Here is a 111,344-nt window from a genome sequence, read left to right as displayed (position 1 = left end):
CGTCTATGTCCAGTCGGGCGAGCCCATCGGCGTCAAGGAAGACGATCTGAGCTTCACCAAGCTGATGGAGAACGGCCATATCAAGACCACCACCGGGCAGTTCGTCGCCGTCGCCATCGTCTCGGACGAGATGCGCCCCGGCGTGGCCCAGGCGGCGTTCAACTATCCCGGCTCGATGGCCAACTCGGTGTGCCACGCGGTGCCCGATCCGGTCACCGGCAACTACCGCTACAAGCTGGGCCGTGGTGTTCTGCGCAAGGTGGGCGAGAGCGCCTACAAGGACAATTTCCTCGAAATGTCGCTCAAACCGCGTCCCATCGCCTGAGCGTCTGCCTGCCGCCGGGGCGCGCCCGGCGGCAGGGCCTTTGCACAAGGAACACGACCATGCAAATTGCCTTCATCCATGCCAGATCGCGCGGCGGGGCCGACGACACGCTGCGCAGTGTCGCCGCCACGTTGCGGTCAGAGGGGCACCGCCTCGCGGGCGTGATGCCGGAGCCCTGCACCGCGCCGGACCGCCACGCCTGCGACATGGACCTCATCGACCTTGCCTCGGGTGCGCGGCTTAATATCAGCCAGAAACTGGGGCAGCACTCCACCGGGTGCCGTCTGGATGGCGCGGCCATCGAGGCGGCGGCGATGGTGGTCGCGAACGGGCTTGGCGCTGCCAGGCTTGCCCCCGACCTGATGATGCTCAACCGTTTTGGCAAGCAGGAGGCGACGGGCCACGGCTTTCATCCGGTGATCGTCTCTGCGCTGGAGCGCGCCGTGCCGGTGCTCTTGGGGGTCAACGACCTCAACCGCCCGGCATTCGAGACATTCGCGGCGGGCCTGGCCGTGGAACTGCCCGAGGACCCCGATGTGGTGCTGGTCTGGATCGCAAGGCACTTGCGCCAGCACGCCGCCTGAGGTGGCACCGCGACCGCGCCGATGGCGGCGCGTATCGAACGCTTGAGCCGTGGAAGTTCGACCTGACCGAGCAAGTCGATTGAACCGTGCCGCCGCAGGAACCGCTCAGCGATCTTGCTGGACCTGCCAAGAACGTCCGTCAGGTCACTGATACATGTATCTAAAACATTAAAAATTTCACAGGCGGGACTAGGCTCGGACCGGTCGTTCCTGCGCGTCTGCAGTCTGTCCGAAATGGGGTGTATGACACTCCGGCCTCGCCGTTCCCCGTCAAAGACCTCGCGGGAATTCCCGGTCAAAAAAGCAAATGGTGCTGCTGGGGAGGATTGAACTCCCGACCTCACCCTTACCAAGGGTGCGCTCTACCACTGAGCTACAGCAGCACGTGGCGCGCTGATTAGACGCTAATGCCCCCTCGCGCAAGGGGTAACTGGACGGTTTTTCACCGCTCCTGTAAGAGAGATCGCATGAACAGGAAAACCACACCGGACAAGCCCGCAAAAAAGGGGCAGAGCCGCGAGGACAGGCTCAAATCGGCGTTGAAGGCCAATCTCGCGCGGCGTAAGGCGCAGATGCGGGCGCGTGATACACAAGAGGCAGGCAAGCCGCCAAGCGGCGACAAGGACAAAGGGTAGAGCAGATGGATTCGATCGTCGTCACGGGCAATGGCCCTCTCAAGGGACAGATCCCGATCGCGGGGGCCAAGAACGCCTGCCTCACGCTGATGCCCGCCACGCTGCTCAGCGAGGAGCCGCTGACCCTGACCAACGCGCCGCGCCTGTCGGACATCAAGACGATGAGCACGCTGTTGCAATCGCTCGGGGCCGAGGTCACGCAGATGCAGGGCGGCAAGGTGCTGGCGCTGTCGTCGCACGCGCTCGACAATCACGTGGCCGACTATGACATCGTGCGCAAGATGCGCGCCTCGATCCTGGTCCTTGGCCCGATGCTGGCGCGCGACGGGCACGCGGTCGTGTCGCTGCCCGGCGGCTGTGCCATCGGCGCGCGGCCCGTCGATCTTCATCTCAAGGCGCTGGAGGCCATGGGCGCCGAGTTGGACCTGCGCGAGGGCTATGTCCATGCCAAGGCGCCTGGCGGGCTGAAGGGCGGCACGTTCGAATTTCCCATCGTCTCGGTCGGGGCCACGGAAAACGCGCTGATGGCGGCGACACTGGCCAAGGGCACGACCGTGCTGAAGAACGCCGCGCGCGAGCCCGAGATCGTGGATCTGGCACACTGCCTGCGCCGCATGGGCGCGCAGATCGAGGGTGAGGGCACCTCGACGATCACCATTCAGGGGGTCGACCGTTTGGGCGGGGCGACGCATCCGGTGGTGCCCGACCGGATCGAACTGGGCACCTATATGCTGGCGCCCGCAATCTGCGGTGGCGAGGTCGAATGCCTCGGCGGGCGGATCGACCTCGTGCAGGCGTTCTGCGAGCGGCTCGATGCCGCCGGTGTCTCGGTCGAGGAAACCGAGAGCGGCCTCAAGGTCAGCCGTCAGAATGGCCGCGTGCGGGCCGTTGACGTGATCACCGAACCCTTCCCCGGCTTTCCCACCGACCTGCAGGCGCAGATGATGGCGCTGATGTGCACCGCCGAGGGCACCTCGGTACTGGAGGAACGGATTTTCGAGAACCGCTTCATGCATGCGCCGGAACTGATGCGCATGGGGGCGCGTATAGACGTGCAGGGCGGCACCGCGACGGTCACCGGCGTCGAGCATCTTAAGGGCGCGCCGGTGATGGCGACCGACCTGCGCGCCAGCGTTTCGCTGATCCTCGCCGGATTGGCGGCCGAGGGCGAAACGGTGGTCAACCGGGTCTATCATCTCGATCGCGGGTATGAGAGCGTCGAGGAGAAACTCGGCAATGTCGGGGCGAAGATCGAAAGGATCAGCGGCCAATGACCGAAGACGCCAAATTCGAAGACGGGCGCGAGACACCGCTCAATCTGGGTGCGTTCGATGTCGATGATCTGCAGGTGATCTCCAGCCTCGCGCAGGATGCGGTCTTTCCGATCACCGAAATGACATGGCGCGCGGGAGAGCGGCGCTTTGGCCTGCTGCTCAACCGCTTCCGCTGGGAGGATCAGGGCCGCGAGCGGCACGCGCCCGAGCGGGTGCAATCGGTGCTGGTGGTCGAGAACGTGCTGCGCGTCGCGAGCCAGGGCATCGACCGGAATGACGCGGATACCATCCTGTCGCTGCTGTCGGTGAGTTTCGAGCCGACCGGTGACGGCGCGGGCCATCTGCTGCTGACGCTGGCCGGTGACGGCGCGATCCGGCTCGAAATCGAGGCGCTCGAGGTCACGCTCAAGGACGTCACGCGACCCTACCGCGCGCCGTCGGGCAAGGAGCCCCGCCACTACGCCTGATACCTTCGGCAGACGAAGGGAATTGAGTATTTTTGCCATAAAGAAACCCCGGGCTTGAGACACACTCACCTCCCCGCTATCTGCCTTGCCGAAAGGACCCGCCATGCCCATCACGCTCGACGCCACAGCGCCCGATTTCGAGGCGCGGTTCACCGCCCTTCTGAGCATGAAGCGCGAGGACAGCCCGGACGTGGATGACACCGTCGCCGCCATCATCAAGGACGTGCGCGCGCGCGGCGATGCGGCGGTGATCGAGCTGACCGCGAAGTTCGACCGGATGGAGCTGACGCCGGAGACCCTGCGTTTTTCGCCCGAAGAGCTGGCCGACCTCGTTGCGCAGGTGCCGCAGGCCGAACGCGAGGCATTGGAGCTCGCCGCCGCCCGCATCCGGGACTATCACGAACGGCAACTGCCCAAGGATGCGAGCTGGACCGAGGAAAGCGGCGCGGTGCTCGGCTGGCGGTGGACGCCCGTGGGCGCGGCGGGGCTTTATGTGCCGGGCGGCCTTGCCTCCTACCCGTCCTCCGTGCTGATGAACGCGATCCCGGCCAAGGTGGCGGGGGTGGAGCGGCTGGCCATCGTGGTCCCCACCCCGGACGGAAAGGCCAATCCGCTGGTGCTGCTGGCCGCGCAGATCGCGGGCGTGGACGAGATCTATCGCATCGGCGGCGCGCAGGCGGTGGCGGCGCTGGCCTATGGTACCGAGAGCATCGCGCCGGTGGACAAGATCACCGGGCCGGGCAATGCCTTTGTCGCGGCGGCCAAGCGGCGGGTGTTCGGCAAGGTGGGCATCGACATGATCGCGGGGCCGTCGGAGATCCTGGTGATCGCCGACAAGGGGCAGAATGCAGACTGGATCGCGCTCGACATGCTGAGCCAGGCGGAACATGACGAAAGCGCGCAGGCGATCCTGATCACCGACGATGCGGGGCTGGCGCGCGACGTGGGTGTGGCCATCGAACGCCATCTGCAAACGCTGGAGCGTCGCGCCATCGCGGGCGCAAGCTGGCGAGATTATGGCGCGATCATCACGGTGCCCGACCTCGCCACCGCAGCCACGCTCAGCAACCGCATCGCGCCCGAGCATCTGGAGCTTTGCGTAAGCGATCCCGACGCACTGTCTAAGGACATAACCCATGCCGGCGCGATCTTTCTCGGGGCCTGGACGCCCGAGGCCATTGGCGACTACGTGGGCGGGCCCAATCACGTGCTGCCCACGGCACGCTCGGCGCGGTTCTCGTCGGGCCTGTCGGTGATGGATTTCCTCAAGCGGACGACACTGGCCAAGATGACACCCGAAGCCCTGCGCGCCATCGGGCCCGCCGCCGAGACGCTGGCCCGCTCCGAAAGCCTTGAGGCGCACGGATTGTCGGTGCGTGCACGGCTCGATCATCTCAACGGCTAGACCGGGGCGGCGGTTTGGTGCTTACGGGGTCGAAACAGCCCCTTTCGCCCATGCAAGGCGCCAACTATAAGGGCATTTGGTCCCCGACCTCCCGAGTCGCGGGCAAATCTTCATTGGGGCGACAGGACACAGACCTAAATGGCAATTTTTGACAGAATTCCCAGTCTCTTTTCATCGGACATGGCGATCGACCTGGGAACGGCGAATACGCTGGTCTATGTCAAGGGACGCGGTATCGTCCTGTCGGAACCCTCGGTGGTGGCCTATCACATCAAGGACGGCGTCAAGAAGGTGCTCGCCGTGGGCGAGGATGCCAAGCTGATGCTGGGCCGCACGCCGGGCAGCATCGAGGCCATCCGCCCGATGCGCGAGGGCGTGATCGCGGATTTCGACACCGCAGAGGCGATGATCAAGCATTTCATCCGCAAGGTTCACAAGCGCTCGACCTTCTCCAAACCCAAGATCATCGTCTGCGTGCCGCATGGCGCGACCCCGGTCGAGAAACGCGCCATTCGCCAGTCGGTGCTCTCGGCGGGTGCCCGCCGCGCCGGCCTGATCGCCGAGCCGATTGCGGCGGCGATCGGCGCGGGCATGCCGATCACCGATCCGACCGGCAACATGGTGGTCGATATCGGCGGCGGCACCACCGAGGTGGCGGTGTTGTCGCTGGGTGATATCGTCTACGCCCGCTCGGTCCGGGTGGGCGGCGACCGGATGGACGAGGCGATCATCAACTATCTGCGCCGTCAGCAGAACCTGCTGGTCGGCGAGGCCACGGCAGAACGGATCAAGACCTCGATCGGCACCGCGCGGATGCCCGATGACGGGCGCGGCACGTCCATTCAGGTGCGCGGTCGCGACCTGCTCAACGGGGTGCCGAAAGAGACCGAAATCAGCCAGGCGCAAGTCGCCGAGGCGCTCGCCGAACCGGTGCAGCAGATCTGCGAGGCGGTGATGACGGCGCTGGAGGCGACGCCACCCGACCTTGCCGCCGATATCGTAGACCGGGGCGTGATGCTGACGGGTGGCGGGGCGCTGCTGGGCGATCTCGATCTGGCACTGCGCGAACAGACCGGGCTGGCGGTGTCCATCGCCGATGACAGCCTCAACTGCGTGGCCCTGGGAACGGGCAAGGCGCTCGAATTCGAGAAACAGCTGCGCCACGCGATTGACTACGACAGCTAACCCGCCCACCTTTTAGAGCAAAAGGGGGATACCGTGGCCAGGGATCGCGGACAGAGCGAAGACTATAGCGGCCCGCTCAAGCGTCTGCTTTTGGGCGTGATCCTGCTGTGCCTGCTCGGTCTGTTCCTGGTGTGGCGCATCGACAGCCCGCGCGTGGAGCGTTTCCGCGCGCAGGTGGTGGACCGGGTCGTGCCCTCCTTCGACTGGGCGATGGCCCCGGTCACGGGCGCGGTCAACATCCTGCGCGATTTCCAGAGCTATCAGCGCATGTACCAGCAAAACCAGGACCTGCGCCGCGAATTGCAACAGATGAAGGCTTGGAAAGAAGCGGCGCTGCAACTTGAGCAGGAAAACGCGCGCCTGCTCGATCTCAACAATGTCCAGCTTGATCCGCGACTGACCTACGTCACTGGCGTGGTGATGGCCGATAGCGGCTCTCCGTTCCGGCAATCGGTACTGATCAACGTGGGCTCCCGCGACGGGATCATGGATGGCTGGGCCGCGATGGACGGGCTGGGCCTGGTCGGGCGCATCTCGGGCGTGGGGCGCAATACGGCGCGCGTGATCCTGGTCACCGATACGTCAAGCCGCATCCCCGTGACGCTCCAGCCCTCGGGGCAACGCGCGCTGATCATCGGCGACAACTCCATCGCACCGCTGGTGGATTTGATCGAAACCCCCGATCAGGTGCGCCCCGGCGACCGGGTGCTGACCTCGGGCGACGGCGGGGTCTTTCCCGCCGGTCTGCTGGTCGGGCAACTGGCCGAAGATCCGGGCGGGCGCATGCGGGTGCGCATCGCCGCCGATTACGAGCGGCTGGAATTCCTGCGCGTGCTGCGCAGCTATGCGACCGAAGAGATCGAGACGCCCGGCGATCTGATCGCGCCGTCCTCCCTGCCCGGCACGGCACCGCTCGATCCGGCCATCGCGGCGGAGGCGAGCAATGGCTGATGCGCTGCTGCCCCGGATCTGGCTTATGCGCGCGCTCTATCTTGGGCTGAGCCTTCTGTTGATCTTCGTGCATCTGCTGCCGCTCGACATGATGCCGCCGGGCTGGGCCGGGCCGAACCTGTTTCTGGCGCTGACCTTCGCCTGGGCGGTGCGGCGGCCCGATTACGTGCCATTGCTGCTGGTGGCGCTCGTCGCGCTCGGGATGGATCTGCTGTTGCAGCGCCCGCCGGGGCTCTGGGCCGCGATCACCGTGCTCGGGCTCGAGACGCTGCGCAACCGCGCCGCGTCGCTACGCGACCTGACCTTTGCCGCCGAATGGGCCGCCGTCAGCAGCACGCTGGTCATCATGACGCTGGCCTACCGGATCATCCTCACCGTCCTGATGGTGGATCAGGCGCCGCTCGGGCTGAGCCTGCTGCAATTGCTGGCCACGCTGCTGGTCTATCCGCTGGTGGCGCTGCTGTCACATGGCCTGCTTGGCGTGCGCAAGCGCGCACCGGGCGATTTCGATCCCGCGACGGGGCGCGCATGAGACGCCCGACCCGCGATACCGCCGAGAGCCAGCGCCGCATCACCCGGCGCGGGCTGATTGTGGGCGGCCTGCAGGTTGGGGTGATGGGCGCGCTTGCGTTCCGCATGCGGCACCTGCAACTGGACCAGGCCGATCAATTCCGCCTGCTGGCCGATGAGAACCGGATCAACATCCAGCTTTTACCGCCGGCGCGCGGCCGCATCTTCGACCGCACCGGCCAGATCATCGCCGAGAATGTGCCGTCCTACAGGATCACCATGATCCGCGAACAGGCGGGCGACGTGGACGCGGTGATCGCGCGGCTCGCGCGCCTCGTGGACCTGGACCCGGGCGAGTTGGAAAAGGCGCGGCGCGACCTGCGCGACCTGCGCGGCGACACGCCGGTGACGCTGGCCGATCGGGTCAGTTGGGAGGCGATCAGCCGGGTGGCGGTCAACGCCCCCGCCCTGCCGGGCGTCCTCCCCGAGGTGGGTCTGTCGCGACGCTATCCGCTACGGGACGACTACGCGCATGTGGTGGGCTATGTGGGCGCGGTCAGCGACAGGGATCTCGAACGGATCGAGGCCCCCGAGGCGTTGCTGCGCCTGCCCCGCTTTCAGATCGGCAAGATCGGGCTGGAGGCCAAGCGCGAGGATCTGCTGCGCGGCACCGCCGGCAGCCGCCGGGTCGAGGTGAACGCCGCCGGGCGCATCATGCGCGAGCTTGACCGCCAGGAAGGTCAGCCCGGCGCCGATATCCAGATCACCCTCGACAACGAGTTGCAAGGCTACACCCATGCCCGGCTCAAGGGCGAAAGCGCGGCGGCGGTGGTGATCGACTGCGAGACCGGCGATCTGCTGGTCAGCGCGTCCTCGCCCAGCTACGACCCCAACCTCTTCGTGCGCGGGATATCCGTCGCCAATTACCGCGCGCTGCTGGAGAATCCCTACCGTCCCCTGCCCAACAAGGCGGTGCAGGGCATTTATCCGCCCGGTTCCACCTTCAAGATGGTGACCGCGCTCGCCGCGCTCGAAGATGGGCAGATCGACCTCAACGAAACGGTCTATTGCCCCGGCCACAAGGACGTCAGCGGCCGCCGCTTTCACTGCTGGAAACGCGGCGGGCATGGCAATGTGGATTTCCATCGCTCGCTGCGCGAAAGCTGCGACGTCTATTATTACGAACTGGCCCTGCGCACCGGGATCGAGAGGATTTCCGCAATGGCCAACCGCCTCGGGCTTGGCGTGCAATTCGATCTGCCGCTGACCTCGGTGGCGCAGGGTCTGACCCCGACGCGGGAATGGAAACTGGCCAATCGCGGCGAGCCCTGGGTGGTGGGCGACAGCATCAACGCCTCGATCGGTCAGGGCTTCGTGCTGGCCTCGCCGATGCAACTGGCGGTGATGACGGCGCGGTTGGCGACCTCGCGGCAGGTCACGCCCCGCCTGGTGAAATCCATCGACGGGGTCGAGCAGCCCTCGGGCCATGGCGAGGATCTCGGCCTTAACGAAAACCACCTGCGCGAGGTCCGCCGCGCCATGTTTGCGGTCACCAACAGCAATCGTGGCACCGCCTATCGCAGCCGCATCGTCGAGGACGCGCTGCGCATGGCCGGCAAGACCGGCACCAGCCAGGTGCGCAACATCTCCTCGGGCGAGCGGGCGACCGGCGTGCTGAGCAACAACGCCCTGCCGCGCGAACAGCGCGATCACGCGCTGTTCGTGAACTATGCCCCGCACGACGCGCCGAAATATGCCGTGGCGGTGGTCGTCGAACACGGTGGCGGCGGCTCGACGGCGGCGGCCCCGATTGCCCGCGACATCACGCTACAGGCACTCTATGGCGGCGACCCCCCGCTCGAGGCCTATCCCACAGCCGACCGCCCGCGCATCCGCACGCAGCAGGACGAATTGCGCCAGCAACGTCGGCGCCCCGAAACCGATGAGAAAGATCGCGCATGAGCTATCTCGAACATACGGTCAAGACCACGCCGAGCGGGCCACGCAAGATCCTCTATCTCAGCTGGCCGCTGGTGATCCTGCTGATGGCGGTGGCCTCGGTCGGTTTCCTGATGCTCTATTCGGTCGCGGGCGGTTCGCTCTCGACCTGGGCCGAACCGCAGATGAAGCGCTTTGCCCTCGGGCTCGTGGTGATGCTGGTAGTGGCGCTGATACCGATCTGGTTCTGGCGCAACGTCTCGCTGGTGGCCTATCTGATCTCGCTGGCGCTGCTGGTCGCGGTGGCGCTGATCGGGATCGAGGGCAAGGGCGCGCAACGCTGGCTCGATCTTGGGTTCATGCGCCTGCAACCCTCGGAACTGATGAAGATCACGCTGATCATGGTGCTGGCGGCCTATTACGACTGGCTGCCGATGTCGCGCGTCTCGCGCCCCGTCTGGGTGCTGCTGCCGGTAGCGGTGATCCTCACGCCGGTGGCGCTGGTGCTGCGCCAGCCTGATCTTGGAACCTCGATCCTTCTTCTGGCGGCGGGCGGAGTGATGATGTTCGTCGCAGGCGTGCATTGGGCCTATTTCGCGACCGTGATCCTCGCGGCAGTGGGGTTGATCTTTGCGGTCTTCCAGAGCCGAGGCACCGACTGGCAAATGCTGGAAAACTACCAGTATCGCCGCATCGACACTTTCCTAAACCCGGAGAACGATCCGCTTGGCGCAGGCTATCACATCACCCAGTCCAAGATCGCCCTTGGCTCGGGCGGCTGGACCGGGCGCGGCTTCATGCAAGGCACGCAATCGCGGCTCAATTTCCTGCCCGAAAAGCACACCGATTTCATTTTCGTCACCCTGGCCGAGGAATTCGGCTTTATCGGCGCGGTCTCGATCCTGGGGCTCTATGCGCTGATCCTGATCTTCTGCATCGCCGCGGCACTGGCCAACAAGGACCGGTTTTCCTCGCTGCTGATCCTTGGTATAGCGATGACGTTCTTCCTGTTCTTCGCCGTCAACATGGCGATGGTGACAGGGCTGATGCCGGTGGTGGGCGTGCCGCTGCCGCTGGTGAGCTATGGCGGTTCGGCCATGCTGGTCCTGATGATCGGCTTCGGCCTTGTCCAGAGCGCGAATGTCCACAGACCAAGGTGATCCATGCCCGTCAACGTCCTCTTTGCCGCGCGCCCCGACCACTGGCGCATCTACGAAACCCCGCTCAAGAAAGCGCTCGCGGATCGCGGGGTCGAGGCTAATCTCTCTCCCGATCTCGCCCCCGAGGAGGTGGATTACATCGTCTATTCTCCCAACAGCACAGTACAGGATTTCACCCCCTACACCCGCGCCAAGGCGGTGCTCAATCTCTGGGCCGGGGTCGAGAATATCGTCGACAACCCGACCCTGCGCATTCCATTGGCGCGGATGGTCGACCACGGGCTGACGCAGGGCATGGTCGAATGGGTCACGGGTCATGTGCTGCGCCATCATCTGGGCATGGACCGGCACATCCTCGGGCAGGACGGGGAATGGCGCGCGGAGGCGCCGCCGCTGGCCAGCGACCGGCGGGTCACCGTGCTGGGTCTGGGCGCCTTGGGAGAGGCCTGCGCGCGGATGCTGGTGCGCCTCGGCTTTGCCGTCACCGGCTGGAGCCGCAGGCCCAAGGACATCCCCGGCGTCAGCTGCCTGTCGGGCGACGCCGGGCTGCAGGCGGCGCTCAACGCCGCCGATATCCTCGTGCTGCTGCTACCGCTGACCGATGAGACCGAGAACCTGCTGAACGCCGACACCCTTGCGCGCCTGCCCGAGGGTGCCATGATCGTGAACCCCGGGCGCGGTCCGCTGATCGACGATGACGCGCTGATTGCCGCGCTGGACCGGGGCCATGTCGCCCATGCCACGCTCGATGTCTTCCGGGTCGAGCCGCTGCCCGCCGATCACCCGTTCTGGGCGCATCCCAAGGTCACCGTCACCCCGCATATCGCCTCGGAAACCCGGCCCGAGACGGCAGCGGAGGTGATCGCCGAGAATGTCCGCCGGGGCGAGAGCGGCGAGCCGTTCCTGCATCTCGTCGACCGCGAACGCGGCTACTGAGGCGCGCACGCCCCCGTCATCCTCGGGCGAGACGCGCGGATCTCTACCATCCCGCAAGATCCCCGCCTGCGCCGGACTGATGCCCCGCATGGCTCAGCTACCGCAACTTCGGCGGGCGGTCCGGATCCGATCCGGGGGCCGCAGGTGGCTCCACCACCGGCGGTTCCGGCAGGTCGAACCGCAGCCCGCAGCGTGCTAACCGCGCCGCCGCCGGGTCGGAGGCGTCAAAGAACACCACGTCGAGCGACGTCGCCTCGAGCCCGGAAAAGACCAGCACCTCCGACACCGCCCGCGCCAATGCGCCTTGCGCCTCCGGCACGGCCCCGACAAAACCCAGCATATGCCCCCGCGCGCCGCTCTCATAGGTCACGCCCACCAGATAGGCCATGCGTGCCTGCCCCGTCATGCTCGCCAGCCGCGCGTCGAGCGCGGTCAGCATCGCCTCCGGCAATCCCTTGGGCGCGCTGAACTCCTGCGCCCGCGCCTCGACCTCCGAGGGCCCCTCCGAGAGTGTCTCGGCCAGCCAGTCCACCGCCTCGGGCGGAAGCAGGATCGCCGACGGGGCCACGTCGAGATTGAGGCCAAGCCCCACCCCCTGCCCGGCCAGCATGGCCGTGATGCTGCGCCCGCTCAGCGCGGCATAGGGCACCGGGCGGCCTGCAAAAAGCGCGAGCCGGTCCTCGCGGTCGAACACAAGGACAAAGGAATTCTCTGGCAATTCAAACACTTCGGGATCGAGCACCTCGCCCTCCGGCTCGGATTTCAGAAGCAGGCAAAGCTCGCTCGCGGCCAGTGTCTCGTAGAACCGCAGGCGCGCGCCCGCATCCTCGGGGGCCGCCTCCATCGCGGCATGGGCTGCATCGAGGCGGGTCGCATCAGTCATGGAGAACCTTCTGAACTTGCGCGCGTAATTCGGGCAGCACCTCGGCCTCGAACCACGGATTTTTCTTCAGCCAAGCGGTATTGCGCCACGACGGATGCGGCAAGGCGAAAAGCCGCGGTGCATGGTCGCGCCAGGCCTTCACGGTTTCGGTCACGCCGGTCTTGACGCCCAAGTGGTATTTCTGGGCATAACCGCCCACGACCACGATCAGTTCCACCTTTTCAAGCGCTTGCATCACCCGGTCATGCCAGGTGAGGCCACAGATGCGCGGCGGCGGCAGGTCCGACCCCTTGGCGTCATAGCCCGGAAAGCAGAACGCCATCGGCACGATGGCGACGCGCGATGTGTCGTAGAACTCGGCCGCGCTCAGCCCCAGCCAGTCGCGCAGCCGGTCACCTGACGGATCGTCGAAAGGCTTGCCTGACTTGTGCACCAGCTTCCCAGGCGCCTGTCCGGCGATCAGCATCCGCGCGGAGGGTTGAAACCACACCACCGGGCGCGGCGCGTGGGCGGTGTGGGTGGCGGCGAACCGCTCGGCGCAAAGCCGACAGGCACGGATATCGGCGACAAGATCGCTCACGCAAGCACCACGCCCGCCTCCCGCATGCCCGCAAGTGCCGCGGCGAGCGAGCCGTCAAGGTCAATGCCGCGCACCAGATCCTGCTGCACCGTCACCCGGTAGCCGAGCCGAGCCGCATCCACTGCAGAAAAGTTGACGCAGAAATCGGTGGCCAGCCCCACCATTGTCAGATCGTCGATGCCGCGCGTCTGCAGATAGCCGTGCAGCCCGGTGGCGGTGGTGTGATCATTCTCGAAGAACGCCGAATAGCTGTCGATTGCAGGATTATACCCCTTGCGGATGATCAGATCGGCGCGGTCGGTATCCAGCCCCTCGTGAAACGCCGCCCCTTGGCTGCCCTGAACGCAATGATCCGGCCAGAGCACCTGCGGCCCGTAGGGCATGTCCACCATGTCAAAGGGGGCCTTGCCGTCATGCGACGAGGCGAAGGAGGAATGCCCCGCCGGGTGCCAGTCCTGCGTCAGGATCACCGCCGGGAACTGCGCCATCAGCGCATTGATGCCGGGCACGATACGGTCACCTTCGGGCACGGCGAGCGCGCCGCCGGGGCAGAAATCATACTGCATGTCGATCACGATCAGAGCGGATGTCATTGGCATGGTCTCCTTTTGCCCCATAGGGGTAGGTGCGCAGATGCGGCGCGTCAATGGCGGCGCGATGTCCTCTTGCGAGCCACGCAAGAGAGGCGTAAATCGCGCGCCATGTACAGGATCGCCGCACTCTACCACTTCACCCGGTTTGATGACCCCGCCACCCTTCAAGGCCCGCTTCAGGCGCTATGCGAGGCCGAGCGCATCAGCGGCTCGCTGCTGCTGGCGCGCGAGGGGATCAATGGCACGATTGCCGGGCCGCAGGCGGGCATCGCGAGGGTTCTGGCGCATATCCGCGCCCTGCCCGGCTGCGCGGATCTGGAGTGGAAGGACAGCCAGAGCGCCGGACAGCCGTTTCGCAGGATGAAGGTGCGGCTCAAGAAAGAGATCGTCACCATGGGCCAGCCCGATGTCGATCCGCGCGCCAAGGTGGGGCATTATGTCGAGCCCTCTGAGTGGAATGCCCTGATCCAGAGCCCGGATGTCGCAGTGATCGACACCCGCAACGATTACGAGGTCGCCATCGGCACGTTTGAGGGCGCGGTCGATCCCGAAACCCCCACCTTTCGCGACTTCCCGGCGTGGTGGGAGGCAAACAAGCACCGTTTCCACAACAAACGGATCGCGATGTTCTGCACCGGCGGCATCCGCTGCGAGAAATCCACCAATTACCTGTTGGGGCAAGGGGTGGAGGAGGTCTATCACCTCAAGGGCGGCATCTTGAAATATCTCGAAGAGGTGCCCGAGGATCAAAGCACCTGGCAGGGCGAGTGTTTCGTCTTCGATGGCCGGGTCTCGGTGGGCCACGGGTTGCGGACAGGCCCGCACCGTCTGTGCCATGCCTGCCGCCGCCCGATCCTGCCCGAGGACATGCGCCACCCCGACTATGAGGAGGGCGTCGCCTGCCACCTCTGCGCGCAGGAAACATCGGAGGCCGACAAGGCGCGGTTTCGCGAGCGCCAGAAGCAGATGGCATTGGCCGAGGCCCGCGGTGAACGGCATATCAAGATCGTTCACGAAGAGTGACCTGATTTGAGTATTTGGACCATAAAGAAACGGGATCGGCTTCTTTATGGCAAAAATACTCATATAACGCCGCTCAGGCCGGGACCGCGCTCCGCGGCCTTGTGCGCAGCAGGATCAGCACCATGATCCCGATATTGAGGCCGTTCCACGCGATACCGTTGAGAAAGGCCATGTGATAGCTGCCGGTCACGTCGTAGATCCAGCCCGACATCCAGCCGCCCAGGGCCATGCCGACGATGGTGGTCATCAACACGAAGCCGACGCGGCGCCCGGCCTCGGCGCTTGGCATGTATTCACGCACGATCACCGCATAGCTGGGCACGATGCCGCCCTGTGCGAGGCCGAAGACGAGGCTGACGATGTAGAGCGAGGTCAGACCGTCCGACGGCAGATAGAGCATCAGCGCCACCCCTTGCAGCGCCGAGCCGATGAGCAGGGTGCGGACCCCGCCCAGCCGGTCCGCCATGAGCCCCGAGACCAGCCGCGAGGCGACCCCGCCCAGAAGCATCAGCGACAGCATCTGCGAGCCGACGGCGGGGCCGTAGCCCAGATCGACGCAGTAGCTGACGATATGGACCTGCGGCATCGACATCGCCACGCAGCACCCGACCCCCGCAATCCCCAGCAGGATCGCGAGCATGCGCGGCGAGAGCCCCGTGGTGCCCGCGCGCGCCGCCGACAGGCTGTCGGCATGCGCCTGCGCCGCCAGCGGCACACGGCGGCGCAGGAAGAGCGCCAGCGGAATGACCGTCGCAAGCGTCACCACGGCGAGCACGAGGTAAACCGCCCGCCAGCCCTGCCCGGCGAGAATCCCCGCCAGGATTACCGGCCAGATCGCCCCCGAAAGGTAATTTCCGCTCGCAGTGATCGCCACGGCGATGCCGCGCCGCTTCAGGAACCACAGCGAGATATCGGCAATGAGCGGCCCGAAACTGGCCGCCGTGCCGAAGCCAATGAGCAGTTGCAGCCCCGAGAGCACCAGCACCGACGGGCTGAGAGCCGCCGCCCCCGTGGCCGCCGCAATCAGCAGCGCCGCGCCAATCAGCGCCGTGGTCACCCCGAACCGGTCCACCACCCGCCCGATCGCCATGTTGCCAAAGGCAAAGCCCACCATGGTCAGCGTATAGGGCAAGGAGGCCGCCGCCCGGTCGACCCCGAATTCGGCCTGAATCGCGGGCATCACCACGATGATCGACCACATGCCGACATTGCCCACCATCGCGATGGCCAGCGATATGGCAAGCCGCGTCCAGGAATAGCGGCTGTCGAGAAGGGCGATATCGGCGTTCATGGCGGCGACGTTAGGCGCGCCCGCGCCGAGTTGCCAGTGCCAAAAACGTGAGCCGCATCAGTCCACCTGAAAGACCTTGTCGCGCGCGGTGTGGCCCCGGATGAGGGTCAGACGCGATTTCGCGACCCCAAGCGCCTTGGCCAGCAGTTTCTGCACCGCTGCGTTGGCCTTGCCGTCCTCGGGCAAGGTGGTGACGTAGACCCGCAGCGTATCGCCCTCGGCGACGATGCGGTTGCGCGAGGCCTTCGGTGTCACGCGAATGGCAATCTGGGTGCCAGCACGGGCCAGGTGGCGGAGGTCGGGATGATCCATGTGCACCCCGATAGCGCCACGCGCCGCGCGACCCAAGCGGTTTTCACCGGATTTCGCCTTGACCCCGGGGGCGCGCTTGCCGACATGTGGGCGGTGTCATCACCGGAGAGGCCGCCCATGCCCACGCCCAACCCCGCCGCGCTCGACTTTATGCAAACCCGCCGCTCGCGGCCCGCCAAGACGCTCGGTCTGCCGGTGCCGGATCGGGACACGCTGCGCCCGCTTTTGCGGGCCGCGTTGCGGGTGCCCGATCACGGCAAGCTGGAGCCGTGGCGGTTGATCGTGCTGGAACGCGCCGCGCTCCTTCGGCTGGCCGGTCTGGTGCCCGAGGTGGGCGCGCGCCTGGACAAATCGCCCGAAGATATCGCCAAGGGGCAGGCGCAGTTTGCCGATGCGCATCTCGCCGTGACCGTGATCGAGAGCCCGAAAGCCTCGGACAAGATACCCGCGCTCGAGCAGACCTATTCGGCGGGCTGCGTCTGCCTCGGGCTGCTGAATGCCGCGCTCGCCGCGGGTTGGGGCGCGAACTGGTTGACTGGTTGGGCGAGCCATGACCGGGGCTTTGCCACCACGGCGCTCGGGCTGGCGCCGCATGAGCGGATCGCGGGGTTCATCCATATCGGCACCGAGACGAGCGCGCCGCCCGAACGCCCGCGCCCCGATCTCGACGCGGTCACCGAGTGGATGCCGGAATGATTTTTTCGAGCTTCTTCAAGGCTATGGGCCAGATCGGCGATCCGCGTTTCCGCAAGGTGCTGATGCTTGGCGTGGGGCTCACGCTGGCGCTCTTGATCGTCGCCTATGCCGGGGTGCTGTGGCTGGTGCAATCTGCCGTCGGCGACAGCACCACGCTGCCGATCATCGGCGAGGTCACATGGCTGGGCGATCTGCTGGGCGGCGCGTCGCTCTTGCTGATGTTCGTGCTGTCGGTCTTTCTGATGGTGCCGGTGGCCTCGGCAATCACCTCGATGTTTCTGGATGTCGTGGCGCAGGCGGTGGAGGACAAGCATTACCCCACCCTGCCGCCTGCGGTTAACATCCCCTTTGGCGAGGCGCTGCGCGATACGATCAATTTTCTGGGCGTGATCATCGGGGCCAACACGCTGGCGCTCATTCTCTACGCGATCTTCACGCCGTTCGCGCCGTTCATCTTCTGGGCGCTGAACGGCTATCTGCTGGGGATGGAGTATTTCACGCTGGTGGCGATCCGCCGGGTCGGGCGGGTCGAAGCCAAGGCGCTGCGCCGCCGCCACCGGATGACGATCTGGCTGGCGGGGGTGCTGATGGCACTGCCGCTGTCGCTACCGCTGGTCAACCTGCTGATCCCGATCATGGGCGCGGCGACCTTCACCCATATCTACCACGCTATTCAGACTCGCAGCCCGGCCCGATCCGGTTGAACATGTCGATATCCTCGAGCGTGATCACGCCCGAAATGATCGTGCCGCCGATGATGATCCAGAGCACGAAGGCGATGCCGGTGGTGATCCAGGCCTTTTTCTTAAGGTGGTGATGCTCGGGTGAACCGGCATGTGTGCCGGGCACGATTTCACCGAGATCGCCCTGCGTCTGGATGCGGATCGGCAGCACGATGAAAAAGGTCATGAACCAGATCACCGCGAGCAGCACGAGTGCAGAGGTGACCCCCATCAGACCTGCTCCAGTTCCACGAGGCAGCCGTTGAAATCCTTGGGATGCAGGAACAGCACCGGCTTGCCATGCGCGCCAATCCTGGGCTCGCCGCTGCCAAGGACACGCGCGCCGGTGGATTTCAGGTGATCGCGGGCGGCAAGGATGTCATCGACCTCGTAGCAGACATGGTGAATGCCGCCCGAGGGGTTCTTTTCCAGAAAGCCGTTGATCGGGCTGTCCTCACCCAAGGGGTAAAGCAGTTCGATCTTGGTGTTGGGCAGTTCGATGAACACGACCGTGACGCCGTGATCGGGCTCGTCCTGCGGCGCGCCGACCTTGGCGCCAAGCGCGCTGCGATACTGCTCGGCGGCGGCGCTGAGGTCCGGCACGGCGATGGCCACATGATTGAGGCGTCCGATCATGGCGTGATCCTTTCTTCTGGTCTGCGGCTGTTATGGGCATCCCGGCCGCCGCTGACAAGCGACAGAGGGACGCAAGCCGCGCATTAACCCCGCGTTCATCAAAACCGGGCCATGCTGGGCGCATCCCCTGCAAGAAGGATCATCCCGATGACCGATCTCGACAGCCTCGCGCCGGTGCGCGCCCCCAGTTCTCAGCGCCCGCTTCTCGGCATGACCGTGCTCGCGGTCGAGGACAGCCGCTATGCGTCGGAGGCGCTGCGCCTGATGTGCCTGCGCAGCGGGGCGCGAATCCGCCGGGCCGATTGCCTCGCCTCAGCGCGGCGTCACCTATCGGTTTACCGCCCCTCGGTGGTGATCGTCGACCCGGGCCTGCCGGACGGGTCGGGGATCGACCTGATCGTGGATCTGGCGCAGGCGGTGCCACGTGTCGGGGTGATTCTCGGCAGCAGCGGCGATCCGGTCATGCGACACGCGGCGCTTGACGCGGGAGCCGACGGCTTTCTCGCCAAACCGATCGAGAGCCTCGGGGTCTTTCAGCAGGAGATGCTGCGCCACCTGCCCCAGGAGCGTTGCCCTGCCGGACCTTATGCGCTGACCGACGAGCGGATCACGCCCGACCGGCTGGCCTATCGCGACGATCTGGACCATGTCCGGAGCCTGCTGGAGGAGGTGCCGGACCACGCCACGCTGGCCTATGTGGCACAGTTTCTGGGCGGCGTGGCGCGGGCGGCGCAGGACGGGTTCCTGGCCGAGGCCGCGGCTGGTCTGGACGGGCACGGGGCCGAGGCGGGCATCGCACGGGTTCTGGCGCTGCTCAAGGCGCGGCTGACGGCGCGCATGGTGCTGTGACCGGCGCATGGCGCACGGGGATCAGCCCGTGATCACCCGCGCCCGCCGCCTGCGCAACAAAAGTGCATCCTTGATCCGGCCTTTCACTCCGCGCGGCGGCAGGATCTCGCGATCCATCTCGAACACCGCACCGTTGAGTGCCGGATCGTCCCAGAGCGCCAGCGCCGCACCCCATTTGGCCGCCTGCGCCGGATCGAGCCCCTGCGCAATCCCCATCCGCGTGGCCAGCATCCCGGGCATCCAGTCGCTGATCACGATCCCCGGAAACCGGTCCGCCAGATCGGCGACCAGCGCGCGGCTGAAAATGCGGCCCGCGCCCTTGCTGACCGCATAGGCCGAAGAGGCGGGCAGCGGCGCGATATCGGCAAAGGTCAAGACATTGACGATCCGGCCCCGCCCGGCACCGACCATCGCGTCAAGCGCGGCGCGGGTGCAATTGACCATGCCGCCAAGGTTGATCGCCAACGTCTCGGCAAAACTCTCGCCGCTCTCGTCGAGGAAATCGCGGCGCGGATAGACGGCGGCGTTGTTGATCAGCACCGTGACCGGCCCCACCTCCGCAAGCTGCGCGAACGCCTCGCGCACGGCCCGCGCATCCGCCACATCCGCCACCACCGGCAGGATCTGCCCCTCGGAGCCCATCGCGGCGGTCTCCTCCACGCCATCCGCGCTGCGCCCGAGGGCCGCCACGCGCATGCCCCGCGCCGCCAGTTCCAGCGCCAGCGCGCGGCCAAGGCCGCCGCCTGCCCCGGTTACCACTGCGATCCCGTCCGTCAGCGTCATTCCCCGGCCTCCCGTCACTGTACCATCCCCTCGGCCACCCGCAGCGCGTTGGCGGCGATGGTCAGGCTCGGGTTCACCCCCATCGAGGAGGGCATGAACGACGCATCCGCCACGTAGAGATTGCCGATGCCATGCGCCCGGCAATCGGCGTCCAGAACGCTTGTCGCCGGATCGTCGCCCATCCGCAGCGTGCCGCAGGGATGGCCGAAATTCAACTCCAGCGCATGGGTCAGGAAGAACGCGCGATGCCCGCGCAGCCCCGCCTTGATCGCCCGGCGAAAGGCGCGGCGGCGGGCGAGCAATTCGGGGTGCAGCGTGTAGGCGATGTCGATGGCGTCGGGCGCGCGCGCATCCCATGTCACCCGGTTTTCGGGGTATCCCAGATCCTCCATCAACCCGACAAAGACCTGCGCCCGCCCCAACCGCCGCGCCGCCACCGCCGCCGGCAGGCGCGTCAGGTGCCGCAGCGCGCGCAGGTTGCGCAGCGCCGAGCGGTCGAACATGCCGTTGAGCACATGCACGATCTCGCCATAGCCCGCCGCGATGCCCATCGCCTGCACGGTGCCGAACCGCTGCCCGTCGCGGTGATAGAAATCGCGCAAGCTGATCGCCTTGCCGGGGCCGTCCTGCACCGTGCTGCGGGGCGGCCAGAGGGCGAAAATCTCGTTGAGGTGGAACATCAGGTTGCGCCCCACCAGCCCGCTGCCATTGGCGCAACCCTCGGGCCACGCCTCGGATGCCGAGGCCAGCAGCAGGCGCGGCGAGCCGAGCGCGCCGCCCGCCAGCACGAATTGCCGCGCGCGCAAGTGAAACGCCTCACCGCCCCGCGCGACCTCGACATGGCTGACCCGGTCCGCCGCGCCGCACAGCCTTCGCACCTCGCAACCCGCCAGCAGCGCCGCGCGTCCGGTGGCCAGCGCCGGTTCCACCCCGGCCGAGCGACCATCCATCTTGCAGGGCCGCGGGCATTTGCGGCCCAGACAATCCTCACAGCCCTCCAGATAGCGGATCGCGGAATGCAGCCGGTAAGGGTGCAGCCCCGCCCCTCGCAAGGACTGCATCAAGGCCCGGTCCACGCCGGACAATGGCGGCGGCGCGGCCAGCGGATCGACGGGTTCGGGCGAGAGCGGATCGGCCTCGCCGCAGACATGCAGCAGTTGCTCGGCCTCGGCATACCAGCCGCGCATCGCGTCAAAGCCCACCGGCCAGCCGCCCGTAGGGTGCGGGCGGCCCCCGACAGGCTCCAGATCGTGGCGCTCGGGCCGCTCCAGCGTGGCGGCATAGAACACAGACGATCCGCCCACCCCCGCGCCGATGGGGCCAAAAAACTCCGACACACGCCCGTCGATCCGCGCCCGGACCCGACCCGGCCAATAGCCGCGCAGCTGCCGCGCCACCGGGTCGCCCATCTCAGGGTTCAGCCCCTGCCGCTCGGTGCGATAGCCCTGCGGCCCCTTCTCGACGAACAGCACCTTGAGCCCGCGCTCAGCCAGCCTGCGTCCAATGATCCCGCCGCCCATACCGGCGCCGATCACGATCACATCCCACAGGGTGTCGCGGATATCGCTGCTCATTCCCCCCCCTCGAACACCGGCGCGAACAGATCGCTCAGCGCGACGGCTCCGCGATTGGTCAGGTGGTTGTTGTCGAAATAGAGCGCCGCGCCGCCCTGCATGACGGAGCAGGTTGCGTCATCGCAAAGCCACGGCCAGGGGTCGATCAGCCGGATCACCCCGGCAGTATCAAGCGCCCGGAGCGGCGCCTCCGCCCGCGCCGCCCGCGCCTCTGCCTCGATGCGCGGGACGCGCAGCACTGCCTCGGCCACGTCACGCCCATGGACCAACGCCCGCGCCACGGCGCGCGAGTCGTAATCCGGCACCTCCGGCGGTTGGCGCAGGACATAGATGTGGGCAAACTGCGGCCCAAGTTCGGCCAGCGTCCGTGTCAGCGCCGCGTTGAACAGCGTATGCTGCGGCCCCTTTGGCAGCAGGCTTCCGGGCAAGGGGGCCAGCGTGATGCGGTTATGCGCGTCCCGCCCCACGCCCTGCCCCTCGGCATAATAGCTCCAGCGCCCCACCAGCAGCAGCGTCTCAAGGCTCTCGATCCGCGCCAGCCCGTCTCGGATCACCCGGTTGGCCTCGGTGCAGGCGGCATCCTGCGCGGGCGTCGCCGCAGTCTCGGTCTTTGCCACTCCGAAGAGCGGCGGGCATCCGGCATGCCAGAGGATCAGCGCCGGACGGTCGGCCTGCCACGCCACCGCCTCCAGCCCTTCTTTCATCGCCCGCAGATGGCTGTCGCCCCAGATCAGCACCCGCGGCGGCCCCTCGGGACCGATGGGGCAGGTCTCTACCCCCGCAAGCGGGCCGCTGCCCGGCACGGTGCAGCGCGACCAGTCCTGATTGAAATCGCCCGAGGCCGCGATATGCGTGGCGTGGTCCGGCGGGAAGCGCGCGGGCAGGCCATCGCCGCGCCACAGAACCGCGCCCAAGACCAGCAACCCGGCCGAGGCCAGCACCGTGCCGCCCACCAGCACGCGATTGCCGCCGCGCATATATCGCACCGGCCGCTCCACATAGCGCCACGAGAGCACGGAAAGCACAAGCGCCAGCACCAGCCATCCCGCCGCCTCGCCCGGCCCGCCATAGCCACCGCGCCAATAGGACGACAGCACGAAAACCGGCCAGTGCCAGAGATAGAGCGAATAGGAGATGAGGCCTATGAACACCGGCGCGGGATGCGCCAGCGCGCGGTTGACCGGGTTCGCCTCGCGCCCGTTCAACAGGATCAGCACTGTGCCCAGAACCGGCCCCAGGGCTTGCCAGCCGGGAAACCCCTCGGCGCGGATGAACAGCACAGATCCAAGGATCAGCGCCAGCCCGGCCCATGACAGCGCCGGATGCAGCGCATAGCGCCAGCCGCCCTCGCGCCCCGCGATGGCCAACAGTACGCCCGCCAGCAATTCCCACGCCCGGAACGGAAAGAGGTAGAAGGTGGCCTGCGGCATGCCCCGCGTCAGCCAGATGCAGGCCACCAGCGACAGCAGCGCGAGCCCGGCAAGGATCACCGGCACCGACGCCCGCCAGCGCAACAGCACCAGCATCAGGAAGGGCAGCACGATATAGAACTGCTCCTCCACCGCCAGCGACCATGTGTGCAGCAGCGGCTTTTCCTCGGACAGCCCGTCGAAATACCCCGCCTCGCGGTGGAAATGGATGTTAGAGAGGTACACCGTCGCGGCAATCAGCGACTTGCCGAATTCGCGAAACTCGAACGGCAACAGGATCAGCCAGCCCATCACCAGCGTGACCCCCGCCATCGCGAAATAGGCCAGGGCCAGCCGCCGGATGCGCCGCAGGTAGAACCGCGCAAGGCGGATGCGCCCGGTCTCGCGGATATCGTCCCACAGGATGCCGCCGATCAGGAACCCCGAGATGACGAAGAACACGTCGACCCCGACAAAACCGCCCGTGATCCCCGGCAGCCCGAAATGATAAAGCACCACCGACAGCACCGCGATGGCGCGCAGCCCGTCGATCTCGGGGCGGTAGGCGATTGCGGCGCTCACGACGGGAACACCTCCGGCAATGGCGCGCCCGTCAGCACCGCGTCATAGATCGCGCGCAGCTGCCGCGCCTTGGCGGCCCATGTGGCATGCTCCATCACCCAGTCGCGCCCGGCCTGTCCGGTGGCGGCCAGCGCGGCGCGGTCTTGTGTCAGCCGGTCAAGGGCGGCGGCAAACCCCGCGATGATTTCGGGCCGGGTGCCCAGCGGAACCTTGGTGCCGCGTGCCTCGTCCACCAACTCGCCGGGCCCGGCATAATCGACGATAAGCGGCGGCACGCCCAGCGCCATCGCCTCCAGCACCACGCCGCCGCCGAATTCGCGGATCGACGGGAAGGCGAAGAGGTGGCAGGCCCCCAGCACGTCCCTTACGCGCTCATGCTCCAGCCAGCCGTGAAACGTCACGGCCTCGGCCACGCCCAGCCCCTCGGCCTGCGCGCGCAAGGCCCCCATCATCGGCCCGTCGCCCACGATATCGAGATGCAGCCGCCCCGCGCGCATCAGCGGGGCCGCCGCATCGGTCAACATGTCCGGCCCCTTGTAGGGCACCAGCCGCCCGACAAACCCGGCGCGCAGCGGGCCATCGGATGCAGGCGCGGCCACGCCCGCGAACCGCGCCGGATCAATCGCATTCTCGGGCAGATAGACCGCCTTCGCCTGCGCCCATCCCGGCATCTCGCCCAATGTGTGCCGCGACCCGGCCAATATCGCCGCCGCATGGCGCAGCGTCGCGCCGCGCCCCGGCAGCGCCTTGTAGGCTCCGCGCAGGTAGCTCAGGAATTCGCGCTCCTGCCGCCGCTCGACGTCGAAGCCCTTGGGCCAGGGCACCCCGCCATTGAGCGGCCCGAGGATGAAGGGCACCCCCGCCCGCGCGCACTTGCCCGCCAGCGACGAGGAAATCGTCGGGCTGAGTGGCGTGATGCGGTGCACGATGTCATACTCACCGCCCCGGATCTGCGCCCCGAAATGCCGCCAGACCAGATGCTCGAACCACGGATAGCTCAGCGCATTGATCGCCTGAAGCGTGGTCCAGCCCTTGCCCTGCCCCATGCGCAGCCGCTCGCCCAGCTTCCACATCGGGCGCGCCACGGCCTCGGAATCGATGGCGGTGAAATCACTACCCTCGACCAGCCCGGCGCGCAGGAACGCCTCGCGGTTGCGCACCTGCGTAACGATATGCACATCTGCCACCTCGCGCAGCGCCGTGGCCAGCGACCAGCCGACCAGCGGCACGCTCACCCATTCGGGATTGGCCGCCTCGGCGATGGCCAGAACGCGGGGTCTACGCATGCGCCCTGCCCGTCACATGATCGGCCGCCAGCGCAAGCGCCGACGTTTGCTCTGCACCGGCGTCCGACGGCGCGCGGTCTCGGCCATGCCCAGCACGGCCCCGGCGAACAGCCATGTCAGCGGGGTCAGCGTCGCATTGGGCAGCATGTCGATCAGGTTGATTGCCAGCAACAGCGACACCGGACCGATCAGGCGCAGATGCGGGATATCGCCCAGACGGGTCTTGTAGAGCCACAGCATCAGGATCGGCAGGGCGATCAGGCCGAACTCGGCCACATACCCGACCCATCCGAAGACCCCGATCAGGATGATCCAGCGACCGTCGGTCACCGTCTCGATCGCACCAGACACCGGATCTAGGATATGATTGCGCCCCCAACTGCCCCAGCCGAAGAGCGGTTGCTCCATCGCGCGTTCCATCAGCCTGTCCTCGTTGTCGAGACGGAATTGCAGCGAATGGGCGCGTTCCGGGCTGATCTTTCCGGCCTGATCCAGTATCCAGTCCAGCGGCACGAGACCCGCGCCCTTGAGCACCGGATAGGCGATCGCAACCAGGGCCATGCCCGCGGCGATCCGGATCTGCAACGGCGTCGGCAGAAGCAGGGCCAGCGGAGCGAGATAGATCCCGTAGATCAGCGAGCCCAACGATTTGCAAAGGATCAGCACGACCCCCAGATAACTCGCCGCCGCCAGCAGCAGCACCCGACGCCGTGCATCCGCCTCACGCGCGAGGGCGATGGCGCAGGTCATCGCCATCACGGTGAAGAACGCCACCCACAGCCCGTGATAGAGGAACACGATGGGCCGGAACCCGTCACCGCGCACCATCTGTCCGAAACTGTGCTGGAAATAGCCATAGACCCAGGTGTTGATCTGCGGCGACAGGCGCACCTCAAGCAGCATCGGCACCGAATAGATCAGCCCTCCGACCATGATCGCACGGACCAGTTCGCGCAGGCCCTCGGGGTTGGCCAGGTGCTGACGTGCCATCAGGAATGGCAACAGCAGGATGAATTGCAGAAGCACCAGCGCCACCATGTCCTTGAGCCCAAGCGCCGGCAGGCCGATGGCACCGAAGAACACCGGCCCGGTATTGGTCAGGACGGTGGCCACGGGGCAGAACACGAACACCAGCACCAACGCCCGCGCCAGCCAGCCCTCGGGCAAAAGCGGAGCGCGCCGCCCGCAGACCGCAAGGCAGATCACGAAGGTGGCCAGCGACGGCAGCGATTCCTTGGTCAGCGGCGGCATCAGCGGAAAATCGAAGGCCGCAGGCGGTGGCGGCAGGAACAGGTAAGCCCCCAAAAGCGACCAGATCAGCGCACGCTCGATGGGCCAGCGGCGAAACATCGCCAGCGTGACAAGCGGCCAGGCGGCCAGCATCAGATAGGCCAAGGCATTGGGCATGACGGGCCCTGTGCTCCCCCGTGATCCTGCATTCATCGAACGGACCCCCGCGCGCCCTTCGACACGCGGCGCAATCCCGGCAGGACCGTTGCCGCGACCTTAGCCCTGCGTGACCCGCATCGGCAATGAATTCAACGGCATGTCAGTCGATTTGCGGGCTGTGATGCATCAATGCCCCGCGCTATGTCAGATTGTTGCGCAGGCGTGCCACGCACTCAGCAGCCCGTGCCCCGCATCACCACGCCGAACGTCCGCAGCATCACCCGCAGATCGGTCAGAAATGACAGATCCCGGAAATAGCGCGCGTCGAATTGCGCGCGTTCGGCAAAGCTGCTCTCGTTGCGCACGGAAATCTGCCAGTAGCCGGTGATTCCGGGACGCATCGCGTAATAGGCGACGCCCGGGTAGAGGGATTGTTGCGACGGCATCATCGGGCGCGGCCCGACGACGGACATGTCGCCCACCAGCACGTTCCAAAGCTGCGGCAGTTCATCAAGCGAGGTTTTGCGGATGATCCGACCGATCCGGGTGATCCGCGGATCGCGACGCAGCTTCTGGTTCACCTCCCATTCAAGATGCGCCAGGGGACAGGCATCGAGATGCGCCTGCAGGCGCGCCTCGGCATCCACGACCATGCTGCGCAACTTGAGCATCCGGAACACCCGCCCATTGCGTCCGACGCGGTCCTGACTGAAGAAGGGCGACTTGCCGTCACACATGATGATCAGGCAAAGCAGACCGACAACAGCGATCACCACCGGCGCGGCAATCAGCACGATCGCTATGTCAAGCGCGCGCTTGAGCCGGTCGGCATAGAGAACGGGACTCCTCGGCGAAACCGGAATGGTTTGAATAAATTCGCGATGATCCGGGCGCGTATCCGCCCAAAACATATCCGAAGCCATGGCAGCACTCCCCAGCGGTACTCGTTTCCCCGTACTCGTTACGTCCCCGAACTTTCACATCACGGGTCGAAACGTGCAGCGTCACCGCGCACCGGGCTTTTCGGCACGCGCGTCCAAATTTTGCCCGAAATATGGCGAAAACGGCGCTACAATCGGGCGACGCGGGTGCACACGCATTCCGCATCGAAGCGCATATGACGTTGCGTCATACAGTTGCCGAACAGCCGCGCAGAATTGATGCCCCCACATCCCAGCGCAGATATTTTTTTATTGGCAACCTAATAACTTAGAGAAAGATGGCGTGCCAGAATGTGCAAGTCAAGGGGACGCGAATAACACAATTTTAAGTTGTTTGTGCTATCTGATACCGTCCGTAAAACGGTCACACGCGCACAGCCTTCGCGCCGCGAAACCGCCTCAATTGAACGTCGGTATGACGGCGACGACGGCCCCGTTTTAGCCACCTTTTCGCCACGGTTCGCAGCCGCATTGTTGCCGCCCGATGCGAGGTACAAGACCTCCATTGGGGGCACTGTTGCGGCAAGGGAAACAAAATTCACGTATTCGTGATATTGAGATCGCATCGAGGGCAAAACCGCGCGATCGGCTTCTTGGCCCTGCTCGGGTATCCGTGCAATTGTTGCCTGCCGGGCAACGCATCGCAGACCCGACGGCGCGCGCCGCCCGGGCCGCGCAAGCAGGCCATGAGGACGCCACGCCAGCGCCCTATTTTCGACACGTTTAAGGATAGTGCCACATCGGGTCCACTTCGGACCTATCGGTCAAGATCCGCCTGAAGACCCCGAATCACTCTCTGAAAACCGCAAAAAACCGCCCGGCGCGTTGCCGGGCGGTTCATTCGCTTCAGCCGATCATACCCTCTGTCAGGCGCGCACCAGCGCCTCGTAAGCCTCAGAGATATCGCGCGTCATCGCGCCCACCTCGAAGCTGTAATCGCCGATCTGCCCGACCGGCGTCACCTCGGCCGCCGAGCCGGTGAGCCAGCACTGCTCGAACCCTTCCAGCTCCTCGGGCATGATGTGCCGCTCATGCACCTTGACCTGACGATCCTTCAGCATGCCGATCACCGTCTGCCGGGTCAGCCCGTTCAGGATCGCGTCGGGCAGCGGCGTGTGAACCTCGCCATCCTTGACGAAAAAGATGTTGGCCCCCGTCGCCTCGGCCACGTAGCCGCGATAGTCGAGGAACATCGCATCCGAGCAGCCCTTGGCCTCGGCGGCGTGCTTTGACATGGTGCAGATCATGTAGAGCCCCGCCGCCTTGGCCGCGACCGGGATGGTCTCGGGGCTCGGGCGCTTCCATTTGGCGATATCGAGCTTCGCGCCTTTCATCTTGGCATCGCCATAGTAATTGCCCCATTCCCAGGCCGTCACCGCCATGCGGATCGGGTTGCGCGCGGCGGCGACACCCATGTCTTCGCCCACCCCGCGAAATGCCAGCACCCGCACATAGGCATTGATCAGCCCGTTGGCCTCGAGCACCGCGGCCTTGGCGGCCTCGATCTCGTCCACGGTGTAGGGGATCGGCATATCCATCAGCTCGCCCGATTTCAGCAGCCGCTCTGAATGGGCGCGGCTCTTGAACACCTTGCCATCATAGCAGCGCTCGCCCTCGAAGACCGAGCTTGCGTAGTGCAGGGCATGGGTCAGAATATGTACATTGGCGTCGCGCCATTCGATCAGCGTGCCATCCATCCAGATCTTGCCATCGCGATCACCATAGCCAGACATCTTGCGTCTCCTTTGCGCATGTTTGCATTTGTTGCGCGCAATACGTCCGCGCTGGACATAAAATTACGCGAAATCTGCGATTTGCTACCAGTTTGTCCTTGGAATGTCAATAAAGCTGACTTAATATGAAACCGAGGCGCGTGATTTGTGAACGGAGCGGTGGCATGGCCGAATTACAGGGCGGCGAGAACCTGCTTTTTCTGACCGACGAACAACTGCGTCAGGGGATCGAGGCGATGTTCTTCGCCTATCGCGGCTTTACCGCCGATCCTGATCGCATCCTTGCCACCATGGCCTATGGCCGGGCGCATCACCGCGCGCTGCATTTTATCGCGCGCAGCCCCGGCACCACCGTCAACAACCTGCTGGCCATCCTCGGCGTCACCAAGCAATCGCTCAACCGCGTGCTGCGCACCCTGATAGAGGACGGTCTGGTCGAGAGCCGCGTCGGCACCACCGACAAGCGCGAGCGTCACCTCACCCTGACCGAGGAGGGCGCAGCACTCGAACGCAAGCTGTCGGATGCGCAGCGCGCGCGCATGCGCGCCGCCTACCGCGCCGCCGGTCCGCAATCGGTGGCGGGCTTTCGCCGCGTGCTCGAGGCGATGATGGACCCGGACATGCGCCGCCGCTATCACGCCATTCGGGAGAGTGACACATGAGCGAGCCGGCGCCGCATCTTCTGATCGTCGACGATGACGAGCGCATCCGCGAGCTCTTGCGCAAATTCCTGTTGCGACACGGCTTTCTCGTGACCGTCGCGCGCGACGCGGCGCATGCAAGGCGGCTTCTCGGCGGGCTCGACTTCGACCTGCTGGTGATGGACGTGATGATGCCCGGCGAAAGCGGCGTCGAACTGACCCGCGCGATCCGCGAAACCCATGATACGCCGATCCTTCTGCTGACAGCGCGCGGCGAGACGCCGGACCGCATCGAGGGGCTGGAGGCAGGCGCCGACGATTACCTGCCCAAGCCGTTCGAGCCCAAGGAACTGCTGCTGCGGATCAACGCCATCCTGCGCCGCATGCCCGAACCCGAACCGGAACCGAACCAGCCCAAGGTCGTGCATATGGGGCCGGTGCGCTACGATATCGAGCGCGCCGAGCTTAGCCGCGCGGGCGTGCCCATCCGCCTGACAGCGACCGAGGTGCAACTGATGCGCATCTTCGCCGAGAACCTGCGTCAGGCGGTCAGCCGCGCGCGGCTGGTCGAGGATCTGGGCCGCGATGGCGGTCAGGCGCAGGAACGCGCCGTCGACGTGCAGATCACCCGGCTGCGCCGCAAGATCGAGGCCGACCCGAAACAGCCGCGCTACCTGCAGACCGTGCGCGGCGAGGGCTACATGCTCGCCCCCGACTGATCGGCACGCCTGCACAGATCACGATCTTTGCACGTATATGTGACCGCCTGAAACCAAACAGTCGTTGAACGCACAGACGCGCCATGTGACCTTGCCGCTCGCCAGCCGCAATGTCCCGCTGGCCCAGGATATGTTTTCAGGAGACCTGCAAATGACTTTCACCAAATACCTTGCCGCATGTGCCACCGCCCTGATCATGTCGGGCCCCGCCCTTGGCGCCCCGGTTTCCGTGACGACCGTGCTCGACCCGCAGGAAGAGATGCGCTTCGAGATGGGCGACGGATCAAAACATTTCGTGCTCGCCGTGCGCCGTGAGGGCGTGTCGGAAGGTGACGGTGTTCTCGCCGACGCCAATGTCACCGAATTCGGCTGGCATGACATCAACCCGCCGCATGCGGGCGACCCGCAGGGCTATCTGCGCTTCAGCGCCGAAAACGGCGACGTGGCGATCCTAAAGTTCACCGTGCGCGCCGTCTTCATGAAGGGCGAGGAGGCAGCGGTGCTACATGATGACGGGTTCTGGGAACTGGTCAACGGCACCGGCCAATTCGCCGGGCTGCGCGGTGTCGGTCACCTGAAGATCGAACCGGCGGGAGGGCCAAAGCGGTTGTTCACGCTGACCGGCGAGATTGCCGACGCGCCCTGAATTGGAGACCGGGTTGGGGGCGCTGCCCCCGTCGCCTCACGGCGACTCACCCGGGATATTTCGGGCCACAAGAAACGGGGGCGCCGCTGTGCCTCCGTTTTGCACGGCGCTGCCTCTTGATAGCGCCGCTGTGGCGCTGTATCTGCGATGCATGACACGGATTTTCGACATGGACGATCGCGCCCGCCTACCCTGGCGGTTTTTCGGGGCGATGCGCAGCATAACCGCGCGGGCGTGACCCGCGCGCGCCACCGTCATATCTGAAGTAGCCACCAGCAAAACGGGAGAGGACGCATGTCCCCCAAGACACTCTATGACAAGATCTGGGATGCCCATCTCGCCCACGAGGCCGAGGACGGCACCTGCCTTATTTATATCGACCGCCACCTCGTTCACGAGGTCACCAGTCCGCAGGCCTTCGAGGGGCTGCGCATGGCAGGCCGCACCGTGCGCGCACCCGACAAGACCATCGCCGTGCCCGATCACAACGTGCCCACCACCCCTGACCGGGTGAATGGTATCGAGAACCCCGAAAGCCGCATCCAGGTCGAGGCGCTCGACAAGAACGCGGCGGATTTCGGCATTCACTATTATCCGGTGAACGACATCCGTCAGGGCATCGTGCATATCGTCGGCCCCGAACAGGGCTGGACCCTGCCGGGCATGACCGTGGTCTGCGGCGACAGCCACACCGCCACACACGGCGCCTTCGGCGCGCTCGCGCATGGCATCGGCACATCGGAGGTGGAGCATGTGCTCGCCACCCAGACGTTGATCCAGCGCAAGGGCAAGAACATGAAGGTCGAGATTACCGGCAAGCTCGCGCCCGGTGTGACCGCCAAGGACATCACCCTGTCGGTGATCGGGGTCACTGGCACGGCGGGTGGCACCGGCCACGTGATCGAGTATTGCGGTGAGGCCATTCGCTCGCTGTCGATGGAAGGCCGCATGACGGTGTGCAACATGGCCATCGAGGGCGGCGCGCGCGCCGGCCTGATCGCGCCGGACGAGGTGACGTTTGAGTATATCAAGGGCCGCCCCCACACGCCCAAGGGCGCGCAGTGGGAAATGGCGATGGAGTGGTGGAAGACGCTCCATTCCGACTATGACGCCCATTGGGACAAGGTCGTCACACTGAAAGGCGAGGAGATCGCGCCGGTCGTCACCTGGGGCACCAGCCCCGAGGACGTGCTGCCGATCACTGCCGAGGTGCCGGATCCGTCCAGCTTTTCTGGCGGCAAGGTGGACGCGGCGAAACGCGCGCTCGACTACATGGGGCTGACGCCGGGGCAAAAGCTGAGCGAGGTCGAGATCGACACCGTCTTCATCGGCTCCTGCACCAATGGCCGCATAGAGGATCTGCGCGCCGCCGCCAAGATCCTGAAAGGCAAGAAGATCGCCGTGAAACGCGCCATGATCGTACCGGGCTCGGGCCTCGTGCGCGCCCAGGCAGAGGAAGAGGGGCTGGCGGATATTTTCATCGAGGCCGGGTTCGAGTGGCGGCTGGCGGGCTGTTCCATGTGTCTGGCGATGAACCCCGATCAGCTTTCACCGGGCGAGCGTTGCGCGGCCACCTCCAACCGCAACTTCGAGGGCCGCCAGGGCCGCGGCGGCCGCACCCACCTGATGAGCCCGGCCATGGCGGCGGCAGCGGCGGTAACCGGTCGGTTGACCGATGTACGGGAGATGATGTGATGGAAAAGTTCGAGAAACTCAGCGGCATCGCCGCGCCGCTGCCGCTGATCAATGTCGATACCGACATGATCATCCCCAAGCAGTTCCTCAAGACGATCAAGCGTTCGGGGCTGGGCGTCAACCTCTTCGACGAGATGCGCTATGACGATGACGGCCGCGAAATCCCCGATTTCGTGCTCAACAAGCCGCAGTATCGCGAGGCGCAGATCCTGGTCGCGGGCGATAATTTCGGCTGCGGGTCAAGCCGTGAACACGCCCCCTGGGCGATCAAGGATTTCGGCATCCGCTGCGTCATCGCGCCGTCTTATGCCGATATCTTCTACAACAACTGCTTCAAGAACGGCATCCTGCCGATTGCCCTGCCGCAGGAGCAAGTCGACGTGCTGATGAAAGAAGCCGAGAAAGGTGCCAATGCTCGCATCGAGGTCGATCTCGAGGCGCAGACCGTCTCTACCTCCGAGGGTCAGATCTTCACCTTCGAGGTGGACGCGTTCAAGAAGCATTGCCTGTTGGAAGGGCTTGACGATATCGGCCTGACATTGGCCAAGGCCGAGGCCATCGACGCCTTCGAGGCACGCGCCGCCAATGCCCGCCCCTGGGTCTGACGCTTGACCCAAGGGCACAAAACGACGCCGCAGGCTCGCCCTGCGGCGTTTTTGGTATCCCGCGCGACTTGTGCCCAGAAACATGTCACCCACAAGATGCTGTCTTTACATGGGTTTATGCCGCATTCTTGACGCAACTATGATGTAATCCTGCACCACTCATACCTTCAATATGCCCAATATCTTTCGTCTGATTCACCAAATCCTTGTGGTCACGCGCGAAAGTAGGCAAAAATTGGGCGGAATTGAGGCAACTCGCCATAAAGCGCGGGATAAAAATGGAACAAGGCCGCGGCGACGGATCGCGGTCGGCCAAGGTGGAAGGGAACGGGCGGTGTTCTCACATGTCCCTGGCGCGCTGGCGCGGGCCATATGTATTGCATTGCTGGTGGCGACACCGGCGCTCCTGATGCCGTCGACGGCACCGGACACGGCGCAGATCGTGATCGTGCTGTCGTTCATCGCCGGCTTCATGACCTTCATCGAATATTACGGCGAATATCCGAGCATCATCGAGTTCCGTTTCGCGCCTCCCTTCAACCGGATCCGGTTCCTCGCGCTCGCCACGATCCTGATCACCCTTTCCCTGATCCTGCGCGGACAGGACGAACCCACGGCATCGACGATGTTTCTCACCCATTTTGCGCAGGGTCTGGGCGAGGCGGTGGATTTCCCCTATTCGCCGGTGCGGCTCATGGTGCTGATGATGCCCGCCGAGGCCGATGCCGCGCTTGTCGCAACCGTGCGCATGGCGGCGGGCGTGGCTTATACCGTATCTCTGGCGATGATGGTGGTGTTCCTCACGCTGGTGCGGCTGCTGGGCTGGCCGGCCCGCGCCGGGGCGTTCAACGTCTGGATCAATCTGCCGCTCTTTGACCCCACGGGCGGCGGCGACGTGCTCTATCGACTGCGCCGCGATGCCGGTCTTAACGTCGTGTTAGGGGCTTTGCTGCCATTCTTGATCCCGGCAGCGGTCAGCGCGGCCTCGAACATGATCGCGCCGATCTCGATCGCCAATCCGCAAACCCTGATCTGGACGATGACAGCATGGGCCTTTCTTCCTGCCAGCTTGTTGGTACGCGGCATCGCCATGAGCCGCATCGCCGACATGATCGAGGACAAGCGCCGCCGCGCCTATGCAGCGGACGCCGTCGGCGCCAAGGGGATGCAACGCGCCTGATCGCGCTCTGCCTCGCGCTCGCCTGCCTCTGCCTGCCCGCACGCGCCGAGACGCTGCGCCTCGTCACCTGGAACATCGAGTTGGAGCGCCGGGGGCCGGGCCTGCTGCTGCGCGATATCCTGCGCGACACCGATCCGCAGATCGCAACCATCGCAGCGGTGGTCGCGCATCTCGCCCCCGATATCCTGCTCTTGCAGGAGGTCGATCACGACCGCGACCTGCGCGCCCTGCGCGCCCTGCGCGACCGGCTGGCGCGGGACGGGCCGCATTATCCGCATATCCTGGCGCTGCGCTCCAATAGCGGGCTCTATACCGGGCGCGACATGGATGGCGACGGGCGCTGCTGTGACGCGCGCGACGCCCAGGGGTATGGCGCGTTTTCCGGCCAGGGCGGCATGGCGCTCTTGTCGCGTTATCCGATCGACCGTGACGCCGTGCAGGATTTCAGCGCGCTTTTGTGGCGCGACCTGCCCGGCGCACTGCTGCCCGTGAATGCCGACGGCACGCCCTTCCCGTCCTCCGAGGCACAGGCCGTGCAACGCCTGTCCTATAGCGGGCATTGGGTGGTGCCGGTGATGCTGCCCGACGGGCCGCTCACCCTGATGGTTTTTCACGCCACGCCGCCGGTGTTCGACGGGCCGGAGGACGCGAACGGGCGGCGCAATCACGATGAACTCCGTTTCTGGCAGCATTTCCTCGACGGCGCGTTCGGCCCCGCACCCCAGACGCGCTTCGTGCTGATGGGCGATGCCAATCTCGACCCCGAGGACAGCGACGGGCGGCGTGGTGCGATCCTCGCCCTGCTCTCCGACCCGCGCCTGCAGGATCCGCGCCCGATGCGTCCCGGTCCGGTCGCCCCCACCCCCGGCAAGTCCGGCGGTCCGCGCCTGCACACCGTCGACTGGCTGCCCCCCGGCCCCGGGCCGCTGCGCGTCTCCTATATCCTGCCGTCGCGCGATCTGCGGATCAGCGATGCAGGCGTCCACTGGCCGCAGACCGAGGACAGCACGTCTGCCGCCAGCCGCCACCGACCGGTCTGGGTCGATCTCGTCATGCCGTGACGCCGGTGCGGCCTACAACACCCGGTCGAGCACCGTTTCCAGCCGCCGCAGCGCGCCCTCGACGTCATAAAGCTTGTCCAACCCGAACAGCCCCAGCCGGAAGGTCCGAAAGCCCTCGGGTTCGCCTACCTGCAAGGGTACACCGGCGGCGATCTGCATGCCTTCGGCGGCGAATTTCTTGCCGTTCTGGATGTCGGGATCACTCGTATAGCTGACCACCACCCCCGGCGCACCAAAGCCCTCGGCGGCGACCGAGGTCAGGCCGCGCGCGGCCAGCATCTTGCGCACGCCATCGCCCAGTTCCCACTGCGCCTGCCGCAACCTCTCAAAGCCGTAATCGCGCGTCTCGATCATCGTGTCGCGGAAAGCGCGCAGCGCATCAGTGGGCATGGTGGCGTGATAGGCGTGGCCGCCATCTTCATAGGTCTGCATGATCGCGCGCCATTTCTTGAGATCGAGCGCGAAACTGTCGGAGGTGGTTTCTTCCAGCCGCGCCATAGCGCGCGCCGAGAGCAGCACCAGACCGGCAGAGGGCGAGGCCGACCAGCCCTTTTGCGGCGCGGAGATCAGCACATCGACCCCGGTCGCCTTCATGTCCACCCATACGCAGCCAGAGGCAATGCAATCGAGCACCATCAGCGCGCCCACCTCATGCGCGGCCTCGGCCAGCGCCGTCACGTAATCCTCGGGCAGGATCAGCCCGGCGGAGGTCTCTACGTGCGGGGCAAAGACCACGTCCGGTTTCGCCTCTCGGATCTTCGCCACGACCTCCTCGATGGGGGCGGGGGCAAAGGGCGTCGTCGCGCCATTGCCGGTTTGACGGGCCATGCAGACGGTGGTGTCAGAGGTGAAAGCTCCTGCGTCGAAAATCTGGCTCCAGCGGAAGGAGAACCAGCCGTTGCGCACGATCAGCGCATGCGCGCCGCGCCCGAATTGCCGCGCCACGGATTCCATCGCGTAAGAGCCGCCACCGGGCACGAGCGCCACTGCATCGGCGGCATAGACCTCTTTCAGCATGCATGAAATGTCGCGCATAACCTCTTGGAAAGACTGGCTCATATGATTGAGCGAGCGGTCGGTGAACACGACCGAATATTCCAAGAGGCCGTCGGGATCGACCGTGTCTAGAAGGGCAGTCATGGGGCGTCTCCTGTTGGGTTGCGCGCAGGATGCAGCGGGGGGTCGGGGATGTCCAGCCTCGCGCCTAGCCGATCGGGCCCGGGCGGCGTTCCTCGGACAAGAGCACGTTCGCCTCGACATTGCCGACGCCCGGCAGGGTCATGATCCGGCGGCGCAGCACGCGCTCGAAATCGGAGATGTCGCGCGCCACGACGCGCAGGCGATAATCGTAAAGCCCGAGGATATGCTCGACCGTCTGCACCTCGGGGATGGCCGAGACCGCGCGCTCGAAATCGTCAAGGCTGACGCGGCCCTTGGTGGCAAGCTTGACGCCGAGAAAGACGGTAACGCCGAACCCCAGCTTTTCGTGATCGAGATCAAGCCGTTGCGCCTTGATGACGCCGCTGTCATGCAGCTTGCGGATGCGTCGCCACGCGGCGGGCTGCGACAGGCCAAGACGGCGACCGACGGCGCTTGCCGATTGGGTGGCATCCTCTGTCAGCGCGCGCAGGATCAGCCGGTCGGTGGTGTCCAACTCGATCATACCGGCAACACCTCGTCGGATTTGATCCGCGCCACATGCATGAGGGCCTCGATATCAGCGATATGCGGCAGGGTCAGGATGGCGCGGCGGTAGAGATCCTGATAATGTGCCATGTCGCGCGCGATAACCGAGAGGCGCAGATCGACGCGACCAAGGAAGGTTTGTATTTCAATGACTTCCGGCACGTTCCTCGCAGCCTCAAGGAACTCGTCAAAGGCGCGGACCTGCGTCTTGTCGAGGGTGACGCGCAAGCTCACCTCGACCTCGTAGCCGAGCACGCGCCAGTCGATGACCGCGCGATTGGCGCGGATCACGCCCGCAGCCTGCATCCGGTCCAGCCGACGCGCACAGGTGGCGGGGGTTACGCCCGCAAGGTCTGCCAGTTCCGCGGGACCAAGATGGGGGGCGTGCTGATAATGGCGCAGGATACGCCGGTCAGTGTCGTCGAGCATGAAATTTTATCCAAAGTGACAATAGGCGAATGGTTATCACAGTATTCAGGCGAATTAAATCTCTTTTGATCCCCCTATCTGCGGCACCGGCCTATCCTGACGCCAGTCAAGCAAAGAGGAGAACGCCATGCGCGTCTATTACGATCGTGACTGCGACATCAACCTGATCAAGGACAAGAAAGTCGCCATTCTGGGCTATGGCAGCCAGGGCCACGCCCATGCGCTGAACCTGCGGGATTCAGGCGCGAAAAACCTTGTCGTCGCGCTACGCGAAGGCTCGGCATCGGCGAAGAAGGCCGAAGGCGAGGGCCTGCAGGTTATGGGCATCGCCGAGGCAGCGGCCTGGTGCGACCTGCTGATGTTCACCATGCCCGACGAGTTGCAGGGTGAAACCTATCGCAAATACGTTCATGACAACATCAAGCCGGGCGCGGCGATTGCCTTTGCCCATGGTCTCAACATCCATTTCGGCCTGATCGAGCCGAAAGAGGGTGTGGACGTGATCATGATGGCGCCCAAGGGCCCCGGTCACACGGTGCGCGGCGAGTACGTCAAGGGTGGCGGCGTGCCCTGCCTTGTGGCAGTCAACAACGATGCGTCCGGTAAGGCATTGGAAATCGGGCTTTCCTACTGTTCGGCCATCGGTGGAGGGCGCTCCGGCATCATCGAGACCAACTTCCGCGAGGAATGCGAAACCGATCTCTTCGGCGAGCAGGCGGTGCTCTGCGGTGGTCTGGTGGAGCTGATCCGTATGGGCTTCGAGACGCTGGTCGAGGCGGGCTATGCGCCTGAAATGGCGTATTTCGAGTGCCTGCACGAGGTGAAGCTGATCGTCGACCTGATCTATGAGGGCGGCATCGCCAATATGAACTACTCGATCTCGAACACGGCCGAGTATGGCGAGTATGTCAGCGGGCCGCGCGTACTGCCCTATGAGCAGACCAAGAAAGAGATGAAGGCGATCCTGCACGACATCCAGACCGGCAAGTTCGTGCGAGATTTCATGACGGAAAACGCCGTTGGACAGCCGTTCTTCAAGGGTACGCGCCGGATGAACGACGCGCATCAGATCGAGGAAGTCGGCGAGAAGTTGCGCGGCATGATGCCGTGGATCAGCGCGGGCAAGATGGTCGATCGCGAGAAGAACTGAAGCTCGACTCGCAAGGTCCGATCCGGCCCCTATCCACGGGGCTGGATCACATCTTGATTACGGGGCCTTCTTGTGAGCGTCGCCGTCCTCCGCCAGGGAGCTCTTGGTCGTGTGCTCGGACGTGCGTCGCTTTTCGGTTTTGCGTTTGCTGCGCAGGGCCAGTATCAGCACCAGTACCAGTGTGATCAGGGCCAGCCCGGGTATCAGATAGACATCCATTTTGGTCCTCCTTTTTTCAATCACACAACCACGTGGTGTGCCGCTATGTTCCGTCAACCGGGACATCCGGTCACGGGTCGTGTCCCCTCCTGTCGAGGATAGGTCAAATCATTGAAATCGCTCCCATAAACTTTGTCCGGATCGGGGCTCTCGGGCTGATCTGGGGGGCGTCCTTCATGTTCATCTCGGTCGCGCTGCGGGACACCGGGCCGTTGACCGTCGCGGCGGCGCGGATCACGTTGGGCGCGGTATTCCTGCTTGCGCTGGTGCGGATGAAGGGGCGCGCCCTGCCCGACCCGCGCCGCGCGGAGGGGCGCAAGATCCTCGTCTTCGCCTGCTTCATGGCGCTGTTTTCGAACGCCATCCCGTTTTCCCTGCTGGCCTGGGCACAACAATCGGTGGCCTCAGGCTTTGCCGGTGTCTGCATGGCGGCGGTGCCGCTCCTGATCCTGCCGCTGGCGCATGTCCTGGTGCCCGGAGAACAGATGAGCCTGCGCAAGCTGGCAGGTTTTGTCATGGGAACGGTCGGGGTGATCGTCCTGATCGGTCCAGATGCGTTCGCTTCGACCGGCAAGGATATGGAATCCTTGGCAAGACTGGCCTGTCTTGCGGTGGCGGGTTGCTATGCCTTGGGCACCATCGCCACGCGGCTCTGCCCGGAGGTGGACCGGCTGGCGCTGTCGGCGACGGTGCTGCTCATCGGGGCGGTGATCATCCTGCCCTTTGCGCTGATTCAGGAGGGGCAGCCAAAGTCGCTGAGTATCAAGAGCTTTCTTGCCCTGCTCTATCTCGGCATCCTGCCCACCGGCGTTGCGCAGCTTCTGCTTGTTCAGGTCAATCGCGAGGCCGGGCCGAGCTTTTTCGGGCTGGTCAATTACATGGTGCCGGTCTGGTCGGTCATTCTGGGCGCGGTGGTGCTGTTCGAGCCGCTGCCACCGAGCCTGCTGGCGGCGATGGCGCTCATTCTGGGCGGGGTGGCGATCAGCCAATGGCGCGCGTTGCGGCGGGTTTTCGGGCGGCGCACGCCGGGTGGATCATAGCGACCCGAGGTCGGCATTTGTCAAATTATTCGCAGAATAATTCTGTACTACCTCTCGTAATGCCTGAATTTCGACATTTCTGATCAGGCGTCGAGGATAGCTTATCCAATCAATCTGCGCGGATCGCCTCGAATTCAAGGATGATGCTCACCGCGTCGCCGACGAACTCGGGCAAGGCATAGGTGCTGCCGAATTCGGAGCGCAGGATCTCGGCACTGGCCGAGATGCCGAGCGTCTCCTTGCCGTGACAGCAGGGATAATCGGCGTGCTTGTTGAGCGTCACGTCGAGGGTCACGGGCTGGGTCACGCCGCGAATGGTCAGGTCGCCGGTGACGGTGCCGGTTGTCTCGGTTTCGGGCGTGCTGCCGGTGCCGACAAAGGTGATCTGCGGATTCGCCTCGGCATCGAGGAAATCGGGCGAGCGGACGTGATTGTCGCGCTTCTCGTGGTCGGTATCAACACTTTGCGCGCCGATGGTGGCGCGCACCTCGCCCAAGTCCTGCGTCTCGGGGTCATAGGTGAACTGCCCCTCGATCTCGGAAAACCGGCCCAGCACCTTGGCATAGCCCGCATGCATGATGGTGAAGGCGACGACGGCATGTTCGGGGTCGATCTCCCATGTTGCCGGTTCGGCCTGTGCCGTGTGCGGCAGGCTCAGGGCGGCAAGGGCGCAGGCGGCGGTCAGGGTCTGTCGGGTCATTGTCGGTCCTCCATGTCAGGCGGTGTTGGCGTGGATGGCGGCAGGCGGCGCGGGTGCGCGGTCTTCGGGAATGTCAAAGAGGCCCATGCGCCGCGACAACCGGCCCGCCCCCGGCATGGCCGAGCCTACGGCAATCGGGATCGCGCAGGCAAGTGACAGCAGAATAGGTGCCCCAAAGATCACCGCCCAGGGCGCAAAGACCGCGAACCACGCGCCGAGCGCCAGCCCGATCAGCGTCTGCGGCCAGAGCACGCGGGCGGCCTCGTGCCATTCGAGCCGGTCGCGGCTGCGTTGCTGCGCGCTCCACCCGACGCGCTGACCAAACAGCAGTCCGATGGCAAACCGCGTGAGCGCAAGCGCCACAATGGGCGCAGTAAGCATCGAAAACAGCATCTCGATCAGCCCGCCAATTGCCACGCGGGTACCGCCGCCATAGGCGGCGCGGCGCTCCGGCCGGGCCAGCACCTGCGCCAGCCCCATGATCTTGGGGCTGAGGCTGAGCGTGAGGATCGTGGCGAAGAGCGCAAGCCCGTGGGCGGCGGGCACCGCGCTCAGCTGGCCGGGCACGGCCACCATCGCGGCCCCGATCAGGATGAAACCCATCCAGGCGGGCGCACTGACATACATCAGGATCGCGAGCACCAGCTGGATCCGGCTCACCGGTTTCAACCCCGGCATGCCAAGCAGCCGCAGATATTGCAGGTTGCCGTTCATCCAGCGCAATTCGCGGCGGATGAAATCCACCAGGCTCGGCGGATTTTCCTCGAAGCTTTGGCTTTCCTCGGCCATCACCCGCACCTCGTAGCCCGCGCGCCGGATCAGCACCGCCTCGAGCTGATCGTGGCTCAGGATCGGACCCGAGAGCGGCCCGCGCCCGGACAGGTCGGGCAGCATGCAATGGCTGCGGAACGGCGCGGTGCGGATCAGCACGTTATGGCCCCAGTTCGGCCCGCAATCGCCCTGCCACCAGGCCGAGCCGAGGGTAAAGGAGCGCATCCCGTGGCGCATCCCGAACTGGAACACGCGGGTGAAGAGGCTGCGCGAGGGCAGGCCTGTGACGAGGCTTTGCAGCATGCCGATTTCCGGGTTGGCCTGCATCACGCGGACCAGGCGAAAGACCGTCTCAGCCCCCATCTCGCTATCGGCGTCGAGCGGCAGGAAAAAATCGTTTTCTCCTTCGGCACTGTGCAGGAATTCCGCAATATTGCCCGCCTTGTAGCCGGTATTCTCGGTCCGACGGCGATACTGGATCCGAGCGTTGGGCCGCGCCGCGCGCCATTGCGCGACGCGCGCCTCTTCCTTGAGCGCGATGCCCGGCGCGTCGGTGTCGCTCAGCACGTGATAGGAAAACCGTCCCGCCCAGGGGCTTTGCGCGATCTCGGCCTCAAGCCGTCGCAGCCGGTCGATGGAGGCGTCGGGATCCTCGTTGCGCAGCGGCATGACGATGGCCACCCGCGCGGTCAGCGGCTCATCGCCCTTTACCCGGGCAAGGGCGGGTGTCACATGCGTGGCGGCCCGCGCGCCATGCCGCAGATCGAGGACCAGACCCAGCACGCTGTTCCAGAACCCGATCGACAGCCACGGCAGGGTGAGCGCGAAACTGACCAGAAGCGCCGCCTCGGACCATGAGATGCCGGAGGGGGCAAAAAGAGATGCCATCACCGAAAAAAGCGCAAGCACGGTCGCTGCATTGAGGCCAAGCACCAGCCGCCGTCGTGCGGCGATAGCCCGGCCCTCGGACAGGCCGGTATGTCGATGCTCCTGATAGGTCGTGAGTATGCTCAACTGTCTCTCCAGGCGTGCCGACGCTTCGGTCTGATCATTTATTGTTGATGAAGAAGTAAAGTCTTGCCCGCCCCGGTCCAATGAATTCTTCGTGGGTGTGCGGGGAATCGCCGGTTTTTCCGCGTCGCTTGACCCTTGACCGCGCCATGATAGCTATCTTGCGACACTCATTGAAGGAAACGCCCATGTTCGCCGTCGAAGTCCGCGATCACATCATGATCGCACATTCCCTGCCCTCCCCGGTCTTTGGCCCGGCTCAGGGCGTCCACGGGGCCACGTTCGTCGTGGATGCCGCGTTTTTCACCGAAGATCTGGATGATCACGGGCTTGTCGTCGATATCGGGCTGGCGACCGAGGCGCTGGCGGCGGCGCTGGCCCCGCTGCGCTACGGCAATCTCGACGACAAGCCGGAATTCGCGGGCAAGTTCACCACCACCGAATTTCTTTGTCACCATATCTGGAGCGCGCTGCGCGACGGCGCCAAATCCGAGGGTCTGGGCGATCGCGGGCGGCTGCGCAAGATCCGCGTGATGCTGCACGAAAGCCATGTTGCGCGCGGCTGGTACGAGGCCGATCTCTGAGATGGGGTTCGAGGCCGATTGGCTGGATTTGCGCGAACCGGCGGATCTGCGGGCGCGCGATGCGACCCTCCTGACCCGCGCGGCCCAGGTCGCCGGGCGCGGAGCCGTGCTCGATCTGGGATGCGGTACCGGGGCGACCGCGCGCGCCTTTGCGGCGGCAGGGGCGGCGAGTTGCGACTGGCGGTTTCTCGACAATGACCCGGCGCTGTTGGCCCATGCCGGGGCGCGCCACCCGGAGGCGGTGCTGTTGCGCGGCGATCTGGCCGAGGTGGACGCGCTGCCGCTGGAGGGCGTGCGCATGGTCACCGCCTCGGCGCTGCTCGATCTGGTCTCGGAGGCGTGGCTGGCGCGTCTGTCTGAGCGATTGGCCCAGCATGGCATCGGTTTTTATGCGGCGCTGAGCTATGACGGGGTAATGCGCTGGCAGCCCGAAGATCCGCGCGATGCCACGATCCGCGCACGGTTCAACGCGCATCAGCGCGGCGACAAGGGCTTTGGCCCGGCGCTCGGCCCGGAGGCCGCGACACGCGCGGCGGAGGTGTTGCGCGCGCAGGGCTTCGAGGTCGGGCTCGCGCCGAGTCCCTGGCTCCTCGGGCCGCAGGAGACCCAACTTCAGACGGCGCTTCTGGACGGCATCGCCGGGGCGGCGCAGGAGACCGGGTGTGCCGATGCCGCAGGCTGGCGCTTGGCGCGGCACGACATGCTGGCGGAGGGACAGGCGGAAATCGGCCATCTCGACCTGCTGGCCCTGCCACAGACCGCAAAGGGATGACATTTTCACATTGCCCTCTATCTCGGGTAGAGTTGGCAGGCCCGAACCGGGCCACGCACAGGGCGCAGGGCGTCATCGAACGGAGTACGGAATGCATATTGCCGATGTTACCCCCGAAGTCTGGACGCGGATTCTCGCAACCCGTGCGGGCCGCGCCTGTCTGTGCTGCGGCGAGTGGAGCGCGGGCGAGCGTGCGGCGATCGAGCTTTACGGGGCGATGATCGCGGCCCCCGGCAGCGGCCATGTCGCGGCGCAGATCGGCCAGTCGCTCGACGGGCGGGTGGCCACCGTCTCGGGCGATGCGGCGGATGTCTCGGGGCCCGACGGGCTGGCGCATCTGCACCGGATGCGCGCACTGGTCGATGCGGTGATCGTCGGCGTCAAGACCGCACTGCATGACAATCCGCGCCTGACCGTGCGGCTGGTGCCGGGCGACAACCCGGCGCGCGTTGTGATCGACCCGTCGGGCCGCCTGCCCAACGATGCGCGGCTTTTCGCCGAGGATGGCGCGCGCCGGATCGTGATCCAGACGGTCGATGTGCCGCGCCCCGAGGGGGTCGAGGTGATCCGTCTGCCGCGCGACACCTGGATCGCGCCGGGGCAGATCATCGCGGCGCTGCGCGACAAGGGCCTTACCCATCTGCTGGTCGAGGGCGGAGCCATCACCATCGCCCGCTTTCTCGAGGCCGACCTGCTGACCCGGCTGCATGTCGCCGTGGCGCCGCTGCTGATCGGGGCCGGTCCGCAAGGGCTGACGACCAGCCCGGTGGCACGGCTGGCGCAGGCGCGCCGCCCCGAAACACAGGTCTACGGGCTGGGCTCGGATGTCGTGTTCGACTGTCTCGTCGGCGCGCGTGGGCTGGCCTGCGCCTGGCCGCATGCCGCACCGCAACCCGCAGCGCTGCACGGCTGATGCGCGCCGGAGAAGACAGCCCCGCGCTATGGATCACCGCGCAGCGCAGCGCCGAGATCCGGCCATCACAGGTCAGCCCGCAACCGGGCGATTGCGTGATCGACACGCTCTATACCGGTATCAGCCGGGGCACAGAGCGGCTGGTCTATGAGGGGCGGATCCCCGAAAGCGAATACCAGACCATGCGCGCGCCCCTGCAAGAGGGCGATTTCCCCTTTCCGGTCAAATATGGCTACAGCGCCGTCGGCCGCATCGCCCAAGGCCCGCAGGCGGGACAGGTGGTCTTTGCGCTGCATCCGCATCAGGCGCGGTTCGCCTGCCCCGCCGCGATGGCCGTGCCGGTGCCCGACACCGTGCCGCCCGCGCGCGCGGTTCTGGCCGCCAACATGGAAACCGCGCTCAACATCCTGTGGGATGCGCAGGTTCAGCCCGGCGACCGGGTGGCGGTGGTGGGCGCGGGCACGGTAGGGGCGCTCGCGGGCTATCTGGCGGCGCGCATCCCGGGCACCGAGACCTGCCTGATCGACCTGGCCCCCGAGCGCGCCGCGCTGGCGCGCAAACTGCGTTGCGGCTTTGCCCTGCCCGGGGACGCCCCCGGCGAGGCGGATGTGGTGATCCATGCCTCGGCGAGCGATGCGGGGCTTGAGACAGCCCTCGCCCTGGCGGGGACGGAGGCCACGGTGATCGAGGCAAGTTGGTATGGCGCGCGCGCCACCACGGTCAACCTGGGCGGGGCGTTCCATCAAAGGCGCCTGCGCCTGATCGCGTCGCAGGTCGGGCGCATCCCGGCGCATCGCGCCGCCCGCTGGAGCCATCGCAGACGGCTCGAGATGGCGCTGCGCCTGCTCGACGATCCGGCGCTCGATGCGCTCATTTCGGGGGAAAGCGCGTTCGCCGATCTGCCGCGCGACTATGGCACGATCCTCGATGCCCCGGGCACGCTCTGCCACCGGGTGCGCCATGACGGTTGATCCGGGCGGCGACGACCTGCGCCTGATGATCCGCGTGGCGCAAGAGGCGGGCGCGCTCCTGCGCGACCATTTTGCGACGGTCGCATCGCTGTCGCGCCGGGAAAAGACCGCGGGCGATTTCGTGTCCGAAGCGGATTTGACGGCGGAAAACCTGATCCGCGCGCGGTTGCAGAGCGCTCATCCCGGGATCGGCTGGCTCGGTGAGGAAACCGGCGCATCGGGGGATCTGGACGGTCTGCACTGGATCGTCGATCCGTTCGACGGCACTACAAACTTCCTGCACGGGTTGCCGCATTGGGCGGTGTCCATTGCCCTGGCACAGGGCGACCGGGTGATCGCGGGGGTGATCCACGACCCCGTCAAACACGAGGCCTTCAGCGCCGAGGCGGGTCGGGGGGCCTGGCTGAACGGCACCGCGATTCGCGTCTCCGAGGGGATAGCACTGCGACATGCCTTGCTGGCCACCGGCGTTCCTGCGGGCGGGCGCGTGGCCGCCCTGCCCGACTGCATGCGCGACATCGAGGCGCTGATGCCCGACTGCGCCGGGATCCGACGCTGGGGGGCGGCGGCGCTCGATCTGGCCTATGTCGCCGCCGGACGGCTCGACGCCTATTGGGAGCGCAATCTCGGGCCCTGGGACGTGGCGGCGGGGATGCTGCTGGTCACCGAGGCGGGCGGGCAGGTCCTGCCGCTCAGGCCCAGCGAGAGCGTGCTCGGCTCGGGCTCTTTCCTTGCGGTGAATGCCGATCTGGGGCCGGTTCTGGCGCCGCGCCTCTGCGACGCGCAAGATACCGCATGAGCGCGCCGCGTGCCACGGCCTTCGCGGTGCCCGGCGATATCACGACGGTGACGGGCGGCTATCTCTATGACCGGCGGCTGGCCGAGGCGCTGCGCGCGCGCGGGCTCGACGTGCAGCACATGCCGCTTGGCGCGAGCTTTCCCCATCCCACCGATGCCGACATGGCCGATGCGCTGGACCGCCTCGCAGCGCTGCCTGCGGATTGCCCCGCGCTGATCGACGGGCTGGCCTATGGCGCGCTCGACAGCGCGCGGCTCGCGAATGTCGGCGCCCCGCTGGTGGCGCTGGTGCATCATCCGCTGGCGCTGGAGTCGGGGCTAAGCGCGGTGCAGGCGCGCGCGATGGCCGCGCGCGAGACCGCCAATCTGGCGCTCGCCCGTCATATCGTGGTCCCCAGCCCGCATATCGCGCGGCTGCTCGGCTCGGATTACGGCGTGGCGTCGGAGCGGATCAGCGTGGCGCGACCGGGGACCGCGCCCTCCGGCCACGCGGAGCCAAAGCCCGAGACCCCGCCGCTCATCCTCTCGGTCGGGATCCTCGCGCGGCGCAAGGGGCATGACGTACTGTTACAAGCGCTCGCGCAAATTGCCGATCTCGACTGGCGGGCCGAGATCGTGGGCCGCGCGCATGAGCCCGACACGGCGCGCGCACTGACCGATCTGCGGGCAAATCTGGGTCTGGTGGACCGCATCCATATCGCGGGCGAGGTGCCGCAGGACAGGCTCGACGCGCTCTATGCGGCCGCAAGTATTTTCGCCCTAGCCACTCGCTACGAGGGCTACGGCATTGTCTTTGCCGAGGCGATGGGGCACGGCCTGCCGATCGTCAGCACGCGCGCCGGTGCCGTGCCCGACACAGTACCGCCAGAGGCCGGATTGCTGGTGCCGCCCGAGGATGCCACGGCGTTTGCCGGGGCGCTGCGGCAGATGCTGGGCAATGCGGCGCTGCGTGACAGCCATGCCGCCGGGGCACGTCGGGCCGCCGCCGCCCTGCCCGACTGGGACGCGGCGGCGGCGGTGGTTGCCGAGGCGCTTTTCAGCCCCGCGTCGCGCTGAAGCGCGTCACGTCACCCGCGCGCGCCGAGGCCCATCTGCATCAGCGTCTTGCGCACCGGGGCCAATGAGTAGATCGCATCGAGCCCCTGTGCCCGCGCATCGCGCAGGGGTTGCGCGCGCATCATCGAGGCGCGGTTGAGCAGGTCGATGCCCGTGACCCGCGCGCGCACCTCGAGGTGCCGACGGCGATGATAGGTATCGAGCATCGCATGGTCGCCCAGCCGCTCCGGTGCCGCCTGTGCCAGTTCAAGCAGTACCCGCATATCGCCAAGCGACATGTTGAGCCCCTGCGCCCCGATGGGCGGCACCACATGCGCGGCCTCAGCCACCAGCGCCACGCGCTCGGCAGACATGCGCTCCGCCACCTGGCTGATGATCGGCCAGACCGTACGGCGCGAGGCCAGCGTCAGCGGCCCGAAGAGGTGACAGGAGCGAATGTTCATCTCCGCCTCGAATTCCTCCACCGGCAGGGCGGCAAGCCGCGCCACCTCCGGCCCTTCCTCCATCCAGACGATGGCCGAGGACGGCACGCCCCCGTAATCGGGCAACGGGATGAGCGTGAACGGCCCGCCAGAGCGGTGGATTTCGGTCGAGACATTCTCATGCGGAATGGGATGGGACACCGCGAAGGCCAGCGCCTTCTGCCCGTAGCGCGTGGTCTTGACCTCGACCCCCGCCGCCTCGCGGATGGGCGAATTGCGCCCGTCGGCGGCGATCACCAGACGACAGCGCACCCGGGTGCCATCGCTCAGGCCGACGCGCGCCTCGCTTTCCCGCGTGAAGAGCGTGGTCGTGCCGGTGCCCGGACGGAAAGTGACCGAGGGCAGGCTTTCCAGATGCGCCACCATCTCGCGCCGCAACAGCCAGTTGGGCAGGTTCCAGCCGAACGGCCTGTCGGAAATGTCCGAGGCGTCGAACTCGCGCGTGACGCGCGGTTCCGGCACCTCGCCGCCCGCATCGACGATCCGCATCACCTGCAGATCGGCGGCATGCGGCCCGAGCCGCGCCCAGAGCCCGGCCCGGTCCAGAAGTGCCTGTGCCGGCTGCAGAAACGCAGTGGTGCGTAGGTCCGACCCTTCGGCGTCGCGCGCGGTGATCGGCGGGGCAGGATCGACGCAGACCACGGAAAACCCCGCGCTGCCAAAGACGCAAGCCGCAGCAAGTCCCGCGACGCCCCCGCCCGACACCAAGATGTCATACTCCGCCTGCGGCATGTCGGCCTCCTTCGGCGCGCGCCCGGCCTCAGCCGCGCGAAATGATCAGCAGCACCACCCACATCACCGGGACCAGCGCCAGCGCGGGGATATAAAGCCCGGGAATGCCCCAGAGCGCAATGCTTGTGGCCCAGCCGACGATGAAAACCGCGAGGCTCAGCAGGATCGGGCCGACGGCGGCAGCGTCCGCGTCGGGATGGGTGTCGGCCATGTCGCGCGCGGTGGTGGTGTCGGTCAGGGTCATGAGCAGCCTCGTCTGAGAAAGTGGGTGTTACAACGGGTAACTATGGCCGGGGCCCCGCGCCGCAAAGGGGCGTTTCGCCGCAGCGCCGCAGCGCTCAGACCAGTCGTGTCAGAAAGCAGCCCAGATCATCGGTGTGGTGATGGATATGCGCGGCCTCGATGCGCGCAGGCGCAACATGCACCGTGCGCATCCCCATGGCATGCGGGGCCGAGAGGTTGCGCGGATCATCCTCGAACATCGCCGCCCGTGCCGCCGCACTACCGTCGCGCCGCAGCACTGTCTCAAATGCCTGCGCCTCGGGCTTGGGGCGATATTCCGCATGTTCGACGCCGTAGACCGCGTCGAATGCGCCCGACAGCCCGCGCCGCGCGATCACCCGCTCGGCATAGGGGGCGGAGCCGTTGGTATAGACAATCCTGCGCCCCGGCAGCGCGCGAATGGCCGCGCCCAGATCGGCATCCGGTTCCAGATGGTCGAGCGAGATGTCGTGCACCGCGTGCAGATAGGGGTCGGGATCGAGATCATGCAGCCGCATCAACCCGGCCAGCGTGGTGCCGTGATCGCGCCAATAGGCATGGCGCAGCCGGTCGGCCTCGGCGTGGCTCACGCGCAGCGTTTCCATCACAAACTGGGTCATCCGCGCCTCGATCTGGTCAAACAGCCGGGCGGAGGGCGGGTAGAGCGTGTTGTCGAGGTCGAAAACCCATGTCTCGACATGGGCAAAATCCTGTTTTGGCATGGCGCGATCATAGGCGGGCGCGACACCACGCGCAATCGCCAAAGGCTTGATCCCGCGCGCAATCCGCGTAAGGTCTTGCCTCAACGCAGGAAACGAAACGGAACCGCCCATGAAACCGCCCTCCACCGATGCCTATGCCCTGATCCTCGAGGCGATCGACATCGGCGTGTTCAAACCCGGCGACCGGCTGGTCGAAAGCGATCTGGCCGAGCGGTTCGGCGTGTCACGCACCCCGATCCGCGAGGCGCTGCAACGGCTGGAGACGCAATCCATGCTGTCGCGCGACGGGCGCAGCCTGATCGTGGCCTCGCTCGATTACAATCAGCTGGCAGAGCTTTACGTGGTGCGCGCCGAGCTTGAGGGGCTGGCCGCCGCGCTCGCCGCGCGCCACGCCACGCCCGAGGAGGTGCGCGTGCTGCGCGACATGGTCGAGGACGATCGCGCACTTCTGGGCAAACCCTCTGATATGGCGCGCGCCAACCGGCGCTTTCACAAGCAGATACATCTGTCATCGCATAACCGTTTTCTGGTACAGCAGCTCGATCTTGTGCATCGCTCCATGGCGCTTCTGGCGACCACGTCGCTTGCCGCCGTGGGCCGCGACGAGGATGCGCTTCGGGAACATGACGCCATCGTCACCGCCATCGAGGCGCATGACAGCGAGGCGGCGGCACAGGCCCTGCGCGATCACATCTCAAAGGCCTTCGTGACCCGGCTCAAGCTTGATTCCGGCGAGGTCCAGTCGTCCGTCTGATAGCCGCCGCCCCCGCGCCGTGACCGACAGGCCATGTGCCGTCTTGTCCCAGAAGAATGGTTTCAGAACGAGCTCATAGAGCGCCTTGTAGGCGGCCAGCGCGCCGAGCGGGCCGTAGAAATGCATGGTCGGCACCCAGGCGATCAGGTGGCGGTGCTTGCGGCCTGCGACAGATGTCGCGTGAATGCAGATATTGAGCACCTCGACCGCGAGAAACAGACTTCCGATCAGGGTCAAAAGCGGGCGCGGCAGCACCGGGTCGAGCGGATGCGGCAGACCGAAGAGCACCAACCAGAACGTCCACAGAACCGGCGCCAGCAGCACCTGTGACACCGCGCAGACGAAATGCGCCTGGAACCCCCAAAATTTCCACGCCCCAAGCTGCACATACAGCTGCCGCGGCGCGCGCATATGCACCAGATAGGTGGTCATGTAGCCCTTGAGCCAGCGCGAGCGCTGCTTGATCCAGGGCCAGGGGCGGCAATTGGCCTCTTCCTCGGTCACCGTCTCGATCATCTCGGTGCGGTAGCCATACCGCGCCAGACGAAACCCCAGATCGGCATCCTCGGTCACGTTATGCGCGTCCCAGCCGCCCAGTTCCTCCAGCACCTCGCGCCGGAAGTAGAGCGAGGTGCCGCCGAGCGGAATCGCGAATCCGAGCCGCGCCATGCCCGGCAGGATGGTGCGGAACCAGGTGGCGTATTCGATGGTGAAACAGCGCGCGAGCCAGTTCTGCGCCGGGTTGTAATAGTCGAGAATTCCCTGAAGACAGGCGACGTCGCGCGGGACCTGCTGAAAGCGGCGGGCGACCTTGGTGATCTGATCGGGGTCAGGCGCGTCCTCGGCGTCGAAAATGCCGATGATCTCGCCCTGGCAGAAATCGAGCGCGTAGTTCATCGCGCGCGGCTTGGTGCGCGGCTGCCCGTCGGGCACCACCACGGGGCGCACCCAGGGCGGCAGGTCGATGCCCGCCAGCGTTTCTTGCGTCAGGTGGTCTTCTTCCTCCAGCACCAGGATCACGTCGAGCAGGCATTTGGGATAGGTCAGTCGGCTGAGGCGTGCAATGAGCGCATGCGCGATCTCGGTCTCACGAAAGAGCGGCACCAGGATCGACACGCGTGGCAAGGGCGGGGCCGCGCCTGCGCGCTTTGGCAGGTCGTGCCGCACGCCCGTCAGATGCGCCACGAAGGCGGCGGTCTTGAACCCCACCGCCACCAGCAGGGTCAGAATGGCCCAGGTCGCGACCAACCCGAAGATAAATACCGGAAAGGCAAGGCAAAGCACCACGACGAGCGTCACGGTCGCAACGCTCAGTAGCAGGCGCTGCCCGGCCTGCCCACCCCATGTGCGGCAGCTTTCGCTCTCCGCCACCCGCGCGGTTGCCAGATCGCGCAGCACCGCGCGATGATCCTCGGCCACGCGCGCCTGTATAGCGGCGCGCGGCGCAATCAGCGCGCGCGCCTGCGCCAGGGGTTTGGGGAGAAGCCCGCGAACCTTCGCAAGGCTGCCCGCGCCGTCGGCGACGATCCGCGCCGTGCCCTTCTCGTCGCGCAGCGCCATCACCCCGTGTGTCAACAAGTTGCGCGGATCCAGCCCGGTCCCGATGGCAGGGGCCGTGGCCAGCGCCTCAAGGCTGATGCGCCTTGTCGCCAGCGCCCGGGCGTGGGCGGCCAGCAGATCGTCATCGCTGGCCAGCCCCTCGGCGCGCAGAATGCTGTCAAGCGACGTGTTGCAATGCCGCCGCATCAGTTCGGCCAGCGCCAGATCCGACCGGCTGACCCGTCCGGCGCGCAGCAATTCGCGCCCCAGCGCCCCGGTCTTGGCCCGCATGCCCGCGCCCGCGCCCAGTTGGCGCAATTCCGAAATCCCCATGCGGCACCCTTCCTTTCAAACCTGAGAGGAGGCTAGCGCACGGAAGGTTAACGATCTTTTAACGAGTAGTTAACGCGAGCCGAAATACCCAAAGGCTATCGCGCCATCGAGGCCGCGAACCGCTCGAACAGATAAAAGCTGTCCTGAGGCCCGGGGCTCGCCTCGGGGTGATGCTGAACCGAAAAGACCGGACGATCCTTGATCCGGATGCCACAATTGGAGCCGTCAAATAGCGAGACATGGGTCTCGAGCACACCGTCGGGCAGGCTCTGGCCATCGACCGCAAAGCCGTGGTTCATCGAGGTGATCTCGACCTTGCCGGTCTCCAGATCCTTGACCGGATGGTTCGCACCATGATGGCCGTGGTTCATTTTCACGGTCTTTCCGCCAAGCGCCAGCGCCAGCATCTGATGCCCGAGACAGATGCCGAAAAGCGGCAGACCCTTGTCGAGCACGCCCCGGATCATCGGCACCGCATATTCCCCGGTCGCCGCCGGATCTCCCGGCCCGTTCGACAGGAACACACCGTCGGGCGAATGCGCCAGCACGTCCTCGGCGGTGGCCGTCGCGGGCAGCACCGTCACCTCGCAGCCCGCACTCGCCAGACAGCGCAGGATATTGCGCTTGGCCCCGTAATCGACCGCCACGACCTTGTGACGCGCGTCAGTCTGACGGGTGTACCCCTCGGGCCAGGCCCACCGCATCTCGTCCCAGCGATAAGACTGCGCGCAGGTCACGTCACGCGCCAGGTCCATGCCTTCCAGCCCGGCAAAACCGCGCGCCTTGGCGACCAGTGCCTCGGCGTTGAAATTCCCCTCCGGATCATGCGCCAGTGCCACATGCGGCGCGCCCTGCTGCCGGATCGCACGGGTCAGGCGGCGGGTATCGACCCCGCCGATGGCGATCCGCCCGCGCCGCGCGAGCCAAACAGCCAGATGCTCCTGCGCGCGCCAGTTCGACGGATCGGTCGGGTCCCATTTGACGACCATGCCGGCGGCCACCGGATCGACGGTCTCGTCATCCTCCGGGGTCACGCCGGTATTGCCGATATGCGGAAAGGTGAAGGTCACGATCTGCCCGGCATAGCTCGGGTCCGTCATGATCTCCTGATAGCCGGTCATCGCGGTGTTGAAGCACAGTTCCGCCACCGTCTCGCCCGCCGCGCCAAAGCCCTGTCCGTAAAACAGCGAGCCATCTGCAAGCGCCAGGCAGGCGGTCGGGCGGGGGCGTGTCGCTTGGGCCATGTGGGCAGATCTCCGGTCTGAGCAAATTGGCGCATAACTAAGGCTGCGCCCGGGTCGGGTCAAGGGCCGGATCAGCCGACCGCATGATCGTCTGACGGTTGCCATGGCCGTGGCTTTTCAGTAGCCTTGGCGTCTTGTGGAGAGACCATGGGGATGGAACGAATGGAATTGCGCGACCGGGTCAATCAGGCCCTCAAGCAAGCGATGCGGGACAAGGATGCCAGCCGGCTGGCCACCCTGCGCCTGATCAACGCCGCGATCAAGGACCAGGAAATCGCCGGGCGCAGCGCCGATGGCGCGACCACCGTGGGCGATGCCGAGATCATGGCGATCCTCGCCAAGATGACCAAGCAGCGCAACGAAAGCGTGCGCGCCTATGAAGAGGGCGGGCGCCTCGACCTGGCCGAGCGGGAACGCGCGGAAATCGAGGTGATCGAGGAATTCCTGCCGCGCCAGCTGGACGACGGGGAAGTCGCCGCCGCCATCGACAAGGCGATCGCCGATGTCGGCGCCAGCTCGATCCGCGACATGGGCAAGATCATGGGCAAGCTGAAAGAGCGCCATGCCGGGCAGATGGACTTCGGCGCGGTCGGCCCGCAGGTCAAGGCTCGGCTGGGCTGAGCCCGCGCCCCGGCCCGGGGCCGGGTCAGCCCGCCTCGGCCAGCCGCGCCACGTAGCGCGCCAGCGTGTCGATCTCGAGATTGACCATGTCGCCCATGGCCACGTCGCCCCATGTCGTCACCTGCTTGGTGTGGGGGATGAAGTTGATGCCGAACTCGCGCCCGGTCACCTCGTTGACGGTGAGCGATGTGCCGTTGAGCGCGACCGAACCCTTGGGCGCGATGAACCGCGCCAGATCGCCGGGCGCGCGCAGGGTGACACGGGTGCTGTCGCCCTCGTCGCGCAGGCCCACCACCTCGGCCAGACCGTCGACATGGCCCGACACGATATGGCCGCCCAACTCGTCGCCGACCTTGAGCGCACGTTCGAGATTGACGCGCTTGCCCTCGGCCCAGGTCGACAGGTTGGTCTTGGAGACCGTCTCGGCAGAGATATCCACGTCGAACCAGTCCGGCCCCAGCCCGACCACCGTCAGGCACACCCCGTCGCAGGCGATCGAGGCCCCGATCTCGATCCTCGCGGTGTCATAGGCGGTGGCGATGCGCGCGCGCATGTCGCCGCGTTGCTCGACGGCCCGAATACGGCCGGTATCGGTGATGATCCCTGTGAACATGCGCGGCACTCCCTTGATCTGCCCCGGACGTAGACCCGCGCGGCGGCCAAGACAAGCCGCGCCGTCACGCGGGGCTTATTTTCGCCAGAATTTCGAGCTATCAGGATGCAAAAGCGATGTGAGGGAAGAGTAGACCATGTCAGGGCTGACCGGCGAAGGCCGCGCCTTCCTGTTCCTGCAAGGGCCGCACGGGCCGTTCTTTTCCCGGCTCGGAGACATGCTGCGCCGGGCCGGGGCGCAGGTCTGGCGGGTGGGCTTCAACGCGGGCGACAGCACGTTCTGGCGCGACAGGGCGCATTACATCCCCTATCGCGACCCGGCAGAAGACTGGCCCGAGCGGTTTCGCGCGCTGCTCAGCGACAAGGCGATCACCGACATCGTGCTCTATGGCGATACCCGTCCGGTCCATGCCCAGGCGGTCGAGATTGCGCGTGCGGCGGGGCTGACCGTGCATGTGTTCGAAGAGGGTTACATGCGGCCCTACTGGGTGACCTATGAGCGCGGCGGCACCAATGGCCATTCGCGCCTGATGGAGATGAGCGTACCCGAGATGCGCGCGGCGCTGGCGCAATCCGACATGGATACCGCCATGCCCCCGGCAAGCTGGGGCGACATGCGCCAGCACATCTTTTACGGCGCGCTCTATCACGGCTTCGTCCTGTTCCTGAACCGGGGCTATCGCAGCTTTCGCCCGCATCGCGCGCTGAGCGTGGGGCAGGAATTTTCACTCTATCTCAAGCGGTTGCTCTTGATGCCCGCGCAGGCCATCGAGCGGGGCATCGCCACGCGGCGCATCCGCACCGGCGGGTTTCCCTATCACGTGGCGCTCTTGCAACTGGAACATGACGCCTCGTTTCAGGCGCATTCGCCGTTCTCGTCGATGACCGAGTTTCTGGAGACAGTGATCGACGGCTTTGCCAAGGGCGCGCCTCCGCATCATCACCTGGTGATCAAGGCGCATCCGCTTGAGGACGGGCGCGCGCCCATTCGCGCCACGCTGCGCCGACTGGTCGCCGCGCACCGGCTGAAGGGCCGCGTGCATTATCTGCGCGGCGGCAAGCTTGCAAGGCTGCTGGACGAGGCGCGCTCGGCGGTCACCGTCAATTCCACCGCCGCGCAACAGGTGCTGTGGCGTGGCATTCCGCTGCGCACCTTCGGGCAGGCCGTCTATGCCAAGCCTCAATTCGTCTCGACCAAGCCGTTGCGCGATTTCTTCGCCGGGGCCGAACGGCCCGACCGACGCGCCTATGCCGACTACCGCCGCTTTCTGCTGGAAACCAGCCAGGTCGCGGGCGGGTTCTATTCCGCGCGCGGGCGTCGTCAGGTGCTGCGGCAGGTGGTCGACATGATGCTGTCGCCAGATGATCCCTATGACGCGCTCAGCCGGGGCACCGCGGCCCCACGGCAACAGTTGCGCCTCGTTCCCTGACGCCAGGCTACGGAAAAGCTGGATTTTCGGATGCTACTTCGGTAACTTCACGGAAAAAGACCCGAGGCAGAACAATAACAGGTCGAGGAGACCGAGCAGTGATATCCCGACAAACCCGATGGGCGAAGCCCGTCGCGCTTCTGGCGATCGTGTCGATCCTGGCCGGATGCGCCCTGCCCCGCGTGGGGCCCACCAAGAGCGAAATCTACGCAGGTTCAGTGCAACGACAGGGCGATGCCTTTGTCGTGGCGGTCAATGACCGGGTCACGCGCGTGACCTCGGTGCAACCCGCGCTCGGCTTTACCGAGGATTTCAAGAATGCCGGGCTCCTCGGCTCCGATATGATCAGCCCCGGCGACACGCTCGGCCTGACCATCTGGGAGAACGTCGATGACGGGTTGCTGGCCGGGGAAGCCACCAACCAGACCATCCTCGAAGAGGTGCAGGTCGACGGCTCGGGCTTCATCTTCGTGCCCTATGCGGGTCGCATCAAGGCGGCGGGCAATACGCCCGAGGGCGTGCGCCGGGTGATCACCGAACGGCTCGACCAGCAGACGCCGGATCCGCAGGTCGAGGTGCGCCGCGTGGCGGGCGACGGCTCGACCGTGTCGATCAGCGGCGCGGTCACCGGTCAGGGCGTCTACCCGATCGAGGCGCCCACGCGCACACTCTCGGCGATGATCGCGGCGGCGGGCGGTATCGCGATTGAGCCGGAAGTGGCGCAGATCACCGTCATTCGCGGCGATCACCGCGCCAAGGTCTGGTTCCAGGATCTGTTCAAGAACCCGCAATTCGACATCGCGCTGCGCGGCGGCGACCGGATCCTCGTGGAATCCGACACCCGCGCCTATACCGCGCTCGGGGCCACCGGCACGCAGGCGCGCGTGACCTTCGAGACGCAGACCCTCAGCGCGCTCGAAGGGCTCGCACAGGTCGGCGGCCTGACCACCTCCGCCGCCGATCCGACCGGCGTCTTCGTATTGCGCAACGAACCCGCCGATATCGCCAATCAGGTGCTTGGCCGCGACGATCTGACGGGGGCACAGCGGCTGGTCTACGTGCTCGACCTCACGCAACCGAACGGCATGTTCCTGGCGCGCGATTTCGCGATCCGCGACGATGACACGCTCTACGTGACCGAGGCCCCCTTCACGCAATGGTCCAAGGTCATCGCGGCGCTCACCGGCACTCTGGGCGCGGTCGGCTCGATCTCCACGGCATCGAGCACGCTCTCCGGGGACTTTTGACGCCGATGCAGGCGCGTGACCCCGCCGGGGAGGGTGATCCCCCCCGGCGGGTTTTCTATTTCAACGCAGGCTTTCTGCGGCAGGCGCGGCTCCGGCGTATCCTGTCGCTGGCGGGGGTCGATCTGCGCCTTGGCCGACCGACATCGGACGATCTGATCGCGGTCTGGGGCCGCAGCCCCTATGCCGCGCGCGGCGAGGCGATGGCGGCGCGCAGCGGCGCGGGGCTCGTCCGGGTCGAGGACGCCTTCCTGCGCTCGCTCTTTCCCGGGCGCGCAGGCAGCCCGCCCCTCGGGCTGGTGATCGACCGGCGCGGCATCTATTTCGACGCGGGCGCGCCCTCGGATCTGGAGCATCTGCTGGCCAACCATCCGTTTGACGACACCGTGCTGATGGACCGCGCGCGCGGTTGTATCGCGCGGCTGCAAGAGGCGCATCTGTCAAAATACACGGCTTTCGATCCCGAGACCCCCTGCCCCGATCCCGGCTATGTGCTGGTGATCGACCAGACACGGAATGATGCCTCGGTCACCCATGGCGGAGCGGATGCCAACAGCTTCCGCGAAATGCTCTACTGGGCGCAGGAGGAAAACCCCAGCGCGCCCATTCTGATCAAGACCCATCCCGAGACCGCACAGGGCCATCGCGCTGGCTATTTCTCAGCCTCCGATGAGAGCGACCGCATCCGCCTCTTTTCCGATCCGGTCAGCCCCTGGGCGCTGATGGGGGGGGCCATCGCGGTCTATTGCGTAACCTCGCAACTGGGGTTCGAGGCAATCTATGTCGGCCATCGCCCGCAGGTTTTCGGCCAGCCTTTCTATGTCGGCTGGGGCCTGACCGAGGATCGCCACCCGAACGGCCTCACGCGCCGGGGCCGCGCGCTCAGCAAGGCGCAGCTTTTCGCGGGCGCGATGCTGCTCTATCCTACCTGGTACGATCCACATCGCGACCGGCTCTGCGAGGCCGAGACCGCCATCGAGGCGCTCGCCGCCGAGACCCGCGCCTGGCGCGAGGATCGCCACGGCTGGTCCGCGCATGGCATGCGGCTGTGGAAACGCGCGCCGTTGCAGCGGTTTTTCGGACGCTATCGAAGGCTCGACTTTGCGCCGAAAGCAGAGGCCCGCCGCCCGACCATGGTCTGGGCGTCGCAAGAGGGGCCCGAGGGTGCGGTGCGGGTCGAGGACGGTTTCCTGCGCTCACGCGGGCTCGGTGCCGATCTGGTGCCGCCGCTGTCGCTGGTACTCGACGATCTGGGGATTTACTACGATCCCAGCCGCGAAAGCCGCCTGGAACGCCTGATCGCCACGCGCGCCAGCCTGCGCCGCGATCAGCAACACCGCGCCGAGGCGCTGATCACGGCGCTCACCCGGCACGGGCTGAGCAAGTACAACCTTGGGGCCGCCGCGACCGACCTGCCGCCGGGCCATCGCATCCTGGTGCCCGGTCAGGTCGAGGACGATGCCTCGATCCGGCTGGGCGCGGGGGAGGTCCACACCAACCTCGCCCTTCTGCAAAAGGCGCGCGCCGAGAACCCCGGCGCGGTGATCCTCTACAAGCCGCACCCGGATGTCGAGGCCGGGCTGCGCCCCGGCGCGGTCGAGGCGGCGGCGCTGCGCGATCTCGCCGACGCGGTGGTCCCGATGAGCGACCCCGCCGCGCTGCTCGATGAGGTGCAGGAGGTCTGGACGATGACCTCGCTTCTGGGCTTCGAGGCGCTGCTGCGCGGGGTCGCCGTGACCACCACCGGCGCGCCGTTCTACGCCGGATGGGGCCTGACCCGCGATCTGGGCGCGGTGCCGCCGCGCCGCCGGGCACGGCCAACGCTGGCCGGGCTGGTACATGCCACGCTGATCGACTATCCGCGCTATTTCGACCCGGTCACCGGCACCGCCTGCCCGGTCGAGGTGGTGGTGGATCGGCTGGCGCATGGCCCCTTGCCGCGCGCCGGGCGCGGCAACCGCCTTCTGGCCAAACTGCAGGGAGCGCTTGCGACCCATGCCCATCTCTGGCGATAACTCCGCACCTCACCCGGCGCGCACCGCCTCGCGCGCGGCCCCGGCCCGGCTGAAATAGCCCTCACCCAGCTTGACCCGCTCCAGGATGCCGGGACGCGGCGACCAGAGCGGCGGGGCCATCGGCGAGAGCGCCTTCATGTCCTTCAGCACCGCCATCAACCCGCGCTGATCGGCATGGCAGAGTGGCCCGCCGCGTCTGCGCGCATAGCCCAAGCCGCAGACCATGATCACATCGAGATCCGAGGCCCGCTGCACCGCCCCCGCCGCAAGCAGGCGCTCGGCGGCATTGACCAGCGCGGCATGCAGCGCATGGCGCACTGTCACCCCGCCGGGCAGCGGTACCTCCGCCGCCTCGGCGAATTCGCGCGGCGCGCGCGGCCCGTCGGGCGGGTGATCGTAAAAACCGCGCCCGACCGCACGCCCCGCCGCGCCCTTGTCGATCCGGTCGGCCAGCGGGGCCAGCACATCGCCGGGCAGGCCAAGGATATCGGCAACCCGGTGCAGCCTTGGTGCGACCTCCGCCAGCCCGTTCTCGTCCATCGCCAAAAACGGCCCCGTGCGCAGCCCGAGACGCTGCGCCGCCGCGTCGATGCGTGGCGGCGCAAGGCCCGCGCGCATCAGTTGCAGCGCCGCAAGGCGCAGCGCGCCATCCATGACATGACCCAGCCCCGGCCCCGCCTCGGGGCGCGCGGCGCGCACCACCGTCACCCGCAGCGCCGCCATCAGCCGCGCGAGGCTGGCCACGGTATCGGCCTCGCCAGACTGACCCTCTGGCACGCCGATCTCGGCGCAGCGCGTCGCAGCAACCGGCGGATAGAGCCGTAGGCCAACCCCCGGCCCGGCAAAACCCGCGCCCATGTCCAGCCGCGCGAAAAGCCCCGGCTCGGTCGCCACTCCCTCGGCCGCCAGCCACAGGTCGGCGCGGCGTTCGGCGCTGTCGCCGCTCAGCCGGGCCAGCCAGTTGTCGCGCGCCTCGGCCTGCATCTGACCCCGCGCCACCCGCGCATCGAGCGTCCGGCGCAGCGCGGCGGGCAGGTCGGGATCGTCCGACCAGACCGTGCGCCCGCCCGCCAGCAGCACCAGCGCCACCTCGCCCAGACCGCGCCCCGACAGGCCCACGCGCGCAATCTCGCGCACCTGACCCCGGCGCAGTTCCGGCAGCCCCGCCGCCCGGCGCTCGGCGGCGTAGACATGGCGCTGCGCGCGTGCCTCGGGACTGCGCAGACGCTCATCGAAGAGCACGGACTCAAACTCTTGGCCCTGTGCCGCAGGCAAAAGTTGCGCCGCCTCAACCGCGCGCAGGATATCTGCCGCCGCCCCCGTCTGCCCCGGCATCCTGGCGCGCACCGCCGCAATCGCCCGCTGATAGCCGACCGGATCCGAAAATCCACGCGTCGCATCACATGTGCGCGGCCAACGCCCCGCTTCCGCCAGCCGTGCGGCCAGCGCGCGTGCAGCCGCCTCGGGGGACTCCTCGGTGATCTGGTCGAAGACGCTGCGCAATCGCGGATCGCTGGCACGCGTCGGCTGGCCGGAGAGCATGAATTCCAGCGCGACCTGCGCGCCGACAAGGCGCGGCAGGCGTTGCGTCACGCCCGCGCCCGGCATCATCGCTAGAGTTATTTCCGGCAGGGCAAGCCGGGTCGTGGCCTGCGCCACCCGGCCGTGCGCCGCCAGCGCCAGCGCCAGCCCCGCGCCGAGGGCAGAGCCGTGCAGCGCCGCCACGACAGGTTTGGCAAAGCCTTCGATCCGGTCGCAGAGATCGCCCACCGAGGGCGGCACGCCCGGCGCATCATATTCGGTCAGATCGACGCCCGAGGAAAACCCGATCCCGGCCCCGGCCAGCACCACCGCGCGGCAGGTGTCATCTGCCGCCGCCGCGTCGAGCGCGGCCAGCAGCGCCGCGCGCAGGTCGGGCGAGAGCGCGTTGGCCACCGGCCGATCAAGCCGCAGAACTGCGATGCCCTCGCTCTGTTCTGTCTTGATCGTGCCGCTCACACCCAATCCGCCCGTCCTGAATGACCATTGGAGCAATTACTACGAAGAATCGCCCCATACGCAAGCGCGGGCAGGGTGCAGCGGGCGTTCAGACCGGCATATTGTCGAATTCGGCCTCGATCGCCTCGCTCAGCAGGGTCTGGTGCAATTGCTTGACGCGCGGCGGGACGGCCTGCCCCTCGGCGCGCAGATGCGCGATCGCCCGGCGCAGCCGGGGCTCGTGCCGGTAGCGGGTCTCTGGCCCGTCCTGACCGACGAGGGTCTGGATCTGGTCAAGTTCGGCGGTGACGTTGATCATGACATTCCTCCCAAATGAAAGACAACCATAGCGTGTCTTCTCTCGGTGGCCCAGACATAGATCCGTTGCGCGACAAAATTGTGAACTGAGTCACGACATCTGTGCGGCACATGCCCGGCATAGTGGCGTTTCAGGCAGTACGTCGAGCCGATCGGCCGAAATCTGCTCACCGCAAGAGGCGCAGATCCCGTAGGTGCCATCGCGCAGGCGGCCAAGCGCCGCGCGGATTCGCACGATCTCGTCTTCGCCGCTCCGGCCCAGCCGTTCCAGCACCTCGTCGCCCTCACGCTCAACGGCAAGCTCTTCCCAGTCACGCGATTTCGGGGCGTCAAGCTCGGTCTCGATGGCGTGCAACCGCCCGTCGAGCACCTTGAGCCGCTGCATCAGCGCCTCGCGATATGTCGATATATCCAGCATGATTGATCCTCCGCAATTTGGGGCATGATAGCGGATCTGCAGGAGACGCACATTGACCCACATCAATCCTGACCGGAACGCAGGCTCAGGCGTCCTGCCGAGCCTGTCTCGCGAGAGCGGTGCCGGGGACGGTCGCGGGGGGCGGCTTGGCAACGCTTTGTTCAGGGGGCGCCGACGCGACGGGCATTTCGGGCAAGGGCGCGGCGGCAGATGACACCAGACGCAGCGCGCGCCAGCCATGGAGTTGCCCCAACCGTGCCTCGGCCACCAGGTGCCCGCCCGCTCCGGTCAAGTGGATCGCGCCCAGACTTTCCGGGGTGAGCGGCAGCACCTGCCCGACGGTCAGCGCGCAGGCGTCACGCAACGGCAGGCTGATCCGCGCCATCACCGCGTCGAGCACCACCGGCGCGCCCAAAGCCACGTCGCTCATCCTGGCGCGCGCGGCGCGCGGAGCCTGCCCCTTTTCGGCAGGCGCATGCGCCGTCACGGGGCGCCGCGCGGGCATGACCAGGTCCAACCGACCGGTCCGCGCCGCCTGCCCCAGATCGGCGGTCACCCGGTAGAGATCGAACTCCGGCGCGTCGAGCGCAAGGCCCAGCGCGCGCAGATTCTCCATCCGGTCGCCAAAGCGAAAGCCGCGCGGCACATAGCCCTCGACCCCGGCGATCATCTCCGCGTCGACCCCGTCAAGCAGGGCGTCGACCAGCGGGGCCACCATCGCCGCATCGGTGCGCGTCGCGCGCCGCGCCGGGGCCACGCCGGGCCGCAGTGTGCCGGTGGTCTGCACCTCGATCAGCGCCGCCATCATCTGCGCATCGAGCGCCAGCGCCCCGCGCGCGCCGCCCGCGCCATCGAGCAGCACGATCAGGCCCTCGTCCTGCATGGTGTCGACCGTCTGCGCCAGATTGAGCCGACGCTGTTCGACGGTGGCGACGGTCAGCGCTAGATCGAACAGCGTATCAGCGGCTCGCGCCAGCGACAGGCGCAGCGCCTTGGCGGGCGACATCGCCCGCGCGTCAGAGCCGTCGCGCGCGGCGCGGGCCTTGCGGTGGATGACCGAAGCTGTGTGTTGGGCTGTCATGGCGCGCGCTGTCCCTCCGTCGCGCCATCCTAGGACCGGCGTGGTTACGATTCCCTTTACGTCTTACGTCCGCCTGCTCACTGCGCCGCCATGCGCCGCGTCTGCGGCAGGCTGACCCGGAACGCAGCACCCTTCTGGCCCGGCAGATAGCTGACCGACCCGCCCAACCGCGCCATGATCTCGCGACAGATTGCGAGACCAAGCCCCGCGCCCCCGGCCTTGGTCTCGCCGATGCGCGAGAACTTCTCGAAGATCACCGCCTGTTTCTCGGGTGGAATGCCCGAGCCGTTATCGGTGAAATCGACAACCACCTGCCCGTCGACCACGCTCGCCCGGATGCTCAGCACCGGCAGTGCGCCGTCACAATATTTGCGCGCGTTGGCGATGAGATTGATGAAGACCTGCGCCAGCCGGTCGAGATCGGAGGTCAGCTCCACAGCCTCCGCCGCGCGGTCGCGCGCGACCATGAGGCCGCTGTCATTGACGCCCGCCGCCCGTTCGGCGCGGTCGAGCAGATCCGACAGCAGGCCGGTCTGCGTGTTGAGCACAACCTGCCCGTTCTCCAGCACGCTCAGATCCAGCAGATCGTCGAGCAGCCGTGTCAGCCGCACCGCCTCATCATGGATGATCGAGGCGTATTTGCTCTGTTCATCCGCCGTCAGATCTCCGGTATCGCGCAGGATCTCCGAGAACGCCCGGATCGAGGTCATCGGGGTGCGCAACTCGTGGCTGATCTGGCTGAGAAACCCGTCTTTCTGCACCGAAAGCTGGGTCAGTTTCTCGTTGGCCTGCCGCAATTGCCGCGCGGTGCGCGCCAGTTCCTGGCTCTTGGCCTCGAGTTGGCTGGAATATTCCATGATCTGCGCGGTCTCGTCGGCCACCGCCATCAGGTCCTCGACCGAGACGGCGGCCCCGCCGACAATCTGGCTGATCATCGCATGCGCCGTCGCCGCCCCCACCGAGCCCGACAGTTCTCGCTCCAGTTCCTGCAGGAAGTCGGGGCTGGGTTCGGGCAGATAACCCGCCACGCCCTGCCGCTGTGCTGCGGCGGCAAAAAGCGCCTGCGCCTCGCGCGCGCCCATGATCCGCTGTGACATGATCAGCAGATCCTCACTCTGCGCCATGCCCCCGGTCCAGCCGCCGGGCGTGCCGGAATGGTCGAATACATTGACGAACTGCGCCCCCTGCAGCCGCTCAAGCGGTTGTGGAAAGCTGAGCAGCGAGCCGAGCAGGAACGCAGCCGTGTTGAGCAATATCGACCACATCAGCGCATGCAGTACAGGATCCATGCCCGCGGCTCCGAAAAGCGCATAGGGACGTAGCCACGAAACCCCCCAGAGACCGTGGTCGAACACCCCCTGCGGCAGAATGAGCGACGGGCCAAAGCTGGGCAGAAAAAGGCAATACAGCCAGAGCGTGGCCCCGACGCTCAACCCCAGAAGCGCGCCGGTGCGCGTGGCTCCGCGCCAGAAGAGGCCGCCCATCAGCGCCGGCAGGAACTGCGACACCCCGACAAAGGCGATGAGGCCGATCGCCGCCAGCGCTGTGCCACCCCCCGACAGGCGGAAATAGAGATAGCCGAGGAACACCACCCCCGCGATACTCAGCCGACGCGCCAGGATTGCCACGTTGCGCACATCGCCCGACACCATCGCAGCACCGCCCGAGAAATGCAGCCATATCGGCATCACCACATGGTTCGACACCATGGTCGATAGCGCGATGGCCGCCACGATCACCATCGAGGTGGCACTTGAGAACCCGCCCAGAAAGGACAGGATCGCCAGCCCGTCGCGCCCGTCCATCAGCGGCAGGGTCAGCACGAAGAGATCCGGATTGGCCCCCTCAGGCATCATGTCGAGACCGACGGCGGCAATCGGCACCACGAAGAGGCTCATCAGCATCAGATAGGCCGGAAAAGCCCAGGCGGCGGTGCGCAGATGGTCCTCGTCCTCGTTCTCGACCACCATGACCTGAAACATCCGCGGCAGGCACAGGAACGCCGCGCCGGACAGCATGGTCAGACCGATCCAGCGCGCGCCCGACACCTCGAAACGTGCGATCGACGACGCCTCGATCCGATCCAACGTGCCCGCAATCCCCCCTGCCAGCCCCCAGACCACGAAAATGCCCACTGCCAGCAGCGCACAGAGCTTGACCACCGCCTCCATCGCGATGGCCATGACCACGCCGTGATGACGCTCGTTGGCATCGAGGTTGCGGGTGCCGAAGAGGATGGTGAACAGCGCCAGTCCCATCGCCACCCAGAGCGCGGTGGACTGCATGTCGGGCAGCGTGGTGGCCGCAAGGTCGGTCTCGGCGAAGGCGGCAAAGGACAGCGTCACCGATTGCAGTTGCAGCGCGATATAGGGCGTGGTTCCGATCACCGCGAGCACCGTCACCAGCACCGCCAGCAGGTTCGACTTGCCATAGCGCGACGAAATCAGATCGGCGATCGAGGTGATGCGCTGACTGCGCCCGACCCGCACGAGGCGGCGCAGCGTCCACCACCAGCCGATCATCACCAGAGTCGGGCCGAGGTAGATGGTCACGAATTCAAGGCCCGACCGCGCGGCAAATCCGACCGCGCCGTAGAATGTCCAGGCGGTGCAGTAGATCGACAGCGACAGCGTGTAGACAATGGGCGAGCGCAGCCAGCTGCCGCGCCCCTGCAACGCCGCCCGGTCCGCGCCAAAGGCGACCGCGAAAAGCAGCACCACATAAAGCACGCAGACCAGAACGAGGGCGTTGAGGATCGCCATCAGCCGTCCTCGCCGTCCGCGGCACCCTCTTCGGCGTCACTGGCGCGCAGATGTCGCGAGATCACGCCCGAGATCGCGACGAGAACAGCCCAGAGCCCGAACACATAAAGCATCGTCTCGGCGGTGCCCGGCGCGCGCGCGCCCCCCTGCCATAACAGCGGTACGCAAAACAGAACGCCGCCGAGCACCGGCAGAAGCCGCGCGCCATCGGCAAGGCGGCGACGGCGGTAGGTGCGCCGCGCCAGAAAGACCGGGCCGCGCTCGGGAGTCATGCCCTCACCAGATCGCGCACCGCTGCCAGCACATCGGCATTGGAAAACGGCTTGGTCATGTATTGGCTGGCCCCCGCCTTCTCGGCCATCTCGCGATCCTTCATCTGACCGCGTGCCGTCAGCATCAGAACGGGCGTCGCGCCAAACTCTGCATCGCTCCGGATTTCGGCCAGGATATCAAAACCACTCTTGCCCGGCAGCATGACGTCGAGAATGATCAGGTCGGGCGTGCGCAGACGCACCGCCTCCATCGCGTCATGCCCGTTGGAATGGGTCTTCACCTCCCAGCCATCCCGCGACAGGATAAAGCTCACCGCCTCGATTATATTCGGCTCATCCTCGATCAGCAGAACCTTTTTCCCCATGCAACCGGCCTCCCCTCCGATGCGCGCGCGGTCAGACGCCCTGCGCAACTATTCCCAATCTCGCGTCCCAAGTCAAAAGCCCTCTGCGATGATCGACGGCTCGCGCCGCGCCACGCAGTCCCTTATCGGGCAAATCCGGCAACTCACGCCCAGTTCGCGGACCGCCGCCGCCCCGCCCGGATCGGGCAAGAGCAGCATATGCGCCTGCATCAGCGCGGGCCGGTCAAAACCCGTTGGGGCTGCCAGACCGGCCACCGCCAGCGCGCCCACCACCTCGCCGCCGCGCCCCACCTGCCGCACCCGGACGCGCAGCGGCACCTGCGGCTGCCCCATCACCTGATAAAGCGGCCAGAGCGCGCAGGCCCCGGCCAGGCGCGGCATGTCGAACCCGTCGAGCGGCTTGCGGAACACCAGCGTGCCCGACGCATCGCAGATCACCAGCCCGACCGGCCCCACCTCGGCCTCGGGCAGCGTGGCAAGCCTGCGAAACACCTGCGCCATCTCCACGCCCGTGGCCTCGGCCAGTTGGTCTGGATACAACCCGATGTTGCCGATCCGCGCGAGGAACGGGCGCAGCGGCAGTGCCCTCGCATCCGCCAGATAGCGCAGCAGCACCTCCCGTGTCAGGCTCTGCGCCGGGTTCGACATCGCCTGTCCGGCCTCGCCTGCCAACAGCCGCGTGACATCGCGCGGCCCTGAAATGTCGCGCTCCAGCTCCTCGAAATGATAGCCGCGCGCGGCGAGATACGCGTGCATCTCGTCCTGCGGCGATTGCACCTCGGCGTCGCGATTGGGCGCGCCCTCCAGATACTTGACCAGCGCCTGCGCGCCCTCGGTCAGCCGCGCGCTGTCCTCGTTGATGTTGCGGTGAAAGCGCGCCTGCCACTCGGGCTCCAGCGCCTCGGTCTCCACCAGGATCGACGAGGTCGAGCGAATGGCCGTCACCGAAGAAATCACCTCATGCAGCGAATCCGCCAGAAAGGGATCATGCGCCAGCCGGTCGGTCAGCGTCTCGATGGTGCGCTCCAGCGCCTGCGTGCGCCGGTAAAGATCGGTCAGCAAGCCCGCCCAGCCCGGAAATCGCCCGGCAAACTCCTCGATCCGGCTCAGTTCGGGGCCATCGGTGCCCGGCTCTCCGGCGGCCTCGCGCAGGGCGGAAATCAGCGTGGCCTCGGCCCCCTCGGACAGAACCTGTGGCTCCACCTCCAGCGCCTGCGCCAGCTTGAGCAGGGTCTTGCCGCCGATTCTGCGGCGGTTATGCTCGATCAGATTGAGGTAGGACGGCGAAATCCCCGCCTGTTTCGCCAGTTCCGATTGCCGTATACCACTGAGCACCCGCCGCTCGCGGATTCGTGTGCCGATCATAAGCCGTTCCGGCATCTGATTTTTCCCTGCCATGAAATGGACTTGCCGCAGTTGCGCGAGAATTTTTTTACAACAAGACGGCCAGTCTTGTCTATAAATTTACAAAAAAAATGTTCCTTCAAAACCAGTTGTTGCGTAATTTTCTGAGCCTCCCGCATACTTGAGCAGCACACTTGTGCTTTGGGGAGGCGCAAGAGGAGGCCCTTCCCGCGATTTACATAATGGGAGGAATTCATGTCCAAATCGAACCTGACACGTCGGGGCCTGATCAAGACCAGCGCAATCGCCGGGGCCGGCGTCGCGCTGCCGACGATCTTCACCGCATCCAGCGCCGCAGCCTTTACCAACGAGCCGACCGGCGGAACCGTGACGCTCGGCTTCAACGTGCCGCAGACCGGTCCCTACGCCGACGAGGGCGCGGACGAACTGCGCGCCTACGAGCTTGCGGTCGAGCACCTCAACGGTGGCGGCGACGGCGGCATGATGAACACCTTCAGCTCCAAGGCGCTGCAAGGCAACGGCATCATGGGCAAGAAGGTCGAGTATGTCACCGGCGACACCCAGACCAAATCCGACGCCGCGCGCGCATCGGCCAAGTCGATGATCGAAAAAGACGGCGCGATCATGATCACCGGCGGCTCGTCCTCAGGCGTGGCCGTCGCCGTGCAGGGACTCTGCCAGGAGGCGGGCGTGATCTTCATGGCCGGTCTCACGCATTCCAACGACACCACCGGCAAGGACAAGAAGGCCAACGGCTTCCGCCATTTCTTCAACGCCTACATGTCGGGTGCCGCTCTGGCACCGGTGCTGGCCAGTCGCTACGGCAATGACCGCAAGGCCTATCACCTGACCGCCGACTACACTTGGGGCTGGACGCAGGAAGAGTCGATCGTCGCCTCCACCGAGGCCCTCGGCTGGGAAACCGTCAACACGGTCAAGACCCCGCTTGCCGCGACCGACTTTTCGTCATACATCGCGCCGGTTCTCAACTCGGGTGCCGATGTGCTGGTCCTGAACCACTACGGCGGGAACATGGTCAACTCGCTGACCAACGCCGTGCAGTTCGGCCTGCGCGACAAGCAGGTGAACGGCAAGAATTTCGAGATCATCGTGCCGCTCTACTCGCGTCTCATGGCGCGCGGTGCGGGCGAGAACGTGAAGGGTATCCTGGGCTCGACCAACTGGCACTGGTCATTGCAGGATGACGCCTCCAAGGCGTTCGTCAAATCCTTCGGCGAGAAATACGGCTTCCCGCCCAGCCAGGCGGCGCATACCTGCTACGTGCAGACCCTGCTCTATGCCGATGCGGTCACCCGTGCGGGCAGTTTCAACCCCTGCGCCGTGGGCGAAGCGCTCGAAGGCTTCGAATTCGATGGCATGGGCAACGGCAAGACCCTCTACCGAGCCGACGATCACCAGTGCTTCAAGGACGTTCTCGTGGTGCAGGGTAAGGAAAACCCGTCCAGCGAGTTCGACCTGCTCGAAGTGGTCGAAGTCACCCCGGCCGCACAGGTCACCTATCCGCCGGATCACCCGATGTTCGCCGGCGGCGAACTCGGGGCATGCAACCCCGGCGCGTGATCTGACGTGACTGACCGGTCGCGCGCCCCGGCGCGCGACCGTTTCCCTCGGCGGTTCACTCTCGCAAAAGACCACCATCGCCTCTAACCCATGGGTGGGAACAATGGACGCAATCATTCTTCAAATTCTCAACGGGCTCGACAAGGGCTCGGCCTATGCGCTCATCGCGCTTGGCCTGACCCTGATCTTCGGCACGCTCGGGGTTGTCAATTTCGCCCATGGCGCACTCTTCATGATCGGCGCGTTCTGCGCCGTCACGCTATCACGCATCCTCAATCTCAGTTACGAGACCATCGACCCGAACAGGACCGACTTTCTCGGTAACCCCGCGAAGATCAAAACCACCTATGTCGAGGACTGGCTTGGCCCCGAGATGGGTGGCGCGATCATCGACTGGGCGGTGCCACTTGCCATCCTGTTCTCTATCCCGATCATGGTCACCATCGGCTTTGCCATGGAGCGCGGGCTGATCAAGCATTTCTACAAGCGTCCGCATGCCGATCAGATCCTTGTGACCTTTGGCCTCGCCATCGTACTTCAGGAGATCATCAAGTATTTCTACGGCGCCAACCCGATCCCCACCGGCGCGCCCGAGGTGTTCCGCGGCTCGTTCGATTTCGGGGTGATGCTTGGCTTTGATGCCAATGCGATCATCTATCCCTACTGGCGCCTCGTCTATTTTGCCTTCGCCGCCGTGATCATCGGTGCGGTCTTCGCTTTTCTGCAATTCACCACTTTCGGCATGGTGGTCCGTGCCGGCATGGCCGACCGCGAGACGGTGCAGCTTTTGGGCATCAACATCGACAAGCGCTTCACCATCATGTTCGGCATCGCCGCCGCCGTGGCCGGGCTCGCCGGGGTGATGTACGCGCCGATCAACTCTCCGAATTATCACATGGGCATGGATTTCCTGGTGCTGAGCTTTGTGGTCGTCGTCGTCGGCGGCATGGGCTCGCTGCCGGGTGCGGTGCTGGCGGGCTTCCTTCTGGGCGTGCTCGAGAGCTTTGCCTCGATGAACGAAATCAAGTCGATCCTGCCCGGTATCGACCAGATCATCATCTACCTCGTGGCCATCATAATTCTACTGACCCGTCCGCGGGGCCTGATGGGCCGCAAAGGCGTGATGGAGGAATAAGACAATGCTCGGACTGAACAAGAAAGACTTCTCGCTGCTTCTCATCGTCGCCGTCCTGGCACTCTTCGCGCCGTTCATCCTCAACCCGTTTCCCGCCGACAGCGCCATGGCGCAGTTCAACGCGGGCTATCCGGACCTGATGCAGCGTTTCGCGATCTACGGGATCTTCGCGATCGGCTTCAACATCCTCTTCGGCCTGACCGGCTATCTCAGCTTCGGTCACGCCGCCTTCCTCGGTGTGGGCAGCTATTCGGCGGTTTGGATGTTCAAGCTGCTCAGCATGAATGTCATCCCCGCGATCCTGCTCAGCGTAATCGTGGCGGGGCTCTTTTCGCTGCTGATCGGTTTCATCTCGCTGCGCCGCTCGGGCATCTACTTCTCGATCCTGACACTGGCCTTCGCACAGATGAGCTTTAACCTCGCCTATTCGGTCCTGACCCCGATCACCAATGGCGAGACCGGCCTGCAACTGACGCTTGACGATCCGCGCATCCTCGGCGTCAGCCGCACCGAGGACGGCTCCATCCCGGTCACCAACCTGTTCGGCATAGAGATGCGCGAATTCACGACGCTCAACTTCGGCAACTGGTCGTTCGACATTTCAGCAGGCTACTACCTCTGCGCGATCCTGATGCTGCTCAGCTTCTACATCGCGATCCGCATCTTCCGCTCGCCCTTCGGCATGATGCTGCGGGCGATCAAGTCGAACAACACGCGGATGACCTATACCGGACTGAACGCGCGGCCCTATGCGCTCGCGGCCTTCGTGATCTCGGGCATGTATGCCGGGCTTGCGGGCGGGCTTCTGGCCTCGATGGACCCGCTGGCAGGCGCCGAACGCATGCAGTGGACGGCGTCGGGCGAGGTCGTGCTGATGACAATCCTCGGCGGCGCTGGTACGCTGATCGGCCCGGTTCTGGGCGCGGGGTTCATCAAGTATTTCGAGAACATCTTCTCGAAGATCAACGACGGTGTCCTGCATAGCTGGTTCAGCTTCATGCCCGACGGGATCGAGAACCTTTTGGTAACTCTGGTGCATCCCTTTGTCGGCAAGGGTTGGCACCTCACGCTCGGCCTGATGTTCATGCTGGTGGTGATCTTCCTGCCCGGTGGCCTGGTTCAGGGCGGTCAGAAGATCGCAAGGCTGTTCCGCCGCAAGAAAGCGGACGACGCCAAGAAGTCCACTCAATCCACCCCCGCAGAATAATAAGGAGCGCAGGACATGGGCATTCTCGAAGTCAAGAACGTCAACAAGCGCTTCGGCGGGTTGCAGGCCTTGGGGGACGTGAACCTCAGCGTCGCGGAAAACTCGGTGCATGCGATCATCGGGCCGAACGGGGCGGGCAAGTCCACCCTGCTCAACGTGCTGATCGGCAAGCTGATCCCCGACACCGGCTCGGTCATGTTTCAAGGCCAGTCGGTGCTGGGGCGCAAGCCCTACGAGATCAACCAGATGGGCATCTCCCGGGTGTTCCAGACGCCGGAAATCTTCGGAGATCTGACGGTTCTGGAAAACATGATGATCCCGATCTTTGCCAAGCGCGACGGTGTGTTCCGGATGCATGCACTCGAAAGCTCGCTGAACGAGAAGGAAATCATTGATCAGGCCGAGGCGATGCTGGAAGACCTCAACCTCCAGGATCAGCGCCACATGCAGTCTGCCTCGATGTCGCGTGGCAACAAGCGGCGTCTGGAAATCGGCATGTGCCTCGCGCAGACCCCGAAACTGCTGCTTCTCGACGAGCCGACAGCGGGCATGGCGCGCGCCGATACCAACAACACCATCGACCTTCTGAAACAGATCAAGGACGAGCGCGACATCACCATTGCGATCATCGAACACGACATGCATGTCGTGTTCTCCCTCGCCGAACGGATCACGGTGCTGGCGCAGGGCAGCCCGCTGGTCGAGGACACCCCCGAAAACATCAAGGGCCATCCCAAGGTGCGCGAAGCGTATCTTGGCGAGACGGCGGCCTGACAGGAGCGCGGACAATGAACGTCAAACCCGACTTTTCCAAAGGCAAGAACTACGCCGAGACCGCCCCCGCCTTCCTCTCGGTGTGGAACATGGAGAGCTATTACGGCGAGAGCTACATCGTCCAGAACATCTCCTTCAACGTCCACGAGGGCGAGATCCTCGCGCTTCTGGGCCGCAACGGTGCAGGCAAGACATCGACCCTGCGCTCGATCGCCCGGATGGACAGCCCGCAGGTCACGCATGGCGAGATCTGGCTCGACCACCAGCCGCTGCACAATATGAGAAGCCACGAGGCAGCAATGGCGGGTATCGGGCTTGTGCCGGAGGATCGCTGCATCATCTCCGGCCTCACCGTCGAGGAAAACCTGCAGCTGGCGCAGATTGTGCCGCCCATCGGCTGGTCCATCGACCGCCTTTACGAACTCTTCCCCCGCCTCGCCGAACGCCGCAGGCAGGAGGGCACGACGCTTTCGGGCGGCGAACAGCAGATGCTCGCGGTGGCCCGCGCCCTGGCGCGCGACATCAAGGTGCTGCTGCTGGACGAGCCCTATGAGGGCCTCGCCCCGGTGATCGTCGACGAGATCGAGAAAACCCTGCGCATCATCAAGGAACAGGGCATCACCACCATCCTCGTCGAACAGAACGCCGTGCGCGCACTGGAGCTTGCCGACCGCGCGGTGATCCTCGATACCGGCGGCATCGTGTTTGACGGAAGCGCCGCTGAAGTCCTTGAAAACGAAGAGCTTCGCGCCGAATATCTAGCGATCTGACGCAGATCCGACCGCCGCGCCGTCTTTCTCCCTGTTGACAGCGGGGAGGCTGTCGTTTTCGATCCAACCGCATGAGCGAGGAGGAGCCATCATGTCCGATCAAACCTACGCGCCAAGCGCGGATTTCGCCGCCAAGGCCCATATCGACGCCGCAAAATACAAGGAAATGTATGCGGCCTCTGTCAAAGACCCGGTGACATTCTGGGGTGAGCATGGCAAACGGATCGACTGGATCAAGCCCTACACCCGGGTCAAGGACGTGACCTTCGACTTCGGCAATGTCTCGATCAAATGGTTCGAGGACGGCACGCTCAATGTCGCCGCCAACTGCATCGACCGCCATCTTGAGGCGCGCGGCGACCGCACTGCCATCATCTGGGAGCCGGACAACCCGGAGGATGCGGCGCAGCACATCACCTACCGCGAGCTGTACGAGAACACCTGTCGCATGGCCAATGTCCTCAAGGACATGGGCGTGGGACGCGGCGACCGTGTGGTGCTCTACCTGCCGATGATCCCCGAGGCTGCCTATGCCATGCTTGCCTGCGCCCGGATCGGCGCAATCCATTCCATCGTTTTCGCGGGCTTCTCGCCGGACGCGCTCTCGGCGCGGATCAACGGCTGTCAGGCCAAGGCGGTGATCACCGCCGACGAGGCGCCGCGCGGCGGGCGCAAGACGGCGCTCAAATCCAACACCGACGCGGCCCTCCTGCATTGCTCGGACAAGGTGAAATGCCTTGTCGTCAAGCATACCGGCGGCCAGACCACGTGGATCGAGGGGCGCGACCACGACTATAACGCGCTGGCCAGCGCGGCCGCCACCGACTGCCCGCCCGAGGAAATGAACGCCGAAGACCCGCTTTTCATCCTCTACACCTCCGGCTCGACCGGCCAGCCCAAGGGCGTGGTGCACACCTCCGGCGGCTATCTGGTCTATGCCGCGATGACGCAGGAACTGGTCTTCGACTACCACGACGGCGACGTGTTCTGGTGCACCGCCGATGTGGGCTGGGTCACCGGCCACAGCTATATCGTCTACGGGCCGCTGGCCAATGGCGCGACCACCCTGATGTTCGAGGGCGTGCCGACCTACCCCGACGCAAGCCGCTTCTGGCAGGTCTGCGAGAAACACAAGGTCAACCAGTTCTACACCGCCCCCACCGCAATCCGCGCGTTGATGGGCCAGGGCACCGAATATGTCAGCAAATGCGATCTCTCGTCGCTCAAGGTGCTGGGCACGGTGGGCGAGCCGATCAACCCCGAGGCGTGGAACTGGTATAACGACAATGTCGGTCAGGGCCGCTGCCCCATCGTCGACACCTGGTGGCAGACCGAAACCGGCGGTCACCTGCTGACCCCCCTGCCCGGTGCCATCCCGACCAAACCCGGCAGCGCCACGCTGCCCTTCTTCGGGATCGAGCCGGTGGTGCTGGAACCGGAATCGGGCAAGGAAATCACCGACACCGAAGCCTCTGGCGTGCTGGCCCTCAAAGATAGCTGGCCCGGTCAGATGCGCACGGTCTGGGGCGATCACGAACGGTTCGAGGCGACGTATTTCCAGCAATACAAGGGCTATTACTTCTCCGGCGACGGCTGCAAGCGCGACGCCGACGGCTATTACTGGATCACCGGCCGCGTCGATGACGTGATCAACGTGTCGGGCCACCGGATGGGCACCGCAGAGGTCGAATCGGCCCTTGTCGCCCATGCCAAGGTCGCCGAGGCGGCGGTGGTGGGCTATCCGCACAACATCAAGGGCCAGGGCATCTACGCCTATGTCACCCTGATGAACGGGGTCGAGCCGACCGAGGAGTTGCGCAAGGAACTGGAAACCTGGGTCCGCACCGAGATCGGCCCGATCGCCAAGCCCGACCTCATCCAATGGGCCCCCGGCCTGCCAAAAACCCGCTCCGGCAAGATCATGCGCCGCATCCTGCGCAAGATCGCCGAGGACGATTACGGCTCGCTCGGCGACACCTCGACCCTCGCCGATCCGGGCGTCGTGGACGAGTTGATCGAGAACCGGATGAACCGCGGCTGAGCCTCATTGCCCGTCATCCTCGGATCTGATCCGAGGATCGCTTGCCTAAGAGATCGCCCGGTCGCGCCGGGCGATGACACCTTCAACCCCACACCACCGTCATCCTCGGACTTGATCCGAGGATCTCCCACCCGGTCACGCCGGGTGATGCCAGCCCCGCAAGCCACCGCCTGCGGGGTTTTTCTGGTTTTGTCGCTATCGGACATGAAAGTCGCAATCGGCTCCTGTAGCCCGAGCATAGTGGCCTCCGTGCCCACCCCCGACAGACCAATGAAAGACCGCTTATGGCGATGTTGTCCGCGCATCCCGCCCCGGTGCCGTCCCGCGCGCTTCAGGGCATTCTCTGTGTCGAGATCGGCATGCTGCTCTTTGTCGGGCAGGATGCGATGATGAAATCGCTGCTTGCGATTTACCCGGTCTGGATGCTGATCTTTGTCCGTTCCGTGGTGACGGTGCTGGTTCTGACGCCGCTGATCCTCTGGCTGGGTGCTCCGCACCGGCTGCTGACCCCGCTCTGGCCACTACACATGGCGCGCGCTTTCCTTTTCGCCTCCGGCTTCTCGATGTTCTACGCCGCGTTCCCGTTCATGGGGCTGGCCGAGGTCTCGACCATCTTCTTCTCGGCCCCGCTGATCACCGCGCTCTTCGCGGCGCTGTTTCTGGGTGAGACCATCGGCCTGCACCGGACGGCGGCGCTGGTGGTCGGCTTTGTTGGCGTTCTGATCGCGATGAACCCGGCGGGCGAGAATTTCTCATGGGTCGCGATCCTGCCGTTCTTCTGCGCCGTCACCTACGCGCTGTCGCAGATCATTGCCCGCCGCATCGGCGAGCGGGAAAGCACGCTCACGGTCGGGCTCTACACGCTCAGCTTTGCCGGGCTGATGATCCTGCCGATGGGCTGGGCCGTGTCGCATCTGCTCCCCCTCGGCCCAGAAACCCACCACCTGCGGTGGGACATGTCGGTGGCTAGCGCGGGCGCGCTGCCTCAACTGGCGCTCCTGGGCCTTGTCGGCATGGCCGGCTACATGCTGCTGTCGCGCGCCTATCAGATCGCCAATGCCTCGCTGATCGCCCCGTTCGACTATACCTACCTGCCCTTTGCCGCCGTGATGGCCTACCTGCTCTGGGATGAGCGCCCGGCGCTGAGCACGCTGGCGGGCATGACGCTGATCATCGGCGCGGGGCTTTACCTCGGCTGGCGCGAATTGCGCGCGGCGCGCCGCAGCGACGATACGCCCTACACCGCCGAGGCGATCTTTGCCCCCGGCAGCGCGCTGCCCGCGCAAATCCCTGAGGATGAGGCCCTCAAGTGACACTCGCCGTCCCCCTGCCCGAGCGCGACCTGCGCGGCTATGTGCTGGTATTCTTCGCGGGCGTGCTATGGTCCACGGTGGGCCTCGGCATCCGCCTGATCGACGACGCGCAAGTCTGGCAAATCCTGTTCTACCGCTCGATCTCGATGAGCCTGCTGCTCTTCATCGTGATCCGCCTGCGCACCGGCAAGAACCCGATCACCCTTGCCCTGCGCATGGGCTGGCCGGGGGTGATCGGCGGGCTGTCGCTGGTCGCGGCCTATACGGGGGGCATCTATTCCGTACAGACCACCTCGGTCGCCAACGCGATGATGCTCTTTGCCTCGGCCCCGCTGATGGCCGCCATTCTCGGTCGCCTGATCCTGCGCGAGAGCGTGCGCCCCGCCACATGGGTGGCCATCGCCGTGGCCAGCATCGGCATCGCGATCATGGTCTGGGACAAATCCTCGGGCGCGGCGCTCAAGGGCAATCTCGCCGCCATCGGCTCGGCGCTTGGCTTTGCCTGCTTCACCATCACGCTGCGGTGGGGCAAGGCCACCGAGATGATGCCGGCGGTGTTTCTCTCGGGTCTCTTCGCGATTGTCATCATGGGGGCGATCTGCCTCGCGCTCGGGCTCGGCTTCGCGCTCTCGCCCAATGATACCGGAATTTCCCTTGGCATGGGGGTGTTTCAGGTCGGCGCGGGGCTCATCCTCTACACCATCGGGTCGAAAACCGTGCCCGCCGCCGAATTGACGCTGCTATCGCTGGCCGAGGTGGTGCTGGGCCCGGTCTGGGTCTGGCTGGTGCTGGGCGAGACCGCGACGCCCAACACGCTGATCGGCGGGGCGGTGCTGCTGACGGCCATCGCAGGCAACGCACTTTCTGGCGCAAGGCGCAGACCGCCGCCACCGATGGTCTGACCCCGCCTGTCGGCAATCCCTTGCCGAGGCGCGTTTTTGCCCGGGAATGAATCGCCCTATCCTGCGTTAACGCAACGTGAACAACGACAGGAAGGACACCATCATGACACGCAGCCTGATCCTTGCCAGCATCACCAGCCTGACCCTCGCGGGATGCATCGACACCACGGACAACCGCGAAATGACCGGCGCCGCGCTCGGCGCGGGCGCGGGGCTGCTCGGGGCGGCGGCGTTCGACGCCGATGCCGGCTGGACCGTGCTCTCGACCCTCGCGGGTGCCGCCGCAGGCACGCTCGTCGCGCGCAACACCCGCACCAACCAATGCGCGTATTCGAACGGCGACGGCACCTATCGCAGCGTACCCTGTTGATCGGGCGGCCGGGCCGGGGCGCCTTGGTGCCGCCAATCCACAGGTACGCGCTTCGGGGCCGCAATCCACCTTGACCAACCCCCCATTCCCATACATATGCGAGAGCCATGACACCGCTCTCGCACATCCGCAATTTCTCCATCGTGGCGCATATCGACCACGGTAAATCCACCCTTGCCGACCGGCTGATCCAGATGACGGACACGGTCGCCGAACGGGACATGAAAGAGCAGTTGCTCGACAGCATGGATATCGAGCGCGAGCGCGGCATCACCATCAAGGCCAACACGGTGCGCATCGACTACAGCGCGCTGGACGGCCAGCAATATGTGCTCAACCTGATCGACACGCCCGGCCATGTGGATTTCTCCTACGAGGTCAGCCGCTCGATGCGCGCGGTCGAGGGCTCGCTTCTGGTGGTCGACAGCACGCAAGGCGTCGAGGCGCAGACGCTGGCCAATGTCTATCAGGCCATCGACGCGGGTCACGAGCTTGTGCCGGTGCTCAACAAGATCGACCTGCCCGCCTCCGATCTCGACCGGGTGGCGGAACAGATCGAAGAGGTGATCGGCATCGACGCGAGCGGTGCGATCCCGGTCTCGGCCAAGACGGGCCAGGGCATCCGCGAGGTGCTGGAGGCGATCATCGCCCACCTGCCGCCGCCCGCAGGCGACCGCGACGCCCCCCTCAAGGCGATGCTGGTGGACAGCAAATACGATCTCTATCTCGGTGTCGTGGTGCTGGTGCGGATCATGGACGGCGTGATGAAAAAGGGCGACCGCATCCGCATGATGCAGACCGGCGCCACCTACAATGTCGAACGCATCGGCGTCTTTCGCCCCGCCATGACCGTGGTCGAGGAGCTTGGACCGGGCGAGATCGGCTTCATCACCGCCTCGATCAAGCAGGTCCGCGACACAAGGGTGGGTGACACGATCACCCATGTAAAACGCCCTTGCGACAAGGCTCTTCCCGGCTTCAAGCCCTCGGTGCCGGTGGTGTTCTGCGGCCTCTTTCCGGTCGATTCTGCGCAATTCGAGGATCTGCGCGACGCGATCGAGAAACTGGCGCTGAACGACGCCTCCTTCAGCTACGAGATGGAAAGCTCCGCCGCATTGGGCTTCGGATTCCGCTGCGGCTTTCTGGGGCTCCTGCACCTCGAGGTGATCCGCGACCGGGTCGAGCGCGAGTATGATATCGAGCTGATCACCACCGCGCCTTCGGTGGTCTATCACCTCTTCATGAAGGATGGCGAGCAGCGCGAGTTGCACAACCCCGCCGACATGCCCGACCCCAGCCATGTCGATCACATCGAGGAGCCGCGCATCAAGGCGACGATCCTGGTGCCCGACGAATATCTCGGCGACGTGCTCAAACTCTGCCAGGACCGGCGCGGCATCCAGCTTGATATGACCTATGCCGGGGCCCGCGCGATGGTGGTCTACGACCTGCCCTTGAACGAGGTGGTGTTCGACTTCTACGACCGGCTGAAATCGGTGACCAAGGGCTATGCCTCCTTCGACTACCAGCTCGAAGGCTACCGCGAGGACAATCTCGTGAAGATGTCCATCCTCGTCAATGACGAGCCGGTCGACGCGCTGTCGATGATGGTCCACCGCGACCGCGCCGAACAGCGCGGGCGGGCGATGTGCGAGAAACTCAAGGACCTGATCCCCCGCCACATGTTCAAAATCCCCATTCAGGCGGCCATCGGCGGCAAGGTCATCGCGCGCGAGACCCTCTCGGCGCTTCGCAAGGACGTGACGGCGAAATGCTATGGCGGCGATGCGACCCGGAAAAAGAAGCTGCTGGAGAAACAAAAGGCCGGCAAGAAGAAGATGCGCCAGTTCGGCCGGGTGGAGATCCCGCAAGAGGCGTTCATCTCGGCGTTGAAGATGGATGATTAAGCCACGGGGCGCGCAAGGTCAAACGCCCGCGCGCCTGTCTGACGGCATCAGAAAATCCATCTCGCCCCGATACCGCACATCGCGATGCACCGAGGAATAGAGCCAATCCTGTGGTGCCGCGACCAGCCCGTGCTTCAGCGGTTTGAGCCAGCAATAGCGCACATGCCTCTGGAAATCCACCTCGTCACGCAGATGATGTTCCCAGAACCGGCGCTGCCAGATACCCGCATCACCCTTGCGCAGCTTGCTTGGCGATCACCGTAGGGTGGGATTCCATCCCTCCCCGTGCGCTGACCGTTGCGCCATGGTGGGGTTGAACCCCACCCTACACCCGTCGCGCAAACTTCGGGTAAAGCGTGACTTGATGGCACCCCAGCGGGTCGAGAAATCCGCATCCCCCGGCGGCAATGTCCAGACCGCGTGCAGATGGTCCGGCAGAACCACCCAGGCGTCTATGGCAAAGGGTCGCTCAGCCTGTGTCATCTGCACCGCCGCGCGCAATCGCACGACCTCATCGACCAGAAGGCTTCCGCCACGCTGCGCGAGGGCCACGGAAAAGAAGACACGTGCGCCAGGCACCTTGGGTCTGCGATACATCGACATGTCAGGACCATATCGGAGCACAAGTTAAGAAGGACTGAACGATATCTCGGCGATGCAGGTGTCGGGTAGAACTCCATCCCACCCATTGCACCAATGCAAGATATCAACCCGACACTCCTCCATGCGACACCCCTTCCCCCGCCACCGCATTGCGCCTATAGCCAGGTCAACCGCCCCCTATCCCGGAGCCCTCCCCCATGACCTGTGCGCTTTGCTCTGCCGATGCCCCGCTGACCGACACCCCCGTGACCGGCGGCCCGGACGGGGCGAGTGCCGCGCTCTGCGCCACCTGCGCCGGGCAGGTCACCGGAACGCCCGACCCCGATCACTGGCGCTGTCTTGCTGCCGCGATGTGGTCCGAGGATGCCGCCGCGCAGGTCCTCGCCGCGCGCATGCTGGCCCGCCTTTCGGAGCACGACTGGGCGCGCGATCTCTCCGCGCAACTCTGGCTCGATGACGAGACCCGCACCTGGGCCGAGAACATCGCCCGCGACAGCGGCCACCGGGACAGCAACGGCGTGCCGCTGATGCAGGGCGATACCGTGGTGTTGATCAAGGACCTGCCCGTGAAGGGCGCCAGTTTCACCGCCAAGCGCGGCACAGCGGTGCGCGGCATCTCGCTGGTGCCCGACAAACCGGCCCATATCGAAGGCCGCGTCGAGGGCCAGCGCATCGTGATCCTGACGGAGTTCGTCAAGAAGCGCAGCTAGGCCCCTCCCGTCTTCTGTCTTGCATTGCAAGGTGGATGCCAACCCACCATCACCTGCATCCGGGCGCGCCGCAGGGATGGGCGGGCCTCCATCCAGCACGCCCGCCCGCCTCCTATCGCACGCCGATCTGTCACCACGCGGCGGATCTGGTCCGTCGCCCTTGCGGCACCACGTCGTGCGCCCCGGCCCCGTGCGCGCTCGAGGCGGTGTATCTTGTGAAGGATTGCATCCCTGCTGGGAGACATGAATGCAGGTTCCCACACGCGCGCGAACAGGGCCCGCGATGTGACGCGAATGACAAGGGACCGGGCGCCGCAGCGCACCCGGGTCCGCGCGGTCTGGGCTTTACCTTTCGCGCGGTGCCGGGCAAAACCGGCACATGACAGAGTTACCGCAGACCCGGGGCCGGTTGACGCGCGACCGCCCGCTTTCCGATCTGACATGGCTGCGCGTGGGCGGCCCGGCGGAGTGGCTGTTCCAGCCCGCCGATACGGAAGATCTGGCGGCGTTTCTTGCAGCCCTTGCGCCCGACATCCCGGTCTTTCCCATCGGCGTGGGCAGCAATCTGATCGTGCGAGATGGCGGCTTGCGCGGCGTGGTGGTCCGCCTCGGGCGGGGGTTCAACCATATTCTCGTCAATGGTACCCGCGTCACCGCAGGGGCGGCCGCGCTCGATGCGCATGTGGCGCGGCGTGCGGCGGAAGCGGGGGTGGACCTGACCTTCCTGCGCACCATCCCCGGCAGCATCGGCGGCGCGGTACGAATGAACGCAGGCTGCTACGGCGCGTATGTGGCCGATCACCTGATCGAGGCACGGGCGGTGACGCGCGAGGGCGCATACCTGACCCTCACCCCGCAGGATCTGAACTTCGCCTATCGCCATAGCGACCTGCCCGCGGGCTGCGTGATCACCGAGGCCACGTTCGAGGGGCAGTCCGGCGCGCCCGAGGCGCTACTCGCCCGGATGGAAGAGCAACTCGCCCGCCGCGACGCCACGCAACCCACCAAGGACCGCAGCGCGGGCAGCACCTTTCGCAACCCCGCCGGGTTTTCCTCGACCGGTCGCGCAGATGACGTCCATGACCTCAAGGCCTGGAAGGTGATCGACGAGGCCGGCTTGCGCGGCGCGCGGCGCGGCGGCGCGCAGATGAGCGAGAAGCACCCCAATTTCCTGATCAATACCGGCGGGGCAAGCGCCGCTGATCTCGAAGGTCTGGGCGAGGAGGTGCGAAAAAGGGTTTTCCAAAACAGCGGAATAGCGTTACAGTGGGAAATCATGAGGGTCGGTGAACCGGCCCCGGGCGAAAGCCTACAGGCAGACTAAAGAAAACGATAACCGAGGCCGTCTGAAACGGCCCGATATATTGAGGCACACGGTGGTTGGTTCGAGCAGAACAGCCTCCAGAATTGCGGTGATCATGGGTGGCCCCTCGGCGGAACGCGAGGTGTCGCTGTCGACAGGTCGCGAATGCGCCGCCGCATTGAGGGAGGCATGGTTTGAAGTGGTCGAGGTCGATGCAGGCCGCGATCTTTCCGCACGCCTGTCCGAAATCTCCCCCGATGTCGTCTTCAATGCTCTGCATGGCCGCTGGGGCGAGGATGGCTGCGTGCAGGGCCTGCTGGAATGGTTGCGCCTGCCCTATACCCATTCGGGCGTTCTGGCCTCGTCGCTAGCGATGGACAAGGAGCGCACCAAATCCGCCTATCGCGCCGCCGGGCTGCCGGTGGTGGATAGCGTACTCGCTCCGCGCGACGAGGTGCGGACGCGTCACGTGATGGTGCCGCCCTATGTGGTCAAGCCCAACAACGAGGGCTCGTCCGTCGGTGTCTATCTGGTGCAGGAGGCCGCCAACGGCCCGCCGCAGCTGTCGGATGACATGCCCGAGACGGTGATGGTCGAGGCCTATGCGCCGGGGCGCGAGTTGACCACCACGGTGATGGGGGATCGCGCGCTGACGGTGACGGACATCCTGACAGATGGCTGGTATGACTACGACGCAAAATACAAACCCGGCGGGTCGCGCCACGTGGTGCCCGCCGAGGTCCCGCAAGAGATTTTCGACGCCTGCATGGACTATGCCCTGCGCGCGCATGACGCGCTCGGCTGTCGCGGGCTCAGCCGGACGGATTTCCGCTGGGACGAGGCGCGAGGCCTGAACGGGCTGATCCTGCTGGAGACCAACACGCAGCCGGGCATGACGCCGACCTCGCTCAGCCCGGAACAGGCGCAGGTGGTGGGAATTTCCTTCCCCGAGCTGTGCCGCTGGATGGTGGAGGATGCTTCATGCGACAGGTAATTCCCCGCGTCGATCCCGCCCCCTCGCGGCTCAGCTACCGGGTGCAGCGCCTGATGCTGACGCCGCTTTATCGCAGGCTCATTCGCTTTGGCCTGCCGGTGCTGCTGCTGGCCGGGGCGGTGGCGATCTATCTGTCGGATGAAGGGCGGCGCGTGGCGATTGTGGATCAGGCCGCCGAGATCCGCCGCCAGATCGAGACGCGCCCTGAATTCATGGTGCGCCTGATGGCGATCGACGGGGCGAGCGAGAGCGTGCAGGCGGATATCCACGAGATCTTCCCCTACGACCTGCCCGCCAGTTCCTTTGACCTCGACCTGCCCGCGATCCGCACCATGCTCGAGGAGTTGCCCGCCGTGGCGCAGGCCACGGTGCGCATCCGGCAGGGCGGCGTCTTGGCGGTCGGGATCACCGAGCGTCAGCCGGTCGCGCTCTGGCGGACGCGCGACGGGATCGAGGTGGTCGACATCGAGGGCGAGAGCATCGCCAGCGTCGCCACCCGCGCCGCCCGCCCCGGTCTGCCGGTGATAACCGGCGATGGGGCACCTGCGCATGTGGCGCAGGCGCTGGAGCTGTTGCAGGCGGCGCGCCCGCTCGGGCAGGACATTCGCGGTCTGGTGCGGATGGGCGAGCGGCGGTGGGATCTGGTCTTGCATGACGGCAAGCGCATTCTGCTGCCGGAAGCGGATCCGGTGCGCGCATTGGAGCGGGTGAGCGTGCTCAGCGCCGCACATGACATGCTCGAGCGCGACCTCGTTGCCATAGACATGCGGATCGGCGCGCGTCCAACGGTCCGGCTGAGCGACTATGCCACCGAGGAATGGTGGCGGATAACGAGCATGACATCAGGGACGGATTGAAGATGATCGAGCTTTACGAATCCCAAAGGGCAATGCGCGCGATGCGCAAGGCGGCCTTGCAGCGGGGTGTGGTGGCGGTGCTGGATGTGGGCACCTCCAAGATCGCCTGTCTGGTGCTGCGGTTCGACGGCACCGGCAGCCTTGGCGAGGCCGAGGAGATCGGGCGCATGGCCGGACAGGCCGGGTTCCGGGTGATCGGCGCCGCAACCACCCGCTCGCGCGGGGTGCGCTTTGGCGAGATCGACGCCATGGTCGAGACCGAACGTGCCATCCGCACCGCCGTGCAGGCGGCGCAGAAGATGGCCAATATCCGGGTCGATCACGTGATCGCCTGTTTCTCCGGTGCCGAGCCGCGCAGCTACGGGCTTGCCGGTCAGGTCGAGCTTGAGGGTCATACTGTCAGCGAGCAGGATATCAGCCGCGTGCTGAGCGCCTGTGATGTCCCCGATTACGGCGACGGGCGTGAGGTGCTGCACGCGCAGCCGGTGAATTTCGCTCTCGATCACCGCACCGGGCTGATTGATCCGCGCGGACAGATGGGTCAGGTACTCTCGACCGACATGCATATGCTCACCGTGGACGGAGCCGCGATCCAGAACCTCGCGCATTGCGTCAAGCGCTGTGACCTCGAACTCGCAGGTGTGGCAAGCTCGGCCTATGTGTCGGGCGTCGCGGCCCTTGTCGAGGACGAACAGGAACTTGGCGCGGCCTGTATCGACCTTGGCGGCGGCACGGCCGGGGTGTCGATCTTCATCAAGAAACACATGATCTACGCCGACAGCGTGCGGATGGGGGGCAACCACGTCACCAGTGACATTTCCATGGGACTGCAGGTGCCGCAGGCTACCGCCGAGCGGATCAAGACCTTTTATGGCGGCGTCGTGGCCACCGGCATGGACGACCGCGAGATGATCGAAATCGGCGGCGATACCGGCGATTACGAGCATGACCGCAGGCGGGTCAGCCGCGCCGAACTGATCGGCATCATGCGACCCCGGGTCGAGGAGATCCTCGAGGAGGTGCGTGCCCGGCTCGACGCGGCGGGCTTTGATCATCTGCCCAGCCAACAGATCGTGCTCACCGGCGGCGGCAGCCAGATCCCCGGGCTCGACGGGCTGGCGAGCAAGATTCTGGGACAGCAGGTACGGCTGGGACGGCCGCTGCGGGTGCACGGCCTGCCGCAGGCGGCGACCGGCGCGGGCTTTGCCAGCGCCGTGGGCATGTGCCTTTTTGCGGCCAACCCGCAGGACGAATGGTGGGATTTCGAAATTCCGGTGGATCGCTACCCGGCGCGCTCGCTCAGGCGGGCGGTCAAGTGGTTCAAGGATAACTGGTAACCCCTATATCTGGCGTTATCGGCGAAATCCCGCGAAAACGGCAAGAAAAATGGCCATATTTGGTGGTCAAAAGCTGTTTTTTTGGTGACGGTTGGGGTATCCATCGGTAAGAATGGACCCAATCAGGCGGAAATCGGCCCGAAAACGTGGCCATAACGACAGGCGGACACAGCGATGACACTCAACCTTTCAATGCCCGGACATGACGAGCTGAAGCCCCGGATCACCGTGTTCGGTGTCGGCGGGGCGGGTGGCAATGCCGTGAACAACATGATCGAGAAAGAGCTCGATGGTGTGGATTTCGTGGTGGCCAATACCGACGCGCAGGCGCTGAGCCAGTCGAACGCGGAACACCGCGTGCAACTTGGCGTGAAGGTGACTGAGGGTCTGGGCGCCGGTGCCCGGGCCTCGGTCGGCGCTGCCGCCGCCGAAGAAAGCATCGAGCAGATCGTCGATCATCTGGCGGGCGCGCATATGTGCTTCATCACCGCCGGCATGGGCGGCGGCACCGGCACCGGGGCGGCCCCGATCATCGCGCAGGCTGCGCGCGAACTCGGTGTGCTGACCGTCGGCGTTGTGACCAAGCCCTTCCAGTTCGAAGGGGCCAAGCGGATGCGCCAGGCCGAGGAAGGGGTCGAGGCCCTGCAGAAGATGGTCGACACCTTGATCATCATCCCCAACCAGAACCTGTTCCGGCTGGCCAACGAAAAGACCACCTTCACCGAGGCGTTCAGCCTTGCCGATGACGTGCTTTATCAGGGCGTCAAGGGCGTGACCGACCTGATGGTGCGCCCCGGTCTCATCAACCTCGATTTCGCCGATGTGCGCGCCGTGATGGACGAGATGGGCAAGGCGATGATGGGCACCGGCGAGGATAGCGGCGAGGATCGCGCCATTCAGGCTGCCGAGAAGGCGATAGCAAACCCGCTGCTGGATGAGATCAGCCTGCGTGGCGCCAAGGGCGTGCTCATCAACATCACCGGCGGGCATGACCTGACGCTCTTCGAGTTGGACGAAGCCGCCAACCGTATCCGCGAGGAAGTGGACCCGGATGCCAATATCATCGTCGGCTCCACGCTCGATCCGTCGATGGAAGGCTCCATGCGCGTCAGCGTCGTGGCCACCGGCATCGACGCGGCCGAGCCGCTCGAGACGCCGCTGCCGCGCCGCTCGCTGGCACAGCCACTCAAGCAGCCCGAGGCCGTCGAGGTCGAAACACCGGCTGTCGCGGACGCATCGGTCGCCGCCCGCCGCGAGGAGCCGGAGCCGTCGCTGTTCGAAGAGGTCGACGCACAGCGCGCTGCCGCCGAGGAGCAGATGGAGGACATCTTCGAGGAGGATGATGCCGGTCTGCCGCCGCCCGCCTATCAGCCGCGCACCGAGGAGTTCGCCCCCGCCGCGCATGGCTCCATGGAGCCTGAAGATGAGGCCGAGAGCTTTGTCGCGCCCCGCGCGCCTGCGCCCGGCACCCCCTCGCCCGAGGCGATGCAACGCCTGCAGGCCGCTGTGGGCAGAGCCGCGTCGCAGCACCAACAGCCGCGCAGCGGGGCTCCTGCCGCCCAGAAACCGGCCGCGGGCGAAGAACGCCACCAGCGCTTCGGGATCAACTCGCTGATCAATCGGATGACCGGCCACAGCGCCGCCCCGGATGCCCCGCGCCCCGCGCGGCAGCAGCCGCAGGTGCAGTCCTCGCCCACGCAGCAGGCCGCACCGCGCGCGCAGGACGAGGACGAGCAGATCGAGATTCCGGCCTTCCTGCGCCGTCAGGCAAACTGACAAACCTGCCTCGAAACACGTCATGAAAGGCCGCCGTCAGGCGGCCTTTTGCGGTGCGTCGGCAGCAGTCGCCGGTCGCGCGCGGGCATCGTCACCGCGCGATGTTTCAATCGGTTGCAAAGATTGAATTGAGCGGACGCGGGTCCCGACGTACAAGCGCGGAAACCGCCGCGATATGTCCTGCTCCCAAAGGGGAGGGCATGCCCGGATCCGGTGCGAATGAAGCGACTGGCCGCGCTCGGGGGTGACCGTGCAGAGAACGATCAAATTTCCGTTGATCTTCGAAGGGGTCGGGCTGCATGGCGGCAGGCAGGCCCGCATGGTTCTGCGGCCTGCCGCGCCGGGCACCGGCATCTTGTTCCGCCGCACCGATCCCGGCACCGCCGCAAGCGTCATCCCCGCCCTCTGGCACCGGGTTGCCCCCTCGGCGCTCTGTACGCGGCTGACCAATGCTGAGGGCGCGTCGGTCAGCACCGTCGAGCATCTGATGGCCGCCCTTGCGGGCTGCGGCATTCACAATGTCATGGTTGATATCGACGGGCCCGAACTGCCGATCCTCGATGGCAGCGCCACGCCCTTCGTCGAAAAGATCCTGGCCGCCGGAACGCAAGTCAGCGCCGAACCGCTGCGGGTTATGCGGCTGCGTCGACCCGTTCATGTGGCGCGCGGCGAGGCCCGCGCCAGCCTGTCCCCCGCCCCGACCCTGCGCATCGAATTCGACATCGCCTTTGCGGATACGGCGATCGGCGTTCAGCGCAAGTCGCTCGACATGTCCAATGGCAGTTTCGTGCGCGAATTGTCGAATTGCCGCACCTTCTGCCGCCGGGCCGATATCAGCACGATGCATGCGAACGGGCTTGCGCTTGGCGGGTCTTTTGACAATGCGGTGGTGGTCGATGACGACCGGGTGCTGACACCGGGCGGGCTGCGCCACTGGGACGAGGCGGTGCGCCACAAGATGCTGGACGCAATGGGCGATCTGGGCCTCGCCGGGGTCGCGATCCTGGGCCATTACCGGGGCCATCTCGCGGGCCATGCGCTGACGGCCGCCTTGCTGCGCGCGGTTTTCGCCGACCCCTCCAACTACGAGATCGCGACCTGCGACAGCCGCACTGCGGCCGGGCTGCCGGGCGCGGGCCTCTATTCCGAAAGCCTTGCCCGCGCAGCCTGATGTCCCGGCCCGTAAAATGCGGCAAAGGCGTTTTGCACCGCGAATTTCTGTGCTAGGAGCAGGGTCACATGCGGGGCCTGCCCCCCGCCCGGACGAAACCTGGAGAATGAACGCGCATGAGTGAGGGCAAGCCCCGGGCCAGACTGATCGGCGCCGCCGTCGCGGTGCTGGCACTGGTCGGCTGCGGCGACCGCGAAAGCGTCGAGCGTGGCACGGTGAATTACGAGAATTACACCGCGCAGCAGATTTTCGAGCGCGCAGAGTATGATCTGGCGCAGAACGATCCCGATCTCGCCGCCCAGAGCTTTGCCGAGGTCGAGCGGCTCTATCCCTATTCCGATCTCGCCAAGCGGGCGGTGATCATGCAGGCCTTTGCCCATCATCAGGACCGCGATTACGAACAGAGCCGCTCCGCCGCACAGCGCTTCATCGACTTCTACCCCACCGATGAGGACGCCGCCTATGCGCAATACCTGCTGGCGCTGAGCTATTACGATCAGATCGACGAGGTCGGGCGCGATCAGGGGCTGACCTTTCAGGCGCTGCAATCCCTGCGCGAGGTGATCGAGCGCTATCCTGACAGCGAATACGCCAATGCCGCGATCCTGAAATTCGACCTTGCCTTCGATCATCTTGCCTCCAAGGAGATGGAGATCGGCCGCTACTACCTCAAGCGCGACAACTTCGCGGCGGCGATCAACCGGTTCCGCGTCGTGGTCGAGGATTTCCAGACCACCACCCACACCGCCGAAGCGCTGCACCGGCTGGTCGAGTCGTACCTCTCGCTCGGCCTGGTTGACGAGGCGCGCACCGCCGGGGCCATCCTGGGCTACAACTTCCGTGGCACGGAGTGGTACGAGGACAGCTACAAGCTCCTGACCGGGCGCGGGCTGACGCTGGAGGCGGCGGGCGACAATTGGCTGCGGCAGGTCTATCGCCAGACCATTCAGGGCCGCTGGCTATAAGGGATGGCGGGGTGAAACCCCGCCCTACGGGTTCACTGCATGCTCTGTGCGCTTGAAATCCGCGACATTCTGATCATCGACCGGCTGGAATTGAATTTCCGGCCGGGTCTCAACGTGCTGACTGGCGAGACCGGCGCGGGCAAGTCGATCCTGCTCGACAGTCTCGGTTTCGTGCTGGGCTGGCGCGGGCGCGCCGATCTGGTGCGCGCCGGGGCCGAGCGCGGCGAGGTGGTGGCGGTTTTCGATCTCGGCCAGGGCCATCCGGCACGCGCGGTGCTGGAGGAGGCGGGCTTTCCCGACAGCGACGAGCTGATCCTGCGGCGCGTCAACACCGCCGACGGGCGCAAGACCGCCTGGGTCAACGACCGGCGCGCCTCGGGCGAGGTGTTGCGGCGGCTGTCGGCGGTGCTCGTCGAACTGCATGGCCAGCAGGACGATCGCGGCCTGCTCGACCCGAAGGGACATCGCGCGATCCTCGATGCCTATGGCGATCTCGGGGCGCAGCGCGACGCCTTGCGTGCGGCATGGGGCGCGCGGTCGAAGGCGCGCAAGGCATTGGACGACGCCGAGGCGGCACTCGACAAGATGCGCACCGAGGAGGATTTCCTGCGCCATGCCGTGGCCGAACTCGACGCGCTCGATCCGCAGCCGGGCGAGGAGGAAGAGCTCGATATCCGCCGACGGCTGATGCAGGGGGCCGAGCGCATTCGCGAGGATATCGCCCGCGCGGCAACGCTGATCGGGTCGGACGGGGCGGAAGGCGCGGCAGGTGATGCGCTGCGCTGGCTCGACGGGGTCTCGGATCAGGCCGAAGGGGCGCTTGACGCCCCGCTCGCCGCGCTTAACCGCGCGCTCGTGGAGCTGGACGAGGCCGGGCGCGGGGTGGAGCGCGCGCTCGAGGCGATGAGCTTCGATCCACTGGAACTGGAACAGGCCGAGGAGCGGCTCTTCGCGATCCGGGCGCTGGCGCGCAAGCACGGGGTGCAGCCCGACGATCTTGGTGGCTTTGCCGACAACCTGCGCGGCCAGATCGCGGCCCTTGATGCGGGCGATGCGGATCTTGAAACCCTGCGCGCGGCGCTCGAGGAGGCCGACCGCGCCTATGAGACCGGGGCCGAGGCATTGAGTGCCGCCCGCCACGCGGCCGCGCAGGCGCTCGACCGCGCGGTCATGGCGGAACTGGCCCCGCTCAAGATGGAGCGCGCGGTTTTTACCACCGCGATCCGCTTGGTCGAGCCGGGGCCATCGGGCCGCGACGAGGTGACCTTTACCGTCGCAACCAATCCCGGCGCACCGGCGGGACCGCTCAACAAGATCGCCTCTGGTGGGGAGTTGAGCCGCTTCCTGCTGGCGCTGAAGGTCTGTCTTGCGGGCACCGACAGCGGCCTGACGATGATCTTCGACGAGATCGACCGCGGGGTCGGCGGGGCCACGGCGGATGCCGTGGGTCGGCGTCTGGCGCAGCTAGCCGAGAACGGCCAGGTGCTGGTGGTCACGCATTCGCCGCAAGTGGCCGCGCGTGGAGCGCATCACTGGCGGGTCGAAAAGCGCGTGCAGGCGGAGATGACCCTGTCCACCGTGACCGCGATGGACGGGCCGGAGCGGCTGGACGAGATCGCCCGGATGCTCTCGGGCGACCGTATCACCGAAGAGGCCCGGCTGGCGGCGCGGGCGCTGATGCAAGGCTAGGCGCAGCGATCTGTCCGGCCTTTTCCGCCGTTCAACGTCACGTGGCAGGGTGGGTGAAACCCAAGGTGCAGCGAAATGGCGACTGGCCATAAACACGGGGTCCGCCCCCCGACCGCGACGGCCCGCAGATGAGCAAACCGTTCTTTCCGGATCGCGGTAAAATCTTCGTGCACCCGACTCGGTGCGACACCAACGACCGGATTGTCACTTGATCGCCCCGCCGCACGGGTGTTGATAAGAGCCATGAAACCCAAGATCCTCAGCACCCTGCCCGGCTATACCGTCGCGATGCTGCGCGCCGACGTCCTTGCCGGGATCACCGTGGCGATGGTGGCTCTGCCGCTCAGCATCGCCATCGCCATCGCCTCGGGCGCGGACCCCGCCACCGGACTGACCACGGCGATCATCGGCGGGTTCCTGATTTCGGCCCTCGGCGGGAGCCGGGTGCAGATCGGCGGACCGACAGGCGCCTTCATCGTCGTGGTGTACGGCGTCATCGCAGAATATGGCCATGACGGGCTGATCCTTGCCACGCTGATGGCGGGCGCGATCCTGCTCGTTGCGGGGGCATTGCGCGCGGGCAGCCTCGTCCGCCATATCCCCGAGCCGGTGATCCACGGCTTCACCATCGGCATCGCGATCATCATTGCCACCAGCCAGATCCGCGACCTGCTCGGCCTGACCACCGACGACCTGCCAGGCGAATTCCTCGAAAAGCTGGGCGTGCTCTGGCAGGCGCGCGACACGCTGAGCAGTGCCTCCCTGATGATCGGCCTTGGCACCATGATCCTGATCGTCGCCCTGCGCCGCGCAGCACCGCGTTATCCGGGGCTCATCCTCGCCGTAGGGGCGGCCTCGGCGGCGGTGGCGTTTTGGCACCTGCCGGTGGACACGCTCGGCGCGCGTTATGGCGCGCTGTCGGCGACCCTGCCCCTGCCCGCGCTGCCCGATCTCAGCCTCGCACGGATCATCGAACTACTGCCCTCGGCTCTCGTGATCGCGTTCCTTGCGGGGGTGGAATCGCTGCTGTCGGCCTCGGTGGCCGACCGGATGATCGGCGGCAGATACCGCTCCAATGCCGAGGTCATCGCGGGCGGCGCGGCGAATATCGGATCGGCGCTCTTTGGCGGGCTGCCCGCCACCGGGGCGATCGCGCGCACGGCGACCAATGTGCGCGCGGGCGGACTCACACCCGTGGCGGGCATGGTCCATGCAGTGACCATCCTGATCGTGATGCTGCTCGCTGCCCCGCTCGCGGGCTATCTGGCGATGCCCGCGCTGGCGGGCCTGCTGATCCTGACCGCGTGGAACATGGCCGAACCGCAGAAATGGCGTGGCTATATCGCCCTGCCTCGGGCCGACCTGGCGCTGTTGCTGCTCACCCTTATCCTTACCGTGCTGGCCGATCTGACCGTAGCCATCGGCACCGGCGCGGCGCTCGGCCTTGCGCTGCGGCTGCGACGACGCAACGCGCCGCCCGCCGACTGGGACACGCCCGACCGGTAAGCGGCCGACCGGTAAGCGGCCGACCCGCCGCCATAACCCGATCGAAATCGCCATCTTCGGTGCGCGAATTCTGCGGATTGCGCCATGCCTCGGCGGAGAGGTGGAGATCATGGAGATCCTGCGTGGCAGCCCCCGTCGGCTGGCAGCGACTGTGGCTGTTCGCGCCATGGTCGGCCCCTATGATACCCATGCATCATCATTGCGTCCAACCGATTCAGGGAAAATCACGCAACAAATGCAAAGAAGAGCCCCCGATTTGCGACATTTTATCCGCCATATCGCCTTGACGCCCCCCACTGCCAGACCTAATGTCTCGGCCACGCAGCAAGGGAGTCGCGCGGGTGGACACGCTAGTAGACATCGCAGGCACGTGGCGCATGGGCCGGTAACGGACACCCTGGTGGTTCCCCATGCGCCCCCGTCTCACGACCGGGGGCTTTTTTATGCGAACTGAAATGACGTCACATACGGAGCACAAGCACATGACACGTCAGATGACCGGAGCGAAAATGGTGGTTCAAGCCCTCAAGGATCAGGGCGTGGACGTCGTATTCGGATATCCCGGTGGCGCCGTGCTACCGATCTATGACGAGATCTTTCAGCAAAACGACATTCGTCACGTCCTCGTGCGCCACGAACAGGGCGCGGTGCATGCCGCCGAAGGTTACGCACGCGCCACCGGACGCCCCGGCGTCGTTCTGGTGACCTCCGGTCCGGGTGCCACGAATGCCGTCACCGGCCTCACCGATGCGCTGATGGACAGCATCCCGCTGGTCGTGCTGACCGGTCAGGTGCCCACATTCATGATTGGCAACGATGCCTTTCAGGAGGCCGACACGGTGGGCATCACCCGTCCCTGCACCAAGCATAACTGGCTGGTGAGCGACACCAAGCACCTGTCGGACACGATCCATCAGGCGTTTCATGTCGCGACCTCGGGCCGCCCCGGCCCGGTGCTGGTCGACATCCCCAAGGACGTGCAATTTGCGGCGGCCGATTATGTCTCGCCCCAAAAGGCGCGCACGCATCACTATCAGCCGCAGGTCAAGGGCGATATCGAGGGAATCACCGATCTGGTGGCCGCGATCGAAAAGGCCAAGCGCCCGATCTTTTATACCGGTGGCGGCGTGATCAACTCGGGGCCCGCCGCGAGCCAATTGCTGCGTGAACTGGTCGAGGCCACCGGCATCCCGATCACCTCGACGCTGATGGGCCTCGGGGCCTATCCGGCCTCCGGCAGGCACTGGCTTGGGATGCTGGGCATGCACGGGCTTTACGAGGCCAACATGGCGATGCATGGCTGTGATCTCATGATCAATATCGGCGCACGCTTCGACGACCGGATCACCGGGCGGCTCGATGCGTTCAGCCCCGACAGCATCAAGGCGCATATCGACATCGACCCCTCGTCGATCAACAAGGTGATCAAGACCGACATCCCAATCGTAGGCGACATCGCGAATGTTCTCGGCGATGTGCTCGAAGTCTGGAAGGCACGCGGCGGCAAGGTCAACCGCGAGTCCATCGCCAAGTGGTGGTCCCGGATCGAGGAATGGCAGAAGGTCGATTGCCTGAAGTTCAAGCAGGCGGGACCCACGATCAAGCCGCAATACGCGCTCGAACGGCTTGAGGCATTGACCAAGGGGCATGACCGCTACATCTGCACCGAGGTCGGTCAGCACCAGATGTGGGCGGCGCAATATCTCGGCTTCGAGGGCCCCAACCGCTGGATGACCTCGGGCGGCTTGGGCACCATGGGTTACGGCTTTCCGGCCTCCATCGGGGTGCAGATGGCCCATCCCGAGGCGCTGGTGATCAACGTAGCGGGCGAGGCCTCGTGGCTGATGAACATGCAGGAGATGGGCACCGCCGTGCAATACCGCCTGCCGGTCAAGCAGTTCATCCTCAACAACGAACGCCTCGGCATGGTCCGGCAATGGCAGGAACTCTTGCATGGCGAGCGGTATTCGTCGTCGTGGTCCGAGGCGCTGCCCGATTTCGTGAAACTGGCCGAGGCCTTCGGGGCCAAGGGCATCCTCTGCCGCGACCCCGCCGATCTCGATGACGCGATCATGGAGATGCTCGATTACGACGGGCCGGTGATCTTCGACTGCCTCGTCGAAAAGCACGAGAACTGCTTCCCGATGATCCCGTCGGGCGAGCCGCATAACAAGATGCTTCTGGGCGAAGCCTCCACCAAGGACGCCATCAAGGAAGGCGGCGCGGTGCTGGTGTAAGCCCATTTTCTTGAAAAGAAAAAGTCCCGGAATTTTTGAAAATTCCGGGACAAGGAAGCCTCAACAAGGAATACATCAATGTCCCCCCTGAAAATCAAAAAAGGCTCGTCCAAGCATTCCGCCTATAACCTGCGCCCGCAATTCTCGGACGTACAGGAAACCCATACCCTCGCCGTGATCGTCGACAACGAGCCCGGCGTTCTGGCCCGCGTGATCGGCCTCTTCTCTGGGCGCGGCTACAATATCGACAGCCTCACCGTGGCCGAAGTCGACCATACAGGCCACACCTCCCGCATCACCATCGTCACCACCGGCACCCCGCAGGTGATCGAGCAGATCAAGGCGCAGCTGGGCCGTATCGTGCCGGTGCACGAGGTGCATGACCTCACCGTCGAAGGGGCGAGCGTGGAGCGTGAACTGGCGCTGCTGAAGGTGCAGGGCGAGGGCGACAAGCGGGTCGAGGCGCTGCGTCTGGCGGATATCTTCCGTGCCAATGCGGTCGACAGCACACTGGGCAGCTTCGTCTTCGAGATCACCGGCGCGCCCGACAAGATCGATGCCTTCGCCGAATTGATGCGGCCCCTGGGACTGGTGGAAATGGCCCGCACCGGCGTCGCCGCCTTGTCGCGCGGTGCCTGATCTCAGACGCCGGGCTGCGCGGCCCCACGGCGTGCGGCCTCGCGCAGCAGCAATTGCGGGGCCTGGGCCGCGACACCCTGCCTGACCAGTTGCACAGCCCGGGCCTGACGCAGGATGCCCGTCCCCGGCCCGTCCACCTGAACGAGATCCCCGGCGGTCGCGGCGGGGATCGTCCTTTCGTGCGATCCGTCGTAATAGACCAACCCGCCCTGATCCTCGCACCAGATCAGAAGCCGCAGACCGGGCGCATCGCTCCACAAGACGATCCCGACCATGTCATCCCCCCATCCTGCCCATATCCGCGCGAGGGTTGCACGGCACGGCGATCACGCGGAAAGCAAATAAGCGTGAGCGCGCGCAGCGCGCCCCGATGTCGCCTTGAGGAAAGCCGAAGGTCGCAGACGGACGGCCCCGCCGCCCTGATCGCCCCTAATCTGCCGCAAGCATGATGTTCAGGAGACGATGCGATGCCCCCTTCCTTGACCGATCTCTCGCAGGTACGCGCCTCCGTGGCGCAGGCGCATGGCCTGCCCAATGCGCATTACATCGACCCCGCAGTCTATGAGGAAGAAAAGCACGCGCTGCTGTTCAGCCAATGGGCCGGGCTTGCCGTCGCCGCCGATGTGCCGGAACCGGGCGACGCCAAGCCGCTCGAATTTCTCGGCATGCCGCTGCTGCTGATCCGGGACAAGGACGGCGATGTTCGGGTCTTCCAGAACATCTGCCGCCATCGCGGCATGATCCTCGTTGAGGAACCGCGCAAGATCGAGGGGGCCATTCGCTGTCCTTACCATTCGTGGTGCTATTCGACCAAGGGCGCGCTCGTCTCGACACCGCATGTCGGCGGGCCGGGCCACAACACCCATGACAGCATCAAGCGCGATGAGCTTGGCCTCAACGAGGTCCGCAGCCATATCTGGCGCGATGTCGTCTGGATTAACGTCTCGGGCGACGCCGCGCCGTTCGAGGAGGCGATGGCCGATCTGATCGCCCGCTGGTCCGAATTCGACCTGCCGCTCTATCACGGCGGCCATGACAGCCGGTTCGAGCTTGAGGTGCAGACCAACTGGAAACTCGCCGTCGAGAATTACTGCGAGAGCTATCACCTGCCCTGGGTGCATCCCGGTCTCAACAGCTATTCCAAGCTGGAGGATCATTACCACATCGAGAAACCGGGCGAGTATTCCGGTCAGGGCACGATGGTCTACCGTCAACTCACCAACGAGGACGGCGAGAAATTCCCCGATTTCGAGGATGTCGGCGCCAGGTGGAACGAGCAGGCCGAATATATCGCGGCCTATCCCAACGTCCTCTTGGGCGTGCACCGCGACCATGCCTTTGCCATCGTTCTCGAGCCAAAGGGGCCCGAACGCACCGTCGAGCACATCCACCTCTACTATTCGGTGCCGCGCAGCGACGAAGGGCTGCGCATGCGCAACACCCAGCTTTGGAAGACCGTGTTCGAAGAGGATATCTTCGTGGTCCAGGGCATGCAGCGCGGCCGCCACGCCGAGGGGTTTGACGGCGGGCGCTTCTCGCCGGTGATGGACAGCCCAACGCATTGCTTTCACGACTGGGTTGCGGGCAAGATCGAGGCGCATCGCGCCCTCGCGAGGGCGGCGGAATGACGGATCTCGATGCGAGAATGATCAGCGCGCACCAGGCGGGCGACCGCCGCGCGCTGATCAAGCTTTATGCCCAGGCCGCCGATGCGGTGAACGATCTCGACGCGTCCTGCTTCTACCTGACCCATGCCTATGTCTTCGCGCTCGAGGCGGGCGCGCGCGAGGCGGGTGCGCTGCATGCCCGGCTCAAGGCGCATGACCGCGAGGCGTGATCTGGCCTGCCGACAGATTACTTAAGCGAAAGCGTTTCGAACATCGCCGCACCGATCTTGGCGATGGCGGCATTGCGCGCGGGCATGTCCGCATCGTTCTGTGTCATGTAGATCGCGGCCAGAACCGGGCGGTCGGGCGACGGCCAGACCACCGCGATAATAGAGCGCGAGCCATGCCCGCCGGCACCGGACTTGTCACCGATAATCCAATCCTCGGGCAGGCTGGCACGCAATAGATCGTCCGCGACCGCATCGGCGATCATCCAGCCGACGAGTTGCTGGCGCGAGGCCGACGACAAGCTGTCGCCGAAGAGCAGCGCCTTGAGCGTGGACAGCGCAGCGCGCGGCGTGCTGGTATCGCGCATGTCGCCCGGCCTGCCCTCGTTGAGCGCGGTCTCCCAGCGGTCGAGGCGGGTTGTCCGATCGCCGAGCGCGCGCAGCGCGGCGGTGAATCCCTGTGGACCGCCGATTGTTGCCAGCAGCAGGTTGCCCGCCGTATTGTCGCTGATCGTGATGGCGGCCTCGCACAGTTCGCCGACGGTCATCCCCTCATCGACATGGCGTTCGGTCACGGGCGAATAGGTCACCAGATCGTCGCGCCCAAAGGCGATGCGACGGTCCAGACGCTCCTCTCCGGCATCGACGCGGACCAGGATCACCCCGCAGAGCAGGGCCTTGAACGTGCTGGAAACCGGAAACCGCTCGTCAGCCTGGTAACCCCAGTCCTGACCGCTGGCGAGATCCTCCATGGCATAGCCGATACGTCCGCCGAGACGTGTCTCGACCTCCTGCGCGGTCCGTTGCAGCGCATCCTGGGCAAAGCTGCCGTTGGCAGAGGTCAGCAGCACCAGCGTCAACCCTCCTGCTCTGAGAATGGTGCGGATGCGGGTTGGCATGAACGTCATGGCGTCCTCGTTTGGTGGTGACAACAGGGGTACGGTGCCCTGCGGATACCGGGTATATCGTCTCACTCCAAATGAAAAAGCTGTAGTCCGGACCGGCGATTTGACACCCTGAGCCAAAAGCGCTGCTAAGACTCCGGGGAGGACCGGCCCGGTTGAAAGGCGCCCTCATCCCCCTTTCCCGCGCCGCCCGCGCGGGATAGCATCGCGCCCATGGAATCGCCCGTCACTCCTGAGACAGCACTCGCCAGCCTTGCCTGGCAGATCGAACTTGGCGCGACCGAGGCGATCGGCGATGCGCCCGTCAATCGGTACGCGGTCCCCGAGACACTGGCGAAATCCGCAGCACAGCCTGCCACCGAGTCCGCCGCACAGGTCGCCGCCGAGGCCGATCCGGTGGCAGAGGCGACAGCTGTCGCCGCGACGGCCCCGACGCTCGACGCGCTGCGCACGGCGCTTGCCGCCTATCCGCATTGCGACCTGCGGCGCGGTGCGCGCAACCTGGTGTTCTGTGACGGCAGCCCCGCCGCGCGGCTGATGATCATCGGCGAGGCGCCGGGCCGCGACGAGGATATGCAGGGCAAACCCTTCGTGGGCCGCGCCGGGCAGTTGCTCGACCGGATGTTCGGCGCCATTGGCCTGTCGCGCGGGGCCGAGACGCCCGAAACCGCGCTCTATATCACCAATATCCTGCCGTGGCGTCCTCCGCAGAACCGCGACCCCAATGCCGATGAGATCGCCATGATGCGCCCCTTCATGGCGCGGCATGTGGAACTGGCCAACCCCGATCTCATCGTCCTGATGGGCAATATCAGCTGCGAGGCGGGGCTGGGCAAGCGCGGTATCACCCGGTTGCGCGGGCAGTGGGCGCAAGCCTATGGCAAACCCGCCCTGCCGATGTTCCACCCGGCCTATCTCTTGCGCAACCCGGCGGCCAAGCGCGAGGCCTGGGCCGATCTTCTGGCGCTCAAGGCGCGGCTTGCGGGGCGGGCATGATCGTCGATCCGCTGACACTGCTGGCTTTTGTCCCCGCCGCCCTCGCGCTCAACCTCACGCCGGGGGCGGACATGATGTTCTGCCTCGGCCTCGGGCTGCGGGCAGGCCCGCGCGCGGCCATCGCCGCGAGTGCGGGCATCTCGGCAGGCGGTATCGTGCATGTCACGCTGGCGGGGCTGGGTCTTGCCGCCGTGATCGCCGCCCTGCCGCTGGCGCTCGACGTGATCCGCTGGCTCGGCGTGGGCTATCTTCTGTGGCTCGCCTGGGGGGCGCTGCGTCAGGGGCCGATGCGCCCCGACGCGCCCGTGCTGCGCCCCGCCCGCGCCTTTCGCGAAGGGATGCTGGTGAACCTGCTGAACCCCAAGGTGATCCTCTTCGTGCTGGCTTTTGTTCCACAATTCATCGACCCCGACCGCGCCATCCTGCCGCAATTCCTGGTCTACGGCCTTGTGCTGGCCGTGGGCGGGTTTGTCATCAACGGCGCGGTCGGCGTCTTTGCCGCGGGGCTGGGCCGCCGCCTTGCCACCTCGGCGCGCTTCAACCGCGGGCTGGGCTACGCCTCGGCCGCGATCTTCACGGCGCTTGCTGCCCGTCTTGCCCTCATGTCCCGGAGCTGACCAATCATGTCCCGCATTGACGACACCAAGGATTTCATCCCCGTCCGCATCGCCGTTCTCACCGTCTCGGATACCCGCGACATGGCCGATGACCGCTCCGGCGATACGCTGGTCAAGCGACTCGAGGCGGCGGGTCATATCCTTGCCGACCGGATGATCGTGCGCGACGAGCGCGATCAAATCGCCGATCAACTGCGCGAATGGGTAGCGAGCCCGGAGGTGGACGTCGTGATCTCCACCGGCGGCACCGGCCTTACGGGGCGCGACGTGACGGTCGAGGCGCATCGCGATGTCTACGAGAAAGAGATCGACGCGTTTGGCACGGTCTTCACTATGGTTTCGATGCAGAAGATCGGCACCTCGGCGATCCAGAGCCGAGCCACGGGCGGCGTTGCGGGCGGCACCTATCTCTTTGCCCTGCCCGGCAGCCCAGGTGCGTGCAAGGACGCCTGGGACGACATTCTTGGCCCGCAACTGGATTACCGCCACCGCCCCTGCAACTTTGTCGAGATCATGCCACGGCTCGACGAGCATCAGCGCCGGAAATGAATGCGGCCCGCGTATAACTCTCCCGTGACTTGGCATTTGGCCTGTCGCGGTTAAATGTAGTCCATCCGCCAGCCCGCCGGGCCGGTGATAAGAGAGTGGCACGCCATGCGGTTTCTGCGTCAGGGGCTTTTCGGCCTCTTCCTTCTGTCACTGACCCTGGGTTTGCTGGCCTATGCCGGACAGATCGTGGTCAGCGCCGTGCAGGAGCGCATGGCCCAGGAGCCGCGCGCGCCCGAACGCCGCGAGCGGGTCTTTGCCGTGCGCACGGTGACCGCCGAAGAGGCGCGAATCACACCCGTCCTTTCGGCCTTTGGCCAGATCGAGAGCCGCCGCACGCTGGAAATCCGCGCCCAGGTGACCGGCATTCTCACCGAACTGTCACCCGATTTCGTCGAGGGCGGTGCGGTTCAGACCGGGCAGTTCCTCGCCCGGATCGACCCCGCCGATGCAGAGACCGCCGTCAGCCGCGCGCGCACCGATCTCGACGACGCCCGCGCCGAAGAGCGCGAGGCCGCCCGCGCGCTCGACCTCGCACAGGACGAGTTGGCCGCGCGCCGCGATCAGGCCGAGATTCAGGACCGGGCGCTGGCCCGCCAGCGCGACCTCGAAGACCGTGGCGTCGGCACCCTGACTGCGGTGGAAACCGCCGAATATAACGTAGTACAGGCACGACAGGCGGTGCTTGCCAGCCGCCAGGCGCTGGCCTTGGCCGAGGCCCGCGTCGATCAGGCCAAGACCGCGACCGCCCGTGCCGAACTGGCCCTGTCCGAGGCCGAGCGGCGCCTGGCAGAAACCCGCATCACCGCCGGATTTTCGGGCACGCTTAGCGATGTGACGGTGATCGAGGGGCGGCTTGTGACGGCCAATGAGCAGATGGCCACCCTCGTTGACGGCACGGCGCTCGAGGTCGCGTTCCGCGTCTCGACCTCGCAATATGCCCGTCTTTTGAATGAAAACGGCACGCTGCTGCCCGCCCCCGTCACCGTCACGCTCGACACCGGCGGGCTCGACCTGACCGCCACCGGACAGATCACCCGGCAATCAGCGAGCCTGGCCGAAGGCGAAAGCGGCCGCATGCTCTTTGCCACACTCAGCGTTGCCCCCGCCATGAAACCGGGCGATTTCGTTTCCGTCAGCGTCGAGGAACCCGCGATTGAGGCGGTGATCCGCCTGCCCGCCACAGCCCTCGGGCCGGAGGGCACGGTGCTGGCGCTTGATGCCGAGGAGCGGCTCGAAGCCCTGCCCGTCACCCTGCTGCGCCGTCAAGGCAATGACATCCTCGTGCGCGGCACAGGACTTGCCGGGCGCGAGGTGGTCAGCGAACGCAGCCCGGTCCTCGGCCCCGACATCAAGGTGCGCCGCCTGAGCCCGGAGGCCAATGCCGGGGCGACCCTCACGCTCGACCCCGACCGCCGCGCCCGCCTGCGCGCCTATGTCGAGGGCGACCGCGCCATGCCCGCACCGATGCGCGCCCGCCTGCTGGCTGAACTGGAACGCCCGGAGGTGCCCGCGCAAACCGTCGAACGGCTCGAACGCCGGATGGGGGGCTGAGGCGAATGATCGGCCTCATCTCATGGTTCACCCGCCACCGCACGGCGGCCAACCTGCTTCTGGTGCTGCTGATCGCACTTGGCCTGATGGCGATGCCGCGCATGCGCGCGCAGTTCTTCCCCGATATCATCATCGACAACGTTTCCGTCTCGGTCACATGGGAAGGGGCGAGCGCCGAGGACGTGGACAGCGCCATCGTGCAACTGCTCGAACCTGCCCTGCTGGCGGTCGAGGGCGTTGAAAGCTCGCGCGCGTCGAGCCGTGAGAACAGCGCTTCCGTCGTGCTGGAATTCGAGCCCGACTGGGACATGGGCCGCGCCGCCGACGAGGTGCAGGCGGCACTCGATCAGATCACCACCCTGCCCGAGGAGGCCGACGAGCCAGTGGTGCGGCGCGGCGCGTGGCGCGACAGCGTGACCGATGTGGTGATCACCGGCCCGGTGGGCACCGAGCAACTGGCGCGCATCGCCGACGAATTCGTGGCCCGGCTCTTCGACGCGGGCGTGACCCGCACCACGATCGAAGGGGTCGCCGCCCCCGAAACGGTGGTCGAGGTGCCCGGCTCCAACCTCATCGCGCATCGCATCACGATGGAAGAGATCGCGACCGCCATCGCCGCCGAGATCACCAGCGACCCGGCAGGCGACATGGAAGGGGCCAACACCCGCGTGCGCACCGGCACCGCCAAACGCAGGCCCGCAGAGATCGCCGAGATACCGCTACGGATGGAGCGCGATGGCACCGCCCTCACCATCGGCGATGTGGCGCATATCCGGGTGGCGGGGGCGGCGCGCGACGTGGCCTATTTCGTCGGCGACACCCCGGCGATCTCGGTCAATGTCACCCGATCGGCCAAGGGCGACGCGCTCGATATCGAGGCGCAGGTGCGCGACGTGGCGGGCACCATGCTGCAAACCCTGCCCGAGGGGGTCTCCATCGACCTCATCCGCACCCGGTCCGAGGCCATATCGGGCCGTCTCGACATGCTCTTGGACAATGCGCTGACCGGGCTTGCCCTTGTGGTCGGGCTGCTCTTTCTCTTTCTCAACGCGCGCACCGCGTTCTGGGTGGCGGCTGGCATTCCGGTGGCGATGCTGGCGGCGGTGGCGATCATGTATGCCGCCGGGCTGACGCTCAACATGATCTCGCTTTTCGCGATCATCATCACCCTCGGCATCGTGGTGGATGACGCCATCGTTGTGGGCGAACATGCCGACGCGCGCCACCGCCGATATGGCGAGCCGCCGATGGTCGCCGCCGAACGCGCCGCCGGACGCATGGCGCTGCCGGTCTTCTCGGCCACGCTGACCACGCTGATCGCCTTTTTCGGGCTTGCGGTGATCGGCGGGCGGTTCGGCGACCTGATCTACGACATTCCCTTCACCGTGATCGCCGTGCTGGCGGCGAGCCTGGTGGAATGCTTTCTCATCCTGCCCAATCACATGGCCCACGCGCTGGCCCATTCCGCCAGGGCGCATTGGTACGACCTGCCCAGCCGAGTGGTGAACCGGGGCTTTACCTGGGTACGAGAGCGCGCCTTTCGCCCCCTTCTCGGGCTGCTGATACGGGCGCGCTATGTGGTACTTGCAGGTGCGGTGCTTCTGCTGGCGACACAGATCGGCAGTTTTTTGCAAGGCGACGTGACATGGCGGTTCTTCAACGCGCCCGAGCAGGGCAGCGTCTCGGGCAATTTCGCCATGGCGCCGGGCGCCAGCCGTGCCGACACGCTGGCGCAGATGCGCGAGATGCAGCGCGCGACCGAGGCGCTTGGCGCGGAGTATGAGGACCGCTACGGAGCCAATCCGCTCAACCATGTGATCGCCCAGGTGGGCGGCGCCTCGGGGCGCGGTCTGTCGGGCTCTGACACCAAGGATGCCGACCTGCTGGGCGGCATCTCGATCGAGTTGATCGACCCCGACCTGCGCCCCTATTCCAGCTTTGCCTTCGTCGCTGACCTGCAGGAAAAGGTCACGCAACTGCCGCTCACTGAGACGCTCAGCTTTCGCGGCAGCCGTTCGGGGCCGGGCGGCGATGCGCTCGACGTGGAGCTGCACGGAGCGACGGCAGAAGAGCTCAAGCAGGCCGCCGAGGCGCTCAAATCAGCCCTCGCGCGCTACCCGGAGGTCTCGGCGCTCGAAGACAACCTTGCCTATGACAAATCCGAACTGATCCTCGATCTGACGCCGCAGGGCGCGGCCATGGGCTTTACCATCGACGATCTGGGCCGCGTCCTGCGCCACCGGGTAAACGGGATCGAGGCCGCCACCTATCCCGACGGACCGCGCTCCGCCGAGGTGCGGGTCGAACTGCCCCGAGGTGAGCTCACCGCCGATTTCCTCGACACCATGCAACTGCGCGCGCCTTCGGGGCAATACGTGCCGCTCGGGGACGTGGTCAGCGTGACCGAGCGCACCGGCTTTGCCACCGTGCGGCGCGAGAACGGTCTGCGCCTGATAAACGTGACCGGCGACATCTCCGAAGACGACCCGGCCCGCGCCGCCGAGATCAGCCGCGCATTGGAGGCTGAAATCCTGCCCGAGATTGCCGCCACACATCAGGTCGAATACCGCCTCGCGGGGCTCTCGGAGCAAGAGGACGAGTTCATGGCCGACGCGCGCATGGGTCTGATCATGACGCTTCTGGGCATCTACCTCGTTCTGTCTCTGGTCTTTGCCAGTTGGACCCGGCCCATCGTGGTGATGGCGATCATTCCCTTCGGCCTTGTCGGCACGATCTGGGGGCATGCGCAATGGGATGTACCGCTGTCGATGTTCACCGTGGTGGGCCTATTGGGCATGACCGGGATCATCATCAACGATTCCATCGTTCTGGTGACCTCGATTGACGAGCACGCCGAAACGCGCGGGCTGATCCCCGCGATCATCGAGGGCACCTGTGACCGCTTGCGCCCGGTGCTACTGACGACGCTCACCACCGTTCTGGGGCTGGCGCCGCTCCTGTTCGAGCGGTCCACGCAGGCGCAATTCCTCAAGCCCACGGTGATCACGCTGGTTTACGGCCTGGGCTTCGGCATGCTGCTGGTGCTGCTGGTGGTGCCTGCCCTGCTGGCCATCGGGCGGGATCTGAGCCATCCCGTCACCGCGCTGCGCCGGGGTCTGCGGGTGCGCCGCGCGGGGCTGCGCGCGACCCTCGGGACGGGAGCCGCGATGGTCCTCGGCTGGTTTGGCGCCACGATGGGCTGGACGCTTGTCACCGGCGCCCTGCCCGCGCCCTTTGCGACGCTCCTGCCGCTTGCCCCCCTGATGGCCGCGCTCGCGCTATTCGTGACCGGCGCAGCCCTGCTCCTGATGCTGATCTATCTGGCCTCGACCTTCCGACGCCGCGCTGCCTGATCGCCCTTGCACACGCCGCCGCGCGACGCTACCCCATGCCCCATGCGTATCATCCGGGACTACACATACGTCACCGAGGCCGATCGCGGGGCCTCTGTCGCCATCGGCAATTTCGATGGCGTCCACCTCGGCCACCTGTCGGTGATCGACCGGGCGCGCGCTGCGGGGCGCGAAACAGGTGCCCCCTTGGGCATCCTGACCTTCGAGCCGCATCCGCGCGAATATTTCGCCCCCGACGCCCCCCCCTTCCGCCTGATGGGCCGCGAGGCACGCGCGCACCGGCTGGAAAAACTCGGCGTCGAGCGGCTTTATGAGATCAACTTCAACGCCGCCCTCGCCTCGCTCACGCCCCATGCCTTTGCGCAAAGCGTGATCCGCGACGGGCTGGGCCTTGCCCATGTTGTCGTCGGCGCGGATTTCTGCTTTGGCAAGGGGCGCGCCGGGAATGCCGCCGATTTGCAGGCGTTCGGCGCGGAAATGGGCTTTGGCGTGACCATCGCGCAATTGCTCGAAGGCGAGGCCGGTCAGGTCTCTTCCACCGCCATCCGCCGCGCGCTCTCAGACGGCGACCCACGCGCCGCCGCCACCATGCTGGGCCATTGGCACCGCATCGACGGGCCGGTGGTGGGCGGCGAACAGCGGGGTCGCACGCTTGGCTATCCCACCGCGAACATGTCCATCGAAGGGCTGCACCCACCGAAATTCGGCGTCTATGCGGTGCTCGTCGATGTGCTGGACGGACCGCATAAGGGGCATTACCATGCCGCCGCCTCACTTGGGCTGCGGCCGATGTTCCACGGCGAGGTGCCCAATCTCGAAACCTTCATCTTCGACTTCTCCGGCGATCTCTACGACGCGCCGCTGTCGGTCGCGCTGGTCGATTACCTGCGCCCCGAGGAGACATTTGACAGTCTCGACGCCTTCATCGCGCAGATGGATGCCGATTGCGCCCGCGCGCGCAGCATACTGGCCGCGCTATGAGCGACCCCATCGACCGCAGCGGATTGCGCCCGCGCTTCTGGGAAACCACCCGCCTCGACCGGATGACGCAAAAGGAATGGGAGGCGCTCTGCGATGGCTGCGGCAAATGCTGCCTCAACAAGCTGGAGGATGACGAGACCGGCGAGGTGGCCCTGACCCGTGTTGCCTGCCGTCTCTTCGACGACACCACCTGCCGCTGCGGGCAATATTCCATCCGCCAGCAATTCGTGCCGGAATGCATCACGCTCAAACCCCACACGATCGAGCGCCACGCCTACTGGCTGCCCGAAACCTGCGCCTATAAACTACTCTACGAGGGCAAACCGCTTTACGACTGGCACCCGCTGATTTCCGGCGATCCGCAGAGCGTGCATGACGCGGGCGTGTCGATGCAGCACCGCACAATCCCTGAATTCGACGTGCCCGAGGATGACTGGGAAGAGCATATCATAGAGGAGCCCACCTGATGCAATTTGCCTCCGACAATTCCGGCCCGGCGCTCCCCGCCGTCATGCAGGCGATGAGCGAGGCCAATGCCGGGCACATGCCGTCCTATGGCGATGAGGCGCTTATGGAGCAGGTGCGCGACCGGTTGCGCACCCTGTTCGAGGCACCGCAAGCCAGCGTCTATCTGGTGGCGACCGGCACGGCGGCCAATGCGCTGGCCCTCGCCACCCTGTCGCAACCCTGGCAGACAGTGTTCTGCACGCCGCTTGCGCATATCCACACCGATGAATGCAACGCGCCCGAGTTTTTTACCGGCGGCGCAAAGCTCAGCCTTGTGGGCGAGGCCGACAAGATGACGCCGGATGAGTTGCAGGCCGCGATCAGCGCCTGGCCCGCGGGCGACGTGCATAACCCGCAACACGGGCCGCTGGCGCTCACGCAGGCGACCGAGCGCGGGCGTATCTATAGCTGCGCGGAAATCACAGCGCTAAGCCAAGTCGCGCGAGACCACGGCCTGCCCTGCTACCTCGACGGCGCGCGCTTTGCAAATGCGGTAGCGGCTTTGGGCTGCACCCCCGCCGAGATGACTTGGCAGGCGGGCATCGACGCGGTGTCGATGGGCGGCACCAAGAACGGCTGCCTCGGGGTCGAGGCGGTGATCTTCTTCAACCCCGAGAACGCATGGGAATTCGAGCTGCGCCGCAAACGCTCGGCACATCTGTTTTCCAAGCATCGCTATCTCTCGGCACAGATGCTGGGCTATCTGGCCGACGACGTGTGGCTGACCACGGCGCAGACAGCCAATGCACAGGCGACAAGACTGGTACAGGGATTGCGCGGCCTGCCCGAGGCCGAGATCACCTTTGAACCGCAAGTCAACATGATCTTCGCCCGCCTGCCGCGCGCAACCCATCAGCGGCTGAAAGCGGCGGGCGCTGCCTATGCGCTCTATGACGGCCCGCTCGATCAGGGCCCGGCGGATGAACCGCTGCTGGCACGCTTTGTCTGCGACTGGTCGATCACCGACGCGGAAATCGAAAGGTTTCTGGAGGTCGCGCGCGGCCGAGGCGGCGCTTAGCCGCCGACATAGTCCGTGTCACTCACCTGTTCGAGCCAATCCGCCGTGCGCCCGTCCTGCGCCTCCTGGATCGCCAGATGGCACATCATCCGGTCGGGCGCGGCACCGTGCCAATGCTCCTCGCCGGGGGGAATCCAGACCGTATCACCGGCGCGGATCACCTCTACCGTGCCGTCCCGCGTGCCGATGCGGCCAACCCCCGACAACACGTGCAGCGTCTGGCCGAGGGGATGCGTATGCCACGCCGTGCGCGCGCCGGGCTCGAAAGTGACCCGCAATGCCCGCACCCGCGCAGGCTCGGGCGCATCGGCCACCGGTTCCTGCCAGACCCGACCGGTGAAATAGGCGGCATCGGCTTGCTTGCTCGTGACGTCTTGCGTTCGGACGATCTGCATTGCGTTCTCCCTTTGAATTCCCCGCAATCCTAGCATCGTTCGAGGGAATTGAAATGACGGTCTGCGAGTGGCCTTGAGCGGTCGCTGACCGCTTCAGAGATAAGCCGTGCGGCCCGCCCGTCACGCCGGAGGCGTGTCCACGGTATCGGCGCACCTTTGGTGCGACCGGGCGGTCGGGCGCTGAACGACGGCTCAAGGCCAGCCGCCGCCCCCCGACCACTAGCGCCAAGCCCTACCACAGCCCTCTTGCAAGCCAACCCGCCTTTTTCGCTCTCGAATCCCTTGACGCCCCCCTGCAATGCGCCTAAAGACCCAAAACGGATTTCGGGGCGCTGCCGGTGGCGGTGCCCGTTTGTGTTAAGAAGGGCCAGACCGCGCCCTCAACAAGAACGAGGATGACCCCATGTCGCGCCGCTGCGAACTGACCGGAAAAGGCCCGATGGTTGGCAACAACTCCAGCCACGCCAACAACAAGACCAAGCGTCGGTATCTGCCGAACCTCAACGATGTGACGCTGCAGTCGGAAACCCTGAACCGTGGCATCAAGCTGCGGATCTCGGCGCACGCGCTGCGCAGCGTCGATCACCGGGGCGGGCTCGACGCCTTTCTCGCCAAGGCCAAGGATGACGAGTTGTCGCCGTCGGCTCTCAAGGTGAAGAAAGAAATCGCCAAGGCACAGGCCGCCAGCGCCTGATACCGAGATTGCGATGATCGCGCACGGCCCTGCCCCTTTGGCGGGGCTGTTTGCGTTTGATGCTGCCGTTACGTTTTGTCGCTTGTCCTGTGCGCGCCCGCCCGCCTATACCTGCGGGCAATGACGATCCTGCGCCGCATAACCGCCCTCGGGCTTTGCCTGTTTCTGGCGCTGACCAGCGTCGGCCTTGCCGTGGCGCGCGGCGCGGCGCAGCCGGTGGGACAGATGGTGCTCTGCACCGGCGAGGGCACGCGCACCGTGCTGGTGGACGCCAAGGGCCAGCCCGCGACACCGCCGCATGTCTGCCCGGATTGCCTGCTCGCCTTCTACGCGGATGCACCGCGCCCGCCGTCGCCCCTGCCACGCGATGTGGCTGCAACGGCCTGTCGGCTTGTAGCCAGTGCCCGTCACGAGACAAGCCTCGCGCGCCCCGCCCCGTTGGCGCGGGCACCACCGCTGTCGGTCTGACCCTGCAAATCCCTTACATTCAGACCAGAAGGAGCGACATCATGTCCCTCAAATCCACGTTTCTCGCCGCCCTTGCGGGCCTTGCCCTCGCCGCCCCTGTCATGGCGCAGGAAATTCACGTGCTCGACACCTATGCCCGCAGCGCCAGCCCGATGGCCAAGACCGGCGCCGCCTTCATGCTGATCGAGAATATCGGGGATGCGCCAGACCGCCTGATCGCCGTCAAATCCCCCGCCGCCAAGAGGGTGGAACTGCACACCCACCGCGAAGAGGGCGGCGTGATGAAGATGATGCATGTCGAGGAGGGCTTCGATCTCGGAGCGGGCGAGACGCTGTTTCTCCAGCGCGGCGGTCACCACGTGATGTTCATGGGGCTGACCGAGCCGTTCGAGCAGGGCAAGACCATTCCCCTCACCCTCGTCTTCGAAACCTCCGGCGAGATCACGCTCGACATTCCGGTCGATCTGGAGCGCATGCCGAAAGAGGGCCACGGTCACGGCAACTGATGTCCGGGAAGCGGTCGGGGCACCTTGGAGGGGTGTCCCCGACAGGGGGATGGCTTGTGGCCCATTCTGTGGAAAAACTAACGTTTGCGAGCGCAGAAATGGCTGTTCCAAATGCGGCGCGAGCGGCTTTCCTGTCAGGCTTTTCGCGTTTGCTGCGGTGCGGGAAAGATCTTGGCCAGTTTCCGGAGGTTCTGGGCGGTTGCGGCGAGGAGGAATTCGTCATTTGCGCCGCATGGACCACGTAATCGCAGTCGGCCTAGGCCAAGGATGCGTTTGAGGTGGGCAAATAGCATCTCGACCTTTTTTCGGAGCTTCATCGAGATGTCGTATTGGCGGGTCTTGGCGATGTCGCGGGCGACTTGGCGGGCGTCTTCATTCTCTTCGCGGGTGATCTTGCGCGCCTCGGCGTTGGGGCAGCATTTGGCTTTGGATGGGCGCGCCTGGCAGACGTCCTTCAATGCGCGGTAACGGGCTGTGCCCTTGCCGGTTGGTCCCCGGTTCGGGTCCGAGTAGTTGCGGCGGAACTGCTTCAGCTCATGGCCCTCGGGGCAGATATATTGGTCGTTCTCGGCGTCCCACTCGAACTCTGCCCGCGTCCAAGTGCCGTCGTTGCGTCCGGACTTGTCTATAACCGGGATGTGCGGCGCGATCTTGCGATCGACCAGCCAGCCCAGCATCGGCCCGGTGCCGTAAGCCGTATCCGCGATCAGGCGTTCGGGGTGCAGATCGAACCTGGCCTTCACCCGCTTCAGCATGGTCTTGGTCGATCCGACCTCGGCCTGCCGGATCGACCTTGTGGCTTCTACATCGACAATCACGCCATGATCCGTGTCGATCAGGTAGTTGTCAGAATAGCTGAAGAATGCCGGCCCCTTGCGTGCTGCGGTCCACTGGCTGGCCGGGTCGGAATGAGAGGTGAACTTGGGCTGGACCTCGCTGGCCGCCCCGAATGCTGCCTCGTCCAGCGTTTCGAGATACTCGCGCACGGCGCGTGGCGCATCGGCCGGGTCGATCCGTGCCGCGTCCCATTCCTCTTTGGGCGTCGAGTTCTGCTTGTTGGCATCCGCCTCGATCAGGCTGGCGTCGATGGCCATGCGTTGGCCACTGACCAGACCCTCCGCGATGCAGCGCGCGACAGTCGTCTCGAACAGGTGTCGCAGAAGTTCGCTGTCGCGGAAGCGCCCGTGCCGGTTCTTTGAAAACGTCGAATGATCCGGGACCCGGTCACTCAGGTCAAGCCGGCAGAACCAGCGATACGCGAGGTTCAGATGCACCTCTTCGCACAGCCGCCGTTCGGACCGGATGCCGAAGCAATACCCGACCAGCAGCATCCGGAT

At 65.8% G+C, this 111,344-nt stretch carries 111 protein-coding genes, 1 tRNA gene and 1 pseudogene (1 of these 113 running past the window's edge); 72 read left to right on the top strand and 41 right to left on the bottom strand.

Going from position 1 to position 111,344, the window contains the following annotated elements:
- Positions 1–325: the 3' portion of an arsenate reductase (azurin) large subunit gene (locus ACSSV4_RS10090; protein WP_454275013.1), read on the top strand. Its footprint begins 2,342 nt before the window's first position; only the last 325 of its 2,667 coding nucleotides appear in the window; its start codon lies beyond the left edge, outside the window; the stop codon is at positions 323–325.
- Between the two features lie 59 nt (positions 326–384).
- Positions 385–909: a DUF2478 domain-containing protein gene (locus tag ACSSV4_RS10085; protein WP_454275012.1), complete on the top strand. Its 525-nt coding sequence runs from the start codon at positions 385–387 to the stop codon at positions 907–909.
- A gap of 308 nt (positions 910–1,217) precedes the next feature.
- On the opposite strand, the gene ACSSV4_RS10080 is transcribed toward ACSSV4_RS10085, so the two are convergent.
- Positions 1,218–1,292, bottom strand: a tRNA-Thr gene (locus ACSSV4_RS10080).
- An 84-nt stretch (positions 1,293–1,376) separates the two neighbouring features.
- On the opposite strand from ACSSV4_RS10080, the gene ACSSV4_RS10075 reads away from it, so the two are divergent.
- The 10 genes from ACSSV4_RS10075 to ACSSV4_RS10030 all read left to right on the top strand — a co-directional run bounded on the left by ACSSV4_RS10075 (position 1,377) and on the right by ACSSV4_RS10030 (position 11,370).
- On the top strand, positions 1,377–1,544 hold the full coding sequence (locus tag ACSSV4_RS10075; protein ID WP_454275011.1) for a hypothetical protein: 168 nt from the start codon (positions 1,377–1,379) through the stop codon (positions 1,542–1,544).
- Between the two features lie 5 nt (positions 1,545–1,549).
- Positions 1,550–2,818, top strand: a complete 1,269-nt coding sequence (gene murA, locus ACSSV4_RS10070) for a UDP-N-acetylglucosamine 1-carboxyvinyltransferase (protein WP_454275010.1) — start codon at positions 1,550–1,552, stop codon at positions 2,816–2,818.
- Entirely contained in the window at positions 2,815–3,285 is a 471-nt protein-coding gene (locus ACSSV4_RS10065; protein WP_454275009.1) for a DUF2948 family protein, read from the top strand. Before murA ends, ACSSV4_RS10065 begins: the two co-directional genes overlap by 4 nt.
- 103 nt (positions 3,286–3,388) lie before the next feature.
- Complete coding sequence (hisD, locus tag ACSSV4_RS10060) at positions 3,389–4,690, top strand: histidinol dehydrogenase (RefSeq protein WP_454275008.1); 1,302 nt, start codon at positions 3,389–3,391, stop codon at positions 4,688–4,690.
- Positions 4,691–4,828: 138 nt separating this feature from the next.
- Positions 4,829–5,875: a rod shape-determining protein gene (locus ACSSV4_RS10055; RefSeq protein WP_454275007.1), complete on the top strand. Its 1,047-nt coding sequence runs from the start codon at positions 4,829–4,831 to the stop codon at positions 5,873–5,875.
- A gap of 33 nt (positions 5,876–5,908) precedes the next feature.
- Positions 5,909–6,826, top strand: a complete 918-nt coding sequence (gene mreC, locus ACSSV4_RS10050; protein ID WP_454275006.1) for a rod shape-determining protein MreC — start codon at positions 5,909–5,911, stop codon at positions 6,824–6,826.
- Positions 6,819–7,358 carry a rod shape-determining protein MreD gene (locus ACSSV4_RS10045; RefSeq protein WP_454275005.1) on the top strand — a complete coding sequence of 180 codons (540 nt, stop codon included), beginning with the start codon at positions 6,819–6,821 and terminating at the stop codon, positions 7,356–7,358. Before mreC ends, ACSSV4_RS10045 begins: the two co-directional genes overlap by 8 nt.
- Positions 7,355–9,298, top strand: a complete 1,944-nt coding sequence (gene mrdA, locus ACSSV4_RS10040) for a penicillin-binding protein 2 (RefSeq protein ID WP_454275004.1) — start codon at positions 7,355–7,357, stop codon at positions 9,296–9,298. Before ACSSV4_RS10045 ends, mrdA begins: the two co-directional genes overlap by 4 nt.
- A complete protein-coding gene (gene rodA / locus ACSSV4_RS10035; RefSeq protein WP_454275003.1) occupies positions 9,295–10,434 on the top strand; it encodes a rod shape-determining protein RodA in 1,140 nt (379 codons plus the stop codon). Before mrdA ends, rodA begins: the two co-directional genes overlap by 4 nt.
- A gap of 3 nt (positions 10,435–10,437) precedes the next feature.
- On the top strand, positions 10,438–11,370 hold the full coding sequence (locus ACSSV4_RS10030; protein ID WP_454275002.1) for a 2-hydroxyacid dehydrogenase: 933 nt from the start codon (positions 10,438–10,440) through the stop codon (positions 11,368–11,370).
- 97 nt (positions 11,371–11,467) lie between these two features.
- Here the strand turns inward: ACSSV4_RS10030 and ACSSV4_RS10025 are convergent, their stop codons facing one another.
- Genes ACSSV4_RS10025 through pncA form a run of 3 tightly spaced genes read right to left on the bottom strand, consistent with a single transcriptional unit; the run spans position 11,468 to position 13,426 of the window.
- Positions 11,468–12,253: an SseB family protein gene (locus ACSSV4_RS10025; RefSeq protein ID WP_454275001.1), complete on the bottom strand. Its 786-nt coding sequence runs from the start codon at positions 12,251–12,253 to the stop codon at positions 11,468–11,470.
- A complete protein-coding gene (locus ACSSV4_RS10020) occupies positions 12,246–12,833 on the bottom strand; it encodes a uracil-DNA glycosylase family protein (RefSeq protein WP_454275000.1) in 588 nt (195 codons plus the stop codon). The genes ACSSV4_RS10025 and ACSSV4_RS10020 overlap by 8 nt, the downstream gene beginning before the upstream one ends.
- Positions 12,830–13,426: a bifunctional nicotinamidase/pyrazinamidase gene (gene pncA / locus ACSSV4_RS10015; RefSeq protein ID WP_454274999.1), complete on the bottom strand. Its 597-nt coding sequence runs from the start codon at positions 13,424–13,426 to the stop codon at positions 12,830–12,832. Before pncA ends, ACSSV4_RS10020 begins: the two co-directional genes overlap by 4 nt.
- Before the next feature lie 108 nt (positions 13,427–13,534).
- Here pncA and trhO point away from each other — a divergent pair, with 108 nt between their 5' ends.
- The gene (gene trhO / locus ACSSV4_RS10010) at positions 13,535–14,449 is read left to right on the top strand and encodes an oxygen-dependent tRNA uridine(34) hydroxylase TrhO (RefSeq protein ID WP_454274998.1); all 915 of its coding nucleotides are present in this window, start codon (positions 13,535–13,537) and stop codon (positions 14,447–14,449) included.
- A 73-nt stretch (positions 14,450–14,522) separates the two neighbouring features.
- Here the strand turns inward: trhO and ACSSV4_RS10005 are convergent, their stop codons facing one another.
- Positions 14,523–15,740 (bottom strand): MFS transporter, encoded by a 1,218-nt coding sequence (locus ACSSV4_RS10005; RefSeq protein ID WP_454274997.1) that lies wholly within the window; start codon positions 15,738–15,740, stop codon positions 14,523–14,525.
- 57 nt (positions 15,741–15,797) lie between these two features.
- Entirely contained in the window at positions 15,798–16,052 is a 255-nt protein-coding gene (locus ACSSV4_RS10000) for a DUF167 domain-containing protein (RefSeq protein WP_454274996.1), read from the bottom strand.
- A gap of 117 nt (positions 16,053–16,169) precedes the next feature.
- Between ACSSV4_RS10000 and ACSSV4_RS09995 the strand changes: the two genes are divergently transcribed.
- Together ACSSV4_RS09995 and ACSSV4_RS09990 are read left to right on the top strand one after the other, a co-directional pair.
- Positions 16,170–16,748, top strand: a complete 579-nt coding sequence (locus tag ACSSV4_RS09995; protein ID WP_454274995.1) for a nitroreductase family protein — start codon at positions 16,170–16,172, stop codon at positions 16,746–16,748.
- Positions 16,745–17,452 (top strand): EI24 domain-containing protein, encoded by a 708-nt coding sequence (locus ACSSV4_RS09990; protein WP_454274994.1) that lies wholly within the window; start codon positions 16,745–16,747, stop codon positions 17,450–17,452. The genes ACSSV4_RS09995 and ACSSV4_RS09990 overlap by 4 nt, the downstream gene beginning before the upstream one ends.
- Here ACSSV4_RS09990 and ACSSV4_RS09985 read toward each other — a convergent pair.
- Both ACSSV4_RS09985 and mce read right to left on the bottom strand, forming a co-directional pair.
- Positions 17,418–17,702 (bottom strand): DUF1467 family protein, encoded by a 285-nt coding sequence (locus tag ACSSV4_RS09985; RefSeq protein WP_454274993.1) that lies wholly within the window; start codon positions 17,700–17,702, stop codon positions 17,418–17,420. The genes ACSSV4_RS09990 and ACSSV4_RS09985 overlap by 35 nt on opposite strands.
- On the bottom strand, positions 17,702–18,106 hold the full coding sequence (mce, locus tag ACSSV4_RS09980) for a methylmalonyl-CoA epimerase (protein ID WP_454274992.1): 405 nt from the start codon (positions 18,104–18,106) through the stop codon (positions 17,702–17,704). The genes ACSSV4_RS09985 and mce overlap by 1 nt, the downstream gene beginning before the upstream one ends.
- A gap of 147 nt (positions 18,107–18,253) precedes the next feature.
- Here mce and ACSSV4_RS09975 point away from each other — a divergent pair, with 147 nt between their 5' ends.
- Positions 18,254–18,955 carry a response regulator gene (locus ACSSV4_RS09975; protein WP_454274991.1) on the top strand — a complete coding sequence of 234 codons (702 nt, stop codon included), beginning with the start codon at positions 18,254–18,256 and terminating at the stop codon, positions 18,953–18,955.
- A gap of 21 nt (positions 18,956–18,976) precedes the next feature.
- On the opposite strand, the gene ACSSV4_RS09970 is transcribed toward ACSSV4_RS09975, so the two are convergent.
- From ACSSV4_RS09970 to ACSSV4_RS09940, 7 genes are all read right to left on the bottom strand, one after another.
- Entirely contained in the window at positions 18,977–19,738 is a 762-nt protein-coding gene (locus ACSSV4_RS09970; RefSeq protein ID WP_454274990.1) for an SDR family NAD(P)-dependent oxidoreductase, read from the bottom strand.
- Between the two features lie 14 nt (positions 19,739–19,752).
- The gene (locus ACSSV4_RS09965) at positions 19,753–21,312 is read right to left on the bottom strand and encodes a GMC oxidoreductase (protein WP_454274989.1); all 1,560 of its coding nucleotides are present in this window, start codon (positions 21,310–21,312) and stop codon (positions 19,753–19,755) included.
- Positions 21,309–23,303, bottom strand: coding sequence for an acyltransferase family protein (locus ACSSV4_RS09960; protein WP_454274988.1), 1,995 nt, complete (start codon positions 23,301–23,303; stop codon positions 21,309–21,311). Before ACSSV4_RS09960 ends, ACSSV4_RS09965 begins: the two co-directional genes overlap by 4 nt.
- Positions 23,300–24,589, bottom strand: a complete 1,290-nt coding sequence (locus ACSSV4_RS09955) for a glycosyltransferase family 4 protein (protein WP_454274987.1) — start codon at positions 24,587–24,589, stop codon at positions 23,300–23,302. Before ACSSV4_RS09955 ends, ACSSV4_RS09960 begins: the two co-directional genes overlap by 4 nt.
- Before the next feature lie 12 nt (positions 24,590–24,601).
- Positions 24,602–25,996 carry a hypothetical protein gene (locus tag ACSSV4_RS09950; protein WP_454274986.1) on the bottom strand — a complete coding sequence of 465 codons (1,395 nt, stop codon included), beginning with the start codon at positions 25,994–25,996 and terminating at the stop codon, positions 24,602–24,604.
- Between the two features lie 215 nt (positions 25,997–26,211).
- The gene (locus ACSSV4_RS09945; protein WP_454274985.1) at positions 26,212–26,901 is read right to left on the bottom strand and encodes a sugar transferase; all 690 of its coding nucleotides are present in this window, start codon (positions 26,899–26,901) and stop codon (positions 26,212–26,214) included.
- Between the two features lie 884 nt (positions 26,902–27,785).
- Entirely contained in the window at positions 27,786–28,652 is an 867-nt protein-coding gene (locus tag ACSSV4_RS09940) for a branched-chain amino acid aminotransferase (protein ID WP_454274984.1), read from the bottom strand.
- Positions 28,653–28,816: 164 nt separating this feature from the next.
- On the opposite strand from ACSSV4_RS09940, the gene ACSSV4_RS09935 reads away from it, so the two are divergent.
- From ACSSV4_RS09935 to ACSSV4_RS09905, 7 genes are all read left to right on the top strand, one after another.
- The gene (locus ACSSV4_RS09935) at positions 28,817–29,314 is read left to right on the top strand and encodes a MarR family winged helix-turn-helix transcriptional regulator (protein WP_454274983.1); all 498 of its coding nucleotides are present in this window, start codon (positions 28,817–28,819) and stop codon (positions 29,312–29,314) included.
- Positions 29,311–30,012, top strand: a complete 702-nt coding sequence (locus ACSSV4_RS09930) for a response regulator (RefSeq protein WP_454274982.1) — start codon at positions 29,311–29,313, stop codon at positions 30,010–30,012. The genes ACSSV4_RS09935 and ACSSV4_RS09930 overlap by 4 nt, the downstream gene beginning before the upstream one ends.
- 151 nt (positions 30,013–30,163) lie before the next feature.
- Positions 30,164–30,658 carry a hypothetical protein gene (locus ACSSV4_RS09925; protein ID WP_454274981.1) on the top strand — a complete coding sequence of 165 codons (495 nt, stop codon included), beginning with the start codon at positions 30,164–30,166 and terminating at the stop codon, positions 30,656–30,658.
- Between the two features lie 294 nt (positions 30,659–30,952).
- Complete coding sequence (gene leuC / locus ACSSV4_RS09920; protein WP_454274980.1) at positions 30,953–32,353, top strand: 3-isopropylmalate dehydratase large subunit; 1,401 nt, start codon at positions 30,953–30,955, stop codon at positions 32,351–32,353.
- Positions 32,353–32,958 (top strand): 3-isopropylmalate dehydratase small subunit, encoded by a 606-nt coding sequence (leuD, locus tag ACSSV4_RS09915; protein WP_454274979.1) that lies wholly within the window; start codon positions 32,353–32,355, stop codon positions 32,956–32,958. The genes leuC and leuD overlap by 1 nt, the downstream gene beginning before the upstream one ends.
- A 334-nt stretch (positions 32,959–33,292) precedes the next feature.
- Complete coding sequence (locus tag ACSSV4_RS09910; RefSeq protein WP_454275117.1) at positions 33,293–34,138, top strand: hypothetical protein; 846 nt, start codon at positions 33,293–33,295, stop codon at positions 34,136–34,138.
- Positions 34,135–35,199, top strand: a complete 1,065-nt coding sequence (locus ACSSV4_RS09905) for an endonuclease/exonuclease/phosphatase family protein (protein ID WP_454275116.1) — start codon at positions 34,135–34,137, stop codon at positions 35,197–35,199. The genes ACSSV4_RS09910 and ACSSV4_RS09905 overlap by 4 nt, the downstream gene beginning before the upstream one ends.
- A 12-nt stretch (positions 35,200–35,211) precedes the next feature.
- On the opposite strand, the gene ACSSV4_RS09900 is transcribed toward ACSSV4_RS09905, so the two are convergent.
- From ACSSV4_RS09900 to ACSSV4_RS09890, 3 genes are all read right to left on the bottom strand, one after another.
- Positions 35,212–36,339 carry an aminotransferase class V-fold PLP-dependent enzyme gene (locus tag ACSSV4_RS09900; protein ID WP_454274978.1) on the bottom strand — a complete coding sequence of 376 codons (1,128 nt, stop codon included), beginning with the start codon at positions 36,337–36,339 and terminating at the stop codon, positions 35,212–35,214.
- A 64-nt stretch (positions 36,340–36,403) separates the two neighbouring features.
- Complete coding sequence (locus ACSSV4_RS09895) at positions 36,404–36,862, bottom strand: Lrp/AsnC family transcriptional regulator (RefSeq protein ID WP_454274977.1); 459 nt, start codon at positions 36,860–36,862, stop codon at positions 36,404–36,406.
- Positions 36,859–37,314: an Lrp/AsnC family transcriptional regulator gene (locus ACSSV4_RS09890; protein WP_454274976.1), complete on the bottom strand. Its 456-nt coding sequence runs from the start codon at positions 37,312–37,314 to the stop codon at positions 36,859–36,861. Before ACSSV4_RS09890 ends, ACSSV4_RS09895 begins: the two co-directional genes overlap by 4 nt.
- 127 nt (positions 37,315–37,441) lie before the next feature.
- Here ACSSV4_RS09890 and ilvC point away from each other — a divergent pair, with 127 nt between their 5' ends.
- Complete coding sequence (ilvC, locus tag ACSSV4_RS09885; protein WP_454274975.1) at positions 37,442–38,464, top strand: ketol-acid reductoisomerase; 1,023 nt, start codon at positions 37,442–37,444, stop codon at positions 38,462–38,464.
- A 57-nt stretch (positions 38,465–38,521) separates the two neighbouring features.
- Here ilvC and ACSSV4_RS09880 read toward each other — a convergent pair whose 3' ends face one another.
- Complete coding sequence (locus tag ACSSV4_RS09880; RefSeq protein WP_454274974.1) at positions 38,522–38,683, bottom strand: hypothetical protein; 162 nt, start codon at positions 38,681–38,683, stop codon at positions 38,522–38,524.
- Positions 38,684–38,790: 107 nt separating this feature from the next.
- Here ACSSV4_RS09880 and ACSSV4_RS09875 point away from each other — a divergent pair, with 107 nt between their 5' ends.
- Positions 38,791–39,723, top strand: a complete 933-nt coding sequence (locus ACSSV4_RS09875; RefSeq protein WP_454275115.1) for a DMT family transporter — start codon at positions 38,791–38,793, stop codon at positions 39,721–39,723.
- 109 nt (positions 39,724–39,832) lie between these two features.
- Here the strand turns inward: ACSSV4_RS09875 and ACSSV4_RS09870 are convergent, their stop codons facing one another.
- Positions 39,833–40,423 (bottom strand): YceI family protein, encoded by a 591-nt coding sequence (locus tag ACSSV4_RS09870; protein ID WP_454274973.1) that lies wholly within the window; start codon positions 40,421–40,423, stop codon positions 39,833–39,835.
- A 15-nt stretch (positions 40,424–40,438) separates the two neighbouring features.
- Positions 40,439–42,289: a glucans biosynthesis glucosyltransferase MdoH gene (gene mdoH / locus ACSSV4_RS09865; protein WP_454274972.1), complete on the bottom strand. Its 1,851-nt coding sequence runs from the start codon at positions 42,287–42,289 to the stop codon at positions 40,439–40,441.
- 104 nt (positions 42,290–42,393) lie between these two features.
- On the opposite strand from mdoH, the gene ACSSV4_RS09860 reads away from it, so the two are divergent.
- From ACSSV4_RS09860 to ACSSV4_RS09835, 6 genes are all read left to right on the top strand, one after another.
- The gene (locus ACSSV4_RS09860) at positions 42,394–42,789 is read left to right on the top strand and encodes a 6-pyruvoyl trahydropterin synthase family protein (protein ID WP_454274971.1); all 396 of its coding nucleotides are present in this window, start codon (positions 42,394–42,396) and stop codon (positions 42,787–42,789) included.
- A 1-nt stretch (position 42,790) separates the two neighbouring features.
- Positions 42,791–43,561: a methyltransferase domain-containing protein gene (locus tag ACSSV4_RS09855; protein WP_454274970.1), complete on the top strand. Its 771-nt coding sequence runs from the start codon at positions 42,791–42,793 to the stop codon at positions 43,559–43,561.
- Positions 43,562–43,652: 91 nt separating this feature from the next.
- Positions 43,653–44,474, top strand: coding sequence for a RibD family protein (locus tag ACSSV4_RS09850; protein ID WP_454274969.1), 822 nt, complete (start codon positions 43,653–43,655; stop codon positions 44,472–44,474).
- Entirely contained in the window at positions 44,474–45,445 is a 972-nt protein-coding gene (locus ACSSV4_RS09845) for a zinc-dependent alcohol dehydrogenase (RefSeq protein WP_454274968.1), read from the top strand. Before ACSSV4_RS09850 ends, ACSSV4_RS09845 begins: the two co-directional genes overlap by 1 nt.
- Positions 45,435–46,244 carry an inositol monophosphatase family protein gene (locus tag ACSSV4_RS09840; RefSeq protein ID WP_454274967.1) on the top strand — a complete coding sequence of 270 codons (810 nt, stop codon included), beginning with the start codon at positions 45,435–45,437 and terminating at the stop codon, positions 46,242–46,244. The genes ACSSV4_RS09845 and ACSSV4_RS09840 overlap by 11 nt, the downstream gene beginning before the upstream one ends.
- The gene (locus tag ACSSV4_RS09835) at positions 46,241–47,299 is read left to right on the top strand and encodes a glycosyltransferase family 4 protein (protein WP_454274966.1); all 1,059 of its coding nucleotides are present in this window, start codon (positions 46,241–46,243) and stop codon (positions 47,297–47,299) included. Before ACSSV4_RS09840 ends, ACSSV4_RS09835 begins: the two co-directional genes overlap by 4 nt.
- Before the next feature lie 11 nt (positions 47,300–47,310).
- Here ACSSV4_RS09835 and ACSSV4_RS09830 read toward each other — a convergent pair whose 3' ends face one another.
- The 3 genes from ACSSV4_RS09830 to ACSSV4_RS09820 all read right to left on the bottom strand — a co-directional run bounded on the left by ACSSV4_RS09830 (position 47,311) and on the right by ACSSV4_RS09820 (position 49,496).
- Positions 47,311–48,513, bottom strand: a complete 1,203-nt coding sequence (locus tag ACSSV4_RS09830; RefSeq protein ID WP_454274965.1) for a UbiH/UbiF family hydroxylase — start codon at positions 48,511–48,513, stop codon at positions 47,311–47,313.
- A 28-nt stretch (positions 48,514–48,541) separates the two neighbouring features.
- Positions 48,542–48,757 (bottom strand): hypothetical protein, encoded by a 216-nt coding sequence (locus ACSSV4_RS09825; protein WP_454274964.1) that lies wholly within the window; start codon positions 48,755–48,757, stop codon positions 48,542–48,544.
- A 94-nt stretch (positions 48,758–48,851) separates the two neighbouring features.
- Entirely contained in the window at positions 48,852–49,496 is a 645-nt protein-coding gene (locus ACSSV4_RS09820) for a pyrimidine 5'-nucleotidase (protein WP_454274963.1), read from the bottom strand.
- Positions 49,497–49,605: 109 nt separating this feature from the next.
- On the opposite strand from ACSSV4_RS09820, the gene ACSSV4_RS09815 reads away from it, so the two are divergent.
- Positions 49,606–50,250: a GntR family transcriptional regulator gene (locus ACSSV4_RS09815; RefSeq protein ID WP_454274962.1), complete on the top strand. Its 645-nt coding sequence runs from the start codon at positions 49,606–49,608 to the stop codon at positions 50,248–50,250.
- Here the strand turns inward: ACSSV4_RS09815 and ACSSV4_RS09810 are convergent.
- Together ACSSV4_RS09810 and carA are read right to left on the bottom strand one after the other, a co-directional pair.
- Entirely contained in the window at positions 50,191–52,122 is a 1,932-nt protein-coding gene (locus ACSSV4_RS09810; protein ID WP_454274961.1) for a glycosyltransferase family 2 protein, read from the bottom strand. The two genes, ACSSV4_RS09815 and ACSSV4_RS09810, sit on opposite strands and share 60 nt — an antisense overlap.
- A 95-nt stretch (positions 52,123–52,217) precedes the next feature.
- Positions 52,218–53,366, bottom strand: coding sequence for a glutamine-hydrolyzing carbamoyl-phosphate synthase small subunit (gene carA / locus ACSSV4_RS09805; protein ID WP_454274960.1), 1,149 nt, complete (start codon positions 53,364–53,366; stop codon positions 52,218–52,220).
- 162 nt (positions 53,367–53,528) lie between these two features.
- Between carA and ACSSV4_RS09800 the strand changes: the two genes are divergently transcribed.
- Positions 53,529–53,987 carry a GatB/YqeY domain-containing protein gene (locus tag ACSSV4_RS09800; RefSeq protein WP_454275114.1) on the top strand — a complete coding sequence of 153 codons (459 nt, stop codon included), beginning with the start codon at positions 53,529–53,531 and terminating at the stop codon, positions 53,985–53,987.
- Positions 53,988–54,012: 25 nt separating this feature from the next.
- Here the strand turns inward: ACSSV4_RS09800 and ACSSV4_RS09795 are convergent, their stop codons facing one another.
- Positions 54,013–54,600 (bottom strand): riboflavin synthase, encoded by a 588-nt coding sequence (locus ACSSV4_RS09795; protein WP_454274959.1) that lies wholly within the window; start codon positions 54,598–54,600, stop codon positions 54,013–54,015.
- Positions 54,601–54,736: 136 nt separating this feature from the next.
- Here ACSSV4_RS09795 and ACSSV4_RS09790 point away from each other — a divergent pair, with 136 nt between their 5' ends.
- From ACSSV4_RS09790 to ACSSV4_RS09780, 3 genes are all read left to right on the top strand, one after another.
- Positions 54,737–56,029 (top strand): capsule biosynthesis protein, encoded by a 1,293-nt coding sequence (locus ACSSV4_RS09790; protein ID WP_454274958.1) that lies wholly within the window; start codon positions 54,737–54,739, stop codon positions 56,027–56,029.
- 98 nt (positions 56,030–56,127) lie between these two features.
- A complete protein-coding gene (locus ACSSV4_RS09785; protein ID WP_454274957.1) occupies positions 56,128–57,276 on the top strand; it encodes a polysaccharide biosynthesis/export family protein in 1,149 nt (382 codons plus the stop codon).
- A 5-nt stretch (positions 57,277–57,281) separates the two neighbouring features.
- Positions 57,282–59,288 carry a capsular polysaccharide biosynthesis protein gene (locus ACSSV4_RS09780; protein WP_454274956.1) on the top strand — a complete coding sequence of 669 codons (2,007 nt, stop codon included), beginning with the start codon at positions 57,282–57,284 and terminating at the stop codon, positions 59,286–59,288.
- 9 nt (positions 59,289–59,297) lie between these two features.
- Here ACSSV4_RS09780 and ACSSV4_RS09775 read toward each other — a convergent pair whose 3' ends face one another.
- The 8 genes from ACSSV4_RS09775 to ACSSV4_RS09740 form a co-directional block, all read right to left on the bottom strand.
- Entirely contained in the window at positions 59,298–61,286 is a 1,989-nt protein-coding gene (locus tag ACSSV4_RS09775; RefSeq protein WP_454274955.1) for an enoyl-CoA hydratase-related protein, read from the bottom strand.
- 88 nt (positions 61,287–61,374) lie between these two features.
- On the bottom strand, positions 61,375–61,584 hold the full coding sequence (locus tag ACSSV4_RS09770) for a hypothetical protein (RefSeq protein ID WP_454274954.1): 210 nt from the start codon (positions 61,582–61,584) through the stop codon (positions 61,375–61,377).
- Between the two features lie 90 nt (positions 61,585–61,674).
- The gene (locus tag ACSSV4_RS09765) at positions 61,675–62,001 is read right to left on the bottom strand and encodes a TraR/DksA family transcriptional regulator (protein ID WP_454274953.1); all 327 of its coding nucleotides are present in this window, start codon (positions 61,999–62,001) and stop codon (positions 61,675–61,677) included.
- An 85-nt stretch (positions 62,002–62,086) separates the two neighbouring features.
- The gene (locus ACSSV4_RS09760; protein ID WP_454274952.1) at positions 62,087–63,082 is read right to left on the bottom strand and encodes a FliM/FliN family flagellar motor switch protein; all 996 of its coding nucleotides are present in this window, start codon (positions 63,080–63,082) and stop codon (positions 62,087–62,089) included.
- Positions 63,083–63,159: 77 nt separating this feature from the next.
- Positions 63,160–65,844 (bottom strand): ATP-binding protein, encoded by a 2,685-nt coding sequence (locus ACSSV4_RS09755; protein ID WP_454274951.1) that lies wholly within the window; start codon positions 65,842–65,844, stop codon positions 63,160–63,162.
- Positions 65,844–66,116, bottom strand: a complete 273-nt coding sequence (locus ACSSV4_RS09750; RefSeq protein ID WP_454274950.1) for a hypothetical protein — start codon at positions 66,114–66,116, stop codon at positions 65,844–65,846. The genes ACSSV4_RS09755 and ACSSV4_RS09750 overlap by 1 nt, the downstream gene beginning before the upstream one ends.
- The gene (locus tag ACSSV4_RS09745; protein WP_454274949.1) at positions 66,113–66,481 is read right to left on the bottom strand and encodes a response regulator transcription factor; all 369 of its coding nucleotides are present in this window, start codon (positions 66,479–66,481) and stop codon (positions 66,113–66,115) included. The genes ACSSV4_RS09750 and ACSSV4_RS09745 overlap by 4 nt, the downstream gene beginning before the upstream one ends.
- A 72-nt stretch (positions 66,482–66,553) precedes the next feature.
- Entirely contained in the window at positions 66,554–67,861 is a 1,308-nt protein-coding gene (locus ACSSV4_RS09740) for a helix-turn-helix domain-containing protein (RefSeq protein WP_454274948.1), read from the bottom strand.
- A 219-nt stretch (positions 67,862–68,080) separates the two neighbouring features.
- Here ACSSV4_RS09740 and ACSSV4_RS09735 point away from each other — a divergent pair, with 219 nt between their 5' ends.
- The 11 genes and pseudogenes from ACSSV4_RS09735 (at position 68,081) to lepA (ending at position 79,846) form a co-directional block, all read left to right on the top strand.
- Positions 68,081–69,427 carry a substrate-binding protein gene (locus ACSSV4_RS09735; RefSeq protein ID WP_454274947.1) on the top strand — a complete coding sequence of 449 codons (1,347 nt, stop codon included), beginning with the start codon at positions 68,081–68,083 and terminating at the stop codon, positions 69,425–69,427.
- Between the two features lie 103 nt (positions 69,428–69,530).
- On the top strand, positions 69,531–70,562 hold the full coding sequence (locus ACSSV4_RS09730; protein ID WP_454274946.1) for a branched-chain amino acid ABC transporter permease: 1,032 nt from the start codon (positions 69,531–69,533) through the stop codon (positions 70,560–70,562).
- A gap of 4 nt (positions 70,563–70,566) precedes the next feature.
- The gene (locus ACSSV4_RS09725; RefSeq protein ID WP_454274945.1) at positions 70,567–71,769 is read left to right on the top strand and encodes a branched-chain amino acid ABC transporter permease; all 1,203 of its coding nucleotides are present in this window, start codon (positions 70,567–70,569) and stop codon (positions 71,767–71,769) included.
- A 15-nt stretch (positions 71,770–71,784) separates the two neighbouring features.
- Positions 71,785–72,303: pseudogene (locus ACSSV4_RS09720) on the top strand (ABC transporter ATP-binding protein); the annotation flags it as partial.
- 15 nt (positions 72,304–72,318) lie between these two features.
- Positions 72,319–72,543: an ABC transporter ATP-binding protein C-terminal domain-containing protein gene (locus ACSSV4_RS09715; protein WP_454275113.1), complete on the top strand. Its 225-nt coding sequence runs from the start codon at positions 72,319–72,321 to the stop codon at positions 72,541–72,543.
- 14 nt (positions 72,544–72,557) lie between these two features.
- Positions 72,558–73,313: an ABC transporter ATP-binding protein gene (locus ACSSV4_RS09710; RefSeq protein ID WP_454274944.1), complete on the top strand. Its 756-nt coding sequence runs from the start codon at positions 72,558–72,560 to the stop codon at positions 73,311–73,313.
- Between the two features lie 91 nt (positions 73,314–73,404).
- Complete coding sequence (gene acs / locus ACSSV4_RS09705) at positions 73,405–75,354, top strand: acetate--CoA ligase (RefSeq protein ID WP_454274943.1); 1,950 nt, start codon at positions 73,405–73,407, stop codon at positions 75,352–75,354.
- A gap of 284 nt (positions 75,355–75,638) precedes the next feature.
- Positions 75,639–76,667 (top strand): DMT family transporter, encoded by a 1,029-nt coding sequence (locus ACSSV4_RS09700; RefSeq protein ID WP_454274942.1) that lies wholly within the window; start codon positions 75,639–75,641, stop codon positions 76,665–76,667.
- Positions 76,664–77,569, top strand: coding sequence for a DMT family transporter (locus tag ACSSV4_RS09695; RefSeq protein ID WP_454274941.1), 906 nt, complete (start codon positions 76,664–76,666; stop codon positions 77,567–77,569). Before ACSSV4_RS09700 ends, ACSSV4_RS09695 begins: the two co-directional genes overlap by 4 nt.
- Before the next feature lie 103 nt (positions 77,570–77,672).
- Entirely contained in the window at positions 77,673–77,939 is a 267-nt protein-coding gene (locus ACSSV4_RS09690) for a glucose-6-phosphate isomerase (protein ID WP_454274940.1), read from the top strand.
- A 107-nt stretch (positions 77,940–78,046) separates the two neighbouring features.
- Positions 78,047–79,846, top strand: coding sequence for a translation elongation factor 4 (gene lepA, locus ACSSV4_RS09685; RefSeq protein ID WP_454274939.1), 1,800 nt, complete (start codon positions 78,047–78,049; stop codon positions 79,844–79,846).
- A gap of 18 nt (positions 79,847–79,864) precedes the next feature.
- Here the strand turns inward: lepA and ACSSV4_RS09680 are convergent, their stop codons facing one another.
- Both ACSSV4_RS09680 and ACSSV4_RS09675 read right to left on the bottom strand, forming a co-directional pair.
- Entirely contained in the window at positions 79,865–80,026 is a 162-nt protein-coding gene (locus ACSSV4_RS09680; protein WP_454274938.1) for a hypothetical protein, read from the bottom strand.
- Positions 80,027–80,101: 75 nt separating this feature from the next.
- Positions 80,102–80,449: an REP-associated tyrosine transposase gene (locus ACSSV4_RS09675; protein ID WP_454274937.1), complete on the bottom strand. Its 348-nt coding sequence runs from the start codon at positions 80,447–80,449 to the stop codon at positions 80,102–80,104.
- A 197-nt stretch (positions 80,450–80,646) separates the two neighbouring features.
- On the opposite strand from ACSSV4_RS09675, the gene ACSSV4_RS09670 reads away from it, so the two are divergent.
- The 12 genes from ACSSV4_RS09670 to ilvN all read left to right on the top strand — a co-directional run bounded on the left by ACSSV4_RS09670 (position 80,647) and on the right by ilvN (position 95,633).
- The gene (locus tag ACSSV4_RS09670; RefSeq protein ID WP_454274936.1) at positions 80,647–81,159 is read left to right on the top strand and encodes an alkylphosphonate utilization protein; all 513 of its coding nucleotides are present in this window, start codon (positions 80,647–80,649) and stop codon (positions 81,157–81,159) included.
- A 379-nt stretch (positions 81,160–81,538) separates the two neighbouring features.
- Positions 81,539–82,483 carry a UDP-N-acetylmuramate dehydrogenase gene (gene murB, locus ACSSV4_RS09665; RefSeq protein ID WP_454274935.1) on the top strand — a complete coding sequence of 315 codons (945 nt, stop codon included), beginning with the start codon at positions 81,539–81,541 and terminating at the stop codon, positions 82,481–82,483.
- A 94-nt stretch (positions 82,484–82,577) separates the two neighbouring features.
- The gene (locus ACSSV4_RS09660) at positions 82,578–83,456 is read left to right on the top strand and encodes a D-alanine--D-alanine ligase (protein ID WP_454274934.1); all 879 of its coding nucleotides are present in this window, start codon (positions 82,578–82,580) and stop codon (positions 83,454–83,456) included.
- The gene (locus ACSSV4_RS09655; RefSeq protein ID WP_454274933.1) at positions 83,444–84,313 is read left to right on the top strand and encodes a cell division protein FtsQ/DivIB; all 870 of its coding nucleotides are present in this window, start codon (positions 83,444–83,446) and stop codon (positions 84,311–84,313) included. Before ACSSV4_RS09660 ends, ACSSV4_RS09655 begins: the two co-directional genes overlap by 13 nt.
- A gap of 2 nt (positions 84,314–84,315) precedes the next feature.
- Positions 84,316–85,650 (top strand): cell division protein FtsA, encoded by a 1,335-nt coding sequence (gene ftsA / locus ACSSV4_RS09650; protein WP_454274932.1) that lies wholly within the window; start codon positions 84,316–84,318, stop codon positions 85,648–85,650.
- Between the two features lie 174 nt (positions 85,651–85,824).
- On the top strand, positions 85,825–87,426 hold the full coding sequence (ftsZ, locus tag ACSSV4_RS09645) for a cell division protein FtsZ (protein WP_454274931.1): 1,602 nt from the start codon (positions 85,825–85,827) through the stop codon (positions 87,424–87,426).
- 250 nt (positions 87,427–87,676) lie between these two features.
- On the top strand, positions 87,677–88,597 hold the full coding sequence (gene lpxC / locus ACSSV4_RS09640; protein WP_454274930.1) for a UDP-3-O-acyl-N-acetylglucosamine deacetylase: 921 nt from the start codon (positions 87,677–87,679) through the stop codon (positions 88,595–88,597).
- Between the two features lie 116 nt (positions 88,598–88,713).
- Entirely contained in the window at positions 88,714–89,562 is an 849-nt protein-coding gene (locus ACSSV4_RS09635) for an outer membrane protein assembly factor BamD (protein ID WP_454274929.1), read from the top strand.
- 39 nt (positions 89,563–89,601) lie between these two features.
- Positions 89,602–91,251 (top strand): DNA repair protein RecN, encoded by a 1,650-nt coding sequence (gene recN / locus ACSSV4_RS09630; RefSeq protein ID WP_454274928.1) that lies wholly within the window; start codon positions 89,602–89,604, stop codon positions 91,249–91,251.
- Between the two features lie 243 nt (positions 91,252–91,494).
- Positions 91,495–92,757, top strand: a complete 1,263-nt coding sequence (locus ACSSV4_RS09625) for a SulP family inorganic anion transporter (protein WP_454274927.1) — start codon at positions 91,495–91,497, stop codon at positions 92,755–92,757.
- A gap of 482 nt (positions 92,758–93,239) precedes the next feature.
- Positions 93,240–94,994: an acetolactate synthase 3 large subunit gene (locus tag ACSSV4_RS09620; RefSeq protein ID WP_454274926.1), complete on the top strand. Its 1,755-nt coding sequence runs from the start codon at positions 93,240–93,242 to the stop codon at positions 94,992–94,994.
- Positions 94,995–95,072: 78 nt separating this feature from the next.
- Positions 95,073–95,633 carry an acetolactate synthase small subunit gene (ilvN, locus tag ACSSV4_RS09615; RefSeq protein ID WP_454274925.1) on the top strand — a complete coding sequence of 187 codons (561 nt, stop codon included), beginning with the start codon at positions 95,073–95,075 and terminating at the stop codon, positions 95,631–95,633.
- Between the two features lie 2 nt (positions 95,634–95,635).
- On the opposite strand, the gene ACSSV4_RS09610 is transcribed toward ilvN, so the two are convergent.
- Complete coding sequence (locus ACSSV4_RS09610; protein WP_454274924.1) at positions 95,636–95,908, bottom strand: hypothetical protein; 273 nt, start codon at positions 95,906–95,908, stop codon at positions 95,636–95,638.
- A 192-nt stretch (positions 95,909–96,100) separates the two neighbouring features.
- Between ACSSV4_RS09610 and ACSSV4_RS09605 the strand changes: the two genes are divergently transcribed.
- Entirely contained in the window at positions 96,101–97,261 is a 1,161-nt protein-coding gene (locus ACSSV4_RS09605; protein ID WP_454274923.1) for an aromatic ring-hydroxylating oxygenase subunit alpha, read from the top strand.
- A 17-nt stretch (positions 97,262–97,278) separates the two neighbouring features.
- Complete coding sequence (locus ACSSV4_RS09600; RefSeq protein ID WP_454274922.1) at positions 97,279–97,470, top strand: hypothetical protein; 192 nt, start codon at positions 97,279–97,281, stop codon at positions 97,468–97,470.
- Positions 97,471–97,487: 17 nt separating this feature from the next.
- On the opposite strand, the gene bla is transcribed toward ACSSV4_RS09600, so the two are convergent.
- Positions 97,488–98,366 (bottom strand): class A beta-lactamase, encoded by an 879-nt coding sequence (gene bla / locus ACSSV4_RS09595; protein ID WP_454275112.1) that lies wholly within the window; start codon positions 98,364–98,366, stop codon positions 97,488–97,490.
- A 219-nt stretch (positions 98,367–98,585) separates the two neighbouring features.
- On the opposite strand from bla, the gene ACSSV4_RS09590 reads away from it, so the two are divergent.
- The 8 genes from ACSSV4_RS09590 (at position 98,586) to ACSSV4_RS09555 (ending at position 107,944) form a co-directional block, all read left to right on the top strand.
- The gene (locus tag ACSSV4_RS09590; protein ID WP_454274921.1) at positions 98,586–99,368 is read left to right on the top strand and encodes a uracil-DNA glycosylase; all 783 of its coding nucleotides are present in this window, start codon (positions 98,586–98,588) and stop codon (positions 99,366–99,368) included.
- Positions 99,365–99,985: a LysE family translocator gene (locus ACSSV4_RS09585; RefSeq protein WP_454274920.1), complete on the top strand. Its 621-nt coding sequence runs from the start codon at positions 99,365–99,367 to the stop codon at positions 99,983–99,985. Before ACSSV4_RS09590 ends, ACSSV4_RS09585 begins: the two co-directional genes overlap by 4 nt.
- 6 nt (positions 99,986–99,991) lie before the next feature.
- Positions 99,992–100,534 carry a molybdenum cofactor biosynthesis protein B gene (gene moaB, locus ACSSV4_RS09580; protein WP_454274919.1) on the top strand — a complete coding sequence of 181 codons (543 nt, stop codon included), beginning with the start codon at positions 99,992–99,994 and terminating at the stop codon, positions 100,532–100,534.
- A 105-nt stretch (positions 100,535–100,639) separates the two neighbouring features.
- The gene (locus ACSSV4_RS09575; protein ID WP_454274918.1) at positions 100,640–102,085 is read left to right on the top strand and encodes an efflux RND transporter periplasmic adaptor subunit; all 1,446 of its coding nucleotides are present in this window, start codon (positions 100,640–100,642) and stop codon (positions 102,083–102,085) included.
- Positions 102,086–102,090: 5 nt separating this feature from the next.
- On the top strand, positions 102,091–105,438 hold the full coding sequence (locus tag ACSSV4_RS09570; protein ID WP_454274917.1) for an efflux RND transporter permease subunit: 3,348 nt from the start codon (positions 102,091–102,093) through the stop codon (positions 105,436–105,438).
- A 42-nt stretch (positions 105,439–105,480) separates the two neighbouring features.
- Positions 105,481–106,419: a bifunctional riboflavin kinase/FAD synthetase gene (locus ACSSV4_RS09565; RefSeq protein WP_454274916.1), complete on the top strand. Its 939-nt coding sequence runs from the start codon at positions 105,481–105,483 to the stop codon at positions 106,417–106,419.
- Entirely contained in the window at positions 106,416–106,886 is a 471-nt protein-coding gene (locus tag ACSSV4_RS09560) for a YcgN family cysteine cluster protein (RefSeq protein WP_454274915.1), read from the top strand. The genes ACSSV4_RS09565 and ACSSV4_RS09560 overlap by 4 nt, the downstream gene beginning before the upstream one ends.
- The gene (locus ACSSV4_RS09555; RefSeq protein ID WP_454274914.1) at positions 106,886–107,944 is read left to right on the top strand and encodes a threonine aldolase family protein; all 1,059 of its coding nucleotides are present in this window, start codon (positions 106,886–106,888) and stop codon (positions 107,942–107,944) included. The genes ACSSV4_RS09560 and ACSSV4_RS09555 overlap by 1 nt, the downstream gene beginning before the upstream one ends.
- On the opposite strand, the gene ACSSV4_RS09550 is transcribed toward ACSSV4_RS09555, so the two are convergent.
- Positions 107,941–108,339 (bottom strand): (R)-mandelonitrile lyase, encoded by a 399-nt coding sequence (locus tag ACSSV4_RS09550; RefSeq protein WP_454274913.1) that lies wholly within the window; start codon positions 108,337–108,339, stop codon positions 107,941–107,943. The genes ACSSV4_RS09555 and ACSSV4_RS09550 overlap by 4 nt on opposite strands.
- A gap of 403 nt (positions 108,340–108,742) precedes the next feature.
- On the opposite strand from ACSSV4_RS09550, the gene rpmB reads away from it, so the two are divergent.
- From rpmB to ACSSV4_RS09535, 3 genes are all read left to right on the top strand, one after another.
- Entirely contained in the window at positions 108,743–109,033 is a 291-nt protein-coding gene (gene rpmB / locus ACSSV4_RS09545) for a 50S ribosomal protein L28 (RefSeq protein ID WP_050662501.1), read from the top strand.
- Positions 109,034–109,153: 120 nt separating this feature from the next.
- Positions 109,154–109,501 (top strand): hypothetical protein, encoded by a 348-nt coding sequence (locus ACSSV4_RS09540; RefSeq protein ID WP_454274912.1) that lies wholly within the window; start codon positions 109,154–109,156, stop codon positions 109,499–109,501.
- A gap of 41 nt (positions 109,502–109,542) precedes the next feature.
- On the top strand, positions 109,543–110,007 hold the full coding sequence (locus ACSSV4_RS09535) for a copper chaperone PCu(A)C (RefSeq protein WP_454274911.1): 465 nt from the start codon (positions 109,543–109,545) through the stop codon (positions 110,005–110,007).
- Between the two features lie 134 nt (positions 110,008–110,141).
- Here ACSSV4_RS09535 and ACSSV4_RS09530 read toward each other — a convergent pair.
- Positions 110,142–111,344: IS1182-like element ISRssp12 family transposase (locus tag ACSSV4_RS09530; RefSeq protein ID WP_454274910.1), on the bottom strand; the 1,203-nt coding region annotated here is incomplete at its 5' end.

It is taken from the genome of Roseovarius sp. MBR-154 (genome assembly GCF_053628595.1).
Note: the sequence above shows the minus strand (reverse complement) of the source record. Positions and strands in the feature narration are given on the sequence as shown.

What these genes read in the sequence shown, in the direction of transcription:
- ACSSV4_RS09810 (WP_454274961.1), bottom strand. Translation starts at nt 52,122, where the DNA reads ATGGGGATTTCGGAATTGCGCCAACTGGGCGCGGGCGCGGGCATGCGG.
- ACSSV4_RS09690 (WP_454274940.1), top strand. Translation starts at nt 77,673, where the DNA reads ATGACACGCAGCCTGATCCTTGCCAGCATCACCAGCCTGACCCTCGCG.
- ACSSV4_RS09830 (WP_454274965.1), bottom strand. Translation starts at nt 48,513, where the DNA reads ATGCCGCAGGCGGAGTATGACATCTTGGTGTCGGGCGGGGGCGTCGCG.
- ACSSV4_RS09795 (WP_454274959.1), bottom strand. Translation starts at nt 54,600, where the DNA reads ATGTTCACAGGGATCATCACCGATACCGGCCGTATTCGGGCCGTCGAG.
- ACSSV4_RS10085 (WP_454275012.1), top strand. Translation starts at nt 385, where the DNA reads ATGCAAATTGCCTTCATCCATGCCAGATCGCGCGGCGGGGCCGACGAC.
- ACSSV4_RS09675 (WP_454274937.1), bottom strand. Translation starts at nt 80,449, where the DNA reads ATGTCGATGTATCGCAGACCCAAGGTGCCTGGCGCACGTGTCTTCTTT.
- ftsZ (WP_454274931.1), top strand. Translation starts at nt 85,825, where the DNA reads ATGACACTCAACCTTTCAATGCCCGGACATGACGAGCTGAAGCCCCGG.
- ACSSV4_RS09895 (WP_454274977.1), bottom strand. Translation starts at nt 36,862, where the DNA reads ATGATCGAGTTGGACACCACCGACCGGCTGATCCTGCGCGCGCTGACA.
- ACSSV4_RS09625 (WP_454274927.1), top strand. Translation starts at nt 91,495, where the DNA reads ATGAAACCCAAGATCCTCAGCACCCTGCCCGGCTATACCGTCGCGATG.
- ACSSV4_RS09660 (WP_454274934.1), top strand. Translation starts at nt 82,578, where the DNA reads ATGGGTGGCCCCTCGGCGGAACGCGAGGTGTCGCTGTCGACAGGTCGC.
- ACSSV4_RS09950 (WP_454274986.1), bottom strand. Translation starts at nt 25,996, where the DNA reads ATGCCCAATGCCTTGGCCTATCTGATGCTGGCCGCCTGGCCGCTTGTC.
- ilvN (WP_454274925.1), top strand. Translation starts at nt 95,073, where the DNA reads ATGTCCCCCCTGAAAATCAAAAAAGGCTCGTCCAAGCATTCCGCCTAT.
- ACSSV4_RS09860 (WP_454274971.1), top strand. Translation starts at nt 42,394, where the DNA reads ATGTTCGCCGTCGAAGTCCGCGATCACATCATGATCGCACATTCCCTG.
- ACSSV4_RS09555 (WP_454274914.1), top strand. Translation starts at nt 106,886, where the DNA reads ATGCAATTTGCCTCCGACAATTCCGGCCCGGCGCTCCCCGCCGTCATG.
- leuC (WP_454274980.1), top strand. Translation starts at nt 30,953, where the DNA reads ATGTCCCCCAAGACACTCTATGACAAGATCTGGGATGCCCATCTCGCC.
- ftsA (WP_454274932.1), top strand. Translation starts at nt 84,316, where the DNA reads ATGATCGAGCTTTACGAATCCCAAAGGGCAATGCGCGCGATGCGCAAG.
- ACSSV4_RS09605 (WP_454274923.1), top strand. Translation starts at nt 96,101, where the DNA reads ATGCCCCCTTCCTTGACCGATCTCTCGCAGGTACGCGCCTCCGTGGCG.
- ACSSV4_RS09995 (WP_454274995.1), top strand. Translation starts at nt 16,170, where the DNA reads ATGCCCACGCCCAACCCCGCCGCGCTCGACTTTATGCAAACCCGCCGC.
- ACSSV4_RS09815 (WP_454274962.1), top strand. Translation starts at nt 49,606, where the DNA reads ATGAAACCGCCCTCCACCGATGCCTATGCCCTGATCCTCGAGGCGATC.
- mce (WP_454274992.1), bottom strand. Translation starts at nt 18,106, where the DNA reads ATGATCGGACGCCTCAATCATGTGGCCATCGCCGTGCCGGACCTCAGC.
- recN (WP_454274928.1), top strand. Translation starts at nt 89,602, where the DNA reads ATGCTCTGTGCGCTTGAAATCCGCGACATTCTGATCATCGACCGGCTG.
- ACSSV4_RS09820 (WP_454274963.1), bottom strand. Translation starts at nt 49,496, where the DNA reads ATGCCAAAACAGGATTTTGCCCATGTCGAGACATGGGTTTTCGACCTC.
- ACSSV4_RS09765 (WP_454274953.1), bottom strand. Translation starts at nt 62,001, where the DNA reads ATGCTGGATATATCGACATATCGCGAGGCGCTGATGCAGCGGCTCAAG.
- ACSSV4_RS09825 (WP_454274964.1), bottom strand. Translation starts at nt 48,757, where the DNA reads ATGACCCTGACCGACACCACCACCGCGCGCGACATGGCCGACACCCAT.
- ACSSV4_RS10030 (WP_454275002.1), top strand. Translation starts at nt 10,438, where the DNA reads ATGCCCGTCAACGTCCTCTTTGCCGCGCGCCCCGACCACTGGCGCATC.
- ACSSV4_RS09610 (WP_454274924.1), bottom strand. Translation starts at nt 95,908, where the DNA reads ATGGTCGGGATCGTCTTGTGGAGCGATGCGCCCGGTCTGCGGCTTCTG.
- ACSSV4_RS09835 (WP_454274966.1), top strand. Translation starts at nt 46,241, where the DNA reads ATGAGCGCGCCGCGTGCCACGGCCTTCGCGGTGCCCGGCGATATCACG.
- ACSSV4_RS09550 (WP_454274913.1), bottom strand. Translation starts at nt 108,339, where the DNA reads ATGCAGATCGTCCGAACGCAAGACGTCACGAGCAAGCAAGCCGATGCC.
- ACSSV4_RS09935 (WP_454274983.1), top strand. Translation starts at nt 28,817, where the DNA reads ATGGCCGAATTACAGGGCGGCGAGAACCTGCTTTTTCTGACCGACGAA.
- ACSSV4_RS09725 (WP_454274945.1), top strand. Translation starts at nt 70,567, where the DNA reads ATGCTCGGACTGAACAAGAAAGACTTCTCGCTGCTTCTCATCGTCGCC.
- ACSSV4_RS09840 (WP_454274967.1), top strand. Translation starts at nt 45,435, where the DNA reads ATGACGGTTGATCCGGGCGGCGACGACCTGCGCCTGATGATCCGCGTG.
- ACSSV4_RS09945 (WP_454274985.1), bottom strand. Translation starts at nt 26,901, where the DNA reads ATGGCTTCGGATATGTTTTGGGCGGATACGCGCCCGGATCATCGCGAA.
- ACSSV4_RS09585 (WP_454274920.1), top strand. Translation starts at nt 99,365, where the DNA reads ATGATCGTCGATCCGCTGACACTGCTGGCTTTTGTCCCCGCCGCCCTC.
- ACSSV4_RS09770 (WP_454274954.1), bottom strand. Translation starts at nt 61,584, where the DNA reads ATGATCAACGTCACCGCCGAACTTGACCAGATCCAGACCCTCGTCGGT.
- ACSSV4_RS10055 (WP_454275007.1), top strand. Translation starts at nt 4,829, where the DNA reads ATGGCAATTTTTGACAGAATTCCCAGTCTCTTTTCATCGGACATGGCG.
- ACSSV4_RS09755 (WP_454274951.1), bottom strand. Translation starts at nt 65,844, where the DNA reads ATGGCGATCCTCAACGCCCTCGTTCTGGTCTGCGTGCTTTATGTGGTG.
- ACSSV4_RS09750 (WP_454274950.1), bottom strand. Translation starts at nt 66,116, where the DNA reads ATGACTCCCGAGCGCGGCCCGGTCTTTCTGGCGCGGCGCACCTACCGC.
- rodA (WP_454275003.1), top strand. Translation starts at nt 9,295, where the DNA reads ATGAGCTATCTCGAACATACGGTCAAGACCACGCCGAGCGGGCCACGC.
- ACSSV4_RS09850 (WP_454274969.1), top strand. Translation starts at nt 43,653, where the DNA reads ATGCATATTGCCGATGTTACCCCCGAAGTCTGGACGCGGATTCTCGCA.
- ACSSV4_RS09975 (WP_454274991.1), top strand. Translation starts at nt 18,254, where the DNA reads ATGACCGATCTCGACAGCCTCGCGCCGGTGCGCGCCCCCAGTTCTCAG.
- ACSSV4_RS09780 (WP_454274956.1), top strand. Translation starts at nt 57,282, where the DNA reads ATGCAGGCGCGTGACCCCGCCGGGGAGGGTGATCCCCCCCGGCGGGTT.
- ACSSV4_RS09955 (WP_454274987.1), bottom strand. Translation starts at nt 24,589, where the DNA reads ATGCGTAGACCCCGCGTTCTGGCCATCGCCGAGGCGGCCAATCCCGAA.
- ACSSV4_RS09635 (WP_454274929.1), top strand. Translation starts at nt 88,714, where the DNA reads ATGAGTGAGGGCAAGCCCCGGGCCAGACTGATCGGCGCCGCCGTCGCG.
- ACSSV4_RS10025 (WP_454275001.1), bottom strand. Translation starts at nt 12,253, where the DNA reads ATGACTGATGCGACCCGCCTCGATGCAGCCCATGCCGCGATGGAGGCG.
- murA (WP_454275010.1), top strand. Translation starts at nt 1,550, where the DNA reads ATGGATTCGATCGTCGTCACGGGCAATGGCCCTCTCAAGGGACAGATC.
- ACSSV4_RS09990 (WP_454274994.1), top strand. Translation starts at nt 16,745, where the DNA reads ATGATTTTTTCGAGCTTCTTCAAGGCTATGGGCCAGATCGGCGATCCG.
- ACSSV4_RS10065 (WP_454275009.1), top strand. Translation starts at nt 2,815, where the DNA reads ATGACCGAAGACGCCAAATTCGAAGACGGGCGCGAGACACCGCTCAAT.
- ACSSV4_RS09700 (WP_454274942.1), top strand. Translation starts at nt 75,639, where the DNA reads ATGGCGATGTTGTCCGCGCATCCCGCCCCGGTGCCGTCCCGCGCGCTT.
- ACSSV4_RS09540 (WP_454274912.1), top strand. Translation starts at nt 109,154, where the DNA reads ATGACGATCCTGCGCCGCATAACCGCCCTCGGGCTTTGCCTGTTTCTG.
- ACSSV4_RS10005 (WP_454274997.1), bottom strand. Translation starts at nt 15,740, where the DNA reads ATGAACGCCGATATCGCCCTTCTCGACAGCCGCTATTCCTGGACGCGG.
- mrdA (WP_454275004.1), top strand. Translation starts at nt 7,355, where the DNA reads ATGAGACGCCCGACCCGCGATACCGCCGAGAGCCAGCGCCGCATCACC.
- acs (WP_454274943.1), top strand. Translation starts at nt 73,405, where the DNA reads ATGTCCGATCAAACCTACGCGCCAAGCGCGGATTTCGCCGCCAAGGCC.
- ACSSV4_RS09620 (WP_454274926.1), top strand. Translation starts at nt 93,240, where the DNA reads ATGACACGTCAGATGACCGGAGCGAAAATGGTGGTTCAAGCCCTCAAG.
- hisD (WP_454275008.1), top strand. Translation starts at nt 3,389, where the DNA reads ATGCCCATCACGCTCGACGCCACAGCGCCCGATTTCGAGGCGCGGTTC.
- ilvC (WP_454274975.1), top strand. Translation starts at nt 37,442, where the DNA reads ATGCGCGTCTATTACGATCGTGACTGCGACATCAACCTGATCAAGGAC.
- ACSSV4_RS10045 (WP_454275005.1), top strand. Translation starts at nt 6,819, where the DNA reads ATGGCTGATGCGCTGCTGCCCCGGATCTGGCTTATGCGCGCGCTCTAT.
- ACSSV4_RS09565 (WP_454274916.1), top strand. Translation starts at nt 105,481, where the DNA reads ATGCGTATCATCCGGGACTACACATACGTCACCGAGGCCGATCGCGGG.
- ACSSV4_RS09715 (WP_454275113.1), top strand. Translation starts at nt 72,319, where the DNA reads ATGGCGCGCGCCGATACCAACAACACCATCGACCTTCTGAAACAGATC.
- leuD (WP_454274979.1), top strand. Translation starts at nt 32,353, where the DNA reads ATGGAAAAGTTCGAGAAACTCAGCGGCATCGCCGCGCCGCTGCCGCTG.
- ACSSV4_RS10000 (WP_454274996.1), bottom strand. Translation starts at nt 16,052, where the DNA reads ATGGATCATCCCGACCTCCGCCACCTGGCCCGTGCTGGCACCCAGATT.
- bla (WP_454275112.1), bottom strand. Translation starts at nt 98,366, where the DNA reads ATGCCAACCCGCATCCGCACCATTCTCAGAGCAGGAGGGTTGACGCTG.
- murB (WP_454274935.1), top strand. Translation starts at nt 81,539, where the DNA reads ATGACAGAGTTACCGCAGACCCGGGGCCGGTTGACGCGCGACCGCCCG.
- ACSSV4_RS09735 (WP_454274947.1), top strand. Translation starts at nt 68,081, where the DNA reads ATGTCCAAATCGAACCTGACACGTCGGGGCCTGATCAAGACCAGCGCA.
- ACSSV4_RS09845 (WP_454274968.1), top strand. Translation starts at nt 44,474, where the DNA reads ATGCGCGCCGGAGAAGACAGCCCCGCGCTATGGATCACCGCGCAGCGC.
- ACSSV4_RS09590 (WP_454274921.1), top strand. Translation starts at nt 98,586, where the DNA reads ATGGAATCGCCCGTCACTCCTGAGACAGCACTCGCCAGCCTTGCCTGG.
- ACSSV4_RS09985 (WP_454274993.1), bottom strand. Translation starts at nt 17,702, where the DNA reads ATGGGGGTCACCTCTGCACTCGTGCTGCTCGCGGTGATCTGGTTCATG.
- pncA (WP_454274999.1), bottom strand. Translation starts at nt 13,426, where the DNA reads ATGACATCCGCTCTGATCGTGATCGACATGCAGTATGATTTCTGCCCC.
- ACSSV4_RS09670 (WP_454274936.1), top strand. Translation starts at nt 80,647, where the DNA reads ATGACCTGTGCGCTTTGCTCTGCCGATGCCCCGCTGACCGACACCCCC.
- ACSSV4_RS09535 (WP_454274911.1), top strand. Translation starts at nt 109,543, where the DNA reads ATGTCCCTCAAATCCACGTTTCTCGCCGCCCTTGCGGGCCTTGCCCTC.
- ACSSV4_RS09560 (WP_454274915.1), top strand. Translation starts at nt 106,416, where the DNA reads ATGAGCGACCCCATCGACCGCAGCGGATTGCGCCCGCGCTTCTGGGAA.
- ACSSV4_RS09870 (WP_454274973.1), bottom strand. Translation starts at nt 40,423, where the DNA reads ATGACCCGACAGACCCTGACCGCCGCCTGCGCCCTTGCCGCCCTGAGC.
- ACSSV4_RS09855 (WP_454274970.1), top strand. Translation starts at nt 42,791, where the DNA reads ATGGGGTTCGAGGCCGATTGGCTGGATTTGCGCGAACCGGCGGATCTG.
- ACSSV4_RS09570 (WP_454274917.1), top strand. Translation starts at nt 102,091, where the DNA reads ATGATCGGCCTCATCTCATGGTTCACCCGCCACCGCACGGCGGCCAAC.
- ACSSV4_RS10075 (WP_454275011.1), top strand. Translation starts at nt 1,377, where the DNA reads ATGAACAGGAAAACCACACCGGACAAGCCCGCAAAAAAGGGGCAGAGC.
- moaB (WP_454274919.1), top strand. Translation starts at nt 99,992, where the DNA reads ATGTCCCGCATTGACGACACCAAGGATTTCATCCCCGTCCGCATCGCC.
- ACSSV4_RS09940 (WP_454274984.1), bottom strand. Translation starts at nt 28,652, where the DNA reads ATGTCTGGCTATGGTGATCGCGATGGCAAGATCTGGATGGATGGCACG.
- ACSSV4_RS09880 (WP_454274974.1), bottom strand. Translation starts at nt 38,683, where the DNA reads ATGGATGTCTATCTGATACCCGGGCTGGCCCTGATCACACTGGTACTG.
- ACSSV4_RS09800 (WP_454275114.1), top strand. Translation starts at nt 53,529, where the DNA reads ATGGAATTGCGCGACCGGGTCAATCAGGCCCTCAAGCAAGCGATGCGG.
- ACSSV4_RS09790 (WP_454274958.1), top strand. Translation starts at nt 54,737, where the DNA reads ATGTCAGGGCTGACCGGCGAAGGCCGCGCCTTCCTGTTCCTGCAAGGG.
- ACSSV4_RS09930 (WP_454274982.1), top strand. Translation starts at nt 29,311, where the DNA reads ATGAGCGAGCCGGCGCCGCATCTTCTGATCGTCGACGATGACGAGCGC.
- rpmB (WP_050662501.1), top strand. Translation starts at nt 108,743, where the DNA reads ATGTCGCGCCGCTGCGAACTGACCGGAAAAGGCCCGATGGTTGGCAAC.
- carA (WP_454274960.1), bottom strand. Translation starts at nt 53,366, where the DNA reads ATGGCCCAAGCGACACGCCCCCGCCCGACCGCCTGCCTGGCGCTTGCA.
- ACSSV4_RS09740 (WP_454274948.1), bottom strand. Translation starts at nt 67,861, where the DNA reads ATGCCGGAACGGCTTATGATCGGCACACGAATCCGCGAGCGGCGGGTG.
- ACSSV4_RS09710 (WP_454274944.1), top strand. Translation starts at nt 72,558, where the DNA reads ATGAACGTCAAACCCGACTTTTCCAAAGGCAAGAACTACGCCGAGACC.
- ACSSV4_RS09760 (WP_454274952.1), bottom strand. Translation starts at nt 63,082, where the DNA reads ATGACAGCCCAACACACAGCTTCGGTCATCCACCGCAAGGCCCGCGCC.
- ACSSV4_RS09970 (WP_454274990.1), bottom strand. Translation starts at nt 19,738, where the DNA reads ATGACGCTGACGGACGGGATCGCAGTGGTAACCGGGGCAGGCGGCGGC.
- ACSSV4_RS09925 (WP_454274981.1), top strand. Translation starts at nt 30,164, where the DNA reads ATGACTTTCACCAAATACCTTGCCGCATGTGCCACCGCCCTGATCATG.
- ACSSV4_RS09600 (WP_454274922.1), top strand. Translation starts at nt 97,279, where the DNA reads ATGATCAGCGCGCACCAGGCGGGCGACCGCCGCGCGCTGATCAAGCTT.
- ACSSV4_RS09890 (WP_454274976.1), bottom strand. Translation starts at nt 37,314, where the DNA reads ATGCTCGACGACACTGACCGGCGTATCCTGCGCCATTATCAGCACGCC.
- ACSSV4_RS09655 (WP_454274933.1), top strand. Translation starts at nt 83,444, where the DNA reads ATGCGACAGGTAATTCCCCGCGTCGATCCCGCCCCCTCGCGGCTCAGC.
- ACSSV4_RS09900 (WP_454274978.1), bottom strand. Translation starts at nt 36,339, where the DNA reads ATGACTGCCCTTCTAGACACGGTCGATCCCGACGGCCTCTTGGAATAT.
- ACSSV4_RS09745 (WP_454274949.1), bottom strand. Translation starts at nt 66,481, where the DNA reads ATGGGGAAAAAGGTTCTGCTGATCGAGGATGAGCCGAATATAATCGAG.
- lepA (WP_454274939.1), top strand. Translation starts at nt 78,047, where the DNA reads ATGACACCGCTCTCGCACATCCGCAATTTCTCCATCGTGGCGCATATC.
- trhO (WP_454274998.1), top strand. Translation starts at nt 13,535, where the DNA reads ATGTACAGGATCGCCGCACTCTACCACTTCACCCGGTTTGATGACCCC.
- ACSSV4_RS09575 (WP_454274918.1), top strand. Translation starts at nt 100,640, where the DNA reads ATGCGGTTTCTGCGTCAGGGGCTTTTCGGCCTCTTCCTTCTGTCACTG.
- ACSSV4_RS09730 (WP_454274946.1), top strand. Translation starts at nt 69,531, where the DNA reads ATGGACGCAATCATTCTTCAAATTCTCAACGGGCTCGACAAGGGCTCG.
- ACSSV4_RS09965 (WP_454274989.1), bottom strand. Translation starts at nt 21,312, where the DNA reads ATGAGCAGCGATATCCGCGACACCCTGTGGGATGTGATCGTGATCGGC.